Annotated in this window: 91 protein-coding genes and 4 pseudogenes (1 of these 95 running past the window's edge); 48 read left to right on the top strand and 47 right to left on the bottom strand. The window is 71.6% G+C overall.

The window, feature by feature from the left end:
* On the top strand, window positions 1-485 hold the 3' portion of the coding sequence (locus ABZV77_RS34580) for a GntR family transcriptional regulator (RefSeq protein WP_356265806.1). It extends 298 nt beyond the left edge of the window; the window shows 485 of its 783 coding nt (coding positions 299-783); its start codon lies off the left edge, out of view; the stop codon is at window positions 483-485.
* Window positions 486-895: 410 nt separating this feature from the next.
* On the opposite strand, the gene ABZV77_RS34575 is transcribed toward ABZV77_RS34580, so the two are convergent.
* Both ABZV77_RS34575 and ABZV77_RS34570 read right to left on the bottom strand, forming a co-directional pair.
* Window positions 896-1,195 (bottom strand): hypothetical protein, encoded by a 300-nt coding sequence (locus ABZV77_RS34575; protein WP_356265803.1) that lies wholly within the window; start codon window positions 1,193-1,195, stop codon window positions 896-898.
* 322 nt (window positions 1,196-1,517) lie between these two features.
* A complete protein-coding gene (locus ABZV77_RS34570) occupies window positions 1,518-2,003 on the bottom strand; it encodes an ATP-binding protein (protein ID WP_356265800.1) in 486 nt (161 codons plus the stop codon).
* Window positions 2,004-2,281: 278 nt separating this feature from the next.
* Between ABZV77_RS34570 and ABZV77_RS34565 the strand changes: the two genes are divergently transcribed.
* The gene (locus tag ABZV77_RS34565) at window positions 2,282-3,652 is read left to right on the top strand and encodes a sporulation protein (RefSeq protein WP_356265797.1); all 1,371 of its coding nucleotides are present in this window, start codon (window positions 2,282-2,284) and stop codon (window positions 3,650-3,652) included.
* Window positions 3,653-3,658: 6 nt separating this feature from the next.
* On the opposite strand, the gene ABZV77_RS34560 is transcribed toward ABZV77_RS34565, so the two are convergent.
* Window positions 3,659-4,585, bottom strand: a complete 927-nt coding sequence (locus ABZV77_RS34560; protein WP_356265795.1) for an aminoglycoside phosphotransferase family protein — start codon at window positions 4,583-4,585, stop codon at window positions 3,659-3,661.
* 283 nt (window positions 4,586-4,868) lie between these two features.
* On the opposite strand from ABZV77_RS34560, the gene ABZV77_RS34555 reads away from it, so the two are divergent.
* Together ABZV77_RS34555 and ABZV77_RS34550 are read left to right on the top strand one after the other, a co-directional pair.
* Window positions 4,869-5,171 carry a hypothetical protein gene (locus ABZV77_RS34555; protein WP_356265792.1) on the top strand — a complete coding sequence of 101 codons (303 nt, stop codon included), beginning with the start codon at window positions 4,869-4,871 and terminating at the stop codon, window positions 5,169-5,171.
* Window positions 5,168-7,852: a tetratricopeptide repeat protein gene (locus ABZV77_RS34550; protein ID WP_356265789.1), complete on the top strand. Its 2,685-nt coding sequence runs from the start codon at window positions 5,168-5,170 to the stop codon at window positions 7,850-7,852. The genes ABZV77_RS34555 and ABZV77_RS34550 overlap by 4 nt, the downstream gene beginning before the upstream one ends.
* On the opposite strand, the gene ABZV77_RS34545 is transcribed toward ABZV77_RS34550, so the two are convergent.
* The 4 genes from ABZV77_RS34545 to ABZV77_RS34530 all read right to left on the bottom strand — a co-directional run bounded on the left by ABZV77_RS34545 (window position 7,820) and on the right by ABZV77_RS34530 (window position 12,324).
* Window positions 7,820-8,929, bottom strand: a complete 1,110-nt coding sequence (locus ABZV77_RS34545; RefSeq protein ID WP_356265786.1) for an MFS transporter — start codon at window positions 8,927-8,929, stop codon at window positions 7,820-7,822. The two genes, ABZV77_RS34550 and ABZV77_RS34545, sit on opposite strands and share 33 nt — an antisense overlap.
* Before the next feature lie 57 nt (window positions 8,930-8,986).
* Complete coding sequence (locus ABZV77_RS34540; RefSeq protein ID WP_356265784.1) at window positions 8,987-10,048, bottom strand: hypothetical protein; 1,062 nt, start codon at window positions 10,046-10,048, stop codon at window positions 8,987-8,989.
* A 123-nt stretch (window positions 10,049-10,171) separates the two neighbouring features.
* Complete coding sequence (locus ABZV77_RS34535) at window positions 10,172-11,212, bottom strand: hypothetical protein (protein ID WP_356265781.1); 1,041 nt, start codon at window positions 11,210-11,212, stop codon at window positions 10,172-10,174.
* A gap of 80 nt (window positions 11,213-11,292) precedes the next feature.
* Complete coding sequence (locus ABZV77_RS34530) at window positions 11,293-12,324, bottom strand: hypothetical protein (protein ID WP_356265778.1); 1,032 nt, start codon at window positions 12,322-12,324, stop codon at window positions 11,293-11,295.
* An 81-nt stretch (window positions 12,325-12,405) separates the two neighbouring features.
* Between ABZV77_RS34530 and ABZV77_RS34525 the strand changes: the two genes are divergently transcribed.
* A complete protein-coding gene (locus tag ABZV77_RS34525) occupies window positions 12,406-12,858 on the top strand; it encodes a DUF4442 domain-containing protein (RefSeq protein WP_356265775.1) in 453 nt (150 codons plus the stop codon).
* A gap of 155 nt (window positions 12,859-13,013) precedes the next feature.
* Here ABZV77_RS34525 and ABZV77_RS34520 read toward each other — a convergent pair whose 3' ends face one another.
* Window positions 13,014-13,520, bottom strand: coding sequence for a hypothetical protein (locus tag ABZV77_RS34520; RefSeq protein ID WP_356265772.1), 507 nt, complete (start codon window positions 13,518-13,520; stop codon window positions 13,014-13,016).
* Window positions 13,521-13,705: 185 nt separating this feature from the next.
* Between ABZV77_RS34520 and ABZV77_RS34515 the strand changes: the two genes are divergently transcribed.
* The 5 genes from ABZV77_RS34515 to ABZV77_RS34495 all read left to right on the top strand — a co-directional run bounded on the left by ABZV77_RS34515 (window position 13,706) and on the right by ABZV77_RS34495 (window position 20,829).
* Complete coding sequence (locus ABZV77_RS34515; RefSeq protein WP_356265769.1) at window positions 13,706-14,938, top strand: sensor histidine kinase; 1,233 nt, start codon at window positions 13,706-13,708, stop codon at window positions 14,936-14,938.
* Complete coding sequence (locus ABZV77_RS34510) at window positions 14,935-15,630, top strand: response regulator transcription factor (protein ID WP_356265767.1); 696 nt, start codon at window positions 14,935-14,937, stop codon at window positions 15,628-15,630. The genes ABZV77_RS34515 and ABZV77_RS34510 overlap by 4 nt, the downstream gene beginning before the upstream one ends.
* Window positions 15,631-15,941: 311 nt before the next feature.
* Entirely contained in the window at window positions 15,942-18,428 is a 2,487-nt protein-coding gene (locus ABZV77_RS34505) for a glycoside hydrolase family 3 N-terminal domain-containing protein (RefSeq protein ID WP_356265764.1), read from the top strand.
* Complete coding sequence (locus tag ABZV77_RS34500) at window positions 18,425-20,086, top strand: carboxylesterase family protein (protein WP_356265762.1); 1,662 nt, start codon at window positions 18,425-18,427, stop codon at window positions 20,084-20,086. Before ABZV77_RS34505 ends, ABZV77_RS34500 begins: the two co-directional genes overlap by 4 nt.
* Window positions 20,087-20,172: 86 nt before the next feature.
* Window positions 20,173-20,829 carry a DedA family protein gene (locus tag ABZV77_RS34495; RefSeq protein WP_356265759.1) on the top strand — a complete coding sequence of 219 codons (657 nt, stop codon included), beginning with the start codon at window positions 20,173-20,175 and terminating at the stop codon, window positions 20,827-20,829.
* A 13-nt stretch (window positions 20,830-20,842) separates the two neighbouring features.
* Here the strand turns inward: ABZV77_RS34495 and ABZV77_RS34490 are convergent, their stop codons facing one another.
* Window positions 20,843-21,376, bottom strand: a complete 534-nt coding sequence (locus tag ABZV77_RS34490; protein WP_356265756.1) for a gamma carbonic anhydrase family protein — start codon at window positions 21,374-21,376, stop codon at window positions 20,843-20,845.
* 164 nt (window positions 21,377-21,540) lie between these two features.
* Between ABZV77_RS34490 and ABZV77_RS34485 the strand changes: the two genes are divergently transcribed.
* Window positions 21,541-22,287, top strand: a complete 747-nt coding sequence (locus tag ABZV77_RS34485) for an acyltransferase (protein WP_356265753.1) — start codon at window positions 21,541-21,543, stop codon at window positions 22,285-22,287.
* Window positions 22,288-22,330: 43 nt separating this feature from the next.
* Here ABZV77_RS34485 and ABZV77_RS34480 read toward each other — a convergent pair whose 3' ends face one another.
* Entirely contained in the window at window positions 22,331-23,224 is an 894-nt protein-coding gene (locus ABZV77_RS34480) for a DMT family transporter (RefSeq protein ID WP_356265750.1), read from the bottom strand.
* A 105-nt stretch (window positions 23,225-23,329) separates the two neighbouring features.
* Between ABZV77_RS34480 and ABZV77_RS34475 the strand changes: the two genes are divergently transcribed.
* Window positions 23,330-23,914, top strand: coding sequence for an XRE family transcriptional regulator (locus ABZV77_RS34475; protein ID WP_356265748.1), 585 nt, complete (start codon window positions 23,330-23,332; stop codon window positions 23,912-23,914).
* Between the two features lie 19 nt (window positions 23,915-23,933).
* Window positions 23,934-24,500 (top strand): YbaK/EbsC family protein, encoded by a 567-nt coding sequence (locus tag ABZV77_RS34470; RefSeq protein WP_356265745.1) that lies wholly within the window; start codon window positions 23,934-23,936, stop codon window positions 24,498-24,500.
* A 24-nt stretch (window positions 24,501-24,524) separates the two neighbouring features.
* Here ABZV77_RS34470 and ABZV77_RS34465 read toward each other — a convergent pair whose 3' ends face one another.
* Both ABZV77_RS34465 and ABZV77_RS34460 read right to left on the bottom strand, forming a co-directional pair.
* Window positions 24,525-25,697, bottom strand: coding sequence for an acyl-CoA dehydrogenase family protein (locus tag ABZV77_RS34465; protein ID WP_356265742.1), 1,173 nt, complete (start codon window positions 25,695-25,697; stop codon window positions 24,525-24,527).
* Window positions 25,694-26,896 carry a CaiB/BaiF CoA-transferase family protein gene (locus ABZV77_RS34460; RefSeq protein ID WP_356265739.1) on the bottom strand — a complete coding sequence of 401 codons (1,203 nt, stop codon included), beginning with the start codon at window positions 26,894-26,896 and terminating at the stop codon, window positions 25,694-25,696. The genes ABZV77_RS34465 and ABZV77_RS34460 overlap by 4 nt, the downstream gene beginning before the upstream one ends.
* Window positions 26,897-27,035: 139 nt before the next feature.
* Between ABZV77_RS34460 and istB the strand changes: the two genes are divergently transcribed.
* The 5 genes and pseudogenes from istB (at window position 27,036) to ABZV77_RS34435 (ending at window position 32,862) form a co-directional block, all read left to right on the top strand.
* Window positions 27,036-28,292 carry an IS21-like element helper ATPase IstB gene (istB, locus tag ABZV77_RS34455; protein ID WP_356265990.1) on the top strand — a complete coding sequence of 419 codons (1,257 nt, stop codon included), beginning with the start codon at window positions 27,036-27,038 and terminating at the stop codon, window positions 28,290-28,292.
* A 738-nt stretch (window positions 28,293-29,030) separates the two neighbouring features.
* Complete coding sequence (locus tag ABZV77_RS34450) at window positions 29,031-29,783, top strand: GNAT family N-acyltransferase (RefSeq protein WP_356265736.1); 753 nt, start codon at window positions 29,031-29,033, stop codon at window positions 29,781-29,783.
* Window positions 29,780-30,646, top strand: coding sequence for a lysophospholipid acyltransferase family protein (locus ABZV77_RS34445; protein ID WP_356265733.1), 867 nt, complete (start codon window positions 29,780-29,782; stop codon window positions 30,644-30,646). The genes ABZV77_RS34450 and ABZV77_RS34445 overlap by 4 nt, the downstream gene beginning before the upstream one ends.
* Before the next feature lie 102 nt (window positions 30,647-30,748).
* A pseudogene (locus ABZV77_RS34440) lies at window positions 30,749-32,173 on the top strand (alpha-amylase family protein); the annotation flags it as partial.
* Window positions 32,174-32,496: 323 nt separating this feature from the next.
* Complete coding sequence (locus tag ABZV77_RS34435) at window positions 32,497-32,862, top strand: hypothetical protein (protein ID WP_356265730.1); 366 nt, start codon at window positions 32,497-32,499, stop codon at window positions 32,860-32,862.
* Here the strand turns inward: ABZV77_RS34435 and ABZV77_RS34430 are convergent.
* From ABZV77_RS34430 to ABZV77_RS34365, 14 genes are read right to left on the bottom strand one after another with little or no spacing between them, the layout of a single operon-like run.
* A complete protein-coding gene (locus tag ABZV77_RS34430; protein ID WP_356265727.1) occupies window positions 32,810-33,781 on the bottom strand; it encodes a sugar nucleotide-binding protein in 972 nt (323 codons plus the stop codon). The two genes, ABZV77_RS34435 and ABZV77_RS34430, sit on opposite strands and share 53 nt — an antisense overlap.
* A 53-nt stretch (window positions 33,782-33,834) precedes the next feature.
* A complete protein-coding gene (locus tag ABZV77_RS34425) occupies window positions 33,835-34,878 on the bottom strand; it encodes an ROK family protein (protein ID WP_356265724.1) in 1,044 nt (347 codons plus the stop codon).
* On the bottom strand, window positions 34,865-35,263 hold the full coding sequence (locus ABZV77_RS34420; RefSeq protein ID WP_356265722.1) for a cupin domain-containing protein: 399 nt from the start codon (window positions 35,261-35,263) through the stop codon (window positions 34,865-34,867). The genes ABZV77_RS34425 and ABZV77_RS34420 overlap by 14 nt, the downstream gene beginning before the upstream one ends.
* Window positions 35,256-36,458 carry a sedoheptulose 7-phosphate cyclase gene (locus ABZV77_RS34415; RefSeq protein ID WP_356265719.1) on the bottom strand — a complete coding sequence of 401 codons (1,203 nt, stop codon included), beginning with the start codon at window positions 36,456-36,458 and terminating at the stop codon, window positions 35,256-35,258. Before ABZV77_RS34415 ends, ABZV77_RS34420 begins: the two co-directional genes overlap by 8 nt.
* Complete coding sequence (gene malQ, locus ABZV77_RS34410; protein WP_356265717.1) at window positions 36,436-38,637, bottom strand: 4-alpha-glucanotransferase; 2,202 nt, start codon at window positions 38,635-38,637, stop codon at window positions 36,436-36,438. Before malQ ends, ABZV77_RS34415 begins: the two co-directional genes overlap by 23 nt.
* Window positions 38,634-41,717: a Cof-type HAD-IIB family hydrolase gene (locus tag ABZV77_RS34405; protein ID WP_356265715.1), complete on the bottom strand. Its 3,084-nt coding sequence runs from the start codon at window positions 41,715-41,717 to the stop codon at window positions 38,634-38,636. The genes malQ and ABZV77_RS34405 overlap by 4 nt, the downstream gene beginning before the upstream one ends.
* Window positions 41,718-41,732: 15 nt before the next feature.
* Window positions 41,733-42,659, bottom strand: coding sequence for a PfkB family carbohydrate kinase (locus ABZV77_RS34400; protein ID WP_356265712.1), 927 nt, complete (start codon window positions 42,657-42,659; stop codon window positions 41,733-41,735).
* On the bottom strand, window positions 42,656-43,804 hold the full coding sequence (locus ABZV77_RS34395; protein WP_356265709.1) for a sugar phosphate nucleotidyltransferase: 1,149 nt from the start codon (window positions 43,802-43,804) through the stop codon (window positions 42,656-42,658). Before ABZV77_RS34395 ends, ABZV77_RS34400 begins: the two co-directional genes overlap by 4 nt.
* Window positions 43,797-45,932, bottom strand: a complete 2,136-nt coding sequence (locus ABZV77_RS34390) for a glycogen/starch synthase (protein WP_356265707.1) — start codon at window positions 45,930-45,932, stop codon at window positions 43,797-43,799. The genes ABZV77_RS34395 and ABZV77_RS34390 overlap by 8 nt, the downstream gene beginning before the upstream one ends.
* Window positions 45,932-47,401, bottom strand: coding sequence for a phosphotransferase (locus tag ABZV77_RS34385; protein ID WP_356265704.1), 1,470 nt, complete (start codon window positions 47,399-47,401; stop codon window positions 45,932-45,934). The genes ABZV77_RS34390 and ABZV77_RS34385 overlap by 1 nt, the downstream gene beginning before the upstream one ends.
* A 5-nt stretch (window positions 47,402-47,406) precedes the next feature.
* On the bottom strand, window positions 47,407-48,219 hold the full coding sequence (locus ABZV77_RS34380) for an ABC transporter permease (RefSeq protein ID WP_356265701.1): 813 nt from the start codon (window positions 48,217-48,219) through the stop codon (window positions 47,407-47,409).
* The gene (locus ABZV77_RS34375; RefSeq protein ID WP_356265699.1) at window positions 48,216-49,037 is read right to left on the bottom strand and encodes an ABC-2 family transporter protein; all 822 of its coding nucleotides are present in this window, start codon (window positions 49,035-49,037) and stop codon (window positions 48,216-48,218) included. Before ABZV77_RS34375 ends, ABZV77_RS34380 begins: the two co-directional genes overlap by 4 nt.
* A 2-nt stretch (window positions 49,038-49,039) precedes the next feature.
* Complete coding sequence (locus tag ABZV77_RS34370) at window positions 49,040-50,071, bottom strand: ATP-binding cassette domain-containing protein (RefSeq protein ID WP_356265696.1); 1,032 nt, start codon at window positions 50,069-50,071, stop codon at window positions 49,040-49,042.
* On the bottom strand, window positions 50,068-51,360 hold the full coding sequence (locus ABZV77_RS34365) for an aminotransferase class III-fold pyridoxal phosphate-dependent enzyme (RefSeq protein WP_356265693.1): 1,293 nt from the start codon (window positions 51,358-51,360) through the stop codon (window positions 50,068-50,070). The genes ABZV77_RS34370 and ABZV77_RS34365 overlap by 4 nt, the downstream gene beginning before the upstream one ends.
* A gap of 274 nt (window positions 51,361-51,634) precedes the next feature.
* Here ABZV77_RS34365 and ABZV77_RS34360 point away from each other — a divergent pair, with 274 nt between their 5' ends.
* Window positions 51,635-52,702 carry a glucose-1-phosphate thymidylyltransferase gene (locus ABZV77_RS34360; RefSeq protein ID WP_356265690.1) on the top strand — a complete coding sequence of 356 codons (1,068 nt, stop codon included), beginning with the start codon at window positions 51,635-51,637 and terminating at the stop codon, window positions 52,700-52,702.
* Window positions 52,699-53,700: a dTDP-glucose 4,6-dehydratase gene (gene rfbB, locus ABZV77_RS34355; RefSeq protein WP_356265688.1), complete on the top strand. Its 1,002-nt coding sequence runs from the start codon at window positions 52,699-52,701 to the stop codon at window positions 53,698-53,700. Before ABZV77_RS34360 ends, rfbB begins: the two co-directional genes overlap by 4 nt.
* A 33-nt stretch (window positions 53,701-53,733) precedes the next feature.
* Here rfbB and ABZV77_RS34350 read toward each other — a convergent pair whose 3' ends face one another.
* The gene (locus ABZV77_RS34350; protein WP_356265685.1) at window positions 53,734-54,753 is read right to left on the bottom strand and encodes a LacI family DNA-binding transcriptional regulator; all 1,020 of its coding nucleotides are present in this window, start codon (window positions 54,751-54,753) and stop codon (window positions 53,734-53,736) included.
* A 357-nt stretch (window positions 54,754-55,110) separates the two neighbouring features.
* Between ABZV77_RS34350 and ABZV77_RS34345 the strand changes: the two genes are divergently transcribed.
* From ABZV77_RS34345 to pulA, 7 genes and pseudogenes are all read left to right on the top strand, one after another.
* On the top strand, window positions 55,111-56,382 hold the full coding sequence (locus ABZV77_RS34345; protein ID WP_356265682.1) for an extracellular solute-binding protein: 1,272 nt from the start codon (window positions 55,111-55,113) through the stop codon (window positions 56,380-56,382).
* Window positions 56,383-56,402: 20 nt separating this feature from the next.
* Complete coding sequence (locus ABZV77_RS34340) at window positions 56,403-57,413, top strand: sugar ABC transporter permease (protein WP_356265679.1); 1,011 nt, start codon at window positions 56,403-56,405, stop codon at window positions 57,411-57,413.
* Between the two features lie 5 nt (window positions 57,414-57,418).
* The gene (locus tag ABZV77_RS34335; protein ID WP_356265987.1) at window positions 57,419-58,318 is read left to right on the top strand and encodes a carbohydrate ABC transporter permease; all 900 of its coding nucleotides are present in this window, start codon (window positions 57,419-57,421) and stop codon (window positions 58,316-58,318) included.
* Window positions 58,319-58,424: 106 nt separating this feature from the next.
* Window positions 58,425-60,074: a glycoside hydrolase family 13 protein gene (locus ABZV77_RS34330; RefSeq protein ID WP_356265677.1), complete on the top strand. Its 1,650-nt coding sequence runs from the start codon at window positions 58,425-58,427 to the stop codon at window positions 60,072-60,074.
* Window positions 60,062-61,126, top strand: a complete 1,065-nt coding sequence (locus ABZV77_RS34325) for a LacI family DNA-binding transcriptional regulator (protein ID WP_356265674.1) — start codon at window positions 60,062-60,064, stop codon at window positions 61,124-61,126. Before ABZV77_RS34330 ends, ABZV77_RS34325 begins: the two co-directional genes overlap by 13 nt.
* A gap of 100 nt (window positions 61,127-61,226) precedes the next feature.
* Window positions 61,227-62,624, top strand: a pseudogene (locus ABZV77_RS34320) (alpha-amylase family protein); the annotation flags it as partial.
* Between the two features lie 117 nt (window positions 62,625-62,741).
* Entirely contained in the window at window positions 62,742-65,456 is a 2,715-nt protein-coding gene (gene pulA, locus ABZV77_RS34315; RefSeq protein ID WP_356265671.1) for a pullulanase-type alpha-1,6-glucosidase, read from the top strand.
* A gap of 309 nt (window positions 65,457-65,765) precedes the next feature.
* Here pulA and ABZV77_RS34310 read toward each other — a convergent pair whose 3' ends face one another.
* Window positions 65,766-66,776, bottom strand: coding sequence for an aldo/keto reductase (locus tag ABZV77_RS34310; RefSeq protein ID WP_356265668.1), 1,011 nt, complete (start codon window positions 66,774-66,776; stop codon window positions 65,766-65,768).
* A gap of 153 nt (window positions 66,777-66,929) precedes the next feature.
* Between ABZV77_RS34310 and ABZV77_RS34305 the strand changes: the two genes are divergently transcribed.
* A complete protein-coding gene (locus ABZV77_RS34305; RefSeq protein WP_356265665.1) occupies window positions 66,930-67,853 on the top strand; it encodes a LysR substrate-binding domain-containing protein in 924 nt (307 codons plus the stop codon).
* On the opposite strand, the gene ABZV77_RS34300 is transcribed toward ABZV77_RS34305, so the two are convergent.
* Together ABZV77_RS34300 and ABZV77_RS34295 are read right to left on the bottom strand one after the other, a co-directional pair.
* Window positions 67,837-68,898, bottom strand: a complete 1,062-nt coding sequence (locus tag ABZV77_RS34300; protein WP_356265662.1) for a chitinase — start codon at window positions 68,896-68,898, stop codon at window positions 67,837-67,839. The two genes, ABZV77_RS34305 and ABZV77_RS34300, sit on opposite strands and share 17 nt — an antisense overlap.
* A 110-nt stretch (window positions 68,899-69,008) precedes the next feature.
* Window positions 69,009-69,464 carry an Lrp/AsnC family transcriptional regulator gene (locus ABZV77_RS34295; protein ID WP_356265659.1) on the bottom strand — a complete coding sequence of 152 codons (456 nt, stop codon included), beginning with the start codon at window positions 69,462-69,464 and terminating at the stop codon, window positions 69,009-69,011.
* A gap of 141 nt (window positions 69,465-69,605) precedes the next feature.
* On the opposite strand from ABZV77_RS34295, the gene ABZV77_RS34290 reads away from it, so the two are divergent.
* The 3 genes from ABZV77_RS34290 (at window position 69,606) to ABZV77_RS34280 (ending at window position 73,620) form a co-directional block, all read left to right on the top strand.
* Window positions 69,606-70,631: an asparaginase gene (locus ABZV77_RS34290; protein WP_356265656.1), complete on the top strand. Its 1,026-nt coding sequence runs from the start codon at window positions 69,606-69,608 to the stop codon at window positions 70,629-70,631.
* Window positions 70,632-70,756: 125 nt separating this feature from the next.
* Complete coding sequence (gene aspA, locus ABZV77_RS34285; RefSeq protein WP_356265653.1) at window positions 70,757-72,172, top strand: aspartate ammonia-lyase; 1,416 nt, start codon at window positions 70,757-70,759, stop codon at window positions 72,170-72,172.
* 161 nt (window positions 72,173-72,333) lie between these two features.
* Window positions 72,334-73,620, top strand: coding sequence for a phosphatase PAP2 family protein (locus ABZV77_RS34280; RefSeq protein WP_356265984.1), 1,287 nt, complete (start codon window positions 72,334-72,336; stop codon window positions 73,618-73,620).
* A 10-nt stretch (window positions 73,621-73,630) separates the two neighbouring features.
* On the opposite strand, the gene ABZV77_RS34275 is transcribed toward ABZV77_RS34280, so the two are convergent.
* The 5 genes from ABZV77_RS34275 to ABZV77_RS34255 form a co-directional block, all read right to left on the bottom strand.
* Window positions 73,631-74,320, bottom strand: coding sequence for an HAD family phosphatase (locus tag ABZV77_RS34275; protein ID WP_356265651.1), 690 nt, complete (start codon window positions 74,318-74,320; stop codon window positions 73,631-73,633).
* Window positions 74,321-74,346: 26 nt separating this feature from the next.
* A complete protein-coding gene (locus tag ABZV77_RS34270; RefSeq protein WP_356265648.1) occupies window positions 74,347-74,829 on the bottom strand; it encodes an Lrp/AsnC family transcriptional regulator in 483 nt (160 codons plus the stop codon).
* A gap of 92 nt (window positions 74,830-74,921) precedes the next feature.
* Window positions 74,922-76,238, bottom strand: a complete 1,317-nt coding sequence (locus ABZV77_RS34265) for a ricin-type beta-trefoil lectin domain protein (RefSeq protein ID WP_356265645.1) — start codon at window positions 76,236-76,238, stop codon at window positions 74,922-74,924.
* 155 nt (window positions 76,239-76,393) lie between these two features.
* The gene (locus tag ABZV77_RS34260; protein ID WP_356265642.1) at window positions 76,394-77,914 is read right to left on the bottom strand and encodes an MFS transporter; all 1,521 of its coding nucleotides are present in this window, start codon (window positions 77,912-77,914) and stop codon (window positions 76,394-76,396) included.
* Window positions 77,915-77,998: 84 nt separating this feature from the next.
* The gene (locus ABZV77_RS34255; RefSeq protein WP_356265639.1) at window positions 77,999-79,174 is read right to left on the bottom strand and encodes an alpha-hydroxy-acid oxidizing protein; all 1,176 of its coding nucleotides are present in this window, start codon (window positions 79,172-79,174) and stop codon (window positions 77,999-78,001) included.
* A 243-nt stretch (window positions 79,175-79,417) separates the two neighbouring features.
* Between ABZV77_RS34255 and ABZV77_RS34250 the strand changes: the two genes are divergently transcribed.
* Window positions 79,418-79,843: an ATP-binding protein gene (locus tag ABZV77_RS34250; RefSeq protein ID WP_356265636.1), complete on the top strand. Its 426-nt coding sequence runs from the start codon at window positions 79,418-79,420 to the stop codon at window positions 79,841-79,843.
* A gap of 12 nt (window positions 79,844-79,855) precedes the next feature.
* Here ABZV77_RS34250 and ABZV77_RS34245 read toward each other — a convergent pair whose 3' ends face one another.
* On the bottom strand, window positions 79,856-81,814 hold the full coding sequence (locus ABZV77_RS34245) for a hypothetical protein (RefSeq protein ID WP_356265633.1): 1,959 nt from the start codon (window positions 81,812-81,814) through the stop codon (window positions 79,856-79,858).
* A 258-nt stretch (window positions 81,815-82,072) separates the two neighbouring features.
* Between ABZV77_RS34245 and ABZV77_RS34240 the strand changes: the two genes are divergently transcribed.
* The 7 genes and pseudogenes from ABZV77_RS34240 to ABZV77_RS34210 form a co-directional block, all read left to right on the top strand.
* Window positions 82,073-82,693 carry a sigma-70 family RNA polymerase sigma factor gene (locus ABZV77_RS34240; protein ID WP_356265630.1) on the top strand — a complete coding sequence of 207 codons (621 nt, stop codon included), beginning with the start codon at window positions 82,073-82,075 and terminating at the stop codon, window positions 82,691-82,693.
* Window positions 82,694-82,706: 13 nt separating this feature from the next.
* The gene (locus ABZV77_RS34235) at window positions 82,707-82,907 is read left to right on the top strand and encodes a hypothetical protein (protein WP_356265627.1); all 201 of its coding nucleotides are present in this window, start codon (window positions 82,707-82,709) and stop codon (window positions 82,905-82,907) included.
* Window positions 82,908-82,931: 24 nt separating this feature from the next.
* The gene (locus ABZV77_RS34230; protein WP_356265624.1) at window positions 82,932-85,214 is read left to right on the top strand and encodes an Hsp70 family protein; all 2,283 of its coding nucleotides are present in this window, start codon (window positions 82,932-82,934) and stop codon (window positions 85,212-85,214) included.
* A 37-nt stretch (window positions 85,215-85,251) separates the two neighbouring features.
* Window positions 85,252-87,282: a dynamin family protein gene (locus tag ABZV77_RS34225; RefSeq protein ID WP_356265621.1), complete on the top strand. Its 2,031-nt coding sequence runs from the start codon at window positions 85,252-85,254 to the stop codon at window positions 87,280-87,282.
* On the top strand, window positions 87,279-88,079 hold the full coding sequence (locus ABZV77_RS34220; protein WP_356265618.1) for a hypothetical protein: 801 nt from the start codon (window positions 87,279-87,281) through the stop codon (window positions 88,077-88,079). The genes ABZV77_RS34225 and ABZV77_RS34220 overlap by 4 nt, the downstream gene beginning before the upstream one ends.
* The gene (locus ABZV77_RS34215; RefSeq protein ID WP_356265615.1) at window positions 88,072-88,671 is read left to right on the top strand and encodes a hypothetical protein; all 600 of its coding nucleotides are present in this window, start codon (window positions 88,072-88,074) and stop codon (window positions 88,669-88,671) included. The genes ABZV77_RS34220 and ABZV77_RS34215 overlap by 8 nt, the downstream gene beginning before the upstream one ends.
* Window positions 88,661-89,218, top strand: a pseudogene (locus ABZV77_RS34210) (dynamin family protein); the annotation flags it as partial. The gene ABZV77_RS34215 and the pseudogene ABZV77_RS34210, both read left to right, overlap by 11 nt.
* An 862-nt stretch (window positions 89,219-90,080) precedes the next feature.
* Here ABZV77_RS34210 and ABZV77_RS34205 read toward each other — a convergent pair.
* On the bottom strand, window positions 90,081-91,823 hold the full coding sequence (locus ABZV77_RS34205; protein ID WP_356265612.1) for a serine hydrolase domain-containing protein: 1,743 nt from the start codon (window positions 91,821-91,823) through the stop codon (window positions 90,081-90,083).
* Between the two features lie 63 nt (window positions 91,824-91,886).
* On the opposite strand from ABZV77_RS34205, the gene ABZV77_RS34200 reads away from it, so the two are divergent.
* On the top strand, window positions 91,887-92,543 hold the full coding sequence (locus tag ABZV77_RS34200; RefSeq protein WP_356265609.1) for a TetR/AcrR family transcriptional regulator: 657 nt from the start codon (window positions 91,887-91,889) through the stop codon (window positions 92,541-92,543).
* A 58-nt stretch (window positions 92,544-92,601) separates the two neighbouring features.
* Window positions 92,602-93,558 (top strand): GNAT family N-acetyltransferase, encoded by a 957-nt coding sequence (locus tag ABZV77_RS34195; protein ID WP_356265606.1) that lies wholly within the window; start codon window positions 92,602-92,604, stop codon window positions 93,556-93,558.
* Between the two features lie 59 nt (window positions 93,559-93,617).
* Here the strand turns inward: ABZV77_RS34195 and ABZV77_RS34190 are convergent, their stop codons facing one another.
* The 3 genes and pseudogenes from ABZV77_RS34190 to ABZV77_RS34180 form a co-directional block, all read right to left on the bottom strand.
* Window positions 93,618-95,105, bottom strand: a complete 1,488-nt coding sequence (locus ABZV77_RS34190) for an FG-GAP-like repeat-containing protein (RefSeq protein WP_356265603.1) — start codon at window positions 95,103-95,105, stop codon at window positions 93,618-93,620.
* 87 nt (window positions 95,106-95,192) lie between these two features.
* Window positions 95,193-95,759: pseudogene (locus ABZV77_RS34185) on the bottom strand (dioxygenase); the annotation flags it as partial.
* Between the two features lie 197 nt (window positions 95,760-95,956).
* A complete protein-coding gene (locus tag ABZV77_RS34180; RefSeq protein ID WP_356265601.1) occupies window positions 95,957-96,934 on the bottom strand; it encodes an AraC family transcriptional regulator in 978 nt (325 codons plus the stop codon).
* Window positions 96,935-97,105: 171 nt separating this feature from the next.
* On the opposite strand from ABZV77_RS34180, the gene ABZV77_RS34175 reads away from it, so the two are divergent.
* Genes ABZV77_RS34175 through ABZV77_RS34165 form a run of 3 tightly spaced genes read left to right on the top strand, consistent with a single transcriptional unit; the run spans window position 97,106 to window position 99,586 of the window.
* Window positions 97,106-97,726 carry a TetR family transcriptional regulator gene (locus ABZV77_RS34175; RefSeq protein WP_356265598.1) on the top strand — a complete coding sequence of 207 codons (621 nt, stop codon included), beginning with the start codon at window positions 97,106-97,108 and terminating at the stop codon, window positions 97,724-97,726.
* A gap of 14 nt (window positions 97,727-97,740) precedes the next feature.
* Window positions 97,741-98,541 carry an SDR family NAD(P)-dependent oxidoreductase gene (locus ABZV77_RS34170; protein WP_356265595.1) on the top strand — a complete coding sequence of 267 codons (801 nt, stop codon included), beginning with the start codon at window positions 97,741-97,743 and terminating at the stop codon, window positions 98,539-98,541.
* Window positions 98,542-98,545: 4 nt separating this feature from the next.
* Window positions 98,546-99,586: an NAD(P)-dependent alcohol dehydrogenase gene (locus ABZV77_RS34165; RefSeq protein ID WP_356265592.1), complete on the top strand. Its 1,041-nt coding sequence runs from the start codon at window positions 98,546-98,548 to the stop codon at window positions 99,584-99,586.
* 66 nt (window positions 99,587-99,652) lie between these two features.
* On the opposite strand, the gene ABZV77_RS34160 is transcribed toward ABZV77_RS34165, so the two are convergent.
* The 5 genes from ABZV77_RS34160 to ABZV77_RS34140 all read right to left on the bottom strand — a co-directional run bounded on the left by ABZV77_RS34160 (window position 99,653) and on the right by ABZV77_RS34140 (window position 109,958).
* Complete coding sequence (locus ABZV77_RS34160; RefSeq protein ID WP_356265589.1) at window positions 99,653-103,186, bottom strand: GDSL-type esterase/lipase family protein; 3,534 nt, start codon at window positions 103,184-103,186, stop codon at window positions 99,653-99,655.
* A gap of 139 nt (window positions 103,187-103,325) precedes the next feature.
* Window positions 103,326-104,039 (bottom strand): respiratory nitrate reductase subunit gamma, encoded by a 714-nt coding sequence (gene narI / locus ABZV77_RS34155; protein ID WP_356265586.1) that lies wholly within the window; start codon window positions 104,037-104,039, stop codon window positions 103,326-103,328.
* Window positions 104,036-104,668, bottom strand: a complete 633-nt coding sequence (gene narJ / locus ABZV77_RS34150) for a nitrate reductase molybdenum cofactor assembly chaperone (RefSeq protein WP_356265583.1) — start codon at window positions 104,666-104,668, stop codon at window positions 104,036-104,038. Before narJ ends, narI begins: the two co-directional genes overlap by 4 nt.
* The gene (gene narH / locus ABZV77_RS34145; RefSeq protein WP_356265581.1) at window positions 104,665-106,284 is read right to left on the bottom strand and encodes a nitrate reductase subunit beta; all 1,620 of its coding nucleotides are present in this window, start codon (window positions 106,282-106,284) and stop codon (window positions 104,665-104,667) included. The genes narJ and narH overlap by 4 nt, the downstream gene beginning before the upstream one ends.
* The gene (locus tag ABZV77_RS34140; RefSeq protein ID WP_356265578.1) at window positions 106,284-109,958 is read right to left on the bottom strand and encodes a nitrate reductase subunit alpha; all 3,675 of its coding nucleotides are present in this window, start codon (window positions 109,956-109,958) and stop codon (window positions 106,284-106,286) included. Before ABZV77_RS34140 ends, narH begins: the two co-directional genes overlap by 1 nt.
* A 235-nt stretch (window positions 109,959-110,193) precedes the next feature.
* Between ABZV77_RS34140 and ABZV77_RS34135 the strand changes: the two genes are divergently transcribed.
* The gene (locus ABZV77_RS34135; RefSeq protein ID WP_356265575.1) at window positions 110,194-110,919 is read left to right on the top strand and encodes a nucleotidyltransferase domain-containing protein; all 726 of its coding nucleotides are present in this window, start codon (window positions 110,194-110,196) and stop codon (window positions 110,917-110,919) included.
* Window positions 110,920-111,072: 153 nt separating this feature from the next.
* The gene (locus tag ABZV77_RS34130) at window positions 111,073-111,660 is read left to right on the top strand and encodes a pep a2 (RefSeq protein ID WP_356265572.1); all 588 of its coding nucleotides are present in this window, start codon (window positions 111,073-111,075) and stop codon (window positions 111,658-111,660) included.
* Here ABZV77_RS34130 and ABZV77_RS34125 read toward each other — a convergent pair.
* Entirely contained in the window at window positions 111,641-112,057 is a 417-nt protein-coding gene (locus tag ABZV77_RS34125; protein WP_356265981.1) for a hypothetical protein, read from the bottom strand. The genes ABZV77_RS34130 and ABZV77_RS34125 overlap by 20 nt on opposite strands.
* A 360-nt stretch (window positions 112,058-112,417) precedes the next feature.
* Between ABZV77_RS34125 and ABZV77_RS34120 the strand changes: the two genes are divergently transcribed.
* Window positions 112,418-113,926 carry an FUSC family protein gene (locus tag ABZV77_RS34120; protein ID WP_356265569.1) on the top strand — a complete coding sequence of 503 codons (1,509 nt, stop codon included), beginning with the start codon at window positions 112,418-112,420 and terminating at the stop codon, window positions 113,924-113,926.
* Window positions 113,927-113,945: 19 nt separating this feature from the next.
* On the opposite strand, the gene ABZV77_RS34115 is transcribed toward ABZV77_RS34120, so the two are convergent.
* Complete coding sequence (locus ABZV77_RS34115; RefSeq protein WP_356265566.1) at window positions 113,946-114,584, bottom strand: sigma-70 family RNA polymerase sigma factor; 639 nt, start codon at window positions 114,582-114,584, stop codon at window positions 113,946-113,948.
* A 139-nt stretch (window positions 114,585-114,723) separates the two neighbouring features.
* Here ABZV77_RS34115 and ABZV77_RS34110 point away from each other — a divergent pair.
* Window positions 114,724-115,343 (top strand): MerR family transcriptional regulator (locus tag ABZV77_RS34110; RefSeq protein WP_356265563.1); only part of this gene is annotated, 620 nt, incomplete at its 3' end.

The following is a 115,343-nucleotide window of genomic DNA, read 5'->3' as shown; positions in this document are numbered from 1 at the left end:
GCGCCGTCTGGGACGAGGCCGAGGAGCCGACCCCGTACCGCGCCCGCGCCACCCAGGCCAACGGCCAGCTGCTCGGCATCGCCGCCGAGGAAGAGCTCTTCGTCTGCGACCGGCTGCTCATCGACCCCGCCAGCACCACCCGCGCCATGCACCGCACGATCACCCCGCTCGCCGTAGCAGCGGACATCCCGGCTCTTGGAGAGACGCCGCCAGGCCCGCCCCCCGCCACCGCCTACGAGCTCATGACGCAGGCCGGGCACAAGCTGTGGTGGTCCGAGACGGTCCGCGCCCGCATGCCGCTTCCCGACGAGCGCACCACGCTGCGCCTGCCCGATGCGACACCGATCCTGCACGTCGCCCGCATCACGCACGGCACCGACGACCGCCCCTTGATGCTCGAAGAACTCCGCGTCGGAGCGGACCGTGCCGAGCTCGCCTATCGGATCACCGCCGACAAGGAGCCCGCGCGGCGCGCCCGCGCCTGAGAGCCGACGATCGGTCGAAACTTTCTCTACTTCCTCAAGGGCGCGCCTGCGGCGCGCCGGGCCGCCATGGCGCCCCGGCCGGGCGTGCGGCGTGGCCGCCGGTCCCGGCCGGTCGCCCCGCGGCCCGCACCACAACAGCGCGCCCCAGGAGGCGAGACGTGGTCCGGCCGTCCCCGGTCGGGGCCCACGGGGCTGGGGGTCGACGGCCTCCGAGACTTTAGGCAGCTCCCATGGGGCGAGCCTCGAAGAACAGGGGGCCCATCGGGCACACCAGCGGGCAGGTCCAGTACCTGCCCGATGCGCCGGGCGAGCGTAAGGCCCCCTGTTCACTCGCCCCATGGCAGCTACCGCCCAAAGTCTCTGCGGCCGACGACGTGCCCACCCGCGGCCCTCATCAGCGGCTGGGCGCCTCACGCCGTACCACCACCGTCGCCATCCGCGACCGCCTCCAGGAGCCCGGCGAGCCGGGCCACCGCGGTAGGACAGCCCGCCAGGCGTACGAGCCCGCGTCCGTCCTCATCCGTCGAGGCGACCGCCCGCACCTGAGACAGCTCGAACCCCGCCCCGAGCAGTGCCCTGTTCAGCCGGTCTGCGCTCGCCCGTGCCTCACGCCAGCCCGCTACGTAGTCGACGCCGGATACCCACAGTCCAAAGCCCGCACCCTCGACGTCGAGACCATCCCTCAACCCGTCCTCACTCGCGCCGGTCACTCTGCCCACCTCTGTTCTGCTCCAGGTTTCGGATCGTCAACTTCCTTGGCCCAGGGCATAAACGCAGCGCAACGGCCCCGGTACCATCAGGCACCGGGGACCGCTGAGTCCCCTCCCGGACCACCCCGGTTGCTTCCCGGCGCGGGGGTGGTCCGGTCTCGCTATGAGGTTGTGAAGCGCGGCCCCTGGGGGAGGTGTTGAGCTCACCCAGGGGGCCACGCCTCTTGCAGGCCGAGGGGGTCAGGCCTCGGCCGGTGACCGGGCTGCCGTCCACACTCCCGATCGCGAGGGAGCATGCAGGGGGACAGCGGCCCGGCGATCTCTAGGCCGATCTGTCGCCGGAACCGCAGTCGAGGTCGATGCGGCACCACACGGTCTTTCCGCCCACATCCCCTGGTGACCACCAGACGGAGTCGACGAGACGGTGCACGATGAAGAGACCGCGCCCTCTGTCGGGCAGCACTGCCTCAGAGAACTCGACCGCCAGATCAGGTGACATGACCTCGCCCACTGGCAGATCAGGCGGAGTCGAATCTTCGTCACTCACACCGATGAACAGCCACTTCGGCCACATCTTCAGGGTGATGTCGACGCGTCGCGCATTCCCTGGTCGGGCCAGGCACTCGTCCGGCACTGCGTGGTGAACGACGTTGCCGACCAGCTCGGAGACGACCAGGCAGGCGTCATCGATGAGCAGAGGTAGGCCCCAGTCCCGTAGACATGCGCCCACCATCTGGCGTGAGCCGCGCACGGAGTCCGGCGACTCGGCGAAGAGCGTCAGCGCACGGAAGTGTCCAGCGGCCTGCACTCGCTCTTGAGCGTGAGTAGCGGGCACCACAGAAGTGTTCGCTAGGCGTTTGCTATCCGGTGCATTCATAGCGTCCCCTCTCGAAGGCCGACGGGACCTGTGATCCGCCGCTTTCTGTGCCGACCAGTGAACGGCGCAGCGCGTGCGATCGGGAGCGTTCGCCAGGGGGTTCACGTGAACACCGGTGCAGCAGAGGGGGGTTCACCAATGAACCCCTCAGGCATCAACGGCCTGTGCCACGATGAATGCAAGCCGTCATCTCGGGTTGGCAGGAGAGCATGAACCGAGAGCCGAACGCGCAATTGATCTCCGCGATGGACGAGGCACAGGTGTCGAACAAGGGCTTGGCCAAGCGCATGCGTGATCTTGCGCAGCAGCGCGGCATCGAGCTCGGGACAACCCACATCGCGGTACAGCGGTGGCGGTCCGGCTCAGGTATCCAGCCGCAAACAGCGACGATCATGGCGGACGCGCTGAGTTCCAAGCTGCGCCGCCGGGTCACTGCTGCTGATCTGGGATTCTTCAGCCAGTCGGCACCGTCCAGATCGATGCAGGTCAGCTACCAGCAGTCCTTACCCGACGCACTGACCATGCTCGACGGCCTGGCCCAGGAGCGACCGGAGGCTACGGACGGCGACGGGTTGGTGGTCGCCGACGGAGACCTGAGCGCGGCCGTCCTCTCGTGGATGGTCGCTCGCCCCGATGGAGTGCAGGCAGACAGACCTGCATCCCAACGCGTCGGCATGCGCGACGTACGAGCTGTACGGACCGCCGCGGACATGTTCATGCGTCTCGACTTCCTGTACGGCGGCGGCCATGGGCACAAGGCATTGCGCCACTACTTCCGACATGAGGTTCTGCCTCTGCTCGGCGCCAGCTACAGCGAGAAGGTCGGCAACTCGCTCTTCGAGGCCGCAGCCGAGATCGCCCAACTGCTCGCATGGACGGCGTACGACAGCGGGAACCACGGACTCTCGCACCGCTACCTACTCTCGACGCTACGCCTGACCAAGGTCATCGACGATCGGATGTTCGGCGCCCGCATTCTGTCCAACCTCAGCCACCAGGCGAACTATCTGGGCAACCATGCCCAGGCGATCCAACTCGCCCGCGCCGGTGTGGAGGGTGCACACGGCAGGGCAACACCGAGAGCCATGGCGTTGTTCTCCGCGATGGAGGCACGCGCCCTGTCCAACGCCGGGGACCCCATCGGCGCCGGTCGGGCCATGAACGAGGCCGAGCGTTCCTTCGAGCGTGCCGATACCGGCGAAGACCCCGAGTGGCTCAGCTACTTCGACTCCGCGGAGCTCATGGGGGAGTTCTGTCACTGCTTCCGTGATCTCAAGCAGCGCCGCGAAGCTGTTGTGCACGCGCAGCGAGCCGTGAACAACACCGACCCGCAGTACGCCCGGACGCTCGGGTTCTGTCGCATGGTGCTCGCGCAAAGCCATTTGTTGACCGGCGAGTTGGAGGCCGCGGTCACGACTGCCAGCCTTGCGGTCGACGGCGGTGACACGCTCCAGTCCGCGCGCTTCCAGCGCTATGTGAACGACTTCCAGCGCGAGGTCAGCGAGCACTCGGCGAACGCCACCGTGGCAGCGTTCAATGACAAGGTCCGAGAGGCAGTGGCCCGCTTGGAAGACGAGTAGCAGCACCTACCAAGCGCCGTCAGGCCGCCAGTCCCGGGGTTCGTCGTCGTTACGCAGCCCAGCTATACGCCGCCTGTACTCAGCCGCCGTGCGCTCATCCTCCTGCACGTTCTGCATGAGCCACGTCGTCATGCTGAACTCCTGCAGGCCCCGCAGCGTCTCGTACCCGTCCCAGTCGTACAGGTCGCGCCCGTAAGCGGCCACGAAGTCGGCGTACTGCTCGTCGGTCTGCCACCCGAGGCTGTGGTGCTCGGTAGCCGTGACCATCAGATCCCACTCAGGATGATCGAAGCAGAACCCTTCGAAGTCGATCAGGATCACTTGCCCCTGGTCATCCACCATGAGGTTCTGCACGTGAGCGTCCCCGTGTACGGGACCCTTCGGCGTCGCGAACCGCAGCTCGGCGAACTTGTCCCGCAGCTCCCGCGCCCGCTTCCGCAGAAAGACCTTGTCATCGTCCGGGATCACGGCCCGATCAAGGCGCAACTCCTGCTTGTCGAAGGGCTCGAACGACGGCAGGTGAAGGCCATCCGGCACAGACAGCGAGTGCAGATCCCGCAGTACACCGCCCAGCTCGCCATATGTCGCCTTCCGGTCGCCCTCGACGATCAGGTGCCAGAACGTCACGGGGTGGTCGTCGATCAAGAGCGGCTGCTCAAGATCCTCGATGACGCGAGCAGCGGGGAACCCTTCAGCGGTCAGCCAGCGGGAGACGCCCACTTCGGTACGGGCTTTAGGTAGCCACTCCGTCCCACGAGCCACGCGCACGATCACCGGTATGGAGGCCAGCCGAAACAGTGCGTTCTCCCCGAGACGGATCAACTCCGCACCCCTGTCGTCGAGCCCCGCGGCTTGGCACGCGGCCACCATCACCCGCGTCGCCCTCGCCGACGTGAACCCCTCTTCCGACCCCCGAGCAGCGTCAACCGCCATGCCCGTACCAGCTCCCCTAGTCGCGCGCGATCAACCGACGCACACTTCGGGCGACCAACCCGCGCGCGCCGGACACGACATCGACCGTACCGTGGCGCCCCTTCAGGACGAGGGGCCCAGCGGATCAATCCTCGGTCCGTGCAGTCAGTGACGGTCGTACAACGAGAGGCTTCCTTCGTTCTGAGCCGTCACGAAGGACCCAGCACTGAAGTTCGGCCGGGAGGCCTTGTTCGGCATCCGGCAGTGGGATGATGGGCCATCACATAGCGTGAGGGGGCGTCAGATGGGCCGCACGGGGCGTTGGTTGCTGGTAATCGCCGGGGCGTTGATGGTGTTCGGCGTGTGCGTATGGCTAGGGGATGTGCTGCTGCCGTGGGATCAGGCGACCCGGATCGGCACGGGTGCGGGTGCCGGAGCCGTGATTGCGGGTGTGCTCGGTGCCTGGGCATCGGCGCAAATCGGCTCCCCTACCCCCTCGCCCACTCCGCCTGCGGGTGCACAGACCGCTTCTGGTGAGCGGGCGGTGGTCACTCAAGACAATTCCGGGATCATCATCACGGGAGACAACGGCTCCGTTCAGCGATGACTGAGGCACAGATTCCGTCGCCGCCGGGAGACCGTTCCACTGCGGCAGGCCACAGCTCGGGAGTGATCGCTACCGGCGACCAAGCTCGAATCGAGCAGCGGAACCTCGTCATACCTCCTGGGGCACTCCGGGCCGCGATTGAGGATGAAGCGGTTGAGCGGATCAACAATCTACCTGCGCTCGACAGCCGCGTTTTCAAAGGACGAAATGACGCGCTGGCCGCGTTGCAGAGCTTGCCCGCGACGGGGACAGGCATCGTCACGCAGACCGTGCGCGGGATGGGCGGGGTTGGCAAGACCACCCTGGTCCTGCACCATGCCCGCTCGTATCTGGCGACCGGGCATGGGCCGGTGTGGTGGATCGAAGCATCATCGGCTCCAGCCATCACCGCCGCTCTGGCCTCCCTGGCCACAGCCCTCAATCCGGTGCACGGCGCGCTACCGCTGGAGGAAGCCGCAGCATGGGCTGTGACATGGCTGCAGGGTCGCACCGGGTGGCTGTTGGTCTTCGACAACGCGGAAGATCCGGCCGACCTGCGCCCCTATCTAGGCTCCTTGAGCACCGGTCAGACCATGGTCACCACTCGCCGCGATCTTCCCTGGCAGGACCTTGGCAGCCCTCTGCGTCTGGGCACCCTCGCCCCTGAAGACTCCGTAGTGGTGCTTCAAGAGATCACCGGCGTTCGCGGCGATAGCGATGCCGGGGGGCTTGCCGACCTTGCCGAGAATCTTGGGCATCTGCCCTTGGCTCTGCAGCAAGCGGGGGCGTACATGGCACAAACCTGCACCAGCGCAGACGACTATCTGAAGAAGCTGCGTGCAGATCCCGCTGGCGTGCTGGCCGCCACTCCGCCCGGTGACCCGCAGCAGCGCACCATTGCCCAGTTGTGGAGTGTCACGCTCAATGCAGTACACGCTGCTGACCAGCATGCAGTTGAGCTGCTGCGCATCTTGGCCCACTGCGGATCCGAGCCCTTGCCCCGCCGAGTACTCGGGACCTCCATGCCCGGGGTTCCGGATGTGGATCATGCGCTGGGAACACTTGCTGCTTACAGCATGATCACCCTCACCGACGCCACTGTTACCGTCCACCGCCTTGTGCAGGCGGTGTTGCGCAGCACCACCACGGCGCCCACTCCACCATCGTCATCCGGCAGGGTCCGGAGACTGCTGCGCCGATCTCGGCCTGCCAGCCCACCTCACCCAAGCGAATCCGCCCTGGCGTTGCTGTATGCAGCCATGCCGTCGGATAGTCCTGAGGACGTGCAGACCTGGCCGGAATGGCAAGACCTGCTACCCCATGTGCAAGCCGTGAGCGCACACCATCACGGCGCGGAAACGGCCCTGAAATCCGCTGACTTGCTCGGGGCAGCGGCGTTCTACGTATCGGCCCGCGGCCAGGCAAACCAAGCCTTGCCGCTGGCGGAGCGGGCGCTGGCCATCACCGAGGCTGTGCTCGGCCCCGACCACCCCGACACCGCCACCCGCCTGAACAACCTGGCAGCCACCTTCAGCGACCTGGGGCGGCACGCCAAGGCCCTGCCGCTGAAGGAGCGGGCGCTGGCCATCACCGAGGCCGTGCTCGGCCCCGACCACCCCACCACCGCCACCCGCCTGGGCAACCTGGCATACACCTTCAGCGACCTGGGGCAGTACTCCAAGGCCCTGCCGCTGGAGGAGCGGGCGCTGGCCATCGCCGAGGCCGTGCTCGGCCCCGACCACCCCGACACCGCCCTCTGCCTGGGCAACCTGGCATACACCTTCAGCAACCTGGGGCGGCACGCCAAGGCCCTGCCGCTGGAGGAGCGGGCGCTGGCCATCGCCGAGGCCGTGCTCGGCCCCGACCACCCCACCACCGCCCTCTGCCTGGGCAACCTGGCATACACCTTCAGCAACCTGGGGCAGTACTCCAAGGCCCTGCCGCTGGAGGAGCGGGCGCTGGCCATCACCGAGGCCGTGCTCGGCCCCGACCACCCCACCACCGCCACCCGCCTGGGCAACCTGGCAGCCACCTTCAGTGTGTTGGGACGGTACGCCGAGGCCCTGCCGCTGAAGGAGCGGGCGCTGGCCATCAGCGAGGCCGTGCTCGGCCCCGACCACCCCGACACCGCCCTCTGCCTGGGCAACCTGGCAGCCACCTTCAGTGTGTTGGGACGGTACGCCGAGGCCCTGCCGCTGAAGGAGCGGGCGCTGGCCATCAGCGAGGCCGCACTCGGCCCCGACCACCCCGACACCGCCCTCCGCCTGGGCAACCTGGCATACACCTTCAGCGACCTGGGGCAGTACGCCGAGGCCCTGCCGCTGGAAGAGCGGGCGCTGGCCATCAGCGAGGCCGCACTCGGCCCCGACCACCCCATCACCGCCACCCGCCTGGGCAACCTGGCAGCCACCTTCAGTGTGTTGGGACGGTACGCCGAGGCCCTGCCGCTGGAGGAGCGGGCGCTGGCCATCAGCGAGGCCGTGCTCGGTCCCGACCATCCCGACACCGCCCTCCGCCTGGGCAACCTGGCATCCACCTTCAGCGACCTGGGGCAGTACGCCAAGGCCCTGCCGCTGAAGGAGCGGGCGCTGGCCATCACCGAGGCCGCACTCGGCCCCGACCACCCCACCACCGCCATCCACCTGAACAATCTCACAGCGATCCGTGAACTACTGGAAGGCGAGACGAGGGACGAACCGTAGCCACACCACCCAGTGCGGCAAAGCGGCGCGAGACCCAGACGTGAGGTTACGTTCACCAATGTGTTGCGCGGTCATCCAAGAGACGCCGAACACCTCGATCGCCACACCGCTGACGAACATCACCGCGGCGAGACCGGCGACCGGCAGCGGCACGGCGAGCGCCGCCGAGGGCGCGGCCAGCGGGAAGACGCAGAGGGTGCCCGCGAACAGCAGGCGCCGCGGCTTCCACCGCATCATCAGGAACGCCCCGCCGACCGTGCCCGCGCCGAACGCGCCGAGTGCCAGGCCCCACGGCCCGGCGCCGCCCAGCTCGTCGCGCGCCACCAGCGGCCCGAACACCGACTCGGCGGCGCCGACCACCGCCACCACCACCGAGAACTGCGCCACGATCGACCAGAGCCAGGGCCGTCCGGTGAACTCGCGCCAGCCGTCCCGCAGGTCGGCGATGAGCCCCTCGCCGGGCGCCCGCTTCGGGATGTGGCTCACATCGAGGAAGCACCGCAGCGCCCCCGCGACCGCGAACGCCGCGGCGTCCACCGCAAGCACCCAGCCGGGACCGATCGCCGCCACCAGCAGACCGCCGAGCGCCGCCCCGCCGAGCCCGGCCCCCTGCATCGCCATGCGGTACAGCGCGAACGCGCGGCCGACCTGCTCGCCGCTGACCGACGACATCAGCATGCCCTCGGCGGCGGGCCCGAAGAAGGCCTGGCCGACGCCGCCAAGCCCGCCGAGCAGCATCATCTGCCAGAGCTGGGGTTCGCCCGCGATGACGAGCACGGCGAAGGCGGCCTGCGACACGCAGTTGAGGGCGTTGGCCGCGACCATGACGTGGTGCCGCGGCAGCCGGTCGGCGAGCGCCCCGCCGATGAGCAGGAACAGCACGAGCGGCAGCGTCCGCGCGGCCGCCACGAGCCCGACGTCCCCGCCGTCGCCTCCCGCGTCGAGCACCGCGAACGCCGCCGCGATCAACGCCCCGTGGCTTCCGAGGTTCGTCACGATCGCGGCGGCGGTCAGCAGCGTGTAGTTGCGGCCTGCCCAGGAGGGGCGGCGGCTCGGCGCGGGGGCGGGAGTCGTCACGCCGGGACTATCCCCGGCGGGCGGCCGACTTGCCAAACCGATTCCGTGCGGGCCGCCTCAGGACTCGGGCGTCTCCTTGCTCAGCCGCACCGTGCCGAGGATCTTCTTCACGAGGTCGTCGGAGACCTCTTCCTTGACGCCCTTGGCGCCGTAGAGGGTCCAGGCGACGAATTCACCGGCGCCGTTCTTGAAGGCGAACGTGGTGGCCTTGCCCTCGGAGTCGCACTTGGCCGACGTGGCGGCACCGGACGTCGTCGACGTGGCGACGCTGCCCTTGACCCCGGACTTGGTGGTGAAGTCCTCGATCTCGCCGATCTTGATCTTCTTCTTGTCGGCCTTCGTCTGCTCGGTGTAGCCGCCGAAGACCCACCAGGCCGAGTCGTTGCGCGCGACGTCCTTGGTGTTCTTGGCGCCGTTCTGGCCCTTGGTGCCGACCGCGGCGAGCGAGGTGTCGTCGGGCTCGCCGTCCTTGTCGTCGTCGGACGTGCACCACTTGTCCTTGAAGATCGCGGGCGCGGACATGCCGATGATCGTCTTCGCGCCTTCTTCCTTGCGGTCGTCGAAGGCGATGAAGGTGTCCGGCGTCTCGACCTTCCAGTCCGGCGGGACGTCGAAGGCGGTGCCCCACTTGGGGTTCACGACGACCTGCCAGCCGTCGATCATGGGCTTGTTGTCGTCGCCCTCGCGCGCGTTCCCGTCGTCACTCGCCGACGGGCTCGGCTTCTTCGGCGCGGACTTCGAGGGCTTCGCGGGGCCCGCCTCGTCGTTCTTGTCGTCATCGCCGCCGAAGACCAGGAAGCCGGTGACCCCGGCCGCCACCACCACGGCGAGCGCCGCCACGATGGCGGTGACCTTCGTCTTGTTGCCGCCGCCACCGCCCTGTCCGCCACCGGCCTGCTGCGGCGGCATGGGCGGCGGCGTCGGAGCCGCCCACTGCGACTGCTCGGGCTGCGAGTACGCGCCCGAGTGCGGCTGCTGCTGGTAGCCACCCGCAGGCTGCTGCTGGTATCCCGGCTGCTGATACGGGTTCGGCTGCTGGTACCCCGGCTGCTGGTACGGGTTCTGACTCTGGTCCTGCGGGTTCTGCTCGCCCCCGGGCGGCTGATTTTCTGGCCACATGGCCAGTAACCATAGAGGTGCCGGGGACCTGGTGCCATGTGCGCCCCCTGTGGGGCGGGTGGAGAAGAGTGCAGGAAGGGGGCGAAGGGTGCGGAGACGGGTGCGGAGAAGCGGTGGAACGCCTCAGGATTCCGTCGGGTCTCCGTGGGTGCGCACCGTGCTGAGGATCTTCATCACGGTCTTCTCCGGTATCTCTTCCTTCACGCCCTTGGCGCCGTAGAGGCTCCAGGCGACGTACTCGCCCTCGCCGTTCTTGAAGCCGAAGGTGATCGCCTTGCCGTCCGACGCGCACTTGCCCTTCTGCGGCGTGTTCGTGGACTGGGCGCGGGCGATGCTCCCCTTGATGCCGGACTTGGTGGTGTACGGCTCCGCCTTCTCGTCGGAGGTGAAGCTCTTCTTGTCCGGCTGGGTGTATCCGGCGTAGACCCACCACGCGACCTGGTTGACCGCGACCTCGTCGGTGTTCTTCGCGCCGTTGGCGCCCTTCGTGCCCACGGCGGCGAGCTCGTGGTCCTCGGTCCTGCCGTCCTTGTTGTCGTCCGTGACGCACCACTTCGACTTGAGGTACGCGGGCGCCGACATGGTCATCAGCGGCTTGCCGGTCTTGTTGTCCTCGAAGGCGATCGCCGAGCCGGGATTCTGCACCTCCCACTCCGGCGGTACGTCGAAGGCGGTGCCCCACTTCGGGTTCACCACGACGTGCCAGCCCTTGATGGTCGGCTTCAGCTCGTTGTCCGTGTCGCGCCCGCCGTCGGAGCCGTTGTCCGCCGGGGGGCTCGGCTTGTGGGAGCCCGCCGCGGGGGAGTCGGCCTTGGTGTCCTTGTCGTCCCCGCCGCCGAGGACCAGGTATCCGGTGACACCGGCGGCCACGACCACGGCGGCCGCCGTCACGATCGAAACGATCTTGACCTTGTTGCGCCCGCCCCGGTCGCCGCCACCGCCACTGCCACCGGCGCCGCTCGGCGCCTGCGGCATCCCCGTGGGAGCGGTCGGTGCGCTCCACTGGCCCTGCTGCCCGGGCGCGGGCTGCTGGTAGGGGTTGGGCGCCTGGTATCCCGGCTGCTGATAGGGGTTCGGCTGCTGGTACCCCGGCTGCTGGTACGGGTTCTGACTCTGGCCCTGCGAGTTCTGCTCGCCCCCGGGCGGCTGCTGTTCTGGCCACATGGCCGGACACGATACGGGGACCGGTCATGCAAGATCGCAACGGCCCCGGGTCCACGGCGTGCCCGGCTTCCCGAAAGGGGTCAGTCCTGGACGGGGTCGTACAGACGCACCGTTGCGAGGATCTTCTCGACCGTGGCGTCCGGGAGTTCGTCCTTGACGTCCTTGGCGCCGTGGAAGGACCAGGCGACGAACCTGCCCTCCTGGTCCTTGAAGGCGAACACCGTGGCCTTGCCGTCCGATTCGCACTTGCCCTGCTTCTCGACACCGGACGAACTTGCTGTCACCAGGCTGCCCTTGACGCCTGACTTGCTGGTGTACGACTCGGTCGGTCCCGTCGTGACCGTCTTCCTGTCCGGCTGCGTGTACACGCCGTAGACCCAGTTGGTCGCCTCGTGGCGCGCGAACTGCTGGGTGCTCTTCATGCCGCGCCCGCCACGTGTGCCCGCGGCCGCCAGTGGCGTGTCGTCCTTGATGCCGTCCTTGTCCTCGTCGCTCACGCACCACTTCTCCTTGAAGTAGGCGGGGGCCGCGTAAGCGGCGAGGAACGGCGCCGATTCGTCATCGGCGTCCTTGTTGTCGACGATTCCGCCGGCCCAGTCCCGTGACTCCAGGGACCACTGGGCGGGCACGTCGAAGGCGATGCCGACCTTGGGATTGACGACGACCTTCCAGCCCGGAACGGTCGGCTTGGGCATGCCGTCGCCGGTGCGCGGGTTGGGGTCGTCCGAGCCGGTCGGGTCCGCGGAGGCGCTGGACTTCGCCGGGTCGGGCTCGGCGGTGTCGTCCTTGTCGCCGCCGAGGAGCAGGAGGCCGGTGACGCCCGCGGCGACCACGACGGCGCCCGCCGTGGCCATGGCGATCAGCTTGGTGCGGTTGCCGTTGCCCTTGCCGCCCTGCGGCGGCTCGGGCGGCGCTCCCTGCGGGCCTGCGGGCATCGTCGGAGCGTTCCACGGGGCCTGCTGCCCGTACGGATTGGGCTGCTGGTACCCCGGCTGCTGGTAGGGGTTCTGCCCCTGTCCCGGCCCCTGTCCCGACCCCTGGTTCTGCCCTTGGTTCTGTCCCTGACCCTGATGGTTCTGCTCGCCCCCGGGCGGCTGCTCTCCATGCCACATGGGCGTCAACCATAGGTGACGGTGATCCACGCGCGGACAGGTCCTGGTCAAGGGTCCCTACCCGTGGGTAACATCGCGGCCATGAGCGCAGACCAGATGTCGATCGGCGAGATGCTCGCCGCCACGGTTCCGATGGCCCGGACCCTGAACCTCGAGTTCCGGGAGACCGCGCCGGACAGGGCCGTGGTCGCCCTGCCCGACCAGAGCGACTACCACAACCACGTCGGCGGACCGCACGCCGGCGCCATGTTCACGCTGGGCGAGTCCGCGAGCGGGGCCATCGTCCTCGCCGCGTTCGGCGCGGAGCTCTCGCGGGCGGTCCCGCTCGCAGTCAGCGCCGAGATCGCGTACAAGAAGCTGGCCATGGGGCCCGTGACGGCGACGGCGACCCTCGGCCGTCCGGTCGCCGACGTGATCGCCGAACTCGACGCGGGCGAGCGCCCCGAGTTCCCGGTCGCGATCGAGATCCGGCGCGAGGACGGCGCCGTCACCGGTGAGATGACGGTGGTGTGGACGCTGCGGCCCAACGGCTGACCGATTGACCCGCAAGGGAAGGTCTCCGATCCGATCCCCCCTGGGCGCCAGGGGGGATCTATGGGGACCCCAATGTCTGGCTGTACAAGGGCTGTTGGGTAAGCGCATTCGAGTTCGCGTACGAAGCAGCCGCTGCCCACAGGGCAGGCCGGGGCTCAGGGCTGCCCGGCGGCGCGCACCTTCAGCGCTCCCGAGCGGGTGAGCAGCGCGGCGATCGCCATGAACACCAGCCCGTTGGTGACGATCGAGGCGATGTCCTGAGGCGGGGCACCGTGCCGGAAGAAGAAGCGGCCCATCTCGGACTCGTACCAGTAGGTGGCGCCGATGGAGAACACCGAGCGGGCGACGATCAGGCAGATCCAAAGCGCCGCGTAGCTGCGGCCGGCCCGGGCGACGACCTGGCCGTCCGGCTGCCGGAAAACCTGGACCTGGCTGACGGCGACAAGCCCGAACAGCACGCCGGCCGCGAGGCCGCAGATTTCGATGGCCAGGCCGATCCCGTTGTCGAAGAAGGTGTCGACGAACACGGGGACGATGATCACCGCGACGATCAGCGGGCGGAGCAGGCGTCCGCGGCTCACCGCCTTGGTGCCGAGGTCGGCGTGCAGGGTCGTGAGCAGCACGACGACGTTGATGAGGAGAGCGCTCTGCAAGGTGGACATGATTTCCGTCGGTAGGTGAAGTGGGGTTCTTGTCCACACAGCGTCGGACCTGTGCCACGGCCCGGGCGTCGGCCGAGGAGCCGAGGAAGGTGGAGCGCGGATACCTCCACCCTTCTCCACCCTCCTCCACCTGCCGACGGGCCCCGGCCCGGCTGCGGTGCACAGGTGCATGCCAAGCTGAAACCATGGTCATTACCACCGAAGGCAAGCCGTCGTCGGCGCCCCCCGTGCCACCGCGGCCGGGCCTGGCGCGTGCTGACCTCTGGCAGCATGTGCTGCCCCGGGGGCTCGGATTGGCTCTGGTGCTGGTCGGCCTGCCGTTCTCGGACGGGCTTGTCTGGTCCGCCACCACCTGGGCGCTGGTGGTGCTGATGAGCGGCGCCTGGGCGCTGTGGTGTGCGGCCGGCTTCCGTGCGGGATCTCCGGTGCCCGAGGCGTTGGCAGTGCCGATCCTGGGCGTCGCAATGATCAGCGGGAACCTCCTGGTCACCCTCGAACCCAATGCCATGCTGGCCACGGCCATCGTCGGCATGGCGGCGGTGTCGTGCGGATCGAGCCTGTCCACGCTGGTCGGCGCGGCCGTGCTGGCGGCGGGCGTCCTGGCGCTGGCGATCGGCGGGATCGTGGCCGACTTCCCCGGGCAGGCATGGGCGCGCGTCGCCGCCTGGATCGCTGCCCTGCTGGCCTGCCAACTCGCCGGCGCGACCCGGCGCAGCGTCGGGACCCAGCACGCGCAGGCGGAGGAACTGCTGCTGCAGACCCGGCGTGTGCACGAGGAGGAGCAGCGGGCCGCGGCGCTGGCCGAGCGGACCCGGGTCGCCCGGGAGATCCACGACGTCCTGGCGCAGTCGCTGGGTGCCCTGGCGGTGCAGTTGGACGTGACCGACTCGCTGCTCACCGCGGATCCGCCGCGCACCGAAGAGGCGGTGGAGCGGGTCCGCAACGCCCGCCGGATCGCCGTCGACGGACTGACCGAGACCCGCCGCGCGATCGCGGTCCTGCGTGCGGACACCCCGCCCCTGCCGGAGGCCCTCGCCGTGCTGGTCCACGACCACCGCACCGCCTCCGGCGCGCCCGCGACCTTCACACCGGTCGGCACCCCGCGCGCTCTCGAACCGGACGTCGGGCTAGCGTTGCTGAGAGTCGCCCAGGAGTCCCTGGCGAACGCCGCCAAGCACGCCCGCGGACAGGAGCTGACCGCCACTTTGGACTACGAAGAGGACCAGGTGAGGCTGACCGTGCTGTCCGGGCCCGCCGACTCCGGTGGCGGCGAGGCCGGCCCACGGCCCCGAGTGGCGGGGATGGACGGCGGCTACGGTCTGGCGGGTATGCGCGAGCGGTTGCTGCTGGTCGGCGGCGACCTGACGGCGGGCCCCACCCCGCAGGGGTGGCGCGTGCGGGCGGAGGTGCCCGCATGAGTACGCGAGTCGTGGTCGTCGACGATCAGCAGGTGGTCCGCGAAGGCCTGATGACCCTGATGGACATGATGCCCGGCATCGATGTCGTCGCCGGGTGCGCGAACGGCGAGGAGGCCGTCGCCCAGGTCGCCGAAACGCACCCGGACGCGGTGCTGATGGACCTGAGCATGCCGGGGATGGGCGGCGTGGAGGCCACCCGCCGGATCGTGACGGCGCACCCGGACGTGGCTGTCGTGGTGCTGACGACCATGGCGGACGATCAGCTGATTCTCGACGCCCTGCAGGCAGGCGCCCGCGCCTACCTGACCAAGGACGCAGGCAAGACCGAGATCGTCCGCGCGATCGAGGCCGCGCTCGCCCGGCACACCACCTTGGACCCGATCGTCCAGGAGCGGCTGCTGGCCGCCGCCCTGCGCGGCACCGACCAGACGACCGAACGGCGGCGGGCCGAATCGTCGCAGGACCTGCTGACCCCGCGCGAGTCCGACGTACTGCGGCTGCTCGCCCAAGGGTTGTCGAACGGCGCGATCGGCCGTCGCCTGCTGGTGGGGGAGTCCACCGTCAAGACCCACATCAACCACCTGTTCGCCAAGCTCCAGGTCCGCACCCGCGCGGCGGCCGTCGCCTGGGCCCATGCCCACGGTTTCGGACCCGGTGCGGACGACGTGCGCTCTGGCCAGCCCGCCGGGTGAATTCCCGAACGGGTGTCCTCAGGCCCGTGGTTGTGTCCCCTCGGACGTAACCACGGGCCTGACGTCGTTCGGTGACCGGTGAGAGGTGGCGGGTGACTGGCGTCCACTCGTCGCTTCTTGTTCAACTTATTGACACGAGTCATCCTCGGTCATAGTTTTCCCGCCGCCCCTCGTGGTGTCTAACGGCGCGTCAAGTCCTTCTGTCGCATAGTGCGTTCAAAGGGCGAACGACGACCCGCCATTGGCACGTGTACACGCTTCGTTTTGCACAGTCGTGTTCGCGCTCCAGGCACAGAAGGAAGTGACGGCTCATGTCCGACTCCGTGTCCCGGCGGTCAGCTCTCAGGCTGGTCGGCGGTGCGATCACCGTGGCCGCCGCGGCCACGACCGGCGTGGCGGTGCCCTCGCACGCGGCCGCCCGGTCCAGACAGGGCCCCGCCGCGGGCCCCCGCGTCGAGTCCCTCGTCGGCAGACTCACCCTCGACGAGAAGATCTCCCTGCTGCACGGCGCGACCGACCCCAAGAGCCTCGGCCAGGCGGGTTACGTGCCCGGCGTGCCGCGGCTCGGCATCCCCGCGCTGCGCCTCGCCGACGGACCCGCGGGCGTCCGCGTCGCGGCCCGCGCCACCGCCCTGCCCGCCCCCGTCCTGCTCGCCTCCGCCTTCGACCCGGCCCTCGCCCGGCGCTACGGCCAGGTCATCGGCCGCGAAGGGCGCGCCCTCGGGCAGGACGTGCTCCTCTCGCCGATGGTCAACCTCATCCGCACCCCCTACGCGGGCCGCAACTTCGAGACCTTCACGGAGGACCCGCTGCTCGCCGCCGACATGGTGGCCGAGGAGATCAAGGGCATCCAGGGCGAGGGCCTCATCGCCACCGTCAAGCACTTCGCCCTGAACAACCAGGAGAAGGACCGCATGTCCATCGACGTGCGGGCCGACGAACGGACCATGCACGAGACGGAGCTACGGGGGTTCGAGGCGGCCGTCGCCGCGGGCACCGGCGCCGTCATGGGCGCGTACAACAAGGTCAACGGCACCTTCGCCTGCGAGAACAAGACCCTGCTCAGCGACGTCCTGCGCGAGCGCTGGGGCTTCGAGGGGTGGGTGATGACCGACTGGTTCGCGCAGCACAGCACCGTCGCCGCCCTCGCCGCGGGGCTCGACATGGAGATGCCCGACGACGCCTACTTCGGCGCCGCCCTGAAGAAGGCCGTCAAGAACGGCAGCGTCCCCGAGCCGCAGGTCGACCGCTCCGTCCGCCGGATCCTCGGCGTCATGGAGCGGTTCGGACTGCTCGACGAGAGCGCGCCGCCGCGTCCGGGGCGCGACCCGCGGGCCGGTGCGGCGGTCGCCCTCGACGTCGCCAAGGCGGGCGCCACCCTGCTGCGCAACGCCCACGGGACCCTGCCGCTGACGGGCCGCGCCGCCCGCGACATCGCCGTCATCGGGCCCACGGGCCGCTACCCCTTCGTCAGCGGCGGCGGCAGCGCCCACGTCGTCCCCGACCGGGCGGAAAGCCCGCTCGACGCCATCACCGCCCGGGCCGGACGCGGCGCCGACGTCACGTACGCACTGGGCGAGGACCTCTACGGCAAGGCGATCCCCCGGCGCGAGCTCAGCCCCGGTCTCGACACCGAGGGTCAGCGGGTCGCCGCGGGCAAGGAGTGGACGTACGAAGGGACGCTGACGCCCGCCGAGTCGGACGAGTGGACGCTCGTCATCCACTACTCGGGCGAGCGGCCCGCGGTAGAGCTCGACGGTGTCGAGCTCTATCCGACCCAGCCGGGCGTCGGCGAGTTCTTCTCCGGCGGACTCGTCTCCACCGCGCCGGACGGGCTGAACGTCCGGCGCGCGACGCTGCCCCTCACCCCTGCCGGGCACCGGCTGCGGATCAGGGCCAAGGGCGGCGACCGGGGCCAGACGTTCCGACTGCGCCGGGTCACCGGCGCCACCCGCACGGCGGACGTCGCCGCGGCGGTGCGGGCGGCGCGCGGCGCACACAGCGTCGTCCTGTTCGCGTACGAGGATGCGACCGAGGGCCAGGACCGCACGACCGTCGCGCTCCCCGGCCACCAGGAGGACCTGATCAGGGCGGTGGCCGCCGCCAACCCCCGTACGACCGTGGTCCTGAACACGTCGTCGGCCACCTCCATGCCGTGGCTGGAGCGGACCGCCGCCGTGCTGCAGATGTACTACCCCGGCCAGGAGGGCGCGGCCGCCACCGCCGCCGTCCTGTTCGGCGACTGCGACCCCGGCGGCCGCCTCACCCAGTCCTTCCCGGTGGACGACGACCACCACCCGATGGCGGGGAACCCGCTCCGCTATCCGGGGGCGAACGGCGTCGAGGAGTACTCGGAGGGCATCCTCGTCGGCCACCGCTGGTACGACGCCGAAGGGGTGCGGCCGCTCTTCCCCTTCGGGCACGGACTCTCGTACACCACCTTCGCCTACCGGGATCTGACGGTCCGTGGAGTGGGCCGGGGCGTGGACGTGACCTTCACCGTGCGCAACACCGGCAGGCGGGACGGCATCACCGTCGCGCAGGTGTACGTCGGTCCCTCGCCCCACCTGGCGATGACACAGGCCGAGCGGGTGCTCGGCGGCTACGAGCGGGTCGCCCTGCGCGCCGGACAGCAGCGGCGCGTCACCGTCCACGTCGACCGCAGGACCCTGTCGGCATGGGACGCGGCACGCCATGGCTGGGTGCTCGGAACCGGCCGACGGGCCATCCAAGTGGGCACATCCGCAGGCAAGTTGATTCTGTCCGCGCACGCCGTCATCAAGGGGGCAGGTTCATGACTCGGTGCAGGGGAGGGAAGGGCGGCAAGCGCGGCGCACGCGGGCGGATACGTCGTGCCGCCTCGGTCGTCGCCGTCATGGCGGCCGCCGCCGCTGCCTCACTCGTACCGCTGCCGGTGCAGGCCGCGGGCGATCCGGCGGCCGCGGACGGCACGCTGGTGCGCACCGACGCAGGTTGGGTGCGCGGTGAATCGACCGGCGAGGGGCGGCAGTTCCTCGGCATTCCCTACGCGCGGCAGCCCGTCGGCGGCCTGCGCTGGAAGGAGCCCCGTCCCGCGCAGCCCTGGGACGGGGTGCGCGGGGCGACCGGCTTCGGCAACCGCTGTGTGCAGAGCGCCAGTTGGGATCCGGGGTACGAGAAACCCAGCCACACCGAGGACTGCCTCGACCTCAACGTCTACGCGCCCAGGGGGCACGCCGAGCGGCAGCGCCCCGTCATGGTCTGGCTGCACGGCGGCGGGCTCACCGCGGGAGCGGGCGAGGACATCGTGCCCGACACCTTCGCCCGCACCACCGGCACCGTCGTCGTGACCGTCAACTACCGCCTCGGAGCGATGGGCTTCCTCGCCGCCGCGGGTCTCGACGGCGAGGCGTCCGACGGTGTGTCAGAGAACTACGGACTGCTCGACCAGCAGGCCGCGCTGCGCTGGGTGCGCGCCAACATCGGCCGGTTCGGCGGTGACGCGGGCCGTGTCACCATCGCGGGCGAGTCCGCGGGCGGCCGCTCCGTCTGTACGCTGCTCGCCTCGCCCACCGCCCGCGGCCTGTTCCGCGCGGGCATCGTGGAGAGCGGTGCGTACGGCGACTGCGCGGCCCGCGAGCGTGCTCCCGCGGTCCGTGACGGCGCGGCCTTCGCGAAGCAGGCGGGCTGCCCCGACCCGGCGACCGCCCTCGCCTGTCTGCGCCGGAAACCCGCGAAGGACATCCTGGCCGCGCAGGCCGGCTTCGACTGGGGTCCGGTCGTCGGCGGCGCCTTCCTGCCGGTGCAGCCCAAGGACGCGTACGAGAAGGGGAGCGCGGCCCGCGTGCCCGTGCTCAACGGCGCCAACAGCGACGAGGGGAACCTCTTCGCCTTCGGCCGGTTCGACGGCGCCGGTGCCCCGCTCACCGCCGAGCAGTACCCCGCGGCGGTCACCGACGAGTACGGTCCCGACCTGGGCAGGCGCGTCCTGAAGGCGTACCCGCTCGCGGCGCATGCCTCGCCGACGCACGCGTTCGGCGCGGCGACGGGCGACCGGATGTTCGCCTGCACGGCCCTGCGCATGAACACGGCCCTGGCCCACCGCGGACCCGTCTACGCCTACGAGTTCGCGGACCGCACCTCACCGCCCTTCGCCTCGCTGCGCGACCTCGACACCGACTTCGACTTCGGCGCGACCCACGTCAACGAAGTCCAGTACCTCTTCAAGCACTTCGGTCTGGACTCGCCGCTCAACGCCGAACAGCGGGCGCTCGCCCGGCAGATGGTCCAGTACTGGGGCTCCTTCGTCCGCACCGGCGTGCCGCGCGCCGACGGCGGGCCCGCCGCCCCCGACCAGCGCACCCGGCCCGGGCGGCTGCTCTCCCTGCGCACCGCCTCCGCGGGCGGCACCGGGATCAGCACCACGGTGCACGACGCACACCGGTGCGACCTCTGGGACGCCGTTCCGGCCGGGTGACCCCGTCCGGGTAGGCTGCCCGGCGTGCGCGGCCGAGCAGGCGCGCACGCCGGGCACACACACTTTTGACACGGGAGGAACCGGCGTTGCACGTCCAGGAGTGGCTGGAGCACGTACCAGCCGTCAGCATCTACGCGCTGGTGGGCCTCGTCATCGGACTGGAGAGTCTGGGCATCCCGCTGCCCGGCGAGATCGTCCTGGTCTCGGCGGCGCTGCTGTCCTCCCAGCACGGTGACCTCAACCCGGTGATCCTCGGGGCGTGCGCCACCGCGGGCGCCATCATCGGCGACTCCATCGGATACGCCATCGGGCGCAAGGGCGGGCGGCCGCTCCTCGCCTGGCTGGAACGGAAGTTCCCCAAGCACTTCAGTGCCGCGAACGTGGCGACCGCCGAGCGGTCCTTCCAGAAGTGGGGCATGTGGGCGGTCTTCTTCGGCCGCTTCGTCGCCCTCCTGCGCATCTTCGCGGGCCCGCTCGCGGGTGTCCTGCGCATGCCGTACTGGAAGTTCCTGATCGCCAACGTCCTCGGCGGCATCATCTGGGCGGGCGGCACCACCGCCGTCATCTACTACATCGGCGTGGTCGCCGAGGACTGGCTCAAGCGGTTCTCGTACGTGGGACTCGGCATCGCCGTGCTCATCGGCGTCGGCTCGATGCTCTTCGTCAAGCGCCGCGCGAAGAAGGCGGCGGCGGAGGCGGCCGGGACCCCGGTGGCCGAGCCGCAGCCCGTCCCCGCCGACTGAACCGTCCCCCGGGTCAGCCCGCCGCGTGCGCGTCGCGGTGGGCCTTGGCCAGCTCGACGTAGAGCGTGCCGTTGAGCGAGATGCCCTCGCGCTCCTCGTCCGTGAGCGGCCTGCGCACCTTGGCGGGCACGCCCGCGACGAGTGAGCCCGGGGGCACCTGCATGCCCTGGGGCACCAGGGCCTGGGCGGCCACCAGCGAACCGGTGCCGATCACCGCGCCGTTGAGGACGGTGGCGCCCATGCCGATCAGCGAGTCGTCCTCGACGGTGCAGCCGTGCAGGACGGCGTTGTGGCCGACCGAGACGCGCTCCCCGATCGTGATGGGGAAGCCCGGGTCGACGTGGAGGCTGCAGTTGTCCTGGATGTTGCTGTCGGCGCCCACGGCGATGGGCCCGCAGTCGGCGCGCAGCACCGCGCCGTACCAGGCGCTCGCCCCGGCCTGCAGGGTCACCTCACCGATCACGACGGACGTCGGCGCGGTGAACGCGTCCTGGTCGATCTTCGGGTCCTTGCCGCCGATGCCGGTGATGAGTGCCTCGTGGCCCATCGACTCGCTCCCTCTTCCGTACGCCTGCGTGCGCCTGCGTGGCCGTCTGTGTGGCGTCGCGCCTGACGGCACCGTACGGGACGGGGCGGCGCACGCCGCCGTGTGGGGTGAAGATCACAGGCCGGGGGCCTGCGGGACCTCGTGGCGCTGAGTAACGTGAGCCCGTGCCGAAGAACAGGAACACGTTCTCATCCCTTGCCGCCGCGCCGCGCCGACTCGCGCAGCGCGCCGTCCACGCGGGCTGGGAGTGGGTGCAGCGCACGGGCGCGGTGACGGCCGCGCACCCCGGGCGGCTGCGGTTCGGTGCCATCGGCGAGGGCACGAAGCTCGCCTTCCCGCAGGGCACGGTCTTCGGGGAGCCGTGGATCAGGATCGGCGACCACTGCATCGTGGGCCAGCACGTGACGCTCACCGCGGGCCTGATGCCGGACCTCGACCTCGGCCCCGACCCGATCCTGCGCATCGGCAACGGCGTCGTGCTCGGCCGCGGCAGCCACGTCATCGCGGACACGACGGTCTCGATCGGCGACGACTGCTACTTCGGCCCCTATGTGTACGTGACGTCCACCAACCACTCCTACGACGACCCGCACACGCCGATTGGCAAGCAGTGGCCGCGGATGGACCCGGTGGAGATCGGGCCCGGCTGCTGGATCGGGACGGGCGCGGTGATCCTGCCGGGGGCGCGGATCGGCCGCAACGTGGTGGTCGCCGCGGGCGCGGTGGTCCGGGGCGAGGTGCCCGACCATGCCGTGGTGGCCGGGGCGCCCGCGCGGGTCGTACGGACCTGGGATGCCGAGCAGGGCTGGCAGCCGCCCCTGCGCACGCCCGCGCCGATGCCGATTCCTGATGGGGTCACGCCGGAACAGCTCATTGCGCTGGGGGAGTTGGGCGAGTTGGGCGAGGTCTGAGGGTGAAGTCTGCGGGCGGCGGCCCGGGGGCGGGGCGCCTGCCTCAGCTCGCCAGCAGGACCGTGCCCACCAGGGCCAGACCCGCGCCCGCCGCCTGCACCCCGCGCAGCCGTTCCTTCAGGACCGCCCGTGCCGCCAGCGCCGTCACCACCGGGTAGACCGAGGAGAGCACCGCGGCGACGGTGACCGGGCCGTGCTGCGCGGCCACCGAGTACGTGCCGTTGGCGGCGACGTCCGCGAGGCCGACGAAGGCGAGGGCCGGAAGTGCGGCCCACACGATGCCCATGCCGCCCCCTTCTGTCCCGGAACCCTCCGTCCCGGAACCCTCGGGCAGCGCCCTGCCGCCGCGCCGCACGGAGACGTACAGCGCCGTGCCGCCCGCCGCCACGTTCGTCACGCGCTGCACGAAGAGCGCGAGGAACAGCCCGGTCAGACTGCTCGACGCCTCGGCGATCAGGGCCATGACCCCGCCGAATCCGAACGCCGCGAGGAGGGTGAGCAGGACGGCCCGCCGCTGCACGGGGGCGCCGCGCAGTTCGGGCCCGCCCGCCAGCAGGATGCCCACGACCGCCACGGCGATCCCCGCGAACTGGGCGAGGCCCGGCCGCTCGCCCAGCAGGAGTCCGACGCCGACCGGCACGGCGACGCCGAGCGAGCCGAGCGGTGAGACGACGCCCATCGGGCCGAGCGCCAAGGCCTTGTAGAAGGCGAGCATCGCGACGGGGCCGACGAGGCCCGCGGTCACCGCGAACCACAGCTGGGGTCCCCACTCGGTCCACCCGCCGGTCGCGACCACGACCGTGCCGAGCACCGCCACCGCGACCGTCTGCGAGGCCACCACCACTGTGAGGGCGGGGATGCGCCGAGTCAGCAGTCCGCCGCCGAAGTCGGCGAGGCCCCACAGAAGGCTGGTGGCCAGGGCGAACAGTGCGGTCATCGGGGGGCCTCGCAGTACAGTGTGTTGAACCATCTGGGATCATCAGGTGCACCACACCGTAGTTCAGTATCTTGAACTCTGTCATCCAGAATATTGGACGGAAATGTGTCGGACCTCGACCAGCTGACCCAGTCGCTCGCCCGCAACCTCAAGCGCTGGCGCAACGAGAGGGGCTTCACCCTCGACGCCCTGGCCGCCCGCGCGGGCGTGAGCCGCGGCATGATCATCCAGATCGAGCAGGCCAGGACCAACCCCAGCGTGGGCATCACGGTGAAGCTCGCGGACGCGCTGGGCGTCAGCATCACCACGCTCCTCGACTACGAACAGGGGGCGCACGTCCGCCTCGTGCCGCCGGAGCAGGCGGTCCGCATGTGGTCCACGGAGGCAGGGAGCAGTACCACGCTCCTCGTGGGGGCCGAGGCGCGCGGACCGTTCGAGCTGTGGTCCTGGCACCTGATGCCGGGCGAGGGCAGTGACTCCGACGCGCATCCGCCGGGCACCATCGAGCTGCTGCACGTCGCGCGGGGCGAACTGACACTCGTCGTGGACGGCGCCGAGCACGCCGTGGCCGCGGGGACGGCCGCCACCTTCGAGGCCAACGTGCCGCACGGCTACCACAACAAGGGTGCCGAGCCCGTCGAGATGACGATGTCGGTCTCGGTGCCGCCCGCGCACGCGGGCTCCTACTGACGGCTGTTAGCGTGCCGCCATGCGTGCTCCCTTCGGTGAATTCGACGTCGTCAGCCCCGCCCCCGAAGCCCTCGACCTGCTGGTGCCGCCCGTCGCGGAGGCCGTGCGCGGCTGGCGCGGGCCCGTCCCGGCCGACGACCTGATCCATGTCGACACCGACCCGCGGTGGGCCGACACCGCCACGTTCCTGGAGCACTACGGTCCCGGGCTGCTCGACCGGTCCGCCAACTGCGTCGTCGTGGCGGGCAAGCGCGGCGGTGGGACCACGCTCGCCGCGTGCCTCGTGCTGTCCGGGACGCGCGTTGACGTGAACGGCGTGGTGCGCCGCCAACTGGGTGCCCGCAAGGCCTCGTTCGCGCCGATGGACACGGCGACGGGGGAGACCGGCATGGAGTACGGCGGCATCACGCCGATCGGGCTGCCCGCCGCATGGCCGCTGCTGGTCGACGCTGCCGTGGCCGATCTGCCGTACGTCCTGGTGGGCAGCGGCAGTCGGCGCGGCAAGCTCATCGTGCCGGGCAAGGTGTTCGCCGGGCTCCCGAACGCGGTCGTACTCGAAGGGCTCGGCGTCGCCGCCGACGGCTGACGGTCGCCGCACGTGCGGCACGGCTCACAGGTCCGTGCCGCCGCGCGCCACGAGCTGTCGCGCGATCACCGTGCGCTGGATCTCGTTGGTGCCCTCGCCGACGACCATCAACGGCGCGTCGCGGAAGTAGCGTTCGACGTCGAACTCCGTCGAATAGCCGTGGCCGCCGTGGATGCGGATCGCGTCCAGGGTGATCCGCACGGCCGTCTCCGAAGCGAAGAGCTTGGCCATGCCCGCCTCCATGTCCACGCGCCGCCCCGCGTCGGCCTCGCGGGCCGCGTGCAGGGTCAGCTGGCGGGCCGCGGAGAGCGAAGTGGCCATGTCCGCGAGGTAGTTGCCGATGGACTGGTGCCGCCAGATCGGCACGCCGAACGACTCGCGCTCCTGGCTGTAGCGCAGCGCGTCCTCGAACGCGGCGCGGGCCACCCCCAGCGCACGGGCCGCGACCTGCAGCCGCCCCGTCTCCAGGCCCTTCATCATCTGCCCGAACCCCTTGCCCTCGACGCCGCCGAGGAGGGCGTCGGCCGGGGCGCGGTAGCCGTGGAAGGACAGCTCGCAGCTCTCCACGCCCTTGTAGCCGAGCTTCGGCAGGTCGCGCGAGACGGTGAGGCCCGGGCCGTGTTCGGTGAGCAGCACGGAGATGCCGCGGTGCCGGGGCTCGGCGTCCGGGTCGGTCTTGCAGAGCAGCGCGATCAGCCCGGAGCGGCGGGAGTTGGTGATCCAGGTCTTCGCGCCGTCGACGACGTACCCGCCGCCCCCCTCGTCGCGCCGCGCGACCGTGCGCAGCGCCTGCAGGTCCGAGCCGCCGCCCGGTTCCGTCAGGGCCATGGTGGCCCGCACCTCGCCGGTGGCCATCGGGGGCAGCCAGCGCCGCCGCTGTTCCGGGGTGCCGAAGTGCAGCAGCAGCTTCGCGACGACGGTGTGGCCGCCCATCGCGCCCGCCAGGCTCATCCAGCCGCGGGCCAGCTCCTCGGTGACCAGGACGTAGCAGGGCGTGGAGACGGGGGTCCCGCCGAACTCCGCGGGAACGGCGAGGCCGAAGACCCCGAGCTCCTTCATCCCCTCGATGAGCGCCTCGGGATAGGTGTCGGAGTGCTCCAACTCCCTGGCGACCGGCCTGACCTCACGGTCCACGAAGTCGCGGACGGTGGTGACCACCAGCTGCTCCTCCGGCGAGAGGGCGTCCAGGGAGCTCACCGGCAGACCCCCGCCGCGCGCAGCCGGGCGACGTCGTCCGGGCCGTGGCCGAGCTCCGCGAGGATCGCGTCGGTGTGCTCGCCCGCATCCGGCACCGGGTCCATGCGCGGGACGACACCGGAGAGGATGGCCGGGGGCAGCAGGGCCTGTACGGGCTCGGGTGTGCCCGGCACGCGGATGTCCTGCCAGCGTCCGCGCTCGGTGAGCACCGGGTGGGCCAGGAACTCGTGGACCGAGTTGACCCCGGCGTTGGCGATGCCCGTGCGGTCGAGCAGTTCCATGGCCGCGGCGCTGTCGAGCTCCGCGAAGCGCGCGGAGATGATCGCGTCGAGCGCGTCGCGGTGCGCCACCCGGGCCGACCCCGTGGCGAAGCGCGGCTCATCGGCCAGCTCCGGCCGTCCGATGAACTCGCGGCACAGGGCGGCCCATTCACGCTCGTTCTGCACCGAAAGCAGCACGTCCTTGCCGTCGGACGCGGTGAACGGGCCGTACGGCGCGACCGTCGCGTGCCGGGCGCCGACGCGGGGCGGCTGGGTGCCGCCGTACCGCGTGTAGTAGGCGGGCTGGCCCATCCACTCGGCGAGCGCGTCGAAGAGGGACACCTCGACCGTGGGGGCCCGCCCCGTCGTCGCCCGCGTGTACAGCGCCGACAGGATGCCGCTGTACGCGTACATCCCCCCGGCGATGTCAGCGACGGAGATCCCCGCACGCGCGGCCTCGTCCGGTGTGCCGGTGAGCTGGAGCAGCCCGGTCTGGCACTGCACGAGCAGGTCGTACGCCTTGCGGTCGGCCCAGGGCCCGTCCGTGCCGTAGCCGCTGACGGTGCACGGGATCAGCGACGGGTGGCGCTCCTGCAGCTCCTCGGCGCCGAGACCGAGCCGGGCGGCGGCGCCCGGGGCGAGGTTCTGCACGAAGACGTCGGCACCCGCGAGGAGTTCCTCCAGGATCGCCAGGCCCCGCTCCGACTTGAGGTCCAGGGTGATCGACTCCTTGGACCGGTTGAGCCAGACGAAGTAGCTGGCCTGCCCCCGCACGGTGGTGTCGTACCGCCGTGCGAAATCACCGCCCCCCGGCCGCTCGACCTTGACCACCCGTGCCCCGAGATCGGCGAGCTGCCGGGTGGCGAAAGGCGCGGCGACGGCCTGCTCGAGGCTGACGACGGTGATGCCCGCGAGGGGCAGCGAAGGGGGAGGTGACATGCGACGTTCCTGTCCGACTGGATTTCTATTAACCCCAACGGGTGGCTCGAATTCAGATTGTCGGTGCCGGACCACAACAATGACGAGCCTCACGGCTGTTGGAGGTCCGGTGTCCCGCTCCACCTCGTCCCCGTCGAACATGACCACCCTTGGGTGTGCCCTCTTCGCGACCCGTTGGCTCCAAGCGCCCCTCTATTTCGGCCTGGTGGCCGCGCAGGGCGTGTACGTCTACAAGTTCTTCAACGAGTTGTGGCACCTCATCGATCACGTCATCAGCGGGCACGCGGACGAGACGCACGTCATGCTCGCCGTCCTCAAGCTCGTCGATGTGGTGATGATCGCCAATCTGCTGATCATGGTGATCGTCGGCGGGTACGAGACCTTCGTCTCGCGGATCGGACTGCAGGGCCACCGGGATCAGCCGGAGTGGCTTTCGCACGTCAATTCCAACGTCCTGAAGGTCAAGCTGGCCACCGCCATCGTGGGGATCTCGTCGGTGCATCTGCTCCAGATGTTCGTCGACGTGCACCACACGCCCCGGCACGACCTGATGTGGGGGACGGTCATCCACATGGCGTTCATCGCGTCCGCGGCCATCCTCGCCTATATGTCCGGGCCCATGGCGGCCCACGAGGCGAAGGCGCGTGCCGCGAAGGAGCACGCGCAGGTCGCGGTGGTCCCCGCGCAGCGGGACGGCAGGGCGGCCGGGGGCGACGGGGCGGACAGCGCGGATGGTGTGAACGGTGGGGACGGTAGGGACGGGAAGGCTGCGGAGCCCTGGACCGGTGCGGAGGAGCGCATCGAGGCCGCGGGGTTCCCGGCCAGGAAGGTCCTCGAAATGTTCGACGAGTCGCATCTGCGGGCGCCCGAGCCCCAGGTCATCACCCGCCTCGGGAAGGTCGACTTCGTCACCCGCAAGGCGAACGTGGTGCTGCTCGGGGGCCCCGGCACCGGCAAGACGCATCTGGCTGTCGCCCTGGGCGTACGGGCCTGTCAGGCCGGTCACCGGGTGCTGTTCGCGACTGCCGCCGAGTGGGGAGCGCGGCTCGCGGACGCGAAGGCCGCGGGGCGTCTTGCCGAGGAGCTGGCCCGGCTCGACTCGTACCCGGTGCTCGTCGTGGACGAGGTCGGCTACGTCCCGTTCGACTGCGAGGCCGCCCAGCTCCTCTTCCAGCTCGTCTCGCACCGCTACGAGCGGGCCTCGCTGATCGTCACCGGCAACCGGCCGCTGGGCCGCTGGGACGAGGTGTTCGGCGACAGCGCGACCGCCGCCGCGACGGTGGACCGGCTGGCCCACCACGCGGAGATCGTCACCCTCGACGCGGACAGCTACCGCACGCGCCGCCTGGAGACCACGCAGGCCGTGGGCCGGGGCGGAGCCGGACCGGCTTTCTGAGCGGGTGGCGGGGCGCTGTCGCGGTGCCCGCCGTGAGCGCCTCGGGTGCGCAGGCGGGTCGGCCGGGTGGGGTCGGATTGGGTTTCTGTGCGGGTGGTGGGTGCGTTGTTGATGCGTTCCGTGGTGAGGGCTTCGGGTGCGCAGGCGGGTCGGCCGGGTGGGGGCGGATTGGGTTTCTGTGCGAGTGGTGGGGGCGTCGTTGATGCGCCCGCGGTGAGGGTCTCGGGTGCGCAGGTTGTCGGCCGGGTGGGGGCGGATTGGGTGTGTGTGGGCGGTGGGGAGTCGTTGATGCGTTCCGTGGTGAGGGCTTCGGGTGCGCAGGCTGTTGGCCGGGTGGGGGCGGATTGGGTTTCTGTGCGGGTGGTCGGGCGTTGTTGATGCGCCCGCGGTGCGGTTCTCGGGTGCGCAGGGCGGTCGGTCGGGGCGGTCCGGAGTGGGGTGGCGGGGCCTGCGGCGACGGCGATGTGCTTTGCCGTGAGTGCCCCGGACACCGGGGGCGCAGCCGGTGCGGTCCGATTCGGACGTGAGCCCGACGGCAGGTCGACGCACGCCTGAAGCGCGCAGTTCAAGCGGCGCCGTCACCTTGCTGAATGGGCGCCGGTGCGGAGCTGCGGCGGCGCAGGCCGGATGAGACCCGCTCGTCTCACCCCGGCCGCCCTTCGGCCCCGGCCCTCCGTCTCCCCGACTCCCCTTCTCTCCGACTCCGTCGTCCCCATCGAACCGAGAAACGGAACCGTCATGCCCTCGACGCCGCTCGTCGCGACCCCCACCAGCTCGTACGTCACCTCCATCGCGGACACCACCGAACAGATCAGGGCGGCCCAGCGGCTGCGCCACCGCGTCTTCGCCGAAGAGCTGGGCGCCGTCCTCGACACGCCCCTCCCCGGCCACGACATCGACGCCTTCGACGACCTCGCCGACCACCTGATCGTCACCGACACCTCGACCGGCGAGGTCGTCGGGACGTATCGAATACTCCCGCCGGGACGGGCCGACCAGTCCTACTCGGACGGGGAGTTCGAGCTCGTCGCGCTCAACGGCCTGCGGCCCGCCATCGTCGAGGCGGGCCGCTCCTGCGTCCACCCCGACCACCGCTCCGGCGCCGTCATCAACCTGATGTGGTCCGCCCTCGCCCGCTACGTCCTGCTCTCCGGCCACCGGTACCTGGCGGGCTGCGCCTCCGTGCCGCTTGCGGACGGCGGGCGGGCCGCGGCCGCCGCGTGGCTGCTCGGCACCGCCAAGCACGCGGCGCCGCCCGAGCTCCGCGTGCACCCCCGGCGCCCGTGGACCCCCGGCGGCCCGGCACCGGAAAGCCCGGCCTACGCCGACCTGCCGCCCCTGCTGCGCGGCTACCTCCGCCTCGGCGCGTGGGTGTGCGGAGCCCCCGCCCACGACCCGGAGTTCGACGTCGCGGACTTCTTCGTCCTCCTCGACATGGAGCGCCTCAGCGCGCGCCATCGCCGCTACTTCCTCGGCGAGGACGCGCAATGAGCGCGTGGACGGTCGACCGCGGCTGTCCGGCGAGCTGCGCCACCGACCCGGACCCGCGCGTGCCGCTGGGCGAACTCGCACGCCGGTACGCCACGTTGACGTACACCCTGACCAGGGCCGTGGCCCGTGGCGACCGGCTCGCCGAACCGTCGACCCTCCAGGCCGAGGCCAGTGCGGTCCTGGGCGCGCTCGGGGTGGGTGTGGAGAGTGCGGAGGGTGTGGGTGCCGCGTCGCTGAGCGTGCGGACGGGCCGCACGGGTGGCGTGGGCACGCTGGTCGTCGCCAACCACATCTCCTGGCTCGACGTCATCGCCCTGCTCGCCGTCGAGCCGGTGAGCGTCCTCGCCAAGCGCGAGGTCGGCCAGTGGCCGGTGGTCGGCGCGCTGGCCCGGCGCGTGGGCACGCGGTTCATCGACCGGGACGGCAGCCCGCGCGCACTGCCGTCCCTCGTCGCGGAGCTGGCCGACTCCCTGCGCGCAGGCACGTCGGTGCTCGTCTTCCCGCAGGCGACGACCTGGTGCTCGGTGGCGGGCGGCCGGTTCCGGCGGGCCGCCTTCCAGGCGGCGGTCGACGCGGGCGCGCCCGTCCGGCCCGTGACGGTCGAGTACCGCCAGGGCGGTGGCCCGAGCACTGCCGCCGCCTTCCTCGGCGAGGAGGACTTCACGGCGTCGCTGCGCCGGGTGGCGGGCGCCCGCGGCCTGAGTGTGCGGGTCACGGCACACGCCCCGCTGTGGGGCACCGATCGACGGGTGCTGGCCGACGCCGCGAGGCGAGCGGTTCTGGGAGAGGGGTTGACCCTTCAACAGGGGCCTCCTATGGTCCGACTGCAACAACTTTCAGCAAGGAGGCGGCAGTTTTCATAAAGCCGTCAACGGCGGTGTCAGCGAAGGGACTTGCGCCGCCACCACACCGCCGCCTCCGCGGACCCCCATCCCCCCACCTTCCCCCCACGTAGGAGGCCTTCGATGCACGGCCGTATATCGAGACCCCGCAAAATCGCCGTCCTGGGCGCCGCACTGGCGGCCGGTGCGGCGGGCAGCCTCTCGCTCGGAGCCCAGCAGCCCAGCGAGGCGGCGCCCGTCGCGAAGAGCCGGACGGCGGCCGCCGGGAAGGACGTCACCGCGGTGATGTTCGAGTGGAACTTCGACTCCATCGCCAAGGCGTGCACGGACACGCTCGGCCCGGCCGGTTACGGATACGTCCAGACCTCACCCCCACAGGAGCGTCTGGCGGGCCCGTCGTGGTGGACCGCCTACCAGCCGGTCAGCTACAAGATCGCCTCCCGGCTCGGCGACCGCGCGTCGTTCAAGAGCATGGTGGGCACCTGCCACGACGCGGGGGTCAAGGTCGTCGCCGACACGGTCATCAACCACATGACCAACGGCCAGGGCACCGGCTCCGGCGGCACGCAGTTCACCAAGTACGACTACCCCGGCACCTACGGGGACGCCGACATGGACAACTGCAAGAAGGAGATCCAGGACTACACCAAGCGGGAGGAGAGCCAGAACTGCGAACTCGGCGGCCTCGCCGACCTGGACACCGGCGAGGAGCACGTCCGCAAGACCATCGCCGGATACATGAACGACCTCCTCACCCTCGGCGTAGACGGCTTCCGCATCGACGCGGCCAAGCACATGCCCGAGGACGACCTGAAGGCGATCAAGTCGCAGCTGAGCGACCCGAACGCGTACTGGAAGCAGGAGACGCTGCCCGGACCGGGCGAGGACGTGCAGCCCGGCGAGTACCTCGGTACCGGCGACGTCCAGGAGTTCAACTACGCGTACGCCCTCAAGGGCGCCTTCGAAGGCGGCAGCCTCGCCGGACTGAAGAACATCGCCGACGGCAAGCTGCCCTCGGAGTCCGCGGCCGTCTTCGTCGCCAACCACGACACCGAGCGCCAGGGCAACGTCCTCACCTACAAGCAGGGCGCCCCCTACACCCTGGCGCACGTCTTCGCGCTGGCCTTCCCGTACGGCTCCCCGGACGTCCACTCCGGGTATGCGTTCAACGGCAAGGACGACGGGCCGCCCGCCGACGGCAAGGCGGACTGCTCCAGCGACGCGTGGGTGTGCCAGCACGCGCAGCCGCAGATCGCGAGCATGGTCGCCTTCCGCAACTCCGCGGGCGGCGCCGAAGTCACCGACTGGTGGGACAACGGCGGCAACGCCATCGCCTTCGGCCGCGGCGACAAGGCCTTCGTCGCCATCAACGCGGGTGACGGCGAGCTGAAGGAGACGTATCAGACGTCGCTGCCCGCGGGTGAGTACTGCGACGTCCAGTCCGGCAAGCCCGTGACCGTCGACGGCGACGGCCGACTGGCGGCGACCGTCGCCGCGAAGAGCGCGGTCGCCGTGCACGTGGGTGCCAAGAGCTGCTCGGGCGCCACGAACTGACGTCCTGGCACAACGTTCCGACGCCGCCGTCCCGCGCTTTCCCGCGCGGGGCGGCGTTCGTCTCCGCCTGCATATGCCTCTACCGAATACGTGGTGATGAGGGTACGCTGAGTAACAGCCCGTGGTCCGTTGTTGCTGTTAGCGCGGCGATGACCTTCCGGCGACCTCTCGGGCCCGGAGTGGGCCTCTACGCCAGCGGCTGCTCTCAGCGGGGCTCTGCCTCCGCTTCACAGCACCGCGTGAAGGACCGCCCGCGGCGGGATCCACTTCTACCGCTGCCCCTCCTTTCCACGGCGCATCAAGGCATCGGATCTGCCATGCGCGACTACTTCGCGGACGACCTTCTCCTCATCATGCCCAACACCCACAGCCCCGGCGTGCGCCTGTCCGGCGAGGTCGTGAGCACCCACCGCGGGCCACTGGCCCTCGCCCTGACCGACCAGACCCAGGCCCACGGCAAGGCCCGCCCCCAGGACCCGGCCCAGGCCGACGACATCCTTCTCGACCTGACCGGCGTCCGCTACCTGGCCAACAGCGGCCTGGAAACCCTCGTCGCCTTCGCCTGCCACCTGCAGCCCCCGCAGTGCCTGGTGGTGCGCACCACCGCCGAACTCGGCCTGCGGGACCGGATCACCGCCCGTGGCTGGGACCGGATCGAGACCCTGCGCCTTGAGGACGCCTGACGGGTCGCGGGAACGCCACGGCCAGGTCGCGTGCCCCGTCCCGTACCCCGCGTACGGGCACGGCGCACGTGGCGGGCAGCAGCGGCAGCAACTCGCTGACCAGGCAGGCGTTCTCGGGCCGCGACGCATAGCGGCTGCGGGCCTTCGGGACCGGCACGACCAGCCCGGCCGGGGCGCCGAGGGCCTCGGCGATCACCCCGGCCCACTCGGCGCGGGTGACCCGGTCCGGGCCGCCCAGGTGCAGAACCGGGGGGAGAGGGTCCGTACCGGTGAGGAGCGCGGTCACGACCTCGGCCACGTCGTCCACGTGGACCGGGGTGGTCCAGTGGTCGTCCGGCGCCTCGACGCGCGCGCCGTCGGCCAGCCGGTGGGCGCAGGCGGCGAAGAAGTTGAGCCACTTGCCCGCGTCGACGGGCTCATGGCCGTAGACGAGGCTGACCCGCAGACAGACCGCCCGCGGGGCACGCGCGAGCAGCAGGCGCTCGGCATGCCGCTTGGCGCGGCCGTAGGCATTGGCGGGGGAGACGGGGGTGTGCTCCGTGTTGTGCCACGCGTGACCGTCGAAGACGTTGTCCGTGGAGATCATGACGAGGCGCGAAGCGCTCTCGGCCGCGGCGAAGTTGGCCGCGACGGCGGCGTGCGCCGCGTCGGCCTCCTCGGGGTGCTCCTCGCACCAGGTGACATCGGAAGGACCGTGCACCAGCACGATCCGCTCCGGGCGCAGCCGAGCCAGGAGGCGGCCACAGGCTTCGGCGTCGGTGGCGTCGAGCGCGGACCAGCGGGCGCCGTACTCCTCGGGCGCCGACGTCGGCCTGGTGCGCGAGACGAGGGTGACGGCATGTCCTGCCCGCGCGAGGCGCCGGGCGATACCGGTCCCGACGAAGCCGCTTCCGACGATGAGGGTACGGGTGGTGGTCATCCGGGGCCTGTCTGCGGGGAGGGGGATCGGAGTCGGGCGGGCGGCGGGTGGCGTCACACGGGCGGCGTTCCTGCCGCGGACGCGGCCCTGCTGGTCAGGAGGCGGCCCGCGCCGATCAGGCCGTGGTCGTCGTCGGGGGCGCCGAGGGACACCAGGGCGTCCACGCGGTCCGCGGTGAGCCCGAAGCACCCCTGGCGCACCAACTCCTCGACCAGCAGGGCCCGGTAGCGCTCCCCGACCGCCAGCGCGAAACCGCCCATCAGGATGAAGCGGCACACGCCGATCGAGGTGAAGACGGCAGAGACGGCCTGCGCGAGCGGTACGAGCGTGCCGCGGAGCACCCCCGTGGCGAACGGGTCGCCCTCCCCGATCGCCTTGGCGAGCGCCGGATTCCCGATCCCTTCGGAACGGCCGCCCCCGCAGAGGGCGGCGAGGCGGGACGCGGCGAACCCGGCAGGATCCGCGGCCGCCGCGCGCCGGGCCGCCGCGAGCACGCCACGCCCGGAGGCGACCGCGCCCAGGTGCCCGCGGCCGCCGCAGTCGCACAGCGGCGCGTCGGGCGAGGGATCGCAGACCCAGTGCCCGAGTTCACCGCCGTGGCCCGCGGGGTCGACGAGCACGTCACCGCCGCGGAAGACCTTGTTGCCGATGCCCGAGCTCACCGTGAGGAGACAGAACGGCTCGGGCTCCGTGGCGGCGTACCGCCAGGCCGCCGCAGTGAGGTCGTTGACGACGGCGACCGGCGCACCGATCCGCTCGCTCAACCGCGCGCCGAGGGGCAGTGGTGCGCCGCGCCGCCCCCACACCGTCGGCGCCGCGACGACAAGACCCTCCGCGGTCACCGGCCCCGCGAAGGCGATCCCGACCGCGCGCGGCACCGAACCCGTCCCGGCGCCGTGCCGGGCGACCTCGCGCACGATCTGCTCCACCACCCGCTCCTGGAGCTCCTGCACCGGGGCGCCCGGATGAAGGGCCATGCCCTCGACCGGGACGCGGCGCACGCGGGAGAGGCGGCCGGAAGCGGGGGAGTAACTCGCCACCCGCAGCGTGGTTCCGCCCACGTCGAGCACGGTGAAGGGCCGGTCAGTGTCCGTCATGGCCATGGACTGCCTCCTCGAAGACCAGCAGGTGCAGATCCGTGGCGTCGGAGTCGTTGAGCAGGCCGTGCTCGCCGTGGGGCCGGTTGACGACGACGTCGCCCGTGGCCACCCGGAACTCCTCCCCGTCCAGGAACATCAGTCCGCTCCCGGCGAGCACGATGTACGTCTCGCGGTCCGCGCCGTGCCGGTGCCTGCCGATGGACGTGCCGGGCGGCAGGACGGCCAGGTCGATGAACTCGGCACCGGGAGCGCCCGCTTCGCGGGTGAAGACGCGGTGCGCGAGGATGGCGCCGATGCCGCCGTGGTCGTGCTCCTTGGCGGTCAGCAGATCCCGTACGTTGACCGGGCGCCCGCGGCCCGTCGCCGCCGCGTCCTCAGCCATCGCGCCGCACCGCCCGGTCCGCCAGCGCGTCCAGCGCCGCCCGCAACGTCTCCGCCGGCAGCTGCTCCAGCTCGTCGACGAAGGCCGCCTTGCCGAGCGCGGTCGGCACGACCAGGTGCAGCTTGCGGCCGCGGCGCTGCCACGATGCGCGCAGGGCCTGCGTCATCAGCTCGGGCGTGCAGGTGGCGGGGTCGTACACGGGGAGCCCGATCCGTTCGAGCAGGGTCACGATCCGCTCGCAGGTCTCCGCGTCCGTGAGGCCGAGGAGGCGCGCGAGGTGCGCGGAGAGCGCCATGTCGACGGCGACCGCCTCGCCGTGGGCCAGGCGGTGGCCGCCCGCCGTCTCGATCACCGGGCTGAAGGTGTGCCCGAAGTCGACGAGCCGGGCGAGCTCGTGCTCGCGCAGGTTCGGGCAGAGCTCCTCCATCATGAGCCGCATCGCGGTACGGATGATGTACGTCTCCACGTCGGCGCCACCCGTGTCACCCGCGCCACCCATGCCGGAAGGGGCGCGGCGGAACGCGTCCGGGTGTCGCTCCAGCGTCCTGAACAGGTCGCCGTCGAGGATCACCGCCATCTTCACGATCTCGGCGAGGCCGCAGCGGATCTCGCGTGCGGGCAGGGTGTCCAGGAGCGCCGGGTCGTTGAGCGAGGCGTGGGCGGGGTGGTAGGCGCCGAACATGTTCTTGGTGTGCAGGGCGTTGACGCCGGTCTTGACGCCGACGCCGACGTCGACCTGCCCCACCAGGCTGGTGTTGACCTTGATGTAGCGGATGCCGCGGGCGTACATGGACGCGGCGAAGCCGACGATGTCCGCGACGATGCCGCCGCCCACCGCGAGCATCACCCCGTGCCGGTCGAGGCCCGCCGCCTTGGCCGTCGCGCAGACCTCCTCCACCGAGGTGAGCGACTTGTTGTGCTCGCCGGTGGCGATGGTGTGCACGCTCCAACTGCCCGGCTCCAGAAGGGCGGTGAGGTAGCGGCGCAGCCGCTCTCCGTGGATCCGGTCCACCGTGGGGCCGATGTAGGCCACCACGCGGCGGCCCGCCACGTACTCCGCGAGCAGCGGGTTGTCCGGGTGGAAGACCCCGCCCGTGACGTCGACGCGGTAGCCGGTGCCGTCCGGTGCGAGCAGGTCGAAGCCGCCGGAGTCCTCACGGACCCCCTCGGCCTCAGCAAGAACCTGGCCTGCCATGTCTCTCCTTGGTTTCGTTCTCGTTCTCGTTCGCGTTCTCGTGCACGTTCTTGGTGTCGTTCGTGTGGTGCTCGTTCGGGTGCGGGGGCCGGGGTGCGAAGACGTCTGCCAGGGTCCGCAGCAGCGCGAACGCGGGGAGCTCCTCCAGCGGGACCGGGCGGCCCCGCGCATCCGCCACCGGCAGCCGCCAGTTGGGGTGCGCCGCGGCGGTGCCCGGCAGGTTCTGCGGGCGCCGGTCGCCGGTCGCGTCCGGCAGCCAGACGCCGAGCATCCGGGCCGGCGTGAGCCGCAGGAACCGGTGCAGGGCGGCGACCTCGCCGTCCGGGTCGGGCAGCAGCCCCAGCCGGGTCAGCTCGGCGAGCCAGCCGTCGCGTTCGGCGGCGGCCGCCGCCTTCTCGTCGGCCTCGGGCCGGGTCAGCAGCCCCAGCCGGGCCCGCAGGTCCACGTGTTCGCCGGAGAGCCAGGCCGCCGTCGTGGGCAGGTCGTGGGTCGTGAGCGTGGCCAGACACTCCGCCCGCCACTGGTCGGGCGGCAGCGGACCGTGCCGCCCCGCGGAGCCGCCCAGGTACTCGAAGCGCTGCACGGACGTGCCGAGCATGCCGCGCCCGGCGAGCTCCTCGCGCATGCCGTCCTCGACGGTGCCGAGATCCTCGCCGATCACGCCAGCGCCCGCGCGGTACGCCTCCAGCGCGAGCACCCCGAGCATGGCGTTCCGGTCGTACCCGACGTACGTGCCCTCGGTGGGCGGGCGCCCCTCCGGCACCCACCACAGCCGGGAGAGCCCCATCACGTGGTCGACGCGCAGGGCCCCGGCGTGCCGCAGCCCGGACCGCAGCAGCTCGGCGAAGGGCCGGTAGCCCTCGGCGGCCAGGGCGTCCGGCCGCCACGGGGGCTGGCCCCAGTCCTGGCCCCGCCGGTTGAAGTCGTCCGGCGGCGCGCCCACGCTCATGCCCGCGGCCAGACAGCGCTGCAGGGCCCAGGCGTCGGCACCCTCGGGCGCGACACCGACCGCCAGGTCGTGGACGAGCCCGACCGGCATCCCGGCACCGACCGCCGCGGCCTGTGCGGCCGCCAGCTGCTCGTCGGTGACCCAGGCGAGCCACCGGTGGTGGTCGACGGCCCCGGCGAGCTCCTCCCGGGCCCGCGCCACGGCGGGGGAGCGGGGGTCGCGCAGCTCGGCCGGCCAGGACCGCCACGCACCGCCGTGCACGTCGGCGAGCGCGCACCACGTGGCGTGGTCGGTGAGGCCCTGCCCCTCCCGCTCGACGAACGCGGCGAAGGCGGCGGCCCGCCCCGGCGACAGCGGCACGTCGTGCACGGCGCGCAACGCCCGGTGCTTGAGGTCGCGCACGGCCTCGCGGTCGATGAGTGAACTCCCGTCCAGGACGGCGTCGTTCAGCTGTCGGGCGCGGGCGGCGAGGTGGTCCACGGCGGGGCGCGCCGCCGGGTCGAGATACGCGTACTCGGGCACCGCCTCCACGCGTACGTGCATCGGGTCGGCGAAGCGCCGCGAGCTCGGCCGGTACGGGGAGGGGTCGGGCAGCGGGCCCGGCTCCACGGCGTGCAGCGGTCCGAGCTGGACGAACCCGGCGCGCAGGGCCCGCCCCGACCAGGAGGCGAGTTCGGCCAGGTCGCCGAGGTCGCCCATGCCCCAGGAGCGGCGCGAGAGCACGGAGTAGAGCTGGATCAGGAAGCCCCAGGTGCGGTCCGCGGGGGCGGGGAGGCGGTCGGGCACGGCGAGCAGCGGCGCGTGCGCCCGGCGTCCGTCGGGGGTGCGGACGTGGAGGGTGTGGTGGCCGGGCGGGAGCTCGGGCACGAGGGCGGTGGTGGCGCCGGACTCCCACTGGACGTGGGTGTCGGTGTGGAGGGGAAGGCGGAGGGCGGGGAGCGTGGGGCTGTCGTTCGGTGCGCCCTCGCCGGGCACCCGTATCACCACGCACGGCGGCAGCAGCCTCCCCGCCTGCTCCTGCCGGTGGGCCGCCAGAGCGGCGCGTGCCGTCGCCTCCGTCGACGCGTCCACGCCGCACGCCGCGAGGACGGCGACCAGCGTGTCCGGCGAGACGTCGGCGCGGTGGCCCCGGTCGGTGGTGTAGGCGGTGGCCACGGCGTGGGTGTGGGCGAGTGCGGTGAGAGTGTCCGTCGGGCGAGGGCCGGTCGCCCCAGGGGAGTTCCCCGTCATGCGGGAGCCCCCCGTCGTCTCGTGGAGGTGGTCGGCGTCGGGCCGAAGAGCCGTTCGAGGACGACGGCGACGCCGTCCTCGTCGTTGCCCGGCGCGATCTCGTCGGCCATGGCGCGCAGCTCGGGGTGGGCGTTGGCGACGGCCACCCCGTGGCCCGCCCAGGCGAGGAGCGGGACGTCGTTGGGCATGTCGCCGAACGCCACGGTGTCGGCGGCCGTGAACCCCAGGAGCCGGGCGGCCCGCTCGACCCCCGCGCCCTTGGTGATGCCGGGCGGCAGCACCTCCACCATGCCCTTCACGGAGTGCACGACGGACACGTCGTCACCGCACAACCTCTGTGTGACGGCGGCCAGTTCGTCCTCCGGCACCTCCGGATGGTGCAGGACCAGTTTGTCGATGGGCCCGGACCACAGCCGCGCACGGTCGGCCGTCACGTCCCATCCGTGGCGGACCCGCTCGCCGAAGCGCGGCGTCACCTTGAAGCGGCTCTCGGGCGGCGCGGTGACGACCCCGAGCTCCAGCGTGCCGAGCACCTCCTCGACCCGCGCGACCACCGACCGGGCAAGCCCGAGGTCCAGCCGGGCGGAGTCGAGGAGGCGGTCCGCGCCGGCGTCGTACAGCTGGGCGCCCTGCCCGCACACCGCGATGCCCCGGTAGCCGAGCGCGGCGAGGAACTCCTTGCAGGCGGCTGCGGGCCGCCCGGTGACGACCAGATGGTGCGCGCCCGCCCCGGTGGCCAGGGCGAGGGCCCGGCGGGTGCGGTCCGACACGGTCAGGTCGCCGCGCAGCAGCGTGCCGTCGAGGTCGGTGGCGACGACCCGGTACGGCGGGGGCGCCGCCCCGGCGACCGGTACCGCGTCCCAGGCGACCCGCCCCGAGCGCAGGGTCACCATGACGACCAGCTCCCGCCCCACGGGCGGCCCGTCGAGGGTCCCGTGGAACGTGCCGTCGCCGCCCGGCCGCAGCGCCAGGAACCCGGCCCCGCTCCCGACGGGCACGGCCTCGTCCGAGGCGACGGCCTCGGCGGCGGACTCCAACGACGCCCCGTCCCGTGCCGCGCCCGCCGACTCAACGACCACCTCTACGCGCTCGGCCCCCGCATGGACGTACTCGACCCGCCACCGGCCGCCGTCGTCCCCCTCGCCGTCCGGGCTCCGGGTCAAGCGGCAGCGTGCCGCCAGCCTCGCCGCCCAGTCGTCCCGGTCCGCGCGCGCCACGAGATCGGCGCACCGCGCGAAGTCCGCGCGTGCGTAAGCCGCTTCGAAGAGCCGTTCCAGCGCGGGACCGTCCAGCGGGGCGCACCGCGCGTACGCCGCCGCGTCGCCCCGTTCGGCCGCCGCCCGCGCGATCCGCTCGCCGTGGCGCGCGAAGTCCGTGTCGTCCAGCGCGTCGAACCAGCCGTACGCGATGGCCTCCTCGACGGGGCGGGGGAGCCGTTCGCCGCGCAGCAGCGTGCCGAACGCGGCGAGGCGCAGCTCCGCGCTCCGCGGCCAGGTGAACTGCCGGGCGAGACGGCGCGAGTTGGCCGACAGACGGTCGTACGTGGCGGGGTCGCCGCGGAAGACCGCGGCGGCCTGCCGGATGCGTGCGGCCAGTTCGCGCGCGAGCACGGGGTCGTCGTCGCGGAACGAGCCGCGCACGGAGAACCCCGTCGCCGCCGGGTCGTCGAGCGGCCGCGCGTGCCCGAAGTGGCCGGTGACCCGCTGGTCGGTGGCGATCGGCACCGCCCCGCACGCCATCGCCTCGGCCTGGGCGATGAGGAAGCCGTCCAGCTCGTACTTGGAGGGGTTGACGCAGAAGTCGGCGCAGGCGGCCTGCTCGAAGAGGGTGTCCTCGTCGGCGAGCCGCCAGTCCAGATGGACCTGGCCGGGGTGGCGGTCGGCGACGCTCTGGAAGTAGGCGTTCGCCACCGTCGAAGCCAACTCGCCGCCGCCGCCCGTCGAGCAGCGGATGACGAAGCCGACGTCCGGGTCGGTGGCGAGGACCTCCTCCACCGCGCGCATCAGTTCCAGCTGGCCCTTGTGGTGCACGGCGTAGCGGGCCGCGTGGAAGAAGACGGGGTGCGCGGGGTCGAGGCCGAGGCCCCGCAGGACCGTGGCGCGGTCCACGCTCCCCGGATCCCGGCCGAGCCAGCTGTCGGCGACGCCGCAGCCGCCCATCAGGAGCTTGTCCGGATGCGCCCGGAGCTCGCGGGCGACCGGCAGCGTCTCGAAGAGCGCCTCGAAGGGGGTGCCTTCGAAGGTGCTGTAGGAGGCGCGCTGGCCGGGTGAGACGAAGTCGACGAGGTCCGCGTGGGTGGCGATCAGGGGGAACACGCCGACGTGGTCGGGGCGGCGTTCCTGGTGCATCCGCGTGCCCGCGAGGGCCCGCGCGACCGTGGCCGCCGCGCTGTCCTCCGGCGGCAGCGGGCCGTCGAGCGCGTCGAGGTCGATGCCCGCGTCGGCCCCGAGGAGCGCGAGGAGACGCTCCACCTGGGGCCGGTAGACCTGCTGCCCGACCGGCGCGTTGGCCGCGACCGTGCTCACGGTGCGGTGCCGCGGATCGGCGGCGAGCACCGGCGGCAGCAGGTAGTGGTAGTACGGCTCGAAGCCGTGGACGATCGCGGGCTCCGGTCCCGCGGCGTCGGAGAGCGGGCCGGACCTGATGAAGCGCAGCCCGTCCACCTGGAAGACCAGCGGCTTGAAGTACGCCAGGTCCCGGCCCTCCAGGCCGGGCGGCGGATAGAGCCGGTCGGGCAGCAGGTCCAGATACGCGTTGGACAGGAAGTACACGTCCACCCCGTCGAGGCGGAGCCGGTGGGCCCGGGTGGTCAGCTCGACGTCGACCTCGGCCGGGTGGTCCGGCCACACCTTGGGGTCGAGGACGAGCGGCACCACATGGTCGGCGCGGTAGTCGAGCTCCTCGACCGGGAACGTCTCCCGGAGCCGGTCGAGATGGCCGTGGGCCGGGGTGATCACGGACACGCGGTGACCGCGTGCGGCGTACTCCCGGGACAGGTTCCAGACCAGCGGCGAGAGACCGCCCCGCATCAGCCGGTTGTCGAAACCGCCGCACTCGTACGAGAAGTTGATGATGTGCACGTGCGTGCCACTCCCTCAGCCTGCAGCCGCGGCGCTCGCGCGTGCGCACGCGCCCCGCAGCCCCGGCAGGTCGATGAACTCGGTGTGGGTGCCCGCGCTCCCGCAGGCGAAGGCCCCCGAAACGGACCCGGCGAGCACACACTCCGCCACCGGCCGCCCCTCGAAGAGGGAGTGCAGGAACGCGGTGACGAAGGCGTCGCCCGCGCCGTTGCTGTCGACCACGGGCCGCTCGGGACGCACCGCGGGGAAGTGCCGCACCTCCGTGTCGCCGCGCTCCAGGACGTGGCAGCCGTCCGCGCCGTCCGTCGCGACGACGAGGCGGGCCCTGCCGTCGTCGATGACCGAGTGCAGCACCTCGTCCAGCCGGTCGTGGATCGCGGCCGCGCTGAGGAAGACGTGGTCGGAGGCGAGGGCGTACGTGCGGTGGTGCGGATTGCGCCCGTCCCAGTCGTGCAGGTCCGTCGAACAGGTCGGGCCGAGCCTGCGGATGTCGTCGTACATGTCGCGGTTGGTGCCGGTGATGGAGAGGTGGACGTGCCGGGCGCGTGCCAGGTGCGGCAGGTAGAAGTCGCGCGGCAGCCGCAGGTCCGCGGGGTGCCGTCCGTCGTAGAAGGAGAAGCGGCGGCCCTGCGGGTCGACCAGGTTGACGCCGCGCGGGGTGCCGTGCGGCGAGACCACATGGCTGAAGTCCAGGCCGCGGGTGGCGTACGCGTCGAGGACCGAGCGGCCCTGCGCGTCGTCCCCGAGGAAGTCGATGAACTTGGTGGACAGACCGAGGGCGTGCCAGCCGAGCGCGACCCCGTTGCCGGTGTGCGCCACGTAGTCGTACACGGGCGGCACGAACACCGAGTCACCGGGCGGCAGGCGCAGCGCGTCGACGCGCACGATGGTGTCCACCCCCGCGCCGCCGACCACCAGGACGTCGTACTGCGGCTCACTCATGCGCGTACCTCTTCTGCCTGCTTGATGTCCGTCTGCTGGATGCGCCCGTCCTCCAGGACGACCGCCGAGTCGATGTCGGCGCCCGCGGGGACGCGGGCGCCGGGCAGCACCACGCTGCGCCGCACCCGGGCGCCCGCGCCGACGCGCACGCCGGGAAAGAGCACGCTGTCCTCCACCCGGCCGTCGTTGACCAGGTCCGAAGGCACCACCGACGAGCGCACCCCGAAGTGGTCCGCCACCCAGGCGCGCCGCACCTGCGGAGCCACGGTCCACGGCATGCGCCCGACGGGCAGCCCGGCCGTGGGAGCGGCGGCGAGGGCGAGGTGCGCACGGTGGTAGCGCTCGACGGTGCCGATGTCCTCCCAGTGCCCCGCGACCTCGTGGCCGCGGATGTGCTCGCCCGCCGCGAGCATCGCGGGGATCACGTCCCTGCTGATGTCGTGCTGCCAGCCGGTGCCGTCGAGCAGCTCCAGATACCGGCGCAGGACGGCCGCGTCGAAGACGCAGAAGGCCGCGAACACCAGGTCGCTGGTGGCGACGTCCGGCTTCTCCACGAACGCGGTGAGCCGCCCCCGCGGATCGAACTCGACCATGCCGAACAGGTGCACCCAGCGCGGGTCGATGCGCTGGTACGCCAGGGTGAGCGCCGCGCCCGAGGCGCGGTGGGCGTCGATCAGCGGCCGGTAGTCGAAGCGGTAGACGTGGTCGGCGTGCAGGACGAGGACGTGCTCCGGGTCGCGGCGGCCGCTCTCGCCCCCGAAGACGTACCCGCTCTTGCGGATCAGCGCGTCCGCCGTACCGCGCTCCAACGGCCAGGTACGGGTGGGCAGTTCCGCCGGGAGACCGGCACCGGCTGTGGCGTAAGCGGTGTCGTACGGGCCGAAGTGCACCCGGAAGTCCGGCCCCAGGTTCCACACCCGGTGCAGGTCGTCCATCAGCTGCCGCTCCTCGTACTGGGAGAGGAGCAGCACCTCGCCGAGGCCCGAGGCCCGCGCGTTGGCGAGGCTGAAGTCGATGAGGCGGCAGGCCCCGCCGTACGGCACCAGCGGCTTGAGCCGCCCCGTCCCGAGCGGACCCATGCGGCGGCCCTCGCCGCCCGCGAGCAGCACCGTGCGGACCGTTCTCGTCACGTCCGGCTCAGCCATGGTGCACCTCGTCCCACGTGACGCGCCCCGAGGACAGGGTCAGGAGCAGCCGGGCCCCGGGACCGTCGGGCGCCGGGCCGCTGAACTCGCCCGGTGCGGTGCGCTCCAGGAGGTGTACGGAGGGCAGGGCGCGGCCGTCCGCGCCGGTTTCGGAGGGGGTGACCAGCTCGACGCGCTCCGCGTGCGGGAGCCGGTAGACGATCCGGCCGTCCTCGCCCACGAGGCAGCGACCACGCAGCCGGTCCACTTCCTGCCGCCGCACGGCACCGCCCGGCGCCCGGTCGATGACCTGCTCGCACGCGGCGAAGTCGGCCCGCAGCCAGGCGGTGTCGAAGATCCGGCGGGCAGCGTCGGTATCCAAGAAGGCGTGGCGCTCGTACGCGTCCACGGTGCCGTGCGCGACCGCCGCCTCCTTGACCTCATCGGCCCCCACCGCCGCATCTTCCACTTGCTCGAACCAGCCGTGCCGCAGAGCGAGTTGGACCGGTGGTTCGGCGGGCTCGCCCCGCCAGAGGCGGCCGAAGGCGGCCAGGTGCAGGTCCGCGCAGCGCTCCCAGGTGAAGGCGCGGGCGACGGCGGAAGCCCGGGCCGACAGCTCCCGGTAGCGGTCCCGCTCCTCGGTCCACAGCGTCACCGCCTCCCGGATCCGGCCGGTGAGCGCCGCGGTGAGCAGGTCGTCGTCCTCGGCGAACGACCGGTTCACGGCGAATCCGGTGCCCGTCGCGGGGCCCTCGGCGTGCCGGAAGTGCGCCATGCCCTCCTGGTCGGTGGCGATCGGCACGGCGCCGCACACCATCGCCTCGCCCTGCGCGATGAGGAAGGTGTCCATCTCAAACTTGGAAGGGAAGAGGCAGAAGTCGGAGCTCGCCGCGTAGGCGAACACCCGCCCCTCGTCGACCCGCTCCCACTCCAGGTGCAGTCGGCCCGCGTGCCGTCGCGCCACCTCGTGGAAGTAGGGGTCGTCGATGCCCTCCCCGGCGATGCAGCGCAGCACGAAGTTGGCGGCGAGCCCCTCGCTCAGCACCCGGTCCACGGCTCGCACCAGCTCCACCTGACCCTTGTGGTGGACCGCGTAGCGCGCGTTGTGGAAGAAGGTCGGCAGGGCGGGATCGAGGCCGAGACCGCCGAGCACGTCCGCCCGGTCGACGTCGGCAGGGTCCCGGGCGAGCCACTCGTCGGAGATCGCGCAGCCGCCCACGAACATCTTGTGCGCGTTGCGCCGCACGACGTCCGCGATCGGGAGCCGCTCGAAGAGCTCGGCGAACGGGGTGTCGCGGAACGAGGCGTAGAAGTCCAGCTGACCGGGGGAGAGGAAGTCGATCAGGTCGGAGTGCTCGGCGGTGAGCTCGTAGAGCGCGATGTGGTCGGGCGGGTAGGTGTAGTGGAGGTGGGTGAGCTGCTGGTACTGCAGGACGGCCGCCGGATACGGGCCTTCCCCGCCCTCCGTCCGGGTCGGCAACTCGACCTTGGCGTCGAGGAGTTCGAGGAGTCGCCGGACCTTCGGCCCGTACACCTTCTTCGCGATCGGCATATTGCTCTGCACGGTGCTGACGACCCTTTTCGTCGGGTCGTCGCGCAGCGCGGCAGGCAGCAGATAGTGGTAGTACGGCTCGTGCGCGTGCACGATCGCCCGCTCCTCGCCGAACCAGCCGCGCAGGAACCGCACGCTGTCGGCCTGGAAGACGAGCGGCTTGAAGAAGACCAGGTCACGGCCCTTGGCGGAGTACGGCGGATAGAACGTGGTCGGCAGCCGGTCGAGGTAGTCGTTGGAGAGGAAGTACAGGTCGACGCCGTCGAGCCGGATGCGGTGCGCCGTCGTGCGCAGCTCGATCGCGGCCTCGGCCGGGAAGCCCCGCCAGACCTGCGGGTCCAGGACGAGGGGCAGGGTGTACGTGTCCTCGTACGGCAGGTCCTCCACGTCGTAGCGCGACCGCAGGTCGTCCAGCCTGCCGTGCGCCGGTGTGACGATGGAGACTCGGTGGCCGCGCGCGGCGAAGGCCCGCGAGAGGTTCCACAGGTACACCGAGGTGCCGCCCTGCAAGAAGGTGTGGTCGAATCCGCAGCACTCGAAGTAGGTCTCGATGATGTGCATACGGGGCTCGACCGGTATCCCGGACTCGGGGGTCATCACGGCCTCACGTCCTCGGGTTCGCGGTGGGCGCCGCTGCCGCCTTCGCCGAGCCGCAGGGCGTGGCGCAGGTCGATCGCGGCGTGGTAGGGGCGCGTGTGCGCGTGGTTGTAGGCGAGTTCGTGGAGCAGTCTGCGCAGATAGAGCAGTCGCCGGAGCGGTCCGCCGGACGCGGGGCCGAGGAGCAGCTCGCGCACGCGCTCTCGCCAGTGGTCCGCGACCGCGAACACTTGCCGCAGCTCGTCCTGTTGGGCCGGGGGCAGGTGGGGCGCGCCGTCGAGGGAACCGAGCATCGTCTCCAGGGAGTCGGCTCCCAGCCGACCGGCGGCCTCGAACGCGGCCTCGTCCGCCGCGAAGTACTCAAGGCCGCGCTGCAGCGCGACGACATCCTCCAGCGGCGACTGCGCGGCCCAGCCCGGTGCGGTGGGAGCGGTGCTCGGGGTGGAGAGGTCGATCAGGGCCGGTGGGCGCCACAGCAGGTGCGACAGATGCAGATCGCCGTGGCAGGGGCCGCCCGTCCAGGAAGCACCGGGACGTGCCAACTCGGCATGCAGCGCGCCCACTTCCGCCTCCATGGCGCGGAACGCCCGCCGCACGGCCCTGCCGGGCAGCGCAGGGTCGGCGGTGGTGCGGTCGTGCAGCCCGGCGAGCCGGTCCTCGGCCTGCGCGAGTCGCTCACCGGCCGGATAGGCGGGCTGCGGCGTGCCGTCGCCGAGCCGGTAGGCCAGGTCGGCGTGGAAGCCGCGCAGGAACCGTCCGGCCTCGCGCAACTGCCCTTCCAGCGGACGCAGATGGCGCCGCGCCACCGACTCCGGCGACCCGTCCTTGAGGAGGCGGGACAGGGCGGGCCACAGGGACCGCAGGTTCTGCCGCAGCGGTACGTCGATGCCCTCGCCGGGCGCGTAGCGGTAGACGACGCCCAGGGGGTGGCGGGTGCCGGAGGCAGGGTCGGTGTAGGTGTAGTCGCCCGTCCACTCCGGAGTGCGTCCCGTGCCGTTCATCAGCCGAAGCAGGTCGGGCTCCCGCACGCCGTCGTCGAGGCAGCGGTAGGTCTTGTGGATGTGCGCCACACCGCCGATCTCCATCAGGGACAGGGCGTTGGACGACCAGCCCCGCTCGAAGGGGAGCCGCCGCACCTCGGGTGCGGTACCGCCCGCGCTCCGGAACTCCACCGCGCCGCCCTGCGCCGTCCGCAGTGTCCCGCCCGCCAGCGTCCTGAGCACCGCGGCCGTGTGGAACTCGTCCACGGGGTGGGCCTCCCTGGGCCTCTCCCGCCCGCCCCGCAGGTCCACCGGCACGAAGAACCGCCTGCCCGACGCGGGACCACCGACCGCCGCCACGACGAGCAGCAGCGCCGCGGGGCCGAGCTCTGCGTGGTCGACGCGCGCATACCGGTCGGCCTTGCGTCCGTCCTCGGACATCCACGGTGCCGTGCGCAGCAGCGCGTCCAGCTCCTCGTCGCGGATCACGGGCCTCAACTCCCTGTCATTTCGTACGTGTTGATGCCGCGCCGCCACACGGCGAGAGCCAGCAGCAGCGACAGGGCCGTCACCACGGGCAGCCACCCCAGCAGTCCCGTCCCGCCGGAGAGCAGATAGACGCACGGGACGTACGACGTGAAGGCGAACGGCAGCACCCAGGTCAGCAGCGCGCGCAGCGACCCGTGGTAGATGTCGAGCGGGTACGCCGCGAACTCCGAGACCTGGCTCGCCGCGTACATCGCGGGCAGGCTCGTCACCGTCCAGAACGAGAGCGACGCGAAGAACAGCTTCACCGCCGTGTGGATCAGCGCCCCGCAGAGCACGAGCAGCGGGGCGAGCGCCCACTGCGTGGCCGTGAGGTCCAGGTCGAGCGACGTGCCCGCGTACGTCACGAGGACGGCGCCGACGACGAGCTCACCGAGCGCGTCGGGATGGAAGAAGCGCTCGGACAGCAGCGAGAAGAGCGGGTTCACCGGGCGGATCAGATAGCGGTAGAACTCGCCGCGCTGCACCAGCTTGCGGCCGAGCTCCCACAGCTGGTCGGTGAAGAGGTGGTCGAGGCCGCGCGGCAGCAGCGAGAAGCCGAGCAGGAACAGCACCTCGTGGTACGACCAGCCGCCCACCGCGGGCACCTGCCGGAAGACCAGGCCCACCACCGCCGTCTGGATGCCGACCCGCACCAGGAAGGCCCCGGCGCCGAGCGCGAAGTCGAGGCGGTAGGCGGCGAGCCGGTGCAGGCCGACACCGCCGAGGAACCAGGAGAGCCTGACGTACCAGAGGGCCGTGCCGAGGCGTGTGCGTGTCATCCGCCGAGCACCTCCAGGCGCCCGAGCGCGGCCCGCCACAGCACCGCGCACAGCACGGTGAGGCCGACGACCCAGCCCACCTGCTGGGCCAGCACGGCGACGGCCCCGCCCACCCCCTCGTACCTCCCGAGGAGCAGGGTGAGCGGACCGTCGACCATCCCGCTGAAGGGCAGCGCACGGGCGACCGCGGCCAGCGGGCCCGGCATCAGCGCGATGGGCACCAGCTGACCGGCGAAGAAGGCGACGACGCTCTGCTTCACCATCCGTACGCCCCACGTGTTGGTGGTGATGAAGCCGGTCATGCCGGTCAGCAGGTTCACGCAGAACGCGATGAGCACCGACAGCGCCGTCGACACCGCGAACAGCAGGGCGTCGCCGGGGCGGGGCGCGGTCAGCGGCACCAGGAACGAGAAGAACACCAGCACCGGCACACCGACGAGGACGGCGTTGGCCGCGACGACCGGCAGGCACGCGAAGAGCCGCACCAGCGGATAGCTGACCGGCCGCACCAGCAGCACGGCGACGTCCCCGCGGTAGACCTCGGCGGCCACCTCGTCGTCGACCCGGTTGGCGTGCAGGACCTGCAGGACCTGGGCCATCAGCAGATACGTGGTGATGCCCGCCGTGGTGAAACCGCCGGGACCCGTGCCGCCCGGGGAGTCCGCGTACGCCGCACGCCACAGGAAGACGGTGACCGCGGCGCCCGCGGCGGCGGTGACGCCCGTGACGACGAACATCGAGCGGTACTGGAGCAGCGACTGGAGGCCGCCGGTGGCGAAGGGGACGTAGCGCCCCACGCGCGTGTGCGTGTTCTTCATGCTCATGAGGGGCCGCCGTCGACGCCTACGGGTGAGGGCGCGGGTGTCCGGCCGTAGATCTGCCGCAGTACCTCCTCCAGGTCGGGCTCCGGGGCGTAGCAGTCCACGAGGTCGAAGTGGTCGAGGAGGAAGGCGAGCACCTGGCGCGAGGCGAAGAGGCCCGCCGGGTAGTCGACGCGGATGCGTCCGCCGTCCTGGACCGCCGCCCGCGCCCCGGGCAGGCCGCGTTCGATCCGGTCCATGGCCTCGCGCGGTGCCGGGCCGCCCCGGTGGTCGAAGGTGACCGAGCGGTCCTCCGCCGTGCGCAGCAGATCCTGGATGGAGCCCTGGTGGACGACCCGGCCGTGGTCGACGACCAGGGCGCTGTCGCAGATCGCGGCGATGTCGGCGATGTCGTGGCTGGTGAGCACGACGGTCGTGCCGAGCTCGCGGTGCGCGCGGTTGACCAGGTCGCGCACCGCGGACTTGAGGACCATGTCGAGGCCGATGGTCGGCTCGTCCCAGAAGACGACGGCCGGGTCGTGCAGGAGGCTCGCCGCGATCTCCGCGCGCATCCGCTGGCCCAGGCTCAGCTGCCGCACGGGGGTCGTGCCGAGGGCGTCGATGTCGAGCAGTTCGCGGTAGAGCGCGAGGTTGCGGCGGTAGACCGGCTCGGGGATGTCGTAGACGCGGCGCAGGATGCGGAACGAGTCGGGCACCGAAAGGTCCCACCACAGCTGGCTGCGCTGCCCGAAGACGACGCCGATGGAGCGGGCGTTCTGCCGCCGCTTGCGGTAGGGCTCGATGCCGCCGACCAGGCAGTGCCCCGACGTCGGCGTCATGATGCCGGTCAGCATCTTGATCGTGGTGGACTTTCCGGCTCCGTTGGCGCCGATGTACGCGGTCTTCGACCCGGCGGGGATCTCGAAGGAGACGCCGTCCACGGCGCGTACGGTGCGGTACTCGCGGGTGAAGAGCGTGGCGAGGCTGCCGAGCAGGCCGGGTCTGCGTTCGGCGATGCGGAACTCCTTGGTGAGGTTCTCCGCGACGATCACGCCACCACCTGCTTGATGGCCTGCTCCAACAGCGCGACACCGTCGTCGAGTTCTGCCTCTTCGAGCGTGAACGGCGGGGCGATGCGGATGATGTGACCGCCGAACGCCGTCCGCAGGCCCAGGTCGAGCGCTGCGGAGTGGACCGCGCGGGCGAGCTCCGGCGCGGGGCTGCGGCTCTCCCGGTCGGTGACGAACTCCAGGCCGTACAGCAGCCCCAGCCCCCGTACGTCACCGAGCTGCTCGTAGCGGGAGTGCAGGGCCGCGAGCCGGTCGCCGAGCAACTCGCCCATCGCGTGCGCGCGTTCGGCCAGCCGGTCCCGTTCGATGACGGTGAGCGTCGCGTGCGCCGCGGCGATGCCCAGGGGATTGCTCGCGTACGTCGACGCGTACGACCCTGCCGTGGCGGCCTCGGCGGAGCACAGCAGCTCCGCGCGACCGGCGAGCACAGCGAAGGGGAAGCCGTTCGCCATGCCCTTGGAGAGGACCACCAGGTCCGGTTCGACGCCGACGAGGTCGCAGGCGAGGAAGGCGCCGGTGCGGCCGCCTCCGGTCAGCACCTCGTCGGCGACGAGCAGCACGCCGTTCGCGCGGCAGGCCTCGGCGATCTGTTCCCAGTACCCCGGTGGCGGTACGACGACGCCCGCCGCGCCCTGCACCGGTTCGAAGACCAGCGCGGCGACGTTCGGCTTCTCGGCGATGTGCTTGCGCACGAGCGACGCGCACCGCACCCCGCAGCTCGGATAGGTCAACTCCAGTGGGCAGCGGTAGCAGTTGGGCGCGTATCCGAGGACGCTGTTCCCGGCGAAGGCCTGGTGGCCGATGTCCCAGTGGACCAGCATCCGGGCGCCCATCGTCTTGCCGTGGAAGCCGTGGCGCAGCGCCCCGATGCGGTTGCGCCCGGCGGGGGCGGTCGCCTGCACCACGCGCAGGGCCGCCTCGACGGCCTCGGCGCCGGTGGAGAAGAGCGCGTAGGTATCGAGGTGGTCGGGCAGCAGCCGCGCGAGCAGTTCCAGCAGTCCGGCCCGCTCGGGTGTCGCGGCGTCGTGCACGTTCCACAGCCGCCCGGCCTGCTCGGTGAGCGCCCCGACGACCTCCGGATGGCAGTGGCCCAGCGACTGCGTGAGCGTTCCGGCCGCGAAGTCCAGGTACTGGTTGCCGTCGAGGTCGGTGAGGAGCGCACCCGCCCCCTCGGCGAACACGCGCTCCCCGGCTGCGGTCTCCTCCGAGGCGCCGGGCGCAAGGTGCCTGGCTTCCCGGTCGAGCCGTGCGCGCTGCCGGTGACCTGTCACTGCTGCCCCCAGTCGATGTGCGTGGTGCCGGTGAACTGCCCGGGTCGGCACCGTAGTTGAGCGGTGGGACCGGCGATGCGCACCGAGTCAAACAAAGCCGCACCAAGATTGGCAAGAGATTGCTGAAACTTTCAGCGGGCTCTTGCGGTGGGATGTCCGGCTCTGCTTGAGTCGAAGTGCCGCCGCTTCAACTCCGAGGCCCGCGCGGCCTCGCAAGCGAGGAGGGACCCGTGAGAACGCATCCCCAGGCCGCCCCACTCCGCGGGCGGCTTCCTTGAAGGCCCTGGTGCTGGCCGGCGGGACGGGCAGCAGGCTGCGCCCCTTCACCGACACGGGCGCCAAGCAACTGCTGCCCATCGCCAACAAACCCGTGCTCTTCTACGGCCTCGAAGCCATCGCCGCGGCAGGCATCAGGGAGGCCGGGATCGTCGTCGGCCGACGCGGCGGCGAGGTCCGCCGGGCCGTCGGCGACGGCAGTGCCTTCGGCCTGCGCGTCAGCTACCTCCACCAGGAGCGGCCGCTCGGCCTGGCCCACGCGGTGCTCATCGCACGGGAGTTCCTCGGCGACGACGACTTCCTGCTCTACCTCGGCGACAACTACCTCCAGGACGGTCTCACCGGCTTCGCCGAGCGCGCCGCGGCCCACCCCGGCGCCGCCCGCCTCCTGCTCACACCGGTCGCCGACCCGACGGCCTTCGGCGTCGCCGAACTCGACGCCGGGGGCGACGTGGTGCGCCTGGAGGAGAAGCCGGAACGGCCGCGCAGCGACCTCGCCCTGATCGGCGTGTACGCCTTCGGCCGCGACGTCCACGAGGCGGTGCGGGCGATCAGCCCCTCGGTGCGCGGCGAGCTGGAGATCACCGACGCCGTGCAGTGGATGCTCGACCGGGGGCTGCGGGTGCGCGCCGAGACCACCACCCGCCCCTGGCGCGACACCGGCAGCGTCGACGACCTCCTGGAGGTCAACCGCCAGGTCCTCGACGGCATCGAGGGCCGCGTCGACGGCAAGGTCGACCCGGAAAGCACCGTGCTGGGCCGGGTCCGGCTCGCCGAGGGCGCCGTCGTGCGCGGCTCCCGCATCGTCGGCCCCGCGGTGATCGGCGCGGGCACCGTCATCAGCAACTCCAGCATCGGCCCGTACACCGCCATCGCCGAGGACTGCCGGATCGAGGACAGCACCATCGCCCACTCCGTCCTGCTGCGCGGCGCGGACGTGGAGGGCGCCTCCCGCATCGAGTCCTCGCTCATCGGCCGCGGCGCCGTCGTGGCCCCCGCCCCGCGGCTGCCCCAGGCCCATCGACTCGTCATCGGCGACCACAGCAAGGTGCAATTGACCTCATGAACCACTTCGACCCGTCGGGCCGCCGCGGCCGCCGCATCCTCGTCACCGGCGGCGCGGGCTTCATCGGCTCCGCGTACGTCCGCTCGCTCCTCGGCCCCGCGGGGCCGCCCGGCACCGAAGTGACCGTCCTCGACAAGCTCACCTACGCGGGCAGCCCCGGCCGCCTCGACGCGGTCCGCGCCCACCCCGGATTCGCCTTCGTGCGCGGTGACGTCTGCGACGCCCGGCTCGTCGGCGAACTGGCTGCGGACCACGGCCAGGTGGTGCACTTCGCCGCCGAGTCGCACGTCGACCGCTCGATCACGGACGGCGCCGCCTTCACCCGCACCAACGTGCTTGGCACCCAGACCCTGCTGGACGCCGCGCTCCGGCACGGCGTGACGGCCTTCGTCCACGTCTCCACCGACGAGGTGTACGGATCGATCGCGCGGGGCGCGGCCGTGGAGGATGACCAACTGCGGCCCAACTCCCCGTACGCGGCCTCGAAGGCAGCCGCCGACCTCATCGCCCTGGCCCAGCACCGCACCCACGGCCTGGACGTCCGCGTCACCCGCTGCTCCAACAACTTCGGCCCGCACCAGCACCCGGAGAAGCTGATCCCGCGCTTCCTGACCGCTCTCCTGAACGGGGAGAACGTCCCGGTCTACGGCGACGGGCTGCAGGTGCGGGACTGGCTGCACCTGGAGGACCACATCCGCGGCATCGAGCTGGTCCGCACCGGGGGTCGGGCGGGGGAGATCTACAACATCGGGGGCGGCACCTCCCTCACCAACCTGGAGCTGACCGAGCGGCTGCTCGCCCTGTGCGGCGCCGACGCCGGGCGCATCACGCACGTCGCGGACCGCAAGGGACACGACCGCAGGTACGCCGTGGACCACACCAAGATCAGCGCCGAGCTGGGGTACCGGCCGAGCACCGACTTCGACGCGGCGCTCGCCGAGACGGCCCGCTGGTACCGGCACAACCGCTCGTGGTGGCAGCGGCTCGTCGCCGCGTGAGCTGCCCGGCGTTAGCCGTCCCGGGGGACTTGCCTAGGCCTTGCGCCCGGACCCCGTGGAGCCCCGCACCACCAGCTCCGGCATGAAGACGAACTCGCCGTGCGGCGCGGGCGTCCCGCCGATCTCCTCGAGGAGCGCGCGGACCGCCGCCTGGCCCATGGCCTGGACGGGCTGGCGGATCGTGGTCAGCGGCGGATCGGTGAACGCGATGAGCGGCGAGTCGTCGAAGCCGACCACCGAGATGTCCCGCGGCACGCTCAGGCCCAGGTCGCGGGCGGCCCGGATGGCGCCGAGCGCCATCATGTCGCTGGCGCACACGACGGCGGTGCAGCCGCGGTTGATGAGGGTGGTGGTGGCGGCCTGGCCGCCCTCCAGGGTGTAGAGGGAGTGCTGGACCAGCTCCGCCGACGCCTCGTCGTCCAGGCCGAGGCGTTCGAGCAGCCCGAGCCGGAAGCCCTCGATCTTGCGCACCACGGGGACGAACCGCTTGGGGCCGACCGCGAGTCCGATGCGGGTGTGGCCGAGCGACGTCAGATGCGTGACGGCCAGGCGCACGGCGGCACGGTCGTCGGTGGAGACGAAGGGGGCCGCCACGTCCGGCGAGAAGCCGTTGACGAGTACATAGGGGACGCCCTGGGCGCGCAGCACCTCGTACCGCTCCATGTCGGCGGTGGTGTCGGCGTGCAGGCCCGACACGAAGATGATGCCGCTGACCCCGCGGTCGACGAGCATCTCGGTGAGCTCGTCCTCGGTGGAGCCGCCCGGCGTCTGTGTCGCGAGCACCGGCGTATAGCCCTGGCGGGTCAGTGCCTGCGCGATGACCTGGGCGAACGCGGGAAAGATCGGGTTGTCCAGCTCCGGCGTGATGAGGCCGATGAGCCCGGCGCTGCGTCGGCGGAGCCGCACCGGGCGCTCGTACCCGAGCACGTCGAGGGCGGCGAGGACCGCCTCGCGGGTGCCGACGGCCACTCCGGGCTTGCCGTTGAGGACGCGGCTCACGGTGGCTTCGCTGACCCCCGCGTGGGCTGCGATGTCGACAAGCCGTGCGGTCATGGCACTGGACTGTACCTGTCATCGGGATGATTGCCCACTGCCTGCGAAAGCTTGTGGAAGCTTGCGGAAAGACCTGTCTTGCAAGAGTCTTGCAGTCGCCTCCGTCGCTCCAGGGCACCGCTTTCCCGCCCCCGCGCCCTTGCCAGGCGCCCCGCGGCGCTGTCAAGCGCGAGCCGGGCCACGGTAAGGACACGCAGAAATAACGATCGCCAGTCCTTGCAGAAATTTACCGCAAGGTCTTTCGGCAACATTCCAACGCTGTTACGTTCCTGGCAACCCGGCGCCGCCGTCCAGAGCGGCCAGCAGGAGGCACCTCTTCGTCTCCCCGTGATTCCGGGATCAGTTGAAGGAGTTCACATGCGGCGTGGCATAGCGGCCACCGGGCTGATCGCGGCCCTGGCCATGACAGCGGCAGCGTGCGGGGGCGACGACGAAGGCAGCGGCGGCAGCAAGGGCGGCAAGCTCTCCGGCACCGTCACCTTCTGGGACACCTCGAACGACGCCGAGAAGGGCGCGTACGAAAAGATCGCCAAGGGCTTCGAGAAGCTGCACCCGGACGTCAAGGTCAACTATGTGAACGTCCCGTTCGGCGAGGCCAACGCCAAGTTCAAGAACGCCGCGGGCGGCAACTCGGGCGCCCCCGACGTGATGCGCACCGAGGTCGCCTGGACCCAGGACTTCGCCTCGCTCGGCTACCTCGCCCCGCTCGACGACACCGTCGCCCTCGACAAGGCGGACGACTACCTCCCGCAGGCCGCCGCGAGCACCAAGTTCAAGGGCAAGACGTACGCCGCGCCGCAGACCATCGACACCCTGGCGCTCTTCTACAACAAGAAGATGCTCAAGGCCGCCGGGGTCGACGTGCCGAAGTCCTTCGACGAGGTGAAGTCCGCCGCGAAGAAGATCAGTTCCAAGTCCGGCAAGACCGGCCTCTACCTGCGCGGCGACGACCCGTACTACTACCTCCCGTACCTCTACGGAGAGGGCGGCGACCTCCTGGACACCAAGAACAAGAAGGTCACCGTCGACGAGCCCGAGGGCGCCAAGGCCTTCTCGGTGATGAAGGACCTGGTCGACTCCAAGGCGGCGGTCACCGACGCGAGCGACGGCTACAACAACCAGCTCAACGCCTTCAAGGACGGCGACGTCGCGATGGCGCTCGACGGCCCGTGGTCCATCGAGGGCGCCCTGAAGGGCAAGGAGTTCAAGGCCGACAAGGGCAACCTCGGTGTCGCCCCGGCCCCGGCGGGCAGCGCGCGCCAGGGCGCCCCGCAGGGCGGCTGGAACCTCGCCGCGTACGCCGGGTCCGGCAACCTCGACGCGTCCTACGAGTTCATCAAGTACATGAGCTCCGCCAAGGTGCAGCAGCAGACCACCGAGCAGCTCAGCCTGCTGCCGACCCGCACCTCTGTCTACGACGTGAAGTCCGTCAAGGACAACCAGATGGTGCAGTTCTTCAAGCCCGCCGTCGCCAAGTCCGTGCAGCGTCCGTGGATCCCGGAGGCCAACGCGCTCTTCGAGCCGATCCGCCTGCAGCTGGAGAAGGTGCTCAGCGGCAAGTCCTCGCCCGAGAAGGGCGCCAAGGGCATCGGTGACGCCTACCGCAAGCTCCTCAAGAACTACAAGTAAGAGGGAGGGCTGACCGACCCATGGCTGTCGAGACCGGCCAGCCGGTGGTGAAGGCCGCGGATGCCAAGGGCATCCGCGGCCGCGGCCCCCGGCCCGGCAAGAACCCAGGGCGGCTGCGCCGGGCGTTCGCCACTCATTGGTACGCGTGGGCCATGGTCGCCCCCGTGGTGATCGTGATCGGCGTGATCGTCGGCTATCCGCTGGTGCGCGGCATGTATCTGTCGACGACCAACGCCAACGAGGCGAACGTCGAGCGGCACATCGGTGTCAACGACATCCCCGCCACGTACGAGTCCGTCGGCCTCGACAACTACCAGTCGATCCTGTCCGACGGCGTCTTCTGGGACCGCCTCACCTGGACCGTGGTGTGGACCGTCTCCTGCGTCGCGCTGTCCTTCGTCCTCGGTCTCGCGCTCGCCACGATGCTCAACCGCAAGCTGGCGGGGCGCTCCCTGTACCGGATGGCGCTGATCCTGCCGTGGGCGGTCCCGGCCTTCGTCTCCGTCTTCACCTGGCGGCTGCTCTTCAACGAGAAGAAGGGCCTCCTCAACAAGATCCTCGAAGGCGGGGGCATCGACGCGGTCCCGTGGCTCAACGACCCGACCTGGGCGAAGCTCTCGGTGATCACCGTCAACGTCTGGCTCGGGGTGCCGTTCATGCTGGTCGCCATGCTCGGCGGCCTGCAGTCCATCCCCGGTGAGCTGTACGAGGCGGCCGAGATGGACGGCGCCAACGCCTGGCAGCGCTTCCGCCACATCACCCTGCCGGGGCTGCGCTCCGTGGCCAGCACGGTGATCCTGATCAGCGGCATCTGGACCTTCAACATGTTCCCGGTGATCTTCCTGCTCACCAGGGGAGGACCAGGGGACGCCACCGAGATCCTGGTGACGTACGCCTACCGGCTCTCGTTCGTCGTCAGCCCACGCGACTTCGCGGGCTCCGCCGCCTGGGGCGTCCTCATCCTGGCCCTCCTGTCGATCATCGCGGTGGCCTACCGCCGCGCGCTCCGCAAGCAAGGAGAGGTGTGGTGACCACCGTGGAAGCGAAGGAGACGACCCCGAAGGACTCGGCGACCCCGGCGACCCCGGAGAAGAAGCGGAAGCCCAGGGGACGCGACGAGCGCGGCCCGCTGGCCTCGGTCGCCCTGCACCTGACCCTGCTGCTCGCCAGCGCCATCGCGGTCCTGCCGCCCCTGTGGCTCCTGGTCACGTCGTTCAAGCCGGAGAGCGAGGCCTTCTCCACCGATCTGGTGAAGGACTTCACCTTCGGCAACTACGACCACGTCCTGAACGACACCGAGTTCCCGAACTGGCTCCTCAACTCCCTCATCGTGGTGGGCCTGACCACGGTGATCGGCGTCTTCATCGCGGCGACGACCGGGTACGCGGTGAGCCGCTTCAAGTTCCCCGGCATGCGGCCGCTGATGTGGCTGCTCCTGATCACCCAGATGTTCCCCGTCGCGGTGCTCATCGTGCCGCTGTACAACCTCCTGGCCAGCCTCGGCCTGCTCAACCAGCCCATCGGCCTCGTCGTCACCTATCTGACGATCGCCGTGCCGTTCTGCGCCTGGATGATGAAGGGGTACTTCGACACCATCCCGGTAGAGATCGACGAGGCCGGGCGGGTGGACGGACTCAACCCGTTCGGCACCTTCTGGCGGCTCATCGTGCCGCTCGCCAAGCCGGGCCTGGCCGTCACCGGGTTCTACAGCTTCATCACCGGCTGGGCCGAGGTGGCCTACGCGTCCGCCTTCATGACCGGCGAGGAGAACCTCACGCTCGCCGGTGGCCTGCAGACCTTCGTCAACCAGTACACCAGCGACTGGGGTTCGCTGACGGCGTCCGCGGTGATCGTGGCGGTGCCCGCCGCGGTGATCTTCGGCTTCGCCCAGCGCCACCTGGTCTCCGGCCTGACGGCGGGCGCGACGAAGTCCTGAGGCGACCCGCCGCATCCGCCACCCGCACGGTGCGACCGCCACGTCGGCGGCGCCGGACCGACACCGTCCGGCGCCGCCCCCACCACACTCGATCCCCAGGGAAGACATGACCCAGCATCTCGCTGCCCCTGCCGCCCCCACCACCGAGACGCGCACGGACTGGTGGCGCGACGCGGTGATCTACCAGGTGTATCCGCGCAGCTTCGCCGACGGCAACGGCGACGGCATGGGCGACCTGGAGGGCATCCGCAGCCGACTGCCGTACCTCAGGGACCTCGGCGTCGACGCCGTCTGGCTCAGCCCCTTCTACGCGTCGCCGCAGGCCGACGCCGGATACGACGTCGCCGACTACCGCGCCATCGACCCCGTCTTCGGCAACCTCCTGGACGCCGACGCGGTCATCCGCGACGCCCACGAGCTCGGCCTGCGCATCATCGTGGACCTGGTGCCCAACCACTCCTCCGACCGCCACGACTGGTTCCGCCGGGCGCTGAGCGAGGGCCCGGGATCCCCGCTCAGGGAGCGCTACCACTTCCGTCCCGGCAAGGGCGCGAACGGCGAACTCCCGCCCAACGACTGGGAGTCCATCTTCGGCGGCCCCGCCTGGACCCGGCTGCCCGACGGCGAGTGGTACCTGCACCTCTTCGCGCCCGAGCAGCCCGACTTCAACTGGGAACACCCCGCCGTCCAGGACGAGTTCCGCTCGATCCTGCGCTTCTGGCTCGACATGGGCGTCGACGGCTTCCGCGTCGACGTCGCCCACGGCCTGGTGAAGGAGGCCGGGCTCCCCGACATCGGCCGCCACGACCAGCTCAAGCTGCTCGGCAACGACACCATGCCGTTCTTCGACCAGGACGGCGTGCACGAGATCTACCGCAGCTGGCGCCGCGTCCTCGAGGAGTACGAGGGCGAGCGCATCCTCGTCGCCGAGGCGTGGACGCCCACGGTCGAGCGCTCCGCCCACTACGTGCGGCCCGACGAGATGCACCAGGCCTTCAACTTCCAGTACTTGGGCACCTCGTGGGACTCCGCCGAACTGCGCGAGGTCATCGATGTGTCGCTGGCCGCGATGCGTCCCGTGGGCGCCCCCGCCACCTGGGTGCTCTCCAACCACGACGTGACCCGGCACGCCACGCGCCTCGCCAACCCGCCGGGCCTCGGCACCCAGCTGCGCACCGCGGGCGACCGCGAGCTCGGCCTGCGCCGCGCCCGCGCGGCGACCCTGCTGATGCTGGCGCTGCCCGGCTCCGCGTACCTGTACCAGGGCGAGGAGCTCGGTCTGCCCGACGTCACCGACCTGCCCGACGAGGTGCGCCAGGACCCGTCGTTCATCCGCGCCGAAGGGCAGGACGGCTTCCGGGACGGTTGCCGGGTGCCGATCCCGTGGACCACCGAGGGATCGTCGTACGGCTTCGGGGCGGGCGGCAGCTGGCTCCCGCAGCCCGCGAGCTGGGGCGGCCTCAGCGTGCAGGCCCAGACGGGCGATCCGGGCTCGACCCTGGAGCTGTACCGCAGCGCGCTCGCCGTGCGCCGCGCGGAGCCGGGGCTCGGCGCGGGCGTGGCCATCGAGTGGCTGGAGGCGCCCGAGGGTGTGCTCGCCTTCGCCCGCGAGGGCTTCGTGTGCACCGTGAACACCACCGCCGAGCCGGTGGAGATCCCGGCTCCCGGCCGGATCCTGCTGGGCAGCGAGGAGGCGGAGGTCACGGACGGAGCCGTGCGCCTGCCCGCCGACACCACCGTCTGGTGGGCGGTGTGACGCTGCCCTCCGTGCCGCGGGACGCCCACCGGGGCGCCCCGCGGCTCCTGGACATCGCGGCCCAGGCCGGTGTCAGCGAGGCCACCGCGAGCCGGGTGCTCAACGGCAAGGCGGGGGTCGCGGCGGCCACCCGCCGCCGCGTCCTCGCCGCCCTCGACATCCTCGGCTACGAGCGCCCCACCCGGCTGAAGCGGCGCAGCGCCGGTCTCGTCGGCCTGGTCATCCCCGAGCTCACCAACCCCATCTTCCCGGCCTTCGCGCAGGTCATCGAGCAGGTGCTCGCCGGGCACGGCTACACCCCGATGCTCTGTACGCAGATGCCGGGCGGCGCCACCGAGGACGAGCTGGTCGAGCAACTGGAGGACCGCGGGGTCAGCGGCATCATCTTCCTGTCGGGACTGCACGCCGACCTGACGGCCGACACCGCGCGCTACCGCGAACTGGCCCGCCGCAACGTGCCGTTCGTCCTCGTCAACGGCTTCAACGAGGACATCCCCGGCGCCTTCGTCTCGCCCGACGACCGCTCCGCGGTGCGCATGGCGGTGCGCCACCTCGTCGACCTCGGGCACGAGCGGATCGGTCTGGCCATCGGCCCGACGCGGTACGTTCCCTCGCTCCGCAAGGCGGAGGGGTTCACGGCGGCGCTGCACAGCATGCTCGGCCTGGACCGGGGAGAGGCCGAACGGCTGGTGCAGCGGACCCTGTTCACCGTCGAGGGCGGGCAGGCCGCGGCCGGAGCCCTGCTCGACCTGGGGTGCACGGCGATGGTCTGCGGCAGTGACCTGATGGCGCTCGGCGCGGTCAGGACGGTGCGGGAGCGCGGTCTTTCGGTGCCCGACGACGTCTCCGTGGTCGGCTTCGACGACTCCCAGCTCATCGCCTTCACCGATCCGCCGCTGACCACGGTGCGCCAGCCGGTGCAGGCGATGGCGACCGCCGCGGTCGGTGCCCTGCTCGAAGAGATCGACGGAAACCCCGTGCAGCGCACGGAGTTCGTGTTCCAGCCCGAGCTCGTCGTGCGCGGATCCACCGGGGTGTGTCCAGAGGGTTGACCCCATGCGGGGGGCGCCATACGGTCCAACCCGCAACAACTTGTGCTGACTTGCTGCAAGCACTTGCTGAAGGTTCCCCCAACGCGCAGGAGGTACCACCATGACCGGCCGGACCACCAAGAGCCGCAGACCCTTCGCCACCGCACTCGCCCTGATCGCGGGTGTCGCGGGCAGCGTCGTCGCCGGAGCGCCCGCGGCGCAGGCCGCGCCGCCCGGCGACAAGGACGTCACCGCCGTCCTCTTCGAGTGGAACTTCGCGTCGGTCGCCAAGGCCTGCACGGACCGGCTCGGCCCGGACGGCTACGGATACGTGCAGGTGTCGCCGCCGCAGGAGCGCATCCAGGGCGACGCCTGGTGGGCCGCGTACCAGCCGGTCAGCTACAAGATCGGCACCCGGCTCGGCGACCGCGCCGCCTTCAAGAGCATGGTCGGCACCTGCCACTCCGCCGGGGTGAAGGTCGTCACGGACGCCGTGATCAACCACATGACCAACGCCTCCGGCACCGGCTCGGCGGGGTCCGCCTTCACGAAGTACGACTACCCGGGCACGTACTCGTCCGCCGACATGGACGACTGCAAGGCGGACATCAGCAACTACCAGGACCGCTGGAACGTCCAGCACTGCGAACTGGGCGGCCTCGCCGACCTCGACACCGGCGAGGACTACGTCCGCGGCCGCATCGCCACGTACCTCAACGACCTCCTCTCGCTCGGCGTGGACGGCTTCCGCATCGACGCGGCCAAGCACATCCCCGTGGACGACCTCAAGAACATCAAGTCGCGGCTGAGCAACCCGGGCGTCTACTGGAAGCAGGAGACGCTGTACGGGGCAGGGGAAGCCGTCTCCCCGAGCGAGTACACCGCCACCGGTGATCCCCAGGAGTTCCGCTACGGCTGGGACCTGAAGCGGGTCTTCAACAACGAGAAGCTCGCCTACCTCAAGAACTTCGGCGAGGGCTGGGGTTATATGCCGGGCGGCACGACCTCGGTGTTCGTCGCCAACCACGACACCGAGCGCCACGGCCAGACCCTCAGCTACAAGGACGGCGCCAACTACACCCTCGCGCACGTCTTCATGCTGGCCTGGCCGTACGGATCCCCCGACGTCCAGTCCGGCTACGAGTTCAGCAACGCCGACGCGGGATCGCCCAACGGCGGTCAGGTGAAGGCCTGTTACAGCGACGGCTGGAAGTGCCAGCACGCCTGGCCGGAGATCCGCAGCATGGTCAAGTTCCGCAACGCCGCGCGCGGCGCTTCGGTCACCAACTGGTGGGACAACGGCAACAACACCATCGCCTTCGGCCGCGGCGACAAGGCGTACGTCGTCATCAACCACGAAGGGTCCGCCGTCAACCGCACCTTCCAGACCTCCCTGGCTGCGGGCACGTACTGCGACGTGCAGAGCGGCAGGAGCGTCACCGTGAACGGCTCGGGGCAGTTCACCGCGTCCGTCGCCCCGAACACGGCCCTCGCGCTGCACACCGGGGCCAAGAACTGCTGAACACCGGGGCCATGAACTGATGACCGGCCCCCCAAGACCGGCCGCCCGGCCCATCCGTGTCCCCGCTGCCGGGCGGCCGCACCTCTCTTCCGCACCCCTCAAGGAGAAACCGCCGTGACCGGCTCCCCGCGCCGCGCCGCCGTGACCGTGGCCCTCGCCCTGCTCGCCGCCACCGTGCCCCTGACCGCGACGGCCCTGCCGATGGCACCGTCGACGCCGTCCGCCGCGGCCGAGCAGGCCGATCCGCTGGACCTGTCGAAGTCGCGGGCCCAGTGGATCGACAGGAACACCCTCGCCTGGGACATCGGCACGGCGAACACGTACGAGCTCCTGTACGCACCCGGCGGCGGCCTCACGGTCGAGGACGGCGACATCGGGGGAGCCGCGGCGCACCGACTGCGCATCGCCCCGGTCGACGGCGGCCTCACCGGCGCCCAGAAAGCCAAGTTCCCGCACCTCAAGGGTTACGCGGCCTTCACCGTCGACCCCCGCGACCGCGACCGCATCCGCGCCGCCCTCACCGGCCAGCTCGTCGCCACCGCCCGGTCCGCCGACGGCACCCTGCGCTCCGCCACGGGCGTACAGACCCAGGGCGTCCTCGACGACCTCTACGGCAGGGCCGCCGCCAAGGCCAAGCTCGGCCCCCGCTTCGCGCACGGCCGCGTCACCCTCACCGTCTGGGCCCCCACCGCCCAGCAGGTCTCCCTCGACATCGGCGGCCGCACGGTGAAGATGCACCGGGACCACGCCTCCGGGGTCTGGTCGGCGACCGGGCCCGGCAGCTGGTCGGGCAAGGCCTACCGCTACGTCGTCGAGGTGTGGGCGCCGAGCGTCCGCAAGGTCGTCACCAACAAGGTCACCGACCCCTACTCCACCGCTCTCACCACCGGCTCCGAGCGCAGCCTCGCCGTCGACCTGGCCGACCCGAAGCTCGCCCCCAAGGGCTGGGACGCGCTGCGCAAGCCGAAGGCGACCCCGCTGCGCGACGCCCAGATCCAGGAGCTGCACGTCAGGGACTTCTCCATCGCGGACCGCACATCGGACCACCCGGGCCAGTACCTGGCGTTCACGGACAAGCAGTCCGACGGCATGAAGCACCTGCGCCGCCTCGCCCGCTCCGGCACGTCGTACGTACACCTGCTGCCCGTCTTCGACATCGGCACCGTCCCCGAGCGCCGCTCCGACCAGGCGACCCCCGACTGCGACCTGCCCGCGTACGCCCCCGACTCCGACGAGCAGCAGGCGTGCGTCACCAAGAGCGCGGGCAAGGACGCGTACAACTGGGGCTACGACCCGCTGCACTACACGGTCCCTGAGGGGGCCTACGCGAGCGACCCCGAGGGCACCCGCCGCACGGTGGAGTTCCGCAGGATGGTGCAGGGCCTCAACGGCTCGGGCCTGCGCACGGTGATGGACGTCGTCTACAACCACACCGTCGCCAGCGGCCAGGCCGACAAGTCCGTGCTGGACAAGATCGTGCCCGGCTACTACCAGCGTCTGGACGCCGACGGCGCGGTCGCCACCTCGACCTGCTGCGCCAACACGGCGCCCGAGAACACGATGATGGGCAAGCTCGTCGTCGACTCGATCGTCACCTGGGCCAAGCAGTACAAGGTCGACGGCTTCCGCTTCGACCTGATGGGACACCACCCCAAGGCCAACATCCTCGCCGTCCGCAAGGCGCTCGACGCGCTGACCCCGGCGAAGGACGGCGTCGACGGGAAGAGCATCGTCCTGTACGGCGAGGGGTGGAACTTCGGCGAGGTCGCCGACGACGCCCGATTCGTCCAGGCCACCCAGAAGAACATGGCGGGCACCGGCATCGCGACGTTCTCCGACCGCTCGCGCGACGCGCTGCGCGGCGGGGGCCCGTTCGACGAGGACCCGGGCGTCCAGGGCTTCGCCAGCGGCCTGTACACCGACCCCAACTCCGCCAAGGCGAACGGCACTCCGGCCGAACAGAAGGCCCGCCTCCTGCACTACCAGGACCTCATCAAGGTCGGCCTCTCCGGAAACCTCGCGGGCTTCACCTTCAAGGACTCGGCCGGTCGCACGGTCCGGGGAGCGGACGTCGACTACAACGGCGCTCCGGCCGGATACGCGGCGAAGCCCGGCGACGCCCTCTCCTACGCCGACGCGCACGACAACGAATCGCTCTACGACGCGCTCGCCTTCAAGCTGCCCAAGGGCACGGCGACGGCCGACCGCGCCCGCATGCAGGTCCTCGCCATGGCGACCGCCTCCCTCTCCCAGGGCCCTGCGCTCTCCCAGGCCGGTACGGACCTGCTGCGCTCCAAGTCCCTGGACCGCAACTCCTTCGACAGCGGCGACTGGTTCAACACGATCAACTGGGACTGCCGCGCGGGCAACGGCTTCGGCCGCGGTCTGCCCCCGGCCGCCGACAACAAGGACAAGTGGCCTTACGCCAAGCCCCTGTTGTCGTCCGCGGCCGCGCTCACCCCGGGCTGCGCGGAGATCAACGGCACGTCGGCCGCGTACCAGGACCTGCTGAGGATCCGGACGACCGAGCCGGAGTTCTCCCTCGCCACGGCAGGGCGGGTGCAGTCGGAGCTCTCCTTCCCGCTGTCGGGCACCGAGGCAGAGACGCCCGGTGTCATCACCATGCGGCTCGGCGACCTCGTGGTCGTGTTCAACGCGAGCCCGCAGACGCAGCGGCAGCGGGTCGGCGCGGCCGAGGGCGACCGATATGCCCTGCACCCGGTGCAGGCCTCCGGCGCCGACCGGACCGTCAAGTCATCGACGTACGAGCGGAGTTCGGGCACCTTCACCGTCCCCGCGCGAACGGTCGCGGTCTTCAGGCGCGGCTGATCGGCGCCGACGGCCCCTACCTGAAGTGAGGGCACGGCCTCGCGGGGCACCGGCGGCGTTGCAGATGGTGCTGTCGAGCGGGGCGGCAGCGCTGAGACCGTGTCGGACACGCAGAAGGCGTCAGTGCGTACCGCGAAGAGGCGGGTGAAGGGTGCTGAGGAGTCGACTGCGACTCGGACTCGGACTGTGATCCATGGTTCCCGCCTCCTCTCCACTCGGTGGCCGACCCTGATGCCCGACCTGACGGAAGTGTCCCCACCGTAGGCAGACGACGGTGGGGACACCAGGGGCCGAAGGTCCCGAAGGGGGTCAGGCGTTGTGGGGCAGGGGTGCGGTGGGGCTGACGAGGCCCGTAGCGCGCAGGTCCGTCCAGAAGGCCGCGGGGATGGTCTCGTTCAGGGCGGCGGTGTCCTCGGCTATGCGGCCGGGGCGGGTGGCGCCGGGGATGACGGCGGCGGTCGCCGGGTGGGCGAGGGAGAACTGCAGGGCCGCGGCCTTGATGCTCACGCCGTGCCGCTGGGCGAGGGACTTGAGGCTGCCGACCCGCTCGACGATCTCGGCCGGAGCCTCCTGGTACTCGAAGTGGGTGCCACCGGCGAGGATGCCGGAGCTGTAGGGGCCGCCGACGACCATGTCGACGCCCTGCTCCTGGGCCGTGGGCAGCAGCCGCTGGAGGGCGTGCCCGTGGTCGAGGAGGGTGTAGCGGCCCGCGAGGAGGAAGCCGTCGGGGCGCGGCTCGTCCAGGGCGAGGGTCAGCTCGATGGGCTCGGTCTTGTTGACGCCCAGGCCCCAGGCCTTGATCACGCCTTCGTCGCGCAGCCGGGACAGGACGCGGAAGGCGCCGGTGCGGGCCTCCTCGAACTTCTGCAGCCACTGGTCGCCGTGGAAGTCCTGGGCGATGTCATGGACCCAGACGATGTCCAGGCGGTCGGTCCCCAGGCGCTTGAGGCTGTCCTCGATGGAGCGCTCGGTGGCCTCGGCGGTCCACTCGTGGACGATCTTGTTGGGGTTGCCGTGCTCGAACAGGCCGCCCTTCTCGCCGAAGTCGGGAGTGGCGGTCTCGTGCTCGTCCAGGATGACGCGGCCGACCTTGGTGGACAGGACGTAGGAGTCGCGCGGCTTGGTGGCGAGCACCTCGCCGAGCCGGCTCTCGGCGAGTCCGGCGCCGTAGAAGGGCGCCGTGTCGAAGTAGCGGATGCCGTGGTCCCAGGCGGCCTCGACGGTGGCGCGGGCCTCGTCGTCGGGGATGGCGCGGAACATGTTGCCGAGCGGGGCGGTGCCGAAGCCGAGACGGCCGGGGAGGAGGGAGGTGATGCCCATGGGGAAGATCCTTGCGTCGATCGTGGTCTGCGGATTTCGGAGAGATTCACTCGGTTCGTCCGGTTCCGCGGCTCTTGCTCCCTCGAGGCTAGGATCGCTAGGTCAGACTGTCCAAGACTCGCTTGGACACACTTGAGTCCCCCGAGGTCTTACATGCTTGACCTGCGACAACTCCGCTATTTCGTGACCGTGGCCGAGGAGGAGCACGTCGGAAGGGCCGCCGAACGCCTGCACATCTCGCAGTCCCCGCTCAGCCGCCAGATCGCCCAGCTGGAGAAGGGCCTGGGCCTGACGCTCTTCGAGCGCAGCCAGCAGCGCATCCGGCTCACCTCCGACGGCCGGGTCTTCCTCGCCGAGGCCACGGCCCTGCTGCGGCACGCGGACCGCCTGGAGAACCTCGGCCGTCGCCTCGGCCGCGGCGACGAGGGCGGGCTGTGCGTGGGATACGTGAGCGACGCCATGCACACCGGCCTGTTGCCCACGTCCCTGCGCACGCTCAACGAGGGCCGCCCCGGCATCCACGTGGCGCTCTACGCCCTGACCGCCGCCGAGCAGTTCGAGGGGCTGCGCCAACGCAGCCTGGACATCGCCCTGGTGCCGGAGACGCCGCCCGCGGACGACCCGGATCTGCGCGGTGAGCTCCTGCTCGAGGACCCGCTGCTCCTGGCCGTGCCCAGCGGTCATCCGCTGGCCGAGGCGGCGGAGTTGCTGCCCGGGGATCTCGACGGGCTGCCCTGGATCGCCGTCGAGGACGGCCAGGACCACGTGTGGCGGGACGACTTCGTCGCCGCGTGCGCCGCCGCGGGGTTCACCCCCGACATCCGGTTCGAGGCTCCCGAGCCCCTGACCGCGCTGGGCCTGGTGGCGTCGGGTCTCGGGCTGGCGTTCGTGCAGAAGAGCATGGTGCGCGGTGGTGCGGCGGGTGTCACCGTCCGCGAACTCCCCTGGTTCCCGCGGTCCGTGCGGCTGTGGGCCGTGTGGCACCGGATCGACCTGCGTCCGGTCGTCGCGTCGTTCCGTACGACCGTCCTCGCCGCCGGTGCCGACACGGGCCCGCAGGTCAGGTCAGCCGGTTGAAGTTGTCGCCGAACGTCCAGCCCTTCGAGCCGTCCCAGTTGATGGACCAGGTCATCAGGCCCTTGAGGGCGCCGTTGTAGTGGTTCCAGGCCTGGGAGACGAGGCTCGGGGACATGTAGCCGCCGCCTGCGCCCGGTTGGGCGGGGAGACCGGGGACCTGCTTGTCGTAGGGGACCTTGATGGTGGTGCCCTGGATGGTCAGGCCCTTGTTGAGGCAGTCGGTCTGGGCGGTGAAGCCCTGCACGGTGCCCGCGGAGTAGGAGTCGCCGGAGCAGCCGTACATGCTGCCGTTGTAGTACTGCATGTTGAGCCACCACAGGCGGCCGTTGTCCGCGTACTTCTTGACGATCGGCAGGTACGCGCCCCAGATCGAGCCGTAGACGACGCTGCCGCCGGTGACGTACGCCGTCTCGGGGGCCATCGTCAGGCCGAAGCCCGCGGGCATCTGGGCGAGCACGCCGTCGATGATGCGGATCAGGTTGGACTGCGAGGGCGAGAGCTGGTTGATGTTGCCGCTGCCCACCAGGCCCGTCTCGATGTCGATGTCGATGCCGTCGAAGTTGTACTTCTTCAGGATCGGCACGATCGTCTCGACGAAGCGGTCGGCGACCTTGGTGGAGTTCAGGTCGATGCCCGCCGCGGCGCCGCCGATGGACATCAGGATGGTGGCGCCGTCCGCCTTCGCCTGGCACATCTCGGCGGGGGTCGCGACCTTCACCGTCGCGTCCATGCCGTCCTCCCACAGGACGGTGCCGTCGGAGCGGATGACGGGGAAGGCCGCGTTGATGACGTTGTAGCCGTGCTGCTTGATGCGGCTGTCGGTGATGGGGGTCCAGCCGAACGGCGGGTGCACGCCGTTGGACGCGCCGTCCCAGTTCTCCCAGTACCCCTGGAGCACCTTGCCCGCGGGTTTCGGCTTGTTCGCGCAGGTGTCGGCCTGCGGTGCGGCGGGGGTGGGGGCGGGGGCCGCCGCGGTGGCGGGCAGCTGTGCGACACAGGCCAGTGCCAGGGCTGACCCCAGCAGGCTCAACGTCCGACCGATCACGCGGTGCTCCCTGGATGCGGAGGGGATCTGGAGACGTGCCTCGTGCGGTGCGTCAACTTAGGCTGGTACAGACCAGGCGTCAATAGGTCTGTACCAAAGGGAAGTTGGCCCTAGCCGTCCACCGGCAGGCCCTGGGGCTCCTTGATGCGCTTCATGATGATCTGGGAGTTGACCTCGGTGACTCCCGCCAGCGTGGTGAGCCGCTCGATCCAGAGCCGTTCGTACGCGGCGAGGTCGGCGACCGCGATGCGCAGCAGACAGCCGGGGCTGCCGAACAGGCGGTGCGCCTCGATGACGTCCGGAATGTCCTGGAGTGCCGCCTCGAAGGCCTCGACGGTCTCGCGGTCGCGGCGCACCTCGATGGAGACGAGCACCTCGAAGCCCCGGCCGACCGCTTCCGGTGCGACGACCGCGCGGTACCCCTGGATCACGCCGTCGAGCTCCAGCTGGCGCACTCGGCGCATGCAGGGCGAGGCGCTGAGGCCGACCCGTGCGGCGAGTTCCTGATTGGTCAGTCGCCCGTCGTTCTGCAGCTCACGCAAGATGTTGCGATCGATCTCGTCCATGGCGCAATTATCCACCACGTATATTGCACAGGCGTCCGATTTTGGCGAGCACATTGCGTAATGTTCGATCTATCCTTGCGGCGAGGCTGCCCACTGCTCAGGGGGCTGATGTTCCTCAGGTTCCCTGGGAGGTACGCAGACGTGGAAGCACAGGCGCGCAGGATCGTCGTCATCAGCACCGGCGGGACGATCGCCAGCCGCTGGCAGGGGACCGGTTTCGCCGCCGACGCCCCCGGCCGCGAGGTGCTCGCCACAGCCGCGATACCCCACGCCATCACGTCCGAGGTCATCGACCTGTTCAACGTGAACAGCCCGCGGCTGACCTCCGCCCAGCAGCTCACCCTCCTGCGCACCGTGCACGAGGTCCTCGCCGACCCCGGCGTCGACGGCATCGTCGTCACCCACGGCACGGACACCCTTGAGGAGTCCGCCTTCCTCCTCGACCTGCACCACGACGACCCCCGGCCGGTCGTCTTCACCGGCGCCCAGAAGCCGCTCGGCGCCGAGGACGGCGACGGCCCCGGCAACCTCTACGACGCGCTGCTCACCGCCGCGACCGTCCGCGACCTCGGCGTGCTGGTCGTCTTCGACGGCAAGGTGCACGCCGCACGCGGCACCGTGAAGACCCAGACCCTCGCCGCCGACGCCTTCGCCGACCCGTCAGGGCCGCCCGTCGGCAAGGTCGGCTTCGGCAAGGTCTCGATACTGCACCGCCCGGCGCGCCCCGAGCCGCTGCCGCTGCCCGCGGCCGACGCGACCCTGCCGCGCATCGACATGGTCATGCATCACGTGGACGCCGACCCGCTCTTCGTGGAGACGGCCGTCGCGGCGGGCGCCCAGGGCATCGTGCTCGTCGCCACGGGGGCGGGCAACGCGACCCCCGAGTTCGTCGGCGCCGTCACCGCGGCGATCGAGCAGGGCGTCCTGGTCGCCCTCACCACCCGGGTCCAGGGCGGGCCCGTCACCGAGATCTACACGCACGGCGGGGCGGTCGACCTGGCGGCCGCCGGGGCGGTGCTCATGGGGACGTTGCGCGCCGGGCAGGCGCGGAGTGCGGTGCTTGCGGCGCTGCTTTCGGCCTCCGGCCCGGGGGAGCGTATCTCTGCCCTGCGTCATGCCGTCGGTTCGGTGGAGGCTCTGGACGGGGGAGAGGCTGCGGCTGCCTGAGTGTTTCCGTCCGCAGGGCCGTCGGGGCTGGTCGCGCAGTTCCCCGCGCCCCTGAACGGCACCTGTCCCCGCCCCAGAAGCAAGCACAGGGCGCCTCCGCGCCCGGAAGAGAACACGCACACACCATGAGCACCACCCCCGCCCCCACCCCTGCCCTCCGTCGCGAGCACGACCTGCTCGGCGACCGTGACGTCCCCGCCGACGCGTACTGGGGCATCCACTCCCTGCGCGCCACGGAGAACTTCCCCATCACGGGCATCCCGATCTCCGTGTACCCGCAGCTCATCGACGCGCTCGCCGCCGTCAAGGAGGCCGCGGCCCGCGCCAACGAGGAGCTGGGACTGCTCCCCGCGGCCAAGGCCGACGCCATCGCGGCGGCCTGCCGGGAGATCCGCGCGGGGCGGCTGCACGACCAGTTCGTCGTCGACGTCATCCAGGGCGGCGCGGGCACCTCCACCAACATGAACGCCAACGAGGTCGTCGCGAACCGCGCCCTCGAACTCCTCGGGCACCCCAAGGGCGCGTACGAACACCTGCACCCGAACGAGGACGTCAACCTCAGCCAGTCCACCAACGACGTCTATCCGACCGCGGTGAAGGTCGCGACGGTCAGCGCCGTGCACGGGCTGCTGCGCGCGATGTCGGTGGTGCAGGACGCGTTCGCGGCGAAGGCACTCGAGTTCCGCGACGTACTGAAGATGGGGCGCACCCAGCTCCAGGACGCGGTGCCGATGACCCTCGGCCAGGAGTTCTCCGCCTACGCCGTGATGATCGACGAGGACCGCGCGCGGCTGGCCGAGGCCGTCGAGCTCATCCACGAGATCAACCTCGGCGCCACCGCCATCGGCACGGGCCTCAACGCACCCGCCGGGTACGCCGAGACCGCCCGCCGGCACCTCGCCGAGATCACCGGCATGCCGCTGGTGACCGCCGCCAATCTGGTCGAGGCGACGCAGGACTGCGGCGCCTTCGTGCACCTGTCCGGCGTCCTGAAGCGCATCGCGGTCAAGCTCTCCAAGAGCTGCAACGACCTGCGGCTCCTCTCGTCGGGCCCGCGCGCGGGGTTCAACGAGATCAATCTGCCGCCGGTGCAGGCCGGGTCGAGCATCATGCCGGGCAAGGTCAACCCGGTGATCCCCGAGGTCGTCAACCAGGTCGCCTTCGAGGTGATCGGCAACGACGTCACCATCACCATGGCCGCCGAGGCGGGCCAGCTCCAGCTCAACGCCTTCGAGCCGGTCATCCTGCACTCGCTCGCGAAGAGCATCACCTCGCTGCGCGCGGCCTGCCTGACGCTCGCCGAGCGGTGCGTGACGGGCATCACCGCCAACACGGAGGTGCTGCGCGCCTCGGTGGAGACCTCCATCGGCCTGGTCACCGCGCTCAACCCGCACATCGGATACACCGCGGCCACGGAGATCGCCCAGGAGGCGCTGAGCACCGGCCGGGGCGTCGCCGAACTTGTTCTTGAGAAGGGTCTGTTGCCCGCGGAACGCCTCGCGGAGCTGCTCACCCCCGAGCGAGTGGCCGGAGCCGCCTGACCGGCGCCGGGCTCGGATAGCATGATCCGGCCCCGGCGAGAGTGAGCTATTTCAGCCCACGCACCTAACAAACGGCCAGACTATTGATATCTAAAGCACCGCGGATATCTCCGCACAAAGACCGCACACAGCTGATCTCGGCGCTGCGCAGCCCCCGGGTGATCCTGTGGGCCGCGGCGGGTCTGGTGACCCTCGGGTTCCTCATCGCGCTGGAGATCGCCTCGCGGCACTACGGTCTGCCGGGGCCGATCTCCAACCAGGCGAGCGAGGTCGTCTTCGCGCCGAAGTCGGGGCCGCTGCTGTACGCCAGCATGGCGCTGATGATGGTGGTGCTCACCTGGCGGCAGCGGCTCATCGCCTTCGGTGTCGCGGTCGGTATCGACGTCGTCTTCTTCCTGGTGCGGTGGGCGGTCGGCGCCGACCAGATGTTCGGCAACGGTGCGCTGTGGGTGATCCTGGGCTGTGGGGTCATCGCCGTCACGCGCCGCAGCGGCCCGGAACGGGTGCTGCTCCTGAAGGGTGTCGGGCTCGGCCTGCTCCTCGTGGCGGGTCGCAAGACCGGTGACGCCTGGCTGCTCATCACGTCGAAGACCCGCCCGACGGTGCTCGATCCGTACGTGGCCGTCGCCGACCACGCGCTGGGCAACCCGTCGTGGCTGGTGGGCCGGATGGTCGAGGCCACGGGCCCGGTCGGCTCGCACGTCCTGGACTGGGTCTACATCCAGCTCGCGGTGGCCGCGGTCTGCGTCTCGCTGTACCAGCTGCGCAACGTCGCGAGGGACGGCCGCTTCCCCGGCCACTACCTGGTGCGCACCTTCCTGGTGATCGGCCTGGTCGGACCCGCCATCTACATGATCTTCCCGGTGGTCGGGCCGATCTTCGCCTACGGGGACGGCGCGTTCGGCACCGGCGGCGGACAGTGGGCCCTCGCCGACCTGTGGCCGCACACGGCACCCACGATCAGCACCCCGCACGCGATGCCGTACGACGGGATCACCCCGCGCAACTGCATGCCGAGCCTGCACACGGCATGGGCCACCGCGATCTTCATCCACTCCCGCAAGGGCCCGCGCCTGCTGCGTTACGCGGGCACCTTCTGGCTGGTCGCCACGCTCGGCGCCACCCTGGGCTTCGGCTACCACTACGGCGCGGACCTCATCGCCGGTGTCGTGTTCGCGTTCACCATCGACGCGGCCCTGCGCTCCTTCGACCGCGGCTGGGACCGGGCGGGCATCCGGCTGGTCGCCTACGGCACGGGCGTCTTCGCCGCGCTCCTGGTGTCGTACCGCTACCTGCCGATGCAGATGGCCGAGTACCCGTGGCTGGCCGGACCGCTGCTCATCCTGGCGATGGCCTCGGTGATCCAGGGCTACCTGTGGACCACCCGGCTCTGGGAGCCGAAGCCCGTACCCGCACAGAAGCCGGAACCGCAGCCCGAGCTGGTGTGAGGCGCCGCTCTCACTCCCGGCCCGCCGCCAGCACGTCCAGCGCCGCCTGCGCCGTGAACTCGTGCTGGCCGCCCCGGAACAGCAGCTCCGCGGCGGCGAAGGCCGGGTCGTCCGCGTGGGCGGCGACGTAGGGGACCGCGACGCAGCGCATGCCCGCCGCGTGCGCCGCAGCGGCCCCCGGCGCCGCGTCCTCGAAGACCACGCAGTCCGCGGGTTCCGCGCCGAGCAGCGCGGCCGCCGCCAGGAACACGTCCGGCGCAGGCTTGCCGCGCGGGACCTCCTCGGCGGAGACGAACGTGGTCAGCCGGGCGTCCAGGCCCGTACCGGCCAGGATCGCCTCGATGGCCGCGCGCGAGGAGCCGGACGCCACGGCCATCGGCACCCCCGCGTCGTGCAGCTGCTCGACGAGCTTGCGCATCTCCGGGTAGACCGGCGTGTCGGCGCGGGCCAGCGCCAGATAGCGGCGGTCGAGGTCGGCGAGCAGGTCGGCCACCGATGCCGCGATCCCGTACTCCCGCTGCCAGAGGGCGAGCGTCTCGTGGGAGCTGATGCCGACGTACTGCTCGTTGTCGACCCAGGTGTACTCCCGGCCCGTGCGCTCGGCGAGCAGGGCCCGCGAGGCTTCGTAGTAATTGGGCTCGCTGTCCACGAGAGTGCCGTCGAGGTCGAAGACGACCGAGGTCCTGCCGAAGGTGCTCATGACCTCCAGCATGCCAAACCGCCTGGTCAAACCTGCCCGGTGGCCGACCTGCCGACCGATTCGACCAGCGGGAGCAGCCGGTGCGGCACCCGCTCCCGCAGCGCCATCTCCGTCCGGGTGCGCACCACGCCCGGCAGGTTGATCAGCTGCTGGATGACGTCCTCCAGGTGCCCGTTGTCGCGGGCCGCGACCCGGGTCAGCAGATCGCCGCCGCCCGTGATCGAGTGCGCCTCGATGATCTCCGGCACGGCGGCGAGCGCGTCGCCCACCTCGTCCAGGTGCCCCTGGGTGACCTCGATGTGGACGAAGGCGAGCACGGGGTGGCCGAGCGCGGCGGGGGAGAGGAAGGGGCCCGTGCCGGTGATCACGCCGTCCCGCTCCATGCGGTCGAGCCTGGCCTGCAGGGTGCCCCGGGCGATGCCGAGGACGCGGGCGTACTCGCGCAGGCTGGTGCGGGGCTGTTCGAGGAGCAGCCGGAGGATGCGGGTGTCGAGTTCGTCGACGGCCATGGTCCGAGGTTCTCCCAGGTGGGCGGGGTTGATCGCAGGTGACTGTAGCCGCTTCGGCTGCTCCCGCGGACGCGCCCGCCCACCCCGGCGCGCTACTTGGGCGTGACCCAGACCTGGCGCTTGTACGTGTTCGCCGTGGACAGCTGGACCTTGGTGCTGTTGGCGGTGGAGCCGCCCGTCACATCGAGGACCTTGCCGGAGGCGACGTGCACGATCTGGCCCTTGGCGTTGACCTTCCAGCGCTGGGAGGCGCCGCCGGTGCAGTCCGAGAGGGAGATCTTGTTGCCGTTGGTGCTCGCGTTGCGGTAGTTGTCCAGGCACTTGCCCAGGGCGCGGATCGAGCCGTCCTTCTGGAGGATCCAGGACTGCCCGGCACCCTTGTTGCAGGTGTAGATCTGGATCTGGGTGCCGTTGGCCGCCTTGCCGCCCTTGGTGTCCAGGCACTTGCTGCCGATGCCGGTCACCTTGCCCTGCGGGGGCAGCGCGGCGCCGCCGCCGCGGGCCAGGTAACGCAGGCCCTGCATGTCGTACTGCTGGACGTAGGTGCCCGCGCGCTTGTCCTGGTACGCGGTGGTGGGCGTGCACATCACCGGGAACTGGCCGGAGTCCGACCCCTTGACGCAGTCGCCGCGGGTCGCGCTGCGGTTGGCGTGCCCGAGGCCCATCGTGTGCCCGAGCTCGTGGCTGATGTGGTTGCGGAAGTAGGTCTCGCCCATGGACGGGGCGGGCTTCCCGCTCGCGGTGAGGAACTCGTCGTCGATGTACGCGTGCCCGCTGGTCACCGTGTCGGCGACGGACGAGGCGTAGAAGCCGCAGCTCAGGCTCTTGCTGCCGGACCCGTCGCGGACCACCTTCCAGCCCGTGGAGCCGCCGTCGGACGGGGGCACACAGGGCCGGTGCAGGACGCCGACGACGATCTCGCCCTTGGGCCGGACGTAGTCCCAGCCCACCGGCTGCGTATCGACACTGATGGGGAGCGTCGTGACGCGCTGGAGCTCCGCGGCGGACTTCTTCACGTAGGGCGCGAGCCAGTCGGCGGACTTCTTGTCGTAGAACTTGATGGTGTAGCCGGTGGCGAGGTACTTGGACGCGCCGCCCGAATTCCAGCCCGTGCCGTGCGGGGCAGCGGCCGCGGCACGCCCCGAGGAGGCCGACGGCGCTGCCGAGCGCGCCGCGGGTGCCGACTTGAACGACATGACGCCGTCCTCGAACGACGTGCCGTCCGAGCGGGTGGCGCCGAAGTCCGCCGCCTCGGCGGCCGGGTGGGCCGCCGTCGGCTTCTCGTCGCCGCCGCCGGTGCCGAACGCGACGGGCGACAGCTGGACCCCCGCCACGATGGCCGCAGCGGCGCCCACACCGGCCATCGCCATGCGGCGCTTGCGCGCGCCGCGCTTACGTATGGAACTCAATTCCCCGTTGTCCTCTCACTGACGAGCATGTGTCGGCCCCGGGTCCGCTCCAGTGCGGGATCCGGGGCCGAACAGATGATAGGCGTGAAGTGAGGGACTGTTGTTGCCAGTTGCGACGCCTGTGACACGATGCACCGCTCGGTGCACGTCCTACGTCAGTGCGCGTCCTCCGTCGGGCGCAGGCCCTTGGGGATCTTCGCCCAGGTGAGCGCCGCGGCGGCCAGCGGCAGCGCGGCCGCCATCAGGAACGTCGGCGTCATCCCGGAGGTGAACGCGCTGCCCGCCCGCGTCAGCAGCTCGGCACCGGCCGGGCCGGTGAGCTCGGAGGCCACCCGCGCCGCCTCGCCGATCGAGTCGCGCACGGACGCCGTGGTGTCGGCCGCGAGACCGAGGTCCGGCAGGTTCACGCGGTACAGCGCGGTGGCGATGCTGCCGAGCACGGCCACGCCCATCGCGGCGCCGAGTTCGTAACAGGTCTCCTCGACCGCCGCGGCGCCGCTGACGTCCTCGGCCGGGGTGGCGGCCATCAGCGTCACGGACGCGGCGGTCGTCGCGATGCCGACGCCGCAGCCGAGCACCGCGAGCGAGACGGCGACCTCGCCGTAGCCGAGCGGACCCGACAGCTGGAGCAGCCACGGCAGGGCGAGCCCCGCCGTCATCATCAGCAGACCGCCGCCCATGACGTGGCGGATCGGCAGCCGGTGCATCAGCGCGGGGGTGACCAGCGAGGTGAGGACCAGGCCGAGCGGCGCGGGCAGCAGCCGGACGCCCGCCTCCAGCGGGGAGTAGCCCTGTCCGTACTGGAACCACTGGGTGATCAGGAACAGCGCCGAGCCCAGCGCGATCATGCCGAGGAAGATCGAGGCCGCGGCGATGGCGAAGGGACGGGACACGAAGAGGCGCACCTGCAGCAGCGGGTGGTCCAGGCGCAGCTGGCGGCGTACGAAGACCGTGAGGGTCACCGCGGCGACGACCAGGAGCGCCCATGCGGCGGGGTCGGCGGGGCCGCCCTTGCCGAGCTGCTTGATGCCGCCCGCGAGGGCGAGCATGCCGACGACGGACTGTCCGACGCCCCACCAGTCCCAGCGGCCCTCGCGGGGCTGGTGGGACTCGGGCAGGATCCACAGACCGAGCGCGATGATCACCAGCGCCACGGGGATGTTGATCAGGAACGCGGACTGCCAGCCGTTGTGCTCGACCAGCAGGCCGCCGATGACCGGACCGAGCGCCATGCCGCCACCGAAGACGGCCGACCACACCGCATAGGCGAGGGCGCGCTCGCGGGCGTCGGTGAAGACCCTCCGCAGGATGGACAGGGTGGCGGGCATGATCGCCGCGCCACCGGCGCCGAGCAGCGCCCGGGCGGCGATGACCTGCCAGGCGGCGGTCGCGAAGACGGCGAGCAGCGAGGCGAAGGCGAAGACGCCGAAGCCGATCAGGAGCAGCCGCTTGCGGCCCCAGCGGTCACCGAGGGCACCCGCGGTCACGAGGAGTCCGGACAGCACGAGGGCGTAGATGTCGATGATCCACAGCTGCTGCACGGCGCTGGGACGCAGATCGGAGACCAGGGAGGGGAAGGCGACGTTCAGGATCGTGGTGTCCATGGCGATCAGCAGGAGACTGCCGGAGAGGATCGCGAGGACGGCCCAGCGCCGTGGATCACGCTGCGGGGTCATGTGGAGTAACACCTCAGTTTCGAATGAGACATCAATGTCTCACACGAAACGTACGAGTGTCCACTGAGCCGTCTCTGCGGCCGGTCACCGCACGTGCTGGAGCGCCTCCGGAGTGAGATCCGCGAGGGTCGGATAGCCGTCGACGGCCATGAGGAGGTCGGCCTCGGCGAGGAGCGAGCGCAGCACGTGCGTGACCCCGTCGGCCCCGCCGATGCCGAGCCCGTAGGCATACGGGCGGCCCACCCCGACGGCGGTCGCGCCGAGGGCGACGGCCTTGACGATGTCCGCGCCGCTGCGCACCCCCGAATCGAAGAGGACCGGCAGCCCGCCGGCGGCCTCGACGACCGCGGGCAGCACGTCGAGCGCGGGCAGCCCGCCGTTGGCCTGGCGCCCGCCGTGGTTGGAGCAGTAGATGCCGTCCACCCCGCCGTCCCTGGCCCGGCGCACGTCCTCCGGGTGGCACAGGCCCTTCACGACGAGGGGCAGGGACGTCAGGGAACGCAGCCACGGCAGGTCGTCCCAGGTGAGCGGATTGCCGAAGACCTGCACCCACTTGAGGACCGCGGACTGCATGTCCTGCTCGGGCTCGGCGGGCAGCTGGGCGCGGAAGACCGGGTCGCTCGTGTAGTTGGCCAGGCAGTGCCCGCGCAGCTGGGGGAAGTTGGAGGTGCCCAGGTCCCGCGGGCGCCACCCGGTGATCCAGGTGTCCATGGTGACGACGATCGCCTTGAACCCGGACTTCTCCGCCCGGCGCACCAGGCTCTCGGCGAGCGCACGGTCGGTCGGCGTGTACAGCTGGAAGAAGCCGGGCGTCCCGCCGAGCTCGGCGGCGACCTCCTCCATCGGGTCGGCGGACAGGGTGGAGGCGATCATCGGCACCCCGGTCCGCGCGGCCGCCCGCGCGGTCGCGAGATCGCCGTGCCCGTCCTGCGTGCAGATGCCCAGGACCCCGATGGGTGCCATGAACAGGGGAGAGGGCAGCCTCATGCCGAACAGGTCGACGGAGAGATCGCGCTCCGCGGCTCCCACGAACATCCGCGGGATCAGCCCCCAGCGGTCGAACGCGGTGACGTTGGCGTCCTGCGTACGTTCGTCGCCCGCGCCCCCGGCGACGTACGAGACGACCGAGGGCGGCATCGCGGCATGCGCGCGCGCCTCCAATTCCGCGTACTTCATGGGGTACTTGGGGACGACGCCGCGCAGACCGTCGAGGTAGATCTCGTCCTGGTAGTCCTTGAAGGGGCGGGGCGTCGGATTCATGGGCAGCCTTTCCCGGCAGGGCGGATCGATGGCCGCTCAGTCTGGTTTGAAGCTGATGTCAAGGTCAATGGATGGCGGCTGAACCGACGCATCGCCGGGGAAGCGGAAACGGGCGGATTGGGGATCTTCCCGCGAGGGCATCACCGTGGGGCAGGACAGGTCGCACCGGATGTGGAGCGACCCCGGTGGCGACGTTGTTCGCGGGTGGACACCGGTCCGTCTCAGGGAGGGGAGTGAGCTGCCATGCGTGCGCAACAGCGCGCCCATCGGCCCACGGAACGGGTGGAGTACGCGCTGCCGCAGGAGCCCGCGTCGGCGGGCCGCGCGCGGAAGCTGGCCTCGGGTTTTCTCGCGGGGTCCCGGCGCCGCAAGACGGAGGTGGACGCCGAGCGGGTGGACGACGCCGCGCTGATCGTCTCCGAGCTCGTGTCCAACGCGCTGCGGCACGGAGACGGCGGCTGCAGGCTGCGCGTGGTGGTGTCCGGTGGCCGGGTGACGGTCGAGGTCACCGACGCCAGTCCCGAGCGCCCCCGGTTCCAGAAGCACAGGATGGACAGCACGGACAAGGAGAGCGGGCGCGGCCTGGCGATGGTCAGGCATCTGACCCGTCGCCTGGAGGTCGTGGGCGCACACCGCGGCGGCAAGACGGTGCGGGCGGTGCTGGCCTGAGCCCTGTCGGGGTCAGGAGATCTGCAGCGCCGCCTCGTCGGCGAGCGCGGTCAACTCCGCGGCGACGGCCGCGGAGACGTCGTGCACCAGCGTGTCGCCGCCCTCCGTCAGGAACTGGTCCGCCATCTGCTGCGCCAGCTCCGCCTCCGCCGACGCGGCCTTCCCGCGCAGCTTCGCCGCGAGCGAGGCCTCCGATTTGGCGCGCCGCACCCACATCGGGATGTCGGCGGTACGCATCCGGCGCATCGCCTCGCCCTTGCCCGCGGCGAGCCCCCACAGGACGGCGAACGGGCCGGTCGTGGCGATGAGCGCGGTGCCCGTGCCGAGGAGCACCGTCGTCACGACGGTCGCGACGGCGACGCTCACCACGCGCGCCACGTTCGCCACGCTGTCGGCCGCCGTGCCCGAGCCCGCCCGGACGGCGAACTCACCCGCGTCGGTGACGGTGACCTCGGGGAGCCGCAGGGCATGTGCGGGCAGCCGCCACCGCTCCGCCAACGGCGTGATCAGTTCCTCCAGTTCGGGAGCGATGCCGTTCTGCCAGTCGGCGACGGCCTGCTTCAGCCGTGGGTCCGCGGGGTCCATGAGCTCCGCGTGGACATCCGCGGCGACCTGCTCCGCCATGTCCTGCAGCGTCACGAATTCGCCCTTGCGCCAGCGGTCGAAGGCCGGAATCACATGACGCTCCGTCATCCCGTCGGCCACCGCTGAGCCGAGCGCCAGCGTGAGCCCGGGCAGGCGCTCCCGTGCGGTCTCCTCGACCGCCTCGCCGCGCAGCAGCTCCGAGATCCCCTCGCGGAACCCCGCGGTGCGCACCGCGGCGCGGCCCGCCAGGGCCAGTCCCCGGGCGACGGCGAACTCCGGCTCGCCGCCGACGACCACCCGGTCCGGGTCGCCGACGAGCTCACGGGCGATCTCGCCCAGGAAGCCCATGCGCGAGGGGCCGCCGGTCAGGAGCACCAGAGCGGCGTGGCCCGGCAGGCTGCCGAGGGCCGCGGCCAGGTTCTGCCGGAAGGCGTCCCGCCAGGACAGCCCGCCGAGCTCCGTGCGCGGGGAGTCGAGGACCTCCCGCATGTCCGCGTACGAGAGGCGGATGTCGACCATGACCTCCTCGCCGTCGTCCGCCTCGACGGTGTCCATCACCCCGATGCGCTCCTTCGGGTTCGCCGCGATGCGCTCCTGGTCCGCGCGGAAAAACTCCTCCTTGGCCTTGCGGCACAGGAGTTCGAGGTGGCGTGCCTGGGCGGGGGAGACCACGAGGATCTTCTCCAGGAGGCGCCGCTGCGGGCTGCGGAGCACGAGGCGGTGGTAGATCTCCTTCTCGATCAGCGCGGCGCCGAGCCTGATGTCGCCGTGGTCGACGGGGCGGCCGCCGTGCTCCGAGACGTAGGTGAAGTCCTGTGCCGACGCTCCGTTGTCCACGATCAGGACCGGGCCGCTCACCCGGTGCGCGGACCGCGCCGCATCACCCGACGCACGGGCGTACAGCAGCGCGGCCCGTGACTCGGGGACGATCTCCACGGAGCCGGGGCAGAGCTCCGCCAGTATCCCGGCGTACTGCGCGCGGGCCTCCTGCGGCCAGTCGGAGGGGATGCCGAACACCCACCGCAGCTCCTGCCCCGGGCGCAGCGGCGTCGTTTCGAGGACGTCCTCGACGATCCGCGCCACGAACAGCCGCAGGGGCGCGACCACTTCGGGCAGCCCGAGATCCGGGCTCCTGAAGTCGAGGTACGGGCTGCCGTCGCGGGCCGCGACCGCACTCTCCCCGACGAGGACGCCGCGCGAGGGGTGGTCGAGCACCGCGGAGACGTGCCGTCGGCCCCGGCTGCCCGGCAGGTCGAGCACCTCGGGCGGCGCGGCGAGGTCCGCGCGGCCGACGGCGAGGGCGGTCTCGCCGTGCCCCAGGTCGAATCCGATGATGACGGTGTCGGCGGTGTCGGCGGTGTCGGCGGTGTCGGCCGGTTCGGTCACGGGTCGGCCCTCCTCGGTGGGCGGCAGCGGACGCTGCCGTCCTCGGATCGCCGCGGACCCCGGAAAGTTCCCGGACCCCGCGGGTGTACCGGTCCGCCTACGCGCAAGCCCCGGGTGCCGCCTACTACGACGGGACCACTTGCGCGCCGGTCGGGCCCGAGCGATCGGGGCGGACACGGGAGTGGTCCTACGGTGGGAACCGGCCGCGCTCCGCAGGAACTGGCTCGCGCGGCCGTTCTCGGGGGCGGGTGATGCGTCGTGGATCTGACGCACGGCACGGCACGATGGGCGCACGGCACGGCGGAACGGGTTCCGGACACCGAGCTGGTGGCCCGCTGCAGGGCCGGGGACCGCGAGGCGTTCGCCGAGCTCGCCGCACGCCACCGGGCCAAGGTGTACGCCGTCTGCCTGCGCGTCACCGGCAACCCGGAGGACGCGGCCGACGCGGCGCAGGAGACGCTGACGCGCACCTGGCGCGGCCTGGTGGGCTTCCACGGCACCGCGCGCTTCTCCACCTGGCTGTACCGCATCACGGTCAACGCCGCGCTCGCCGAGGTGGAGCGGCGTGCCGCGCGGCCCAGGCCCGCGGGCCTCGACATGCCGGACGAGACGTACGACGTGCCCGCCGTCGCGGAACGCGTCGTGACGACGCTCTCGGTGCAGGCCGCCCTGGACCGGGTGCCCCCGGAGTATCGCGCGGCGATCGTGCTGCGCGAGTGCCTGCAGTGCAGCTACGCGGAGGTCGGCGAGATCCTCGGCATCCCGCTGAACACCGTCAAGAGCCGCATCTCCCGGGCGCGTCAGGCGCTGCTCGTCCTGCTGGGCCCGGATCCCGACGAGGGTGCGGAGGACCGCGGGGAGGCCGGACGTGAGAGGTGAGGAGTGGGCCGACATGTCGGTCTACCCCGACGTCGACCCGGAGCGGGCCGGTCCCGCCCCGCTGCTGCGCAGGCTCTCCGCGGCCATCGGGGACGTCCCCGACGACGCGTGCGGATCCGCCGACTGGGTGCGGATGGTGGCGGCCGCGACGCGCACGGGGGACGCCCGCGGCGCGCGGCGGACCGGCGGACGGCGACGGCACGGGGAGCCGTGAGTGACGGAGAGCGGGGAGACGACCATGGAACAGCCCGTCCTGGCCATCGACTTCGGGACGTCGGCGTCCTCGGCCGCGCTGCTGACCGACACGGGGACCCGGCTCCTGAAGGAGCGGGCCACCGGCTCGTGGGCCTGGCCATCGGCGGTCTGCCTGCGGGACGACACCCTGCTGATCGGGACCCCGGCCGAACACCGCAAGAAGGTGCGCCCCGAGCTCTACCGCAGCGAGTTCAAGCGGGACATCGGGCAGGACGCGCCGATCCCGCTCGGCGAGCGGTCCTTCGCTCCGGGCGACCTCGTGGCCCGGGTGCTCGCGGCCTTCCGCGACGAGGCGGAGCGGCTGCACGGCGGGCCGGTGGACCGGGCCGTGCTCACCGTCCCCGCCGCGTACGGCCCCGCGGACCCGCGGCGGCAGGTGATGCTGGAGGCGGGCCGGGCGGCGGGCTTCGGCGCCGTCGAACTCCTCGCCGAACCGGCCGCCGCCGCGTACGCACCCGTGGCGGGCAAGCCCGTCGGCCCCGGACAGACCCTCCTCGTCTACGACTTCGGCGGCGGCACCTTCGACGCCGCGCTCGTGCGGCTGCGCGCGGGCGGCAGCCACGAGGTCCTCGGGCACGACGCTCTTGAGGACTGCGGCGGCAGCGACATCGACGCGCTCCTGCTCGCCGAGATCCGCAGGGGCGGGGGCGAGGCGATGGCGGCCGCGCTGCGTCCGGCCGCCGAGACGGCGGGCGCGCGCACGGCGGCCCGCAGGAACGCCCTCGAACTGGGCGACTTCGCCCGCGGCCTCAAACACCAGCTGAGCGCGGACAGTTACGTCGAGGACATCTTCGGGTCGACCGACGTCGTCGTCGAGCTCGACCGCAAACGCTTCGTCAAGATCGTCGAACCCCTCCTGGCCCGCACCATCGACTGCTGCCGGAACCTGCTCACCGCGGCGGAACTGACGGTGGAACAGGTCGACGCCGTGCTCCTGGTCGGCGGGACCACCCGCATGCCCGCCGTCGTCGACCTCGTCCAGCAGGCGCTCGGCCGCCCGCTGCGCTCCGTCGAGGACCCCGAGCTCGCCGTGGCGCAGGGCGCGGCGCGATGGGCTTCGTACGCCCGTGAACGCCACCTCGTCCCGGCGGACCACCCGCGCGGCGAGCGCCCGCTGAGCTGGCAGTTCGCCGGAGGCACGGTGGAGCTCGTGCAGTGGCTCCAGGCGCCGGGCGCCGCCTACGAGGCGGGCGAGGCGCTCGCCCTGGCCCGGCCGTCCGACGGCAGCCTGTGGGAGCTGCGCGCCGAGGGCCGCCCCGGCCGGATCGTCGCCCAGCACGCGGCGGTGGGCCAGACCGTCGTGTCGGGGGACTGGCTGGTCACGGTGGGCGCCCCCGGGGCCCAGCAGGCTCCGGAGCGCGACGGCGCGACCGCGTGGCTCTCCGACGGCTGGCTGCTGCGCACGGTCCGGCACGCCAAGGACAGCGAGGTCGTCGCGGCGTCGCTCAGCACGGACGGGGAGTGGCTGGCAACCGGGGCGTCCGACGGCACGGCATGCGTGCTGGAGATGGCCACCGGACGGACCCTGACGACCGTACGGCACCCCGAGCCCCTGCTGACCGTGGCCGTGGGGGACGGCGGCACCCTGCTGGGCTCGGGCACCCGCGCCCCGGACGCCCGGCTGGCCCGGCACTCCGACTCCGTCCTGGTCTCCACCCACGGTGACTGGGTGCGGGCCGTGGCGGTGACCGAGGACGGGCGGTGGTTCGCCTCGGGTTCCGACGACGCGGTCGCCCACGTCTGGGACGTACGGGCCCGCCGCCGCATCGCGAGCCTGCGCCACGAGAGCTGGGTGCTCGCCCTCGCCCTGAGCGCCGACGGCAGCGTGCTCGCCACGGGGGACCGGGACGGCACCTGCCGTGTCTGGTCGGTGCCGGACGCCACGGAGACGTGGTCGATCTCGTACGGGGTCGCCGTGAACGGGGTGTCCCTGAGCGCGGACGGCGAACGGCTGGCCGTCGGGGTGCAGAGCGGCCGTGTCCACGTGTGGGACCTCCCGCAGGGGAACAGCCTCCTGACCCTCGACCACGGCGGCGGAGTGAACTCGGTCTCGCTCAGCGCGGACGGGAGCCTGCTCGCGGTCGCTCCCGCCCTGTGGGCGGCACAGGTCAGGGCCGTCGACACGGACCGGCTGCTGTGCGAGATCGCGCATCCCGAGGCGCTGACCGGCGCATCCCTCAGCGGCGACGGCCGCCGACTCGCCACCTCCTGCCAGGACGGCACGGCCCGGGTCTGGGCCCTCACCCAGGAGGACCCGGCGCCCTGACCGCCGACGAGGAGCATTCGTACGAAGGGGGGAGAGCATGCGTACGTACGAGGCGCTGCGGAGCGAAGTCCTCGGCCTGTTCGCGGGGTTGGCGAAGGCGGCGGCGGACCAGGGCGCCGAGGAGACCGCCCGGCGTGTCGGCGCGGCCCGCGACCGGCTGAGCGAGGGCCGCCTCACCGTGGTCGTCTGCGGCGAGTTCAAGCGCGGCAAGTCCAGCCTGCTGGGCGCGCTCCTTGAGGATCCCGACCTCTTCCCGGTGGACACGACGTACGCCACCCGACTCGTGACGACGGTGCGGTACGGCGAGCCGGAGCGGATCACCGTGCTGCTGGACGGCGCGGAGCAGGACGGGCCCGGCGCGGAGCTGGAACAGCGCGCCATCGACCGCTCCGAGATCGCGGACTACGCCACCGAGGGCGGCAACCCCCACAACGTGCGCCGCGCCCGCCTGGTGGAGATCGAGACCCCCAACCCGCGCCTTGCGTCCGGCGTGACCGTCCTGGACACGCCCGGCGTGGGAGGCGTCTACCGCGAGCACACCGCCGTGACCGCCGCCTTCCTGCCGAGCGCGGACGCCCTCCTCTTCGTCGCCGACGCCACCCAGCCGCTGACCGAGAGCGAGCTGGTCTTCCTGCGCCAGGCAGCCGGGGCCGCCAAGGTCACCGACGACGTCGACGGCATCGTCTTCGTCCTCACCAAGACGGACGTGCCCACCGACACCGCGGGCATCCGCGAGAACACCGTCGCCAAGCTCGCCGAGGCCACCGGGCGCCGCCCCGACGAGCTGCCGCTCGTGGCCGTCTCGAACCTGGCCAAGCAGCGCCACCTCGCATCCGGCAGCGAACGCCATCTCGCCCTCAGCAACTTCCCCGCCCTGGAAGCCCTGTTGTGGCAGGCGCTGGAGCGCCGCCGCGCGAAACTCCTGCTCGGCGGCGCCCTCGCCGACCTCGACGCGGCGGCGCTCGCCCTGCTGCGGCCCATGGAGACCGAGCTCGAAGTGCTCACGCAGCAGACGGAGAGCGAACTCGCGCGTCTGGAAGGCGAGTTGGAGCTGCAGAAGACGCGCCTCGCGGGGCTCGGGAAGGGGGAGGCGGGCTGGCGGGCGGAGCTGCGGCGGCAGTTCGCCGCGCTCGGCCGCACGCTGCGCAGCGAGGGCCGCGAAGGCGTCGACCGGGTGTGGAACACCTTCCAGACCGACTACCTCTACCGGGACATGTTCCTCGCGGCCCCCGAACGCCTCGTCGGGCAGCTCTCCACGGACGCCGGGGCCGTCGTCGCGGGCATCAACACCCTGGCGAGCCGCAGATCGGCGCGGATCCTGCGCGAGTTCAGCGCCGTGCACGGCCTGGAACTCGCCGAGCAGCAGGTCGGCACGTTGCCCGACCCGCCGGTGCCCTCCCTGAAGGTGACGGGCCGCCTCGGCGACGAGCGCGCCCCGGGAGGCGGGATGCGGGCCGTCCGTGAGACGTCCTTCGGTACGTCGATGGGCGCGGGCATGGGCTTTGTGATCGGCAGCTTCGCGGGCCCCGGGCCCGGCAGCGTGATCGGCGCCGCCATCGGGGCGCTGGTCGGTGCGGGCATCAGCCTCACCAGCGCCGTCCGCACCTCGCGGCACTCCGACCGGAAACAGCAACGCCACAGCCTGCAGACCGAGTTGGCGCCGCTGCGGCAGACCCAGCAGCGGCACGTCGAGGACGCCGTCGCCGAGATGACCGACGAACTGATCGTCGCCGTCATGGCGGAGCTGGACAGCCGGATCCGCCAGGAACACGAGAGCGTCAGCGCGTCCCTGGCCCGGATCGGCGACGCGCGGGCGGCGACCCGCGCCCAGGCGGCCGAGCGCACCACGGGGCTGCGGCAGCGGCGGGCGCCGCTCATCGACGTACGCAAGAAGGCCGAGTCCTTGAAGGCGGAGGCGGCGGCGCTCGGGCGCGCGAGGCAGAAGCGCGCCGAACCGAAGCACGCGGAACCCAAGCGCGCGGAACCGAAGGCCGGTCCCGTGGAGAAGCAGGCGCCCGCTCCTGAGGGCGGGCAGGGCAACGACGACGGTGGGTGGGCGGACACATGAGCTTCGAGGACTCGTACGACGACCTGGAACCCGGGACCGAGGAGACCAGTGCCTTTGAGGATCCCCTGCTCCAGGATCCGGACCTGGAGACGGACCCTTACCTGGAGACGGATCCGACCCTGGATCCGGATGCGGATCTCGACCCGGATGTGGACCTGGACCCGGATGCGGACCTGGACGCCGAAACGGACGCCGACACCGAAACAGACGCCGACACCGAAACGGACGCCGACGCCGCGGACCTGGACGCCAGCCAGGAAGACATCGACCTGTGGCACGAGCAGGAGGCCCCCGACACGTGCGCCATCGCGGGCCAGGAGTTCCTCCTCGACCGGTTCACCGACGGCGAGCACTCCGAGGAGGAACTGGTCGCCGTCGCCGAGGCCAACGGCTGGTACCGGCCGGGCGGCGGCACGCCCATCGAGGACGTCGGCAACCTCCTGGAGTACTACGACGTCCCCGTCGAGCGCACCGAGGGAGACACCCTCGACGACCTGGAGTCGTCCCTGTCCGACGGGGACGGTGTCCTGGTCGCCGTCGACTCCAGCGAAATCCTGTCCGACGACCCCGACAGCGAGGCGCTTGCCGACGCGCAAGGCATTCCCGGCCAGGGCGCCGACCACGTCGTCCAGGTCATCGGCTTCGACCGCAGCGACCCCGACGACCCGCAGGTGATCCTGAACGACCCCGGCCGACCGGACGGCGCGGGCCTCGAAGTGCCCGAGGCGGACTTCCTCACCGCCTGGGAGGACTCGGGCCGGTTCACGGTCACCGCGGGAGGGAGCGGCGATGTCTGATGCGGCCAAGGCCCCGGCGAAGCCCGGCGCCCCCACCCCCACCCCCGTCCCCGCCGCGGAGCTCCTCGAACGGCTGCGCCGCATGCCGCTGTTCCGGCAGCTCGCCCCCATGGAGTGCGGCATCGGCTGGCCGGTGCCGCTGCGGCTGGGCTCCGGCTCCGGTGCCACCCGCGTCTGTCTGCGGCTGCCGCTCTTCGGCATGCGGCCGCTGAGCGGCGGCGGCGCCGAACTGTTCCCGCCGTTCGCGACGGTCACCCTGGACCGCACCACCGGACGCCCCATGGAGTACGTCGACCTGCGTCTCACCCGGCCCTGGCCCCTGCCGACCGGCGCGGAACCGGTGGGGATCTTCCCGCACGAGGCGGTCGAAGGCACCGTCGGCGACTACCGCGCGGCCCGGGAGGAACTCCTCGCGCTCTACGACGACCTGTGCGACAGCCTCGCCGCGCACACCCCCTTCGAGCGCCGGACCCGGTTCTCCGCGCTGCTGCGCAAGCTGCTCGAACCGGGGCTCGAACCGTACTACCGGGCGCTCGGACCGGACTTCTACGCCCACTTCCTCGGCCGCGTGGACGGCCCCGGTGCTCCGTGACCGGGCGGCGGCCGCATTCGGGGCCGCCGGTGAACTCCTGGGCTCAGCAGCGGAGTTCGACGAGGCGCGCGCCCTGCTGGCCGAGCAGCGCGCCCGGATCGCGGCACCGCTGCGGATCGCGCTCGTCGGCCGGGTCAGTTCAGGCAAGTCCACCCTGGCCAATGCCCTGCTGGGCGGGGAGCGCGTGCCCACGGGCATCGAGGAGCTGACGTACAACGTCAACTGGCTGCGCCACGGCCCGGCCAGGACCCTCACCGTGCACTTCACCGACGGCTCGCCGCCGGAGCGCCGCGACATCGACGAACTGGAGAAGCTGACCGTCCGCGCACGGGACACCCCGGAACTCGCCGCACTGCTGCGCCGCATCGACTACTTGGAAATCACCGACCCGCACCCCTATCTGCGCGCCTTCGACCTGGTGGACACCCCGGGCCTTGACTCGCACTTCGGCGAGGACTCCGCGAACACGCTGCGGTTCCTCGCCCTGGACGAGGGTGACGTGCGGGCGGCGACGCTGGGGCAGGCCGCCAAGGCGGACGCGCTCGTACTCGTCTTCGCGCGCGGCCTCGCCTCGTCGGAGGAGGAACTGCTGCGGGACTTCACGGGCTCGGACGTCTCGGGCGCCGGGCCCGTCACCACGGTCGGCGCGCTCACCAAGGTGGAGCTGTTCTGGCCCGCGCACGACGACCCGCTCGCCGAGGGCCGCCGGGTGGCCGGGCGCCTGATGGGCGCGGCGGGAGCCCGGCGGCTCCTGTACGACCTGTGTCCGCTGGCGAGCCTGGTCGGCGCGGCCGCGGGCAGCTGCACCGACGACGACTTCGCCGACCTCGTGGCCCTGGCCCGTCTTTCACCGCAGGACCTGGAGGACCGGGTGTACTTCGGCGCCGAGTTCGCCGGGGGCGACATGCCGGACGTGCCGGTGCGGGCGGCCAGGCGCCGCGCGCTCCACACCCGGTTCGGCGGCTACGGCATCGTGCTGGCGGCCCGGCTGATCCGCGAGGGCGCCGACACCCGCGAGGTGCTGCGGGCCGAGCTGTACCGGGGCAGCGGCATGGCGGACTTCCGCACCCTCCTCGCCGACCACTTCGGGCACCGCGCCGAACTGGTCAAACTGGCCCGCGCCGTCACGCACTTGAAGTCACTGCCGGACCTCGGCGGCGAGGCGCCCCGGGCCCGCGCGACACTGCAGCGGGCCGCCGCGGCGGTCACCCGTCTGGAACACGCGGAGCACGCCTTCGCCGAACTCGCCGTGCTGCGCGGCCACTACAGCGGCGCCGTCGCCCTGGACCCGCCCGAAGCCGCCGACCTGCTGCGGATCACCGGCGAGTACGGCCACGCCCCGCACGAACTCCTGGGCCTGCCCGCGGACGCCCGCGACACGGAGACCGCCGCGCGCGCCCGCGAGCGCCTCACCCACTGGGCGGGCCTGACGGCCGACCCGGTGTACTCCGGCGCAACACGCCGCGCCTGTCAGGTCGTTCGCCGCTCGTACGAAATGCTGGTCGGCCGTCTGGACCGCCCCGACCCGCACCGGGCGTCCGGTCCGTACGAGTGACCGAGGCCGGGGTCCGCAGCGCACGCAGGGCCCGGACGGTGCGGGCGCCGCGGACCAGCGCCAGCGTGGCGGCGAGCACGGCGACCGCGACGAGCGCCCGCCCCGTGTCCGGCACGAACAACAGGATCTGCGCCAGGTCCACCCCCGTGACCTGGCGGGGGAGCACCCATACGGCCAGGACGGCGAGGAGCAGGTAGCCCGCGGCCGTGGCGGCCCCGCCGAGGACGATCCGCCGCCCGCTCCGCACCCGGGAGCCGCGCGGCCGCACCAGCCGGAACACCGACCAGCCCAGCGTGAGGGCGAGGACGAGGGCGGTGCCGGTGACGAGGACCGGCATGGCGATCAGCATCGGGTCGGCGGGGGCAGGGTCGGGCCGCCCGCCCAGCAGGATGCGCATCGCCCCGAAGGCGGTCGAGTTGAGCTGATCGTCACGCAGCGGGCTGTACGCGTTGTGCTGGACGACGACGGCGAGGTCGCGGCCGGGCGCGAGGACGACGGTGCCGTGGTACCCGGGGGTGGCGCCGCCGTGCCACACGATGCGTTCGCCGAGTTCACTGAAGGTGTCGTCGCGCCAGCCCAGGCCGTAGCGGTGGGTCGTGCCGACCGGGACGGTGCCCTTGTGCATCCGGCGCAGCCCGTCCGGTGAGACGACGGCGCGCGCGGCGGGACCCCCGTGGCCGAGGTGGGCGGCGGCGAACCTGCCGAGGTCGTCGATGTCCGCGCCGATGTAGCCGTAGGGCACGCCCGAGCCGTCGAAGGAGGAGGGGAACGGCCTGGGGCGGTCGAAGAAGTAGCGGTGGCCCGGGGCGAGCCCGCGGCGTTCGGCGGCGCGCGCGTCCACGAAGGCGCCGTCCATGCCCAGCGGACGCAGCACCGAACTCCGCAGCCACTGTGCGAAGGGCCGCCCGGTGACCTGCTCCACCACTGCTCCGAGCAGCATGTAGTTGGCGTTGCTGTACGCGTGGCGCTCGCCGGGCCGCGTGGTCGTGCGGACGTGGGCCAGGCTGCGGGCCACGCGCTCCACGCCGCCCGGTGCATTGTCGAACCGGTCGGCGCGCGTGAGGCCGTCCCGCTCGGTCATTCCGCTCGTCTGGGTCAGCAGATGACGGATCGTCATTCCGGTGGCGCCCGGTCCGTCCGGCTCGAACCAGGGAAGGTAGCGGCGCACCGGGGCGTCGAGGCGCAGGTCGCCCGCCTCGGCCAGGTGCAGGACTCCGGTCGCCGTGATCGGCTTGGCGAGGGAGCCGATGAGGAACGGGGTGCGGCGGGTGACCGGGGCGCCGTCGCCGTCGGTGCCCCAGGTGCGCCGGTGGGTCACCTTGCCGCCCTCGACGACGGCGAGCGCCATGCCGGGCACGCGGGTCTCCTTGCGCTGCCGTGCCGCGTAGGCGTCGATGCGGTCCAGCGCGTCCCGGGCAACCGCCCCGGTGGACGGGGCCGCCACCGGGGCGGTTGCCCGGGACGTGTCCGGCGGAGGTGCGGCCGCCGTGCCCATGACGGCGGCGGCCGATAAGCACACCGCGCCCACCCGCCGGGCCCAGCTGCTCCTGACGCTCTTCGTGCCTTCAACGGCCGCTCTGGGCCTGCTTGTTCGCATTGCGCCTCCATAACCGTATGGACGTACGGTTATGACGTTACCGTATGGCGGTATGGTCAACTCATGCCTCGTGTCGCCGATCATGAAGAGCGCCGCCTCCAAGTAGCCGCGGCGGTGGGGCGGGTCATCGCCGCCGACGGCCTGAACGCGGTCACGGTCGCCAGGACCGCCGCGGAGGCCGGGATCTCGGTCGGGCTCGTGCAGCACTACTTCCGCAGCAAGGACGAGATGCTGCTGTTCGCGTACGGGCATGTCCTGGAGCGCTTCGAGCAGCGCGTCACCGCACTCATCGGGAGCGCGGAGGTCGCGGGGACGCGGATCGAGCACATGGTCCTCGACGCGCTCGCCGAGAGCATGCCGCTGGACGCGGAGCGCAGACAGGACTGGCGCGTCGCGCTCGCCTTCACGGGGCGCGCGGCCGACGACCCGCGGCTCGGCGAGCTGAAGACCGCCGCGCTCAACCGCACCCGTGCCCACCTCGCCCAGGCCGTCGTGAACGCCAAGGAGTGCGGCGAGGTCGCCCCCGACAGGGACGAGCACGTCGAGGCGGCGCGCATCGCCGCGTACACCGAGGGTCTGACGGCCCATCTCTACGCGGACCCCGAAGGCCTCCCGCCCGCCGCGGCCCTCGCCGCGCTCGCCGACCACCTCGCGACCGTCTTCACGGGCGTCTGCGCGCTGCGGGACCGGGAGCCGGGGGAGCGGCCGTCGGCGCGGTAGCCCGGCGGGCGCGGAAAGTCCGTTGCGAGCGGGGCCCCCGCCCCCGGACAGTGGACCCATGACCACGTCCCTGAAGCCGCCCCCCGGCCTGACCGTCCGGTCGGCGACGCTCGACGACGCGGCCGCGGTGTGCGAGCTGCTCAATGAAGTCGACCTGCTGGAGATAGGCCGCGCCGAGACCGACCTGTCCGATGTCCGCGCCGATCTGAAGCATCCCGAGGTGGACCTGGCGCGGGACTCCTGGCTGCTCTTCGACGGCGACCTGCTCGTGGGGTACGCGCTGTTGTGGGACGAGTCCGGCGGCGAGCGCATCGACGTCGACCACTACGTCCTGCCCGGCAGGACCGAAGGCTCCCTGCACCTCCTCGACCTGCTGGAGAACCGCGCCGCGGAGCGGGCCGCGGCCAATGGAGCAGCGCGCGCCGTAGTGCACCTGCACCTCAACACCGAGCCCACCACGGACCCGCAACACCTCCGTGAGCGAGGCTGGCGCACCGTCCGGCGCTACAACGTGATGATCCGTCAGATCGACGCGGAGGCGGACCTGTTGCCCAAGCCGCCGTCCGGGGTGGTCCTGCGTCCCTGCCTCGCCGAGGAGGACCGCAGGAGCGCCCACGCCCTGCTCCAGGAGTCCTTCACGGACCACTTCGACCACCAGCCGCGCACCTACGAGCAGTGGCTCGACGACATCGACGCCGAGCCGGTCGACTGGTCACTCATCTGGGTCGCCCACGTCGAAGGGGTCGGCGACGCCGCCGTGCTGCGCACCCACAACAACCGCCCCTCGTCGGGCTGGATAGGCAACCTCGGCGTCCTGGCCGACGCCCGCGGACGAGGCCTCGGCAGCCACCTCCTGCTCCACGCCTTCGGGCACTTCGCCGCGCTGGGCCGCGACCGCATCGGCCTCGGCGTCGACACCGACAACAGCAGCGGCGCACTCGGCCTGTACGAACGGCACGGCATGACCCTCGACTACGCAGTGGACACCTGGGAGCTGATCCGCCCGGCCGCTTGAGCCAACCCCGCCCACGGCCGGACGGATCCCGGCGCCCCCACCGGCACCGGACCAGGGCCCTAACGCAGCGCGCTCCCGAAGAGCGCCGCGGTGTTCGGTGCGCCCACGTCCTTGGGGCCGAAGGCCACGGACCGGGCGGCGGTCGGTCCTGTGGCGGTGCCGCGCAGCGACCAGAGGGCGCCGGCGCGGGCGTTCTCCTCCACGGACGACGCCGCGAGGTCGCCGTGCCCGTCGCCCGTGACATCGAGCAGTGCCACGGCCGCGCCGAACCGGTCGTTCTTCTCGGCGACCCCGGGGACGTCCGCCGTGTCCTGGTGGAAGGCCTGCGCACCGGTGCCGGTCACACCGTCGGGGCTGCCGTGCACGAGGACGACCGCGCCCGCGTCGGTGATGTTCCTGACGTCCTCGCCCGGCACGCCGAGCGCGACGTCGGCACGGCCGTCGCCCGTCACGTCACCGACCGCGACCGAACTGCCGAAACCGTCACCGCTCTCCTCCGCACCCGGCCCGCCCGGCAGGTCCTGGTCGAACTTCTGCACGTCGCCCGTCAGCCCGCCCGCCGAGCCGTAGGCGACCATGACCTTGCTCTCGTAACCGCTGTCGCCGACGACCAGGTCGTCGTAGTGGTCGCCGTTGATGTCGCCCACGCCCAGGGCGCCGCTGGAGCCCGGTGCGTCGCCCCGCTTGAACCCGGTCGCGCCGCCGTACAGCACGCGGTTGCCCCATTCGCCGTCGCCGTAGTAGTCGTTCATGGCGATGTCGGCGCGGCCGTCGCCGTTGATGTCGCCGACGGCCTTGGGCACCACCGGACCCTTCACCGAGATCGGCCCGTCGACGCAGGTCTCGGGCCGCTCGCCGCAGGAGGGGTCGGGCCGCTCCTCGCTCTCGTAGCTCCACCACTGCGACTTGTCCATGAAGTCGAGGGTCGCCGCCGGGGTTCCGGTGCGGGTGACCGGTCCCTTCCACAGGCGGGCGCGCTGGCTGATCGGATCGTCGCCGTGCGAGCCCGCCCGGCCGAACAGCGCGAGGTCGGTGGTGCCGTCCCCGTCGAAGTCCCCGGCCTGCGGAGCGAATCCGTACGTGGCGATCGCGGTGCCGCCGGTGAGGCCGGACGCGGAACCCCACAGGATCACCGCGCCCGCACCGGAGCCCTGGCCGTCGGAGCCGACGACCAGGTCGGTGTAGCCGTCCCGGTCCAGGTCGCCCTTGGTGAACGTCCGCCCGAACTCCTGCTGGGCGGTGGCCGACCCGGGCACGCCGCTCGTGGCGCGGCTGACGATCTTCTTGTGGGCGGGGTCGAGGCCGTCCTTGGACCCGTACGTCACCACCACGTACCCGGCCTTCGCCTTGCCCGAGACCGTGCCGCCCGGCGCACCGACGACCAGGTCGGCGTACCCGTCGCCGTCGAAGTCGTCCGCCGCCCGCACGGCAGAGTCCGCGCGGGCACTGGCCTGCCCCGGTGTCAGGGACGCCAGTCCGCTGCCCACCAACAGCGAAGCGGCGATCAGGGGCAAGGTGCCAAGGGCTCTGCGGCCTGCGAGCGACATACGACTTCCTCTGTTCCTCGGACGGTCGGGACGGTCAGTTGACCGGCGACGGCCGTCCGGGGGTGTACGGCGACCCCTCGGGGATCACTGCGGCACGTTCAGCACGAAGTCGAAGTCGGCCTCCTTCCCGTTTCCGACGGCACGTACGTTCATGAGGAGGCGGGGGTCGAAGAGCGAGTCCGTGTTGTTGCGCGGCTCGCCGGGGAAGTACAGCTGCGTCGTGAGGATCGGACGCCCCGGGGCCTGCACCTTGACGTGCAGGTGCCGGGTGCGCCCCGGGTAGAGGCCGGGCACGATCGTGGTGAGCTTGAACGCGCCGTTCGCGTCCGTGAACTGGTGCCCGCGGAAGCGGTACCCCGCGTTGTCGTACGTTCCGTAGGTGTCGGCCTGCCAGAAGTCCAGCAGGGCCCGGGGGATCGGCTTGCAGGCACGCCCGAAGACGTAACCGGTGACGGTGAGGCGCACGCCCGGGGTGCCGGGCTGGACGAGCGAGGTGCGCTCCGGGGAGTTGGGCTTGAAGTAGGGCCCTTCCATCTGCGGGATGGTCGGGTCGTCACCGTCGTCGCAGGTCGGCGTCATCTCGGGCGCCTCGCCGCGTTCGGCGGCCGTCCGGGCCAGCGCGGGGACGCCCATCAGGGACACCGGTACGGCCATGCCCAGCGCGGCCGCGGCGCGCAGGACGGTCTTGCGGCTTGGGCCCTTGGTGCCGTTGACGGGGGCACCTGGGTCGCTGCCCGTGCCCGGGGTGCCGTCCGCGCCGGGTATGCCGTCTCCGGTGGGGCTGCCGGTCTCTTGGTCCATCGCTCCTCCTGAGCCTGAGGGGGTGGGTGGGTCCGGGATCGGCTATGAAGCTATGCGCGGGAGGAGGGCGCGGCGATGGACTCGAGCCGGTGGTCGTGGTGAATATCGCCAGCGCCGCGCCGGAAGTCCCCGGGGCTCGCGCCGGTCTCGCGGCGGAAGAAGCGGCAGAAGTAGGCCGGGTCCTTGAAGCCGACCCGCCCCGCGACCTGACGGACCGACAACTCGGTGCGCAGGAGCAGCCGTTTGGCCTCGTGCACCCGGGTCTGCCGGATCAGCTCGCCGGGCGTCCGGCCGGTGGCGGCCTTCACCACCTCGCTGAGGTAGCTCACCGAGACGCCCAGGTCGTCCGCGCAGGACCGCACGGAGTGCAGGGCCCCCTCGGGCGCCCCGAGCAGCGTCGAGAAGTCCGCGGCCACCGAGCCGGGGCGCGAGTGGGACGAGGGCTCGGGAGGTGGTGGCGCGGGTGGTTCCACCGGAGACCGGGGCGCGGGCAGACGCGCCGCCCGGACCACCAGGACGTGCAGCAGCGCCCGCAGGACGCTCTGGAACCCCGCGCCCCCCGCCCGGTACTCGCCGTCCAGCTCGGCGACCAGGCGCGCGGTCTCCTCGGCCGCCTCCTCGGGCAGGTCCAGCCAGGAGCGCCGGGAGAGGGTCCGCAGGACGTGCCGGTCGGCGGAGTGGTCCACGAGGAAGTCGTCGGTGAAGAGGATGACCCGGCCCTCTAGACCGGTCACGTCCTCCCAGTGGTGGACCTGCCCGGGGGCTATGAAGCACAGGTTCGGCGGCTGCAGCGGGAAGCGGTTCAGGTCGACGACGTGCCGTCCCGTGCCGCCGGTGACATGGACGATCTCGTGGAAGGTGTGCCGGTGCGGGAACGGGGCGCGCGACATGGGGCCGATGGTGTCGAACGTGCCGATGGCGAAGGGCAGGGCATTGGGCATGGGGACCTGCAGCCGGTGCATCGGCATGCCGTCCTCGCCCGGCTCTCCGTTGTTCCCCTCACCCGGTAAGACCGTTGTGCCGCGCATGTACACGCTCCTCAATTGGTCCGGACCAACCCTGGACCTCTTCACGATGGCACGAGCGGCCGCCCGTGAGCAGGAGCGCGAATACGCCGAAGCCCGCCCAGTGGCGCGTCTCACGCGTGTCTCGTCGGGACAAGTGTCCCACTGGGACACATTGAGGAGTACGGTCGAAGCATGAGCAGCACACAGGGCCGCCGGACCCGCAAGGTCCAGGAGAGCCGGGCCACCATGGCGAACGCCGCCGTGGACCTGGTCCTCGCCCACGGCCTCGACCAGGTCACCGTCGAGACGATCAGCGACCGCGCCGACGTCTCCCGCCGCACCTTCTCCCGGTACTTCACGGGGAAGGAGGACGCCGTGGTCGACGCCCTGCGCGTCGACTACGCGCTGATCAACGCGGCGCTCGCCGCCCGCCCCGCAGGGGAGGGCCCCCTCACGGCCTACTACCGGGCGCTCCGGAGCTGGCTGGACGACGAGCCGACCGCCTGGCACCGTCTGCCCCGCTCCGGCGACCTGCTGCACCTGCTCCACGAGGAGCCGTCGCTGCTGCCCGCCTATCTGCGGGTGCAGGACGAGGCCAAGGCCGAGTCGGTGGCGATCGTCGCGCACCGGCTCGGGCTCGACGCCGAGCGCGACTTGCGCCCGGCCCTGGCCGTCTCGCTGGCGGTCGGGGCGTTCGGCACCGCCGTGCGGTTCTGGATCGCCCCCGGCGAGAACGGCCCCCTTCCGCAGTTCATCGACGCGGCGTTCGCGGCCCTGGCCGACGAGCCCGCACCCCGAACCACCTCTATGTGAAACCAGGCACCACCATGAGCACCAGCACTCCCAGCACCACTGCGGCACCCCGGACGGACGCGGCACCGCCCGCGGAGTTCGCAGGGAAGACCGCCCTCGTCACCGGCGCCGCCTCCGGCATCGGCCTCGAGGTCGCCCGCCGCCTCGCCGCCGCGGGAGCGGCCGTCGTCGTCGCCGACTACAACGAACAGGGCGCCCACGACGTCGCCCGCACGCTCACCGAGGCGGGCGGCCGGGCCGCTGCCGTGCGCGTCGACGTCACCGACCCCGAGTCGGTGCGCCACGCCGTCGACTTCACCGTCGAGACCTTCGGCGGCCTGCACCTGGCCGTCAACAACGCCGGGATCGCGGGCGCCTCCGCTCCGACGGGCGAGTACGGGGTCGAGAACTGGCAGCGCGTCATCGACACCAACCTCAACGGCGTCTTCTACTCGCTCCGGTACGAGCTGCCGCACCTCCTCGCCGCGGGCGGCGGCGCCGTCGTCAACATGTCGTCGATCCTCGGCACGAACGGCTTCGCGGGTTCCGCCGCGTACTCCGCCGCCAAGCACGCGGTCGTCGGCCTGACCAAGACCGCCGCCGTCGAGTACGCGGCCCGGGGCGTCCGCGTCAACGCCGTCGCACCCGGCTTCATCGACACCCCGCTGCTCAAGGGCGACGAGGCCCAGCACCGCGCGCTCATCGCCCTCCACCCGCAGGGCCGCCTCGGCACCGCCGACGAGGTCGCCGACCTCACGCTGTTCCTGCTCTCGGACCGCGCCTCGTTCATCAACGGCAGCTACCACCTGGTGGACGGCGGCTATGCGGCACGTTGAGACGATGAAGGCCGTCCAGTACCGCAGCGTCGGCACCGCCCCCGCGGTGGTCACCGTCCCGCGCCCCGAACCGGGTCCGGGCCAGGTCCTCCTGAAGGTCACCGCCGCGGGCGTCTGCCACTCCGACATCGCCGTGATGAGCAGGCCCGCCGAGTCCCTGGGCTTCCCGCTGCCGCTCACCCTCGGCCACGAGGGCGCAGGGACCGTCGCCGCGCTCGGCGAGGGCGTCACCGGGCTCGCGCTCGGCGACTCCGTGGCCGTGTACGGGCCGTGGGGCTGCGGCACCTGTCTGATGTGCGCGCAGGGCAAGGAGAACTACTGCACGCGCGCCGCCGAGCTGGGCATCCGCCCGCCCGGACTCGGGGCGCCCGGCGCCATCGCCGAGTACATGGTCGTGGACGACCCGCGCCACCTGGTGCCGCTCGGCGGGCTCGACCCGGTGACGGCGGTGCCGCTCACCGATGCGGGCCTGACCCCGTACCACGCCATCAAGACCTCGCTGCCCAAGCTGACGCCGGGCAGCACCGCCGTGGTCATCGGCACCGGCGGCCTGGGACACGTCGCCATCCAGCTGCTGCGTGCGCTGACCCCGGCGCGGGTGATCGCCCTCGACGTCACCGAGGAGAAGCTGGCGCTGGCCCGCGAGGTCGGCGCCCACGAGACGGTCCTCTCGGACGGGGCGGCGGCGGGCAGGGTCCGCGAACTCACCGGCGGCCTGGGCGCCCAGGCGGTGTTCGACTTCGTCGGAGCACCGCCCACCGCGGCGACGGCGAGCGCGTGCGCCGCGGTGGAGGCGGACGTCACCATCGTCGGCATCGGCGGCGGAGCCGCACCCGTCGGCTTCGGCACGACCCCCTTCGACGCCGCTTTCCGCGCCCCGTACTGGGGCAGCAGGGCCGAACTGATCGAGGTCCTGGACCTGGCCCGGTCCGGCGTGATCGACGTCCATGTGGAGACGTACGCACTGGACGAGGCCCCCAAGGCGTACGAGCTGCTGCACGAGGGCCGTGTCCACGGCCGGGCGGTCATCCTGCCGAACGGCTAGGCACACCGGGCGGGGAGCGGCCCCGCAGGACCGCCCCCGCCCTCTCCCAGCAGGAGCGGCGCACCCCTAGCAGGTGCAGTCGAAGCGCCACCACTGCCCGAGGTTGTTCAACGGTTCCTTGAGCGCCAGCGGCTCCCCGGCGCCGGATGCGGTCAGGACCGTGCCGTCGAGGTTGTTGACGACGCGGTACCAGCCGCCGCCCACCTTCTCCAGCCGCCACTGCTCGCCCTTGTTGTCGGCCACCGCGTCCATCAGCGCGGCCACCTTGTCGATGACGTTGTACGACAAGTGCCGGGAGTCGATCAGCTTCGGCGCCACGCGCCAGATGCCGTAAGGCCCGGCGTCGGCGTGCAGGTCCCACGTCTGGCTGTCCTGCCCGGGCGCCGGAGCCGCGCCGACGATCTTCTTGCCTGCCGTGGTGTCACCGCCCGGCAACTCCATCGCCAGGCCCGTCGCGGACCGCATCACCACGCGGGACGCGTCCTTCGGCTCGATGCCCCCCTTGAGCGCGTCGGGGACGTCGACGCAGTCGGCCAGGGACAAATCCGCGTCGGCGTCGGTCACCAGGCACTGGCCGCTGTCCACGGAGCGCAGCGTGCGGCCCTGCCAGGCCCACTGCTGGGCGGCGGAGTTCGTGCACGTGTCCACCACGATGCTCTGCCCGCCCGCGAGGGGACTCAGGCAGTCCTTCGAGGCGGAGTTCACCAGGAAGAAGACGTCGTTGGCGGTCGGCTTCGGGGCCGTCTGTGTCTTGGCGGTCTTGGCGGTCTTGGCCGTCTTGCCCGCCGTCCTGGGCGGAGTCAGCGGGACCTGCGCCGTGGGCTCCCACTGCTGGACGATGTCGAAGTCCTCGCAGTCCGCCAGGCCCGCGGTCCCGAAAACACCCCCGCGGATGCAGGAGCCGTGCTCGGAGCTGGCGATCTGTCCCGTGCCACGATCCTCCCACCCGTCCGGCGCGGGGCGGGGGTTCGGCAACGGACCCGGTGACTCCAGCCACCAGTTCTGGCGGGGACCGGCTCCGCAGGGCTCCACGGTGAGCCAGCTCTTGCGGTCCTTGTCCGTCATCACCTCCGGGTTCTGGGTGAGACAGCCGCCCACCTTCCGCTTGCCGTCGGCGTCCGTACGGAGGTACAGGTACTGCATGGAGCCGTCCCTCTCCGGCTTCGAGAGGGCCCAGGTGTTGAGGTTGTGCCGGCCGTTCTTGGCCAACTGCGCCCAGTACTCGTCCTGGTCGGCGTTCGGGTCCTCGCCGTTGGACGGGGCTTCGCTGCTGGCCAGGTTGAGGCCCCCGCGCTTGACGGTGATGTCGGCGAGGATCGGCTGCGGTTCGTCCGAGTTCTGCTTCGTGGTCTCGCCACCGGCCTCGTAGGCGGTGACGTCCCACGCCTGCTTGTCGGTCTGTCCCTCCTCCTCGCCCCGGACGTAGGAGTCGCTGCCGCCCCAGTCGGCGTCGACGAGATCACCGCTGCCGGAGTTCCGCAGCACCATGCGGTGGGTCTCCCCGATCAGGATGTGCTGCGCGGGCTTCTTCTCGGAGACCCGTACGTCGCCGGGGCCCATGCCGCGCGATCCGGCGCAGGCGAAGTAGCCGTCGGCGTAGTCCTTGGTCTTCTCGATGGTCTGGCGCAGGCAGGTGCCCATCGCCTGCTGACCGAACGCATTGGGGTGCGCCGCCTCCTGCGTCTCGCCCTGGGTCCAGGGGAGCCCGTCGGACAGGCCCGGAATCCACCGCACCCATTCACTCACGGTCGGGTCGGGCGGATTGGCGAGAGTGTTCTTGTCGTCGGCCTGGGCCGCGCCCTGCCCGCACAGTTGGTGACCGGCCAGCGCGGCCAGCGGGTCGAGGAAGATGACTCCCTCCCTCTCCGCGACGGAGGCGATCTCATGGTTCAGGCCCGGCACGACCTCGTAGTGGAGCCAGTCCACGTCCTTGTCGGTCAGCGGGCAGCCGCCGGACATCTCCCGCAGCCACGCCTTGTTCTCGTAGCGCACGTTCAGCGCCGAGGGGACGGGGTTGGGGTAACCCTGGATGATGATCTTCGTCTTCTGGCCGGACTCCGCCAGGGTCTTCTGGATCGCGTCGACCGTCTTGCCCACCGCGTCCTGCACCTTGGCCAGTTTCGGTCCCATCTCGCCGCGGCCCTTGTCGCTGCACGGGCGGTTGACCTCGTAGCCGAGGACACAGTCCCGGGCGATCTTGGAGAAGCCCAGGTCGTTCCCGCCGATGGAGAGCACCACGTACTTGAGGCGGTACTTCCCGGACAGTGAGGCCAGCTGTTCCAACTGCGGCTTCTCGCCCTTGAAGGTCCGCGTGAGGATGTCCTCGGTGGTGGCGCCGGAACAGGCGATGTTGAGGCGCCGCTCCGCCGGGATGCCGAGCCCGTCACCGATCGACTTGATCTCGGCGACATCCGAACGGTGGCACTGCTCCTTGCCCTCGCCGGTGTCCCCGTACACCCGCTTCGGATCGTGCTCGCACTTCTCGTCGTTCCCGCTGCCGGAACAGTTGAGCGCGGTCCGGTCGGTGCCGTACGAGGAGCCGTCCTTGGCCTTGGTGCTGTACTGGCCGTTGGAACCGTTGCCCTGCCATCGCCCGGCCTCGCCGGAGATGTAGCTGTCGCCCATCGACACCATCGCCTCCTGGCAGCCGTCGGCTTCGGCGGCCGCGGACCGTGCGCCGCGTGCGGCGCTCGTGGCGCCCCAGGCGCAACGGTGGTCGGGGGTGAACAGCACGGGGGAGTGGTCGGAGAACCGGCCCGGTTCGCGGATCCGTTCCGGGTTGGTCTTGCCCGGCTGATTGACGTTGCCCGCGAGCAGGTAGTCGAGTTCCTTGCCGCCGGTGTGCGTCTTCTGGCCCTGGTTGTGCAGGGTCATGCCGTTGAGGTTGCCGAGGTCCTTCGGTTCCTTGTTGAAGTCCCCGCCGACCACGATGTTGTATTGCGGATTCTGTGCCTTTGCCCAGGTCCAGGCCCGGCCTGCCTGCGCCTCGGCGTCGTTGCCGTTCTGGGCGGCGTGCATGGTGAAGTACACGTCGTTGCCGAAGCGCACGCCAAGCACCGGGCGCGTACCGGCGCCGACCCGCCCGATCAGGATCGTCTGTTGAGCCGGTTCCCGGGTGACGATCGTCGGGTTCACGCGGTGCCCGTCGACGTCCCAATCGACGCGGTAGATGTGGTACGTGTCCTTCGTGTTGACCTTCCAGGTCGTGTGCTGGACCTGGGTGATGGGCTCGTTCTGGCCGTTGATGATCACGGGGGTCATCGCGCCCGCGTCCTTGGCGCTGTTCGGTACGTCCATGGGGCCGCCCTCTTGGATGAGGGCTATGTCCGGCTTCCCGAGCTGCGCGTCGGACATCAGCGGGTTCTTGAGGACCTCCCACTTCTGCGCGGGGTCGTTTCTCCCCTCGCCCGCGCCCTGCATGTTCCAGGTGAGCACGGTGCGGTCGATGGCCGCGGCGTGCGCCGGAGCGGCGCCGACCGTGGCGGTGAGCGCGGTGAGCAGTCCCGTGAGGAGCGCGGTGACCAGTAGGAAGACGAGCGGTATGCGGGGTCTCGCGGCACGCCGCGAGAGCGGGGATCCTTGCGCTAATAAGGGTTCCATGTGTGGATGTGCATCCTTTCCGGACCGGATGGTCTGCTTCTGCAGCCGAAATGGATGCTAGTTGCACGATTTGGGCCCCGACGGTGCCGTGGCGTGAACACCACGTGTCCCGTCGGGGAGTTGGCGCATGTGGCCGTGGTCAGCGCCGGGCTGCCCCCTCCCGGCGCCCCGCCGGAACCCCGCGCGACCGGTAGACCACGTACGGGCGGGCCAGATAGCCGATAGGTGCCGTGAACGCGTGCACCAGGCGGCTGAACGGCCACAGGGCGAACAGGGCCATGCCGAGCAGCGCGTGGACCTGGTAGGCGAGCGGGGCGTCCGCCATGGCGGACACGTCGGGGTCGAGGGCGAACAGGGAGCGGAACCACACCGAGACCCCGAGCCGGTAGTCGTAGGAGTGGGGCTGCAGCGTGGTGGCGGTGGCCGTGAGTCCGGCCAGGATCACGCAGACCAGGACCGGCATGACGACGCGGTCGCTGCGGCTGGTCCCCGCCCGCACGGCGGGCACGCGCAGCCGCCGGTGGACCAGGATCCCGAGGCCCGCGAGGGTGGCCAGGCCCGCGGTGCCGCCCACGACCAGGGCGTTCAGGTGGTACATCCACTCCTGGACGTGGGCCCGCTCGGTGAGCGACTCGGGGATCAGCAGCCCGATGGCGTGCCCGGCCACCACGAACAGCAGCCCGTAGTGGAACAGCGGGCCGCCGACGCTCAGCAGGCGGTGCTCGTGCAGCTGGCTCGACCGGGTGGTGAAGCCGAACCGGTCGTAGCGGTAGCGCCAGGCCGTGCCGGTGATCAGCAGGGCGAGGACGAGATAGGGCAGTACGCCCCACAGGGCGACGTGCAGATGGTTCACCGGGAAGTCTCCTCCGCGTGCGGGGCGTCGGGAACCGGTCGGAGCCGGGGGAAGGGGAGGAGGCCCACCGATTCGGCGGGCGGTCCCGTGCGGGCGAGGCGGAGGGCGGCCTCGCGGGTGGCGGGGCCGGGGCCCGGCAGGGTGTGGCAGACGGCCTCGATAACGTCGGCGTAGGGGCTGCTGTAGGCCGCAAGGCCGAAGCGCAGCAGTTCGAGGGCGGGGCGGTGGTCGGCGAGCAGCCGCGTGCCGGTGTCCGGGGTGCGGGCGGCGAACTCCAGCATCAGGGGCAGGAAGTCGGGGAGTTCGTCCGCGGGCGGCCGCCACCCGTGGTCGCGGTAGAGGGCTTTGAGCCCGGCCATGGTGGTGCCCCGCCTGCGGGTGTCCCCGTCGGTGTAGTACGTCAGGTACAGGCAGCGGCGGCGGCTCCGGTCGAACGTGGCGACGTACCGCGCGGCGAGTTCGAGCGGCTCCGTGCCGTCGACCCGGGCGCAGAACTGTCGCAGGAGCCGGATGTCGGCGCCCGGCACGGGTTCGAGCGCCGAGCGCACGGTGTGCAGCCGACCGGGCCAGTCCCGGTCCGGGTAGCCGAGCAGCAGGGACGCGGCCTGGTGGACGACGGCTCGGTTCACCGGGCGTCGCCCTCCGTGCCCGGGAAGAGGCCCTCGGGGCGCCCGCGGCCGTTCCAGTTCAGGAGGTTGACCCGGTCGCGCAGCGAAGTCCCCGCGTGCTCGGGCTCCTTCCCGGATTTGGGTGGGCCCAGGGGGATGTGGAAGGCGTCCGGGTCGTACATGCCGGGCCCGCCCTGCCCGTCCAGGCTGCAGCCGGCGTCCAGGTCGTCGGCGCCGGGGGTCTGGCCGGTGTAGCTGGTGGGGATCACATAGCGCTCGTCGTACTTGGCCAGGGCGAGCAGCCGGTACATCGCCTCGATCTCGTCGGCGTCCATGCCGACGGCGCGTGCGATGGCCGGATCCTGCTCCTCGCCGAGGTTGACGCGCCGCATGTGGGAGCGCATCGCGGCCAGTCGGCACAGCGCGGCCTCCACCGGGGCGGGGTCGCCCGCGGTGAACAGCTCCGCGAGGTAGCCGATGGGGATGCGCAGCGAGTCGATGGCGGCGAAGAGCTTGGCCGGGTCCTCGCCGTCGTGGCCGGTGGCGGTCAGGGACTCCACGACGGGCGACAGCGGCGGGACGTACCAGACCATGGGCATGGTGCGGTACTCGGGATGCAGCGGGAGCGCCACCTTGTGGCGGCTGATCAGCGCGTGCACGGGGGAGCGCCGGGCGGCGGTGACCCAGTCGTGGGGGATGCCGGCCGCTTCGGCGGCGCGCGCCACCTCGGGGTCGTCGGGATCCAGGAAGCAGTCCAACTGGGCCTGGTACAGATCCTGTTCGTTCTCGGTGGCGGCCGCCTCGCCGACCTTGTCCGCGTCGTAGAGGATCACGCCGAGATAGCGCAGGCGCCCCACACACGTCTCGGAGCAGACGGTCGGCTCGCCCGCCTCGACGCGCGGATAGCAGAAGGTGCACTTCTCGGCCTTGCCGGTGCGGTGGTTGAAGTACACCTTCTTGTACGGGCAGCCGCTCACGCACATGCGCCAGCCGCGGCAGCGGTCCTGGTCGACGAGGACGATGCCGTCCTCGATGCGCTTGTAGAGGGCGCCCGACGGGCACACCGCGACGCACGAGGGGTTGAGGCAGTGCTCGCAGATCCGCGGCAGATAGAACATGAACGCCTCCTCGTACTCGAGGCGCACCTTCTCGTTCATCTTCTTCAACACCGGGTCACCGGCGAGGTGTTCGGGACCGCCGCCCAGGTCGTCGTCCCAGTTGGGCCCCCACGTCACCGCGGTCGGCTCGCCGTCGATCAGGGAACGCGGCTGTGCGGTGGGCACGTCGTCGCCGAGGGGGGCGGTGGTGAGGGTCTCATAGTCGTACGTCCACGGCTCGTAGTAGTCGTCGAGCGAGGGCAGTTCGGGGTTGGCGAACAACCGGGCGAGGCGCCGGGCGCGCCCGCCGCCCCGGGGCACGAGACGGCCGCGCTTGAGCTGCCAGCCGCCCCGCCACTTCTCCTGGTCCTCGTAGCCGCGGGGGTAGCCCTGGCCGGGACGCGTTTCGACGTTGTTGAACCACACGTACTCGGTGCCCGCCCTGTTGGTCCAGGTCTGCTTGCAGGTGACCGAACAGGTGTGGCAGCCGATGCACTTGTCGAGGTTCATCACCATCGCCACTTGTGCCATCACGCGCATCAGTACTGCACCTCCTGGGAGCGGCGCCGGATGACGGTGACCGCGTCGCGCTGGTTGCCGGTGGGGCCGTAGTAGTTGGGGGCGAAGCTGAGCTGCGCGTGGCCGCCGATCAGATGGGTCGGCTTGATCAGGAGCTTGGTGAGGGCGTTGTGGACGCCGCCGCGGCGCCCGGTCGCCTCCGACTTCGGCACGTTCACCATGCGTTCCTGGACGTGGTACATGAACACGGTGCCGGGCGGCATGCGGTGGGAGACGACCGCGCGGGCCACCACCACACCGTTGGCGTTGTGCGCCTCGATCCAGTCGTTGTCCGCCACACCGATCGACGCGGCGTCGTCCACGCCGAGCCAGATGACGGGGCCGCCGCGGGCCAGCGTCTGCATCAGCAGGTTCTCCTGGTACTCGGAGTGGATGGACCACTTCGAGTGCGGCGTCAGATACCGCACCGTCACCGAGCGTCCCCCGTCCGGATCCGCGGTCGGCTGCTCACCGAGCACGGAGAGGTTCAACGGCGGCCGGTACACGGGGAGTTGTTCGCCGTACTCGGCGATCCATGGATGATCGAGATAGAAGTGCTGACGTCCGGTGAGGGTGTGCCAGGGCTTGAAGTGCTCCGTGTTGATCGTGAACGGGGAGTAGCGGCGTTCGGGGCCCTCCTTGCCGGACCACTCGAAGCTCGCCCCCACCTGCACCGGCCGTGCCTGTGTGTCGGAGAACGTGATGCGCCGCTCGGCCACCGAGGCTGCCAGCTCGCCCAGGCCCGTGTCCGTGCCGCAGCGCTCGGCGAGCCGCTCGAAGCCCTCGGCTGCCAGCCGCCCGTTGGTGGTGCCCGACAGCGCGAGGATCGCCTCGCACATCTTGACGTCCGTGTCGAGGAGGGGCCGCCCGCGCACGGGCCCGTGGGTCGCCGTGCCGCAGCGGGCGCCGAGCCAGCTGATCTCCGGCAGCGGGCGCACGGTCACTCCCTTGACGGTGATGCCCTCCTCGCCGGTGAGCGGCCCCAGCGAGGCGATCTTGTCGCCGATGGCGGTGTAGTCCCGCTCCACGAGGGTGAACCGGGGGGCCGTGGGCCCGTCGGGCGGCGCCTCGCCGGGGGTGTCGTGCTGCAGGGGAGTGGCGATCAGGTCGTGGGCCACGTCCAGGCGGCCCGCGGCGAGGCGGCCGACCTCGGCGGCCAGGCCGTGGAAGATCTCGAAGTCGGTGCGGGCCTGCCACGGCGGGTCGATGGCGGGGGAGAAGGCGTGCACGTAGGGGTGCATGTCCGTGCTGGACAGGTCGTGCTTCTCGTACCAGGTGGCCGCGGGCAGCACCAGGTCGGCGAAGAGCGTGGTGGACGTCATGCGGAAGTCCAGTGCGAGCAGCAGGTCGACCTTCCCGCGCGGCGCCTCGTCCCGCCACGTCACCTCGCGCGGCCGCTGGTCCGGCGGCGCCTCCTCGGCGCTCGCATTGTCGGACGCGCCCAGCAGATGGCGGAGGAAGAACTCGTTGCCCTTGGCCGACGAGCCGATGAGGTTGGCCCGCCACACGGTGAGCACCCGGGGCCAGTTGGCCGGATCGTCCGGGTCCTCGCAGGCGTACGAGAGACGCCCGGCGTCACGCTCGGCGCCGACCCAGCTCGTGGGGTCCTCGCCCGACTCGTGCAGGCGCCGCCCCAGATCCAGCGGGTTCGCGCCGAACGTGGGGTACGAGGGCATCCAGCCCTGCCGGACGGACCGGGAGACGAGATCCGCGGTGTGCAGGCCCGTGAGTGCGCCGGGCGCGGTGGGGGCCGCCAGGGTGTCCGCGGTGTACTTCTCGTACCGCCACTGGTCGGTGTTGAGGTACCAGTACGGCGTCCCGGCCATCTGCCGTGACGGACGCACCCAGTCCGACGCCGTGGCCACCTGCTGCCAGCCCGCGTACGGACGGACCTTCTCCTGCCCCACGTAGTGCGCCCAGCCGCCGCCGTTGACGCCCTGGCAGCCGGTGAGCAGCAGCAGCGAAAGGAACGACCGGTAGATCGTGTCCGAGTGGAACCAGTGGTTGGTGCCCGCCCCCATCACGATCATGCAGCGGCCCCGCGTCTGCTCCGCGGTCCGGGCGAACTCCCGCGCCGCACGCACCACGGCCTGCGCGGGCACCGACGTGACCGCCTCCTGCCAGGCCGGGGTGCACGGCGTGTCCGCGTCGTCGTACGACACGGCCGCGTCCTCGCCCGGCCCTGCACCCAACCCTGCGCGCCCGACGCTGTACTGAGCGAGCATCAGGTCGAAGACCGTGGTCACCAGGCGCCCGTCGACGCGCAGCGCGGGCACCTGTCGGCGCACCGTCGCCCCTTCCTCGTCGAAGCGGGGCAGCACCACGTGGGCCGTCTCGGCGGCGGGGTGCCCGTGCAGGGTCAGAAGGGGGTCGATGTCCCCGAGGTCCAGGTTCCAGCGGCCCTCGCCCGCCTTGCCCCAGCGGTCGCCCAGCGTGCCGTTGGGAACGGCGGGGCGGTCGGTGGCCGCGTCGTACAGGACGGGCATCCAGCGCCGTGACTCGGCCTTGGCCTCCTTGGCCAGGTCGAGGTCCCGCGCGGTGACGAAGGCGCCGGGCACGCGGGTGTCCGTGCCGCGCTCGTCGAGTGCGACGAGGAAGGGCAGGTCGGTGAAGCGTTTGACGTAGTCCGTGAAGTACGGCACCTGCCGCTCCACGAAGCACTCCCGCAGGATCACGTGCCCCATCGCCATCGCCAGCGCGCCGTCGGTGCCCGGATGCGGGTGCAGCCACTCGTCGGCGAACTTCGTCGCGTCCGCGTAGTCCGGCGAGACCACGACGACCTTCTGCCCCCGGTAGCGCGCCTCAGCCATCCAGTGGGCGTCGGGCGTGCGGGTGACGGGGACGTTCGAGCCCCACAGCATCAGATACGCCGCGTCCCACCAGTCCCCGGACTCGGGCACGTCGGTCTGGTCGCCGAAGACCTGGGGGGAGGCGATCGGCAGGTCCGCGTACCAGTCGTAGAAGGACAGCATCGGGGCGCCGATCAGGGAGTGGAAGCGGGCCCCGACGGCGTGCGACGCCATCGACATCGCAGGGATCGGCGAGAAGCCCGCGATGCGGTCGGGCCCGTACTCCTTGAGGGTGTGCACGTGCGCGGCGGCCGCCATCTCCAGCGCCTCGTCCCAGCCGATGCGCACCAGGCCGCCCTTGCCGCGCGCCGACTGGTAGCGGCGCCGCCGGTCGGGATCGCCGGTGACCTCCGCCCAGGCCGCCACCGGATCGCCGCCCAGGCGTCGCTTCGCGTCGCGGAACATCTCCACGAGGACGCCGCGTGCGTGCGGGTAGCGCACGCGCGTCGGTGAGTACGTGTACCAGGAGAAGGACGCCCCGCGCGGGCAGCCCCGTGGCTCGTAGTCCGGCCGGTCCGCTCCCGCCGAGGGGTAGTCGGTCGCCTGTGTCTCCCAGGTGATGAGGCCGTCCTTGACATACACCTGCCAGGAACACGATCCTGTGCAATTCACCCCGTGGGTGGAACGCACCACCTTGTCGTGCGCCCAACGGTCGCGGTACGGCTGGTCGTTGACTTCCTGATCCGTGCGGAACACCGCTCGGCTGTCGGGCGTGGTCGGCGCCCTCTGCAGCAACTGTCCCGCGGCGAAAAGGCGTTCTGCGGCATCCGCCGCGATGCGCTCCGCCTTCGCCCTGCCACGTCCCATTCCACGGACTCCCCTCGGGGACCGGCCTGCCGGAACGGTCACTTCCGGCATGCGCCTCTCGATGAACGAGCTCAGAGTCCTCCCGCCCCGTCCGCGGTGTGGATCTCATTCCGGCCAGTTGGTTGTACCTAGAAGTTGTTTTTCCCGCTCTTGGTACGGACCAGTGCCGCGGGAGGCCGGACTAGCACAGTCCCTTTACCGGGAGCAGGCATATGCGCTGCCACGATGACCTTCCATGAACAGTCAAGAGAGCCCCGCCACGCACGCCTCACGACTCGTCACCTCCCTCTTCCCCGACGCTCTGGGCGCCGTGTTGGGAGGTTCGGCCGCCCAGGGGCGTGCCACCGCGACGAGCGATCTCGACGTCGCCGTCCTCCTGCCGGACTCCGGCACCACCGGCCGCGAAGTGAGGTGCCACGAGGGCCGCCCCGTCGAGCTGTTCCTGACCGCGCTCGCGGACGTGCCGGAGTTCTTCGCGTGGGACAGCGCCCGCCGACGCGGCACGGTCCTGTTCATCTACGCCGAAGGCCTGCCCGTGCTGGACCGGGACGGCCATCTCGCCCGTACGTGCGCACAGGCCCGGGACGTCCTCGCCGCAGGCCCGCCTCCCCTCACCCCCGCGGAACGTGAGCGCAGCCGCTACGGACTCACCTGCTTCATGGACGACCTGGCCGACGTCGCACGGGACGACCGGTACGAACAGCTCGCCTGCGCCGACTTCACGCTGCGCGAGGCGGCGCACCTCCTCACCGCCCACCACAACGCCTGGTCGGGCGTGGGCAGGTGGCTGCCCCGCCGGCTCCTGGACGCGGACCCGGCCCTGGGCAAGGCCCTGCTGGACGGCCATCGGGCCGTGGCCGAGCGCGCCGATCCCGGGCCGCTGACGGCCGCGGCCGAGCAGGTGCTCGACCTGTTCGGCGGGCCGCTGCGGGAGGGGTACGTGCACCGCTGGCGCCCCTGATCCGCTCCGGCCTGCTTCGTGTTGCGCAAATGGAGTAGCGCTCGCACGCTGAGAATGACTCAGTAGTGATCAGTGCTCACGTTTCGTGTTCGGGGCTCGGCCGGTCGTGGCCGAGGTGGAGCGGGCCAGCTTCGCCGAGAGGAGCCAAGAGCAATGAAATCCGCGATCCCCTGCTACCACCACCTCGATGTCGAGGTGAGCCCGGAGCGGATCGACCAGGTCAGACGCATTCTGACCGCGCATCTACGGCACTGGGGGCTGGGGGCCCTCAGCGACTCCGTCTGCCATTGCACCGAGGTGCTGCTCCACGAGATCGAGGAGCACGGAGCCGACAAGAAGACCGTCGTGGAGATGTGGTGGAACGGCCAGCACGTCATCACCGCCGTGTCGGACAGCAGCCGTGACCTTCCCCGGCGGCACTACGGGCCGCAGGGCTGTCTGACGCAGATCGCCGCGCTCAGCGACGGCTGGGGCAGCTTCCCCGCGACCCACGGCAAGATCATCTGGTTCTCGCGCCGGGTCCGGGCGCCCGAACACGCCCCGCTGGCCCCCACGACGCCCGCGCCCAGCCTGCACGAGGCACTGGAGCTGCCCCGCGATGCCGCTCTCGCCGCGCTGCCCCTGAGGGTGGCGGACGAGGTGGAACACAAGGCGGACGCCGAGGTCCGCCCGGAGCCCTGCGGCCTGCTCCTGCTGTCCCGCCCCGCCCGCGTCACCGCTGTCAGCGCACGGTCACGTTGAAGACGGGGGAGGCCGTCGACTTGTTGACGACGCGCAGATCGTTCTTGCCCTTCAGGCCCAGCTTGACGCCCAGGGAGTAGGCGCCGTTGCGGGCGACGGGGGCGGAAGCAGGCAGGGAGACCCACTGGCCGCGCTGCTTCTGCTGCAGGGTCACCTTGCTGCCGGGCTTCAGGCCGGTCGCGGTGCCGGTGACCCGGAACAGCTGCCACGCCTTGACGGACTTCACCGAGGGCTTCGCGGTGATTTTGGCCGCCGCGGCCGGGGCCTTCTGCGCGACGGAGGCGGGGTGCGCGGCCGGGGTCGCGGCCGTGGCGGCGGTGCTCGCCATGGCGACGGAGACCGCGCCGATGATGCCCACGGCAGCGATGCGCAGGGAGTGCCGCTTGGTGACGATCATGGAGATGCCTTTCCGTAAGGACATGGGGGAGTTCACGCAGAAGGTGCGCTATTTCCCATTGGGGCCAATCACGACTGATTAGACGGCCGGCCTCCCGTTTGCGTTGTCCTCGCAATGTCACCGTCCTGCAACAGGCGCTGCCCCTGTCACCGCCGCCGGTGGGGCGAGCCGCATGGACCGTTGGCTTGGTCGTGGTTGGGGGTGGTGTGTTTGAGTGGGCCAATGGACCAGCCGTGAGGGGCTCGGTTGAGCCAGATGGCGATGAGATGGTCTGATGGGCCTGTCGATGGCGCTGCGGATCTCCGCGGCGCCTTTTTCATGCGGGCAGATCGAGACGGGCACGGAAGGGGCGGGGGAGTTTTGCTGAAGAGGGTGTTCGTGGCGCCGGATCCGGGAGGGATCCGGTGGCGCTTCGCTTCGAGGGCCGTACTCGGCATCTCATTGGCAGTGGTCGTGTGCGGTCTGGCCGGACACTCGCTCGTCGCCGCGATCACGGGCGGGCTCGCCGCGCTCCTCGCCCTCTTCACCGTCACGGACACGACCGTGCGGGGGCAGGCGATCACCACGGCACTGCTGCCCGCCGTCGGGTTCCCCGTGCTGGCTCTCGCGGCGTCACTGCACGACATTCCGGTGGCGCGGGACCTCGCCTTCCTCGCCGTGATGGGCCTCGGCGTATACGCGCGGCGGTGGGGGCCGCGCGGGCATTCGCTCGGCGTGTTCGCCTTCATGACCTTCTTCATCAGCCAGTTCCTCCACACCGAGCCGGCGCAGCTGCCCCAGCTCTTCGTCGCGGTCCTGCTCTCGCTCGCGGCTTCCTCGACGGTGCGCTTCGGGCTGTGGTGCTACGAGCGCAGGCTGCCGCCCGGCGCCGTACCGCCCGCTCCGCAGGCCGCCCGGGGACTGGCCAGGGCCACCACCCGGCAGGCGATCCAGGCGGCCGCGGGCGGAGCCTTCGCGCTGGCCATGGGGCAGCTGCTCTCCGGCGAGCGCTGGTACTGGGCGGTGGGCGCCACCTGGTGGGTGTTCGTCAACACCACCTCGCGCGGCGAGACGGTCGTGCGGAGCTTCCGGAGAGTGCTCGGCACGCTGATCGGGATGGCCGCGGGCCTCGTCCTCGTCGTACCCCTGGAGGGCTCACCCGTGCCCAGCGCCCTGCTCGTGGCGATCAGCGTCTTCGGCATCTTCTACACGGCCGCGGTGTCCTACACCTGGATGATGCTCTCGGTGACGGTGCTCGCCGGGTCGCTGTACGGCCTGCTCGGCGTGCTGGACGCGAGCCTCCTCGCACTGCGGCTGGCCGAGACCGGCATCGGCGCCCTCGGCGCGGTGATCGCCGTGCTGCTCGTGCTGCCGATCACCACGCACGCCACGACCGAGGCCTGGATCGAGAAGGCGCTCCGCTGCGTGCACGACTGCACCAAGGAAGCGGCCGCGCGGCTCGCGGGCACGGAGTCCGCCGACCCGGCCCGCCGCATCACCGAACTGGAAGCGATCCTCGGGCGGGTGCGCATGTCCCTCGCGCCGCTCGTGCATCCGCTCAGCCCGCTGAAGACCCGGAAGGGGCGCGCCCTTCAGGTGGTCGCGCTGCTCGACAACTGTGCGCGCGAGGTACGGGGACTGGCCGCCGTCGCAGCTGATCCGGAGGCATCGCACGACGCCCGGCTGGCCGCCGCGTGCCAGCGTGTCGAGGTCGCAGTCGAGGCCCTGACGACGCAGCAGGCGGCACCCGCCGAGGTCAGCGCCGTCGCCGAGCTGCCGCACGCCGTCATGGAGCCCGCCCTCGCGCACCTGCACAGCCTGGAGCGGGCCCTGGTCGACCTCGCCACCCCCCTCCAGAGGGCGGGACGCGCGCCGTTGCTGGGGGCCTGACCGCCCGACCCCGGACGCCTCAGGTCCGGAGCGGACCGCAGGTGTCCGGGTCGCCGCCGTTCTCGAAGGCGTGGCGCAGACGCAGCAGGCCGCGCCGGGCGTGGCTCTTGACCGTGCCGAGGGGCCAGCCGGTGACGACGGCGATCTGGGGCTGCGTGAGGTCGTCGTAGAACGCCAGCCGCAGGACCTTGCGCTGCGGTGACGGCAGACGGGCCAGTTCATGCTCGACGAGCAGCTGGTCCAGCACGCCGTCCAGGGAGTACGCCTCCTCGGTGCGCACGGCGAGCGCCGCGCCCGCGGCGTCCACCAGGGCGGCCCGACGGGTGCGTGCGGACAGCGCGTCGGCGACCTTGCGCCGGGTGATGCCGATGAGCCAGCCCGCCAGGGTGCCGCGGCTCGGGGAGTACCCGGCCCGGCCGCGCCAGGCGGCGATGAACACCTGCTGCGTGACGTCCTCGGCCTCCCGCGCATCCCCGAGCGAGCGCCGGGCGACACAGTTCACCAGCGCCGCCCACCGGTGATGGACGACGGCCAGGCAGGCCTCGTCCCCTGCCACGAAGCCGGTGGCCAGGTCCTCTAGGTCCTTTTCGTTCCGGTCGGCCGCGCGGCCCGGCAGGGGGGCGGGACGGCTCTCGGCGACCGGTCGGCTGGCGATCATGGGCGGCGGCTCCTTCTGCCGGGGCACCGCTTCTTCCGCCCCGGGGTGGTCCGGCGCGGGCAGGCGGCTTGGCGCCGATCCTTCGCGCGGGGAGCGGGTCGAGCAACGTGCATCGATTCTGCGTCGTATTTTGTAGGGCATGAACGATTCAGCAGGCACGGAGCCGCCGGAGACGCCCGGGGCCGCGATGACCTCGGGAGCCGTCGCCCGGCGCCTGGGCGTCTCGCCGACGACGCTGCGGAGCTGGGACCGCCGCTACGGTCTGGGTCCCGCGGTCCGTCCGCAGGGACGTCACCGGCGGTGGGCGCCCCAGGACATCGCCATGCTGGAACACATGTGCCGCCTCACGGCGAGCGGCATCCCGCCCGCGGAGGCGGCACGCCTGGTCAAGAGGTCCGTACCGGCTGCGCAAGCCGCACCTGCCACGCGAGCCGCACCTGCCACGACTCCTGAGCCGCCCCCTGTTGCCGCAGCGCGAAACGATTCGCCGGAGGACCCCCGGCCGTCGGCGGGGTCCGGAGCCCCGCCGCCCCGACGGCGCCACCGCAACGCCAGCACCGCGCTGCCGCTGGGCCACGTGCGTCAGGAGTGCCGGGGTCTGGCGCGTGCCGCGGTCCGGCTGGATGCGCACGAGGTGCAGGGCAGGCTGAATGCGCTGGTCGGTGAGCACGGTCTCGTACCCGTGTGGGAGGAGGTGATGGTGCCCACGCTGCGGGCGGTGGGACGCAAGTGGGAGCTGTCGGACGACCGTTATGTGGA

Source organism: Streptomyces sp. NPDC004732 (genome assembly GCF_040609235.1).
Taxonomy (GTDB): domain Bacteria; phylum Actinomycetota; class Actinomycetes; order Streptomycetales; family Streptomycetaceae; genus Streptomyces.
This window is presented reverse-complemented; position numbering and strand designations above follow the sequence as displayed.

Bases quoted from the DNA above. Each gene is read 5' to 3' on its own strand.
- ABZV77_RS34205 (WP_356265612.1), bottom strand. From the start codon at position 91,823: ATGCGAACAAGCAGGCCCAGAGCGGCCGTTGAAGGCACGAAGAGCGTC.
- narH (WP_356265581.1), bottom strand. From the start codon at position 106,284: ATGCGCGTGATGGCACAAGTGGCGATGGTGATGAACCTCGACAAGTGC.
- ABZV77_RS34295 (WP_356265659.1), bottom strand. From the start codon at position 69,464: ATGGACGAGATCGATCGCAACATCTTGCGTGAGCTGCAGAACGACGGG.
- ABZV77_RS34135 (WP_356265575.1), top strand. From the start codon at position 110,194: ATGAACAGTCAAGAGAGCCCCGCCACGCACGCCTCACGACTCGTCACC.
- ABZV77_RS34175 (WP_356265598.1), top strand. From the start codon at position 97,106: ATGAGCAGCACACAGGGCCGCCGGACCCGCAAGGTCCAGGAGAGCCGG.
- ABZV77_RS34540 (WP_356265784.1), bottom strand. From the start codon at position 10,048: ATGTGGCCAGAAAATCAGCCGCCCGGGGGCGAGCAGAACCCGCAGGAC.
- ABZV77_RS34490 (WP_356265756.1), bottom strand. From the start codon at position 21,376: ATGGGCCACGAGGCACTCATCACCGGCATCGGCGGCAAGGACCCGAAG.
- ABZV77_RS34165 (WP_356265592.1), top strand. From the start codon at position 98,546: ATGAAGGCCGTCCAGTACCGCAGCGTCGGCACCGCCCCCGCGGTGGTC.
- ABZV77_RS34270 (WP_356265648.1), bottom strand. From the start codon at position 74,829: ATGGCCGTCGACGAACTCGACACCCGCATCCTCCGGCTGCTCCTCGAA.
- ABZV77_RS34375 (WP_356265699.1), bottom strand. From the start codon at position 49,037: ATGAAGAACACGCACACGCGCGTGGGGCGCTACGTCCCCTTCGCCACC.
- ABZV77_RS34260 (WP_356265642.1), bottom strand. From the start codon at position 77,914: ATGACCCCGCAGCGTGATCCACGGCGCTGGGCCGTCCTCGCGATCCTC.
- ABZV77_RS34565 (WP_356265797.1), top strand. From the start codon at position 2,282: ATGAACCGAGAGCCGAACGCGCAATTGATCTCCGCGATGGACGAGGCA.
- ABZV77_RS34160 (WP_356265589.1), bottom strand. From the start codon at position 103,186: ATGGAACCCTTATTAGCGCAAGGATCCCCGCTCTCGCGGCGTGCCGCG.
- rfbB (WP_356265688.1), top strand. From the start codon at position 52,699: ATGAACCACTTCGACCCGTCGGGCCGCCGCGGCCGCCGCATCCTCGTC.
- ABZV77_RS34230 (WP_356265624.1), top strand. From the start codon at position 82,932: ATGGAACAGCCCGTCCTGGCCATCGACTTCGGGACGTCGGCGTCCTCG.
- ABZV77_RS34425 (WP_356265724.1), bottom strand. From the start codon at position 34,878: ATGACGGACACTGACCGGCCCTTCACCGTGCTCGACGTGGGCGGAACC.
- ABZV77_RS34140 (WP_356265578.1), bottom strand. From the start codon at position 109,958: ATGGGACGTGGCAGGGCGAAGGCGGAGCGCATCGCGGCGGATGCCGCA.
- ABZV77_RS34450 (WP_356265736.1), top strand. From the start codon at position 29,031: ATGCCCTCGACGCCGCTCGTCGCGACCCCCACCAGCTCGTACGTCACC.
- ABZV77_RS34195 (WP_356265606.1), top strand. From the start codon at position 92,602: ATGACCACGTCCCTGAAGCCGCCCCCCGGCCTGACCGTCCGGTCGGCG.
- ABZV77_RS34115 (WP_356265566.1), bottom strand. From the start codon at position 114,584: ATGATCGCCAGCCGACCGGTCGCCGAGAGCCGTCCCGCCCCCCTGCCG.
- ABZV77_RS34560 (WP_356265795.1), bottom strand. From the start codon at position 4,585: ATGGCGGTTGACGCTGCTCGGGGGTCGGAAGAGGGGTTCACGTCGGCG.
- ABZV77_RS34190 (WP_356265603.1), bottom strand. From the start codon at position 95,105: ATGTCGCTCGCAGGCCGCAGAGCCCTTGGCACCTTGCCCCTGATCGCC.
- ABZV77_RS34435 (WP_356265730.1), top strand. From the start codon at position 32,497: ATGCGCGACTACTTCGCGGACGACCTTCTCCTCATCATGCCCAACACC.
- ABZV77_RS34555 (WP_356265792.1), top strand. From the start codon at position 4,869: ATGGGCCGCACGGGGCGTTGGTTGCTGGTAATCGCCGGGGCGTTGATG.
- istB (WP_356265990.1), top strand. From the start codon at position 27,036: ATGACCACCCTTGGGTGTGCCCTCTTCGCGACCCGTTGGCTCCAAGCG.
- ABZV77_RS34130 (WP_356265572.1), top strand. From the start codon at position 111,073: ATGAAATCCGCGATCCCCTGCTACCACCACCTCGATGTCGAGGTGAGC.
- ABZV77_RS34215 (WP_356265615.1), top strand. From the start codon at position 88,072: ATGTCTGATGCGGCCAAGGCCCCGGCGAAGCCCGGCGCCCCCACCCCC.
- aspA (WP_356265653.1), top strand. From the start codon at position 70,757: ATGAGCACCACCCCCGCCCCCACCCCTGCCCTCCGTCGCGAGCACGAC.
- ABZV77_RS34420 (WP_356265722.1), bottom strand. From the start codon at position 35,263: ATGGCTGAGGACGCGGCGGCGACGGGCCGCGGGCGCCCGGTCAACGTA.
- ABZV77_RS34220 (WP_356265618.1), top strand. From the start codon at position 87,279: ATGAGCTTCGAGGACTCGTACGACGACCTGGAACCCGGGACCGAGGAG.
- ABZV77_RS34460 (WP_356265739.1), bottom strand. From the start codon at position 26,896: ATGTCACCTCCCCCTTCGCTGCCCCTCGCGGGCATCACCGTCGTCAGC.
- ABZV77_RS34180 (WP_356265601.1), bottom strand. From the start codon at position 96,934: ATGCGCGGCACAACGGTCTTACCGGGTGAGGGGAACAACGGAGAGCCG.
- ABZV77_RS34330 (WP_356265677.1), top strand. From the start codon at position 58,425: ATGACCCAGCATCTCGCTGCCCCTGCCGCCCCCACCACCGAGACGCGC.
- ABZV77_RS34400 (WP_356265712.1), bottom strand. From the start codon at position 42,659: ATGAGTGAGCCGCAGTACGACGTCCTGGTGGTCGGCGGCGCGGGGGTG.
- ABZV77_RS34500 (WP_356265762.1), top strand. From the start codon at position 18,425: ATGACTCGGTGCAGGGGAGGGAAGGGCGGCAAGCGCGGCGCACGCGGG.
- ABZV77_RS34380 (WP_356265701.1), bottom strand. From the start codon at position 48,219: ATGACACGCACACGCCTCGGCACGGCCCTCTGGTACGTCAGGCTCTCC.
- ABZV77_RS34430 (WP_356265727.1), bottom strand. From the start codon at position 33,781: ATGACCACCACCCGTACCCTCATCGTCGGAAGCGGCTTCGTCGGGACC.
- ABZV77_RS34510 (WP_356265767.1), top strand. From the start codon at position 14,935: ATGAGTACGCGAGTCGTGGTCGTCGACGATCAGCAGGTGGTCCGCGAA.
- ABZV77_RS34390 (WP_356265707.1), bottom strand. From the start codon at position 45,932: ATGACCCCCGAGTCCGGGATACCGGTCGAGCCCCGTATGCACATCATC.
- ABZV77_RS34550 (WP_356265789.1), top strand. From the start codon at position 5,168: ATGACTGAGGCACAGATTCCGTCGCCGCCGGGAGACCGTTCCACTGCG.
- ABZV77_RS34310 (WP_356265668.1), bottom strand. From the start codon at position 66,776: ATGGGCATCACCTCCCTCCTCCCCGGCCGTCTCGGCTTCGGCACCGCC.
- ABZV77_RS34340 (WP_356265679.1), top strand. From the start codon at position 56,403: ATGGCTGTCGAGACCGGCCAGCCGGTGGTGAAGGCCGCGGATGCCAAG.
- ABZV77_RS34275 (WP_356265651.1), bottom strand. From the start codon at position 74,320: ATGAGCACCTTCGGCAGGACCTCGGTCGTCTTCGACCTCGACGGCACT.
- ABZV77_RS34445 (WP_356265733.1), top strand. From the start codon at position 29,780: ATGAGCGCGTGGACGGTCGACCGCGGCTGTCCGGCGAGCTGCGCCACC.
- ABZV77_RS34250 (WP_356265636.1), top strand. From the start codon at position 79,418: ATGCGTGCGCAACAGCGCGCCCATCGGCCCACGGAACGGGTGGAGTAC.
- ABZV77_RS34125 (WP_356265981.1), bottom strand. From the start codon at position 112,057: ATGATCGTCACCAAGCGGCACTCCCTGCGCATCGCTGCCGTGGGCATC.
- ABZV77_RS34345 (WP_356265682.1), top strand. From the start codon at position 55,111: ATGCGGCGTGGCATAGCGGCCACCGGGCTGATCGCGGCCCTGGCCATG.
- ABZV77_RS34530 (WP_356265778.1), bottom strand. From the start codon at position 12,324: ATGTGGCATGGAGAGCAGCCGCCCGGGGGCGAGCAGAACCATCAGGGT.
- ABZV77_RS34515 (WP_356265769.1), top strand. From the start codon at position 13,706: ATGGTCATTACCACCGAAGGCAAGCCGTCGTCGGCGCCCCCCGTGCCA.
- ABZV77_RS34350 (WP_356265685.1), bottom strand. From the start codon at position 54,753: ATGACCGCACGGCTTGTCGACATCGCAGCCCACGCGGGGGTCAGCGAA.
- ABZV77_RS34505 (WP_356265764.1), top strand. From the start codon at position 15,942: ATGTCCGACTCCGTGTCCCGGCGGTCAGCTCTCAGGCTGGTCGGCGGT.
- ABZV77_RS34305 (WP_356265665.1), top strand. From the start codon at position 66,930: ATGCTTGACCTGCGACAACTCCGCTATTTCGTGACCGTGGCCGAGGAG.
- ABZV77_RS34235 (WP_356265627.1), top strand. From the start codon at position 82,707: ATGTCGGTCTACCCCGACGTCGACCCGGAGCGGGCCGGTCCCGCCCCG.
- ABZV77_RS34225 (WP_356265621.1), top strand. From the start codon at position 85,252: ATGCGTACGTACGAGGCGCTGCGGAGCGAAGTCCTCGGCCTGTTCGCG.
- ABZV77_RS34525 (WP_356265775.1), top strand. From the start codon at position 12,406: ATGAGCGCAGACCAGATGTCGATCGGCGAGATGCTCGCCGCCACGGTT.
- ABZV77_RS34415 (WP_356265719.1), bottom strand. From the start codon at position 36,458: ATGGCAGGCCAGGTTCTTGCTGAGGCCGAGGGGGTCCGTGAGGACTCC.
- ABZV77_RS34200 (WP_356265609.1), top strand. From the start codon at position 91,887: ATGCCTCGTGTCGCCGATCATGAAGAGCGCCGCCTCCAAGTAGCCGCG.
- malQ (WP_356265717.1), bottom strand. From the start codon at position 38,637: ATGACGGGGAACTCCCCTGGGGCGACCGGCCCTCGCCCGACGGACACT.
- ABZV77_RS34470 (WP_356265745.1), top strand. From the start codon at position 23,934: ATGCGTGCTCCCTTCGGTGAATTCGACGTCGTCAGCCCCGCCCCCGAA.
- ABZV77_RS34255 (WP_356265639.1), bottom strand. From the start codon at position 79,174: ATGAATCCGACGCCCCGCCCCTTCAAGGACTACCAGGACGAGATCTAC.
- ABZV77_RS34170 (WP_356265595.1), top strand. From the start codon at position 97,741: ATGAGCACCAGCACTCCCAGCACCACTGCGGCACCCCGGACGGACGCG.
- ABZV77_RS34535 (WP_356265781.1), bottom strand. From the start codon at position 11,212: ATGTGGCCAGAACAGCAGCCGCCCGGGGGCGAGCAGAACTCGCAGGGC.
- ABZV77_RS34395 (WP_356265709.1), bottom strand. From the start codon at position 43,804: ATGGCTGAGCCGGACGTGACGAGAACGGTCCGCACGGTGCTGCTCGCG.
- ABZV77_RS34520 (WP_356265772.1), bottom strand. From the start codon at position 13,520: ATGTCCACCTTGCAGAGCGCTCTCCTCATCAACGTCGTCGTGCTGCTC.
- ABZV77_RS34480 (WP_356265750.1), bottom strand. From the start codon at position 23,224: ATGACCGCACTGTTCGCCCTGGCCACCAGCCTTCTGTGGGGCCTCGCC.